This is a genomic window from Isoalcanivorax pacificus W11-5 (assembly GCF_000299335.2).
In the GTDB taxonomy this organism is placed as follows: Bacteria; Pseudomonadota; Gammaproteobacteria; order Pseudomonadales; family Alcanivoracaceae; genus Isoalcanivorax; species Isoalcanivorax pacificus.
The window spans coordinates 1,719,972-1,835,314 of sequence record NZ_CP004387.1 but is presented as its reverse complement, the minus strand read 5'-3'; the positions used below and the strand labels follow the sequence as shown (position 1 = coordinate 1,835,314).

Here is a 115,343-nt window from a genome sequence, read left to right as displayed (position 1 = left end):
GATCAGCGCCCAGTCGAACCGCTCGCCGGTGCCGCCCGGCAGGCCCGGCACATAGGTGTCCAGCAGCAACGCGCGGGCGCCGGCATACCGAGCAGCCTCCTGGATCAGATCCATGCCGTCGCGCACGCGCAGGGCCTTGATCCAGGGCCGCCCGAACGACGCGCAATAGGCCGGTGATTCATCGCCGTGAAACTGCAGCAGGTCCAGCGGCACGCTGTCCAGGGTGGCACGCACGGTCTCCGCCGGGGCGTCCACGAACAGCCCGGTGCTGGTGACAAACGCCGGCAGCGCGGCACAGATCGCCGCTGCCTGCGCCGGTTGCACGCTGCGGGGGCTGGGTGCATAGAACACCAGCCCGATGGCATCGGCCCCGGCACGGGCGGCCATCTGGCCGTCTTCCGGGCGAGTAATACCGCATATCTTCACGCGGGTGCGCAACGAAAGTCTCCTGGTCCGGGAAGCGGATAGTGCAGGCCGCAGCGTCGCGGCGGCGTCAGTGTTTCAGGCGTGAACAGGCATGGTAGCAAAAAATCCGGTCGCCGCGCAGGGCCTCACACTGCCAGCATGTCAGCGCCAGGCAGACAGCTCGCCCGGCAGCCACTGCGGCCCGAGTGGTTCGTCCGGCAACTCGAACACCGGGTCATAGCGCACGCCCACCAGATACAGCCCGTACGGCGGTGCGGTCACCCCGCCCAGGCGGCGGTCACGCGCGGCCAGCACCTCCCCCGCCCAGCCGGGTTCGGCCTTGCCGGTACCAATCGCCATCAGCACACCGGCGATGTTGCGCACCATGTGCATGAGAAAGGCGTTCGCCTCGGCCTCTAGCACGATCAGCTGTTCGCGCTGGAACAGCTCGAGATGATGCAGCGTCTTCACCGGCGACTTTGCCTGGCAGTGAATGCCGCGATAGGAGGTGAAATCGTGTGTGCCGCGCAGCGCCGGCAGCGCCTGCCGCATGCGTTCGATATCCAGCGGCCGGTAGTTCCAGGTCAGCTGGCGGTTGTACAGGGCCGGCCGGATCCTGTGGTTGTAGATCACATAGCGGTAGCGGCGTGCCACGGCCCCGAACCGGGCGTGGAATTCAGTGCTGACCGGCTTTGCCCAGCGGATCGCGATGTCCGCCGGCAAGGCGCTGTTGGCGCCGTACACCCAGCCGCGCTCGCTGCGCTCGGCGTCCGTATCGAAATGGATGACCTGGCCAGTGGCATGCACACCGGAATCGGTACGGCCAGCGCAGGACACGCTGACCGGATGGTTGGCGACTTTCGCGAGTGCGCGCTCTACCTCGGTCTGTACCGTGCGGATGCCCACCTGTTGGGTCTGCCAGCCGTGGTAACGGCTGCCGTCGTATTCCACGCCCAGCGCGATACGTGCCATGTTCTGATCAGTCCTGTCCTGCTTTGGCGTTCTGCGTAGAACGGCAAAGGGCGGCGCCGATACCGGCGCCGCCCCTGCCCTGTTGCATTGTGCGTTGCGGCCCTGCGGGTCAGCCTACCTGGCTGAGCAGGTCCCGGGCTTCCGCCTGTTGCTGGTCGTTGCCCTCGGCGACAACCTCATTGAGGATGTCGCGCGCGCCTTCGGTATCACCCATGTCGATATAGGCACGGGCCAGGTCCAGCTTGGTGGCGTTCTCGTCGGTTTCGCCCAGGAAATCGAAATCGTCGTCGTCACCCAGGCCGGCGTCATCGGCCACCGCCGGCGCGGCGGCCGGCATCGACACCGGTGTGCCGGTCGGGGTCTCATCCACGGACAGCGTGTCATCCAGCGACAGCTCGTCGCCCAGGTCGTCTTCGTCCAGGGACAGGGTCAGCGCGTCGTCTTCGGCCTCGGCCATATCGCTGCCAGTGTCCAGGTCGTCCAGCGACAGATCATCCAGCGACAGGTCGAGGCTTTCCTCGGTCACGCTGTCACTGCCGGTGCCGGCAAATTCATCACTGACGTCGTCCAGCTTCAGCTCGCCGAAATCCATGCTGTCGTCGCTGTCGAGCGTGCCCAGGTTGCTGTCGAGTTCCAGCACCGGGTCAGCGCTCAGCGCGGCGGACACTTCTTCGTCGGACAGGCCGTCATCATCGCCATTGAGGCTGTAGCGGTTGTCTGCGGCAGCCGGGGTCTCATCGTCGAGCGAGAACGACAGGCTGTCGTCATCAGCGGACAGCGCCGGCTCGGCTTCCGGCAGCGTCAGTTCGAAATCGCCCAGGTCATCATCGTCCAGGCTGAAGCTGTCTTCTGCTGCTGCCCCGGCCGGGCGGTTGCCGGACAGGTCAGCGCTGAAATCCAGTGCCTGTTCATCGTCATCATCCGCCAGGCCGGCAGCCGGCGCCGTGCTGGCGGGCTCGCTGAGGTCCATGGCCAGATCATCGAACGACAGTTCTTCCTCGGTGTCCTGCGACGCGCCGGCCAGACGCGGACGCAGCGCCGCAATGTGGCCGTCAAGCTCGTCATTGAGCCCGGTCAGCTTGGTGGCTTCCTGGTCGAAGCCCGGCTTGTCATTGCTTTCCGCCAGCACGTCCAGCAGGCGTTTCTTCAGGTCGATGCGGCCCGGTTCGGCGTTGATGGCGCTGCGCAGGTGGCCCAGCGCCTGCGGGTACTGGCCGTAGGCCATGAACACATCAACCTGCTCCAGCGGGTCCTGTGCCGGTGCGGCCTGATCGTCCTCGTCCGCCATCAACGGCAGGTCATCGTCGTCATCACCGATGGCCGGCAGGAAATCATCGTCATCGCCAAAGTCATCGTCGTCGGCGAAGGCTTCGGTCTCGTCGTCAGCGGCCTCTGTGTCGGCGCCTGCCTTGCGGCGGCGCACCACCAGCAGGGCCAGCAGCGCCAGCACCAGCGCGACAGCGCCAAGAATCAGCGGATTGTTCAGCAGTTTGTCCAGCAGCGACGGCTCTGGCGCCGGGGGCGGCGTGACGCGTGGCGGCGGTGGCGCCTGACGCTCGGCCGGGGCCGGGGTGGCCGTAGCGGTGTCGTTGCTGGCCGGCTCGTCACCTTCGGCGGTGTCGTTCCGGGCACCCGGGGCGCCATCGTCCGGCTGGGCAGGCGCCGCAGCGATCTGGTCGTCGTCGGTGGCATCGCCGGTCGCCGGTGCGGCGGCGTTGTCGTCCTCAGCACCTTCCAGCGCCGGGACGGGTTGCAGCAGGCTCTCGTCGGTCACGGCCACGCCACGCTCTTCCTGCAGGCGACGCAGTTCTTCCTGCAGGCGGGTAATCTGGTCGTTGCGCAGTTTCAGCAGTTGTTCGCCCGTGTTGACCTGGGCTTCCAGGTCATCCAGGCGGCTGCCCAGTTCACTGTTTTCGCGACGCAGGCGATCCAGGTTCTCGTCACGGATCGCCAGTTCATTCTGTAATGCGGAGGTATCGCCGCTGGCGGTGCCACCGCTGCGGCCAGCGGAACTGCTGCCGGCACCACGGCCTTCACCGGATGCGGAATCCGGCGCCACCAGGGTCACGCGGCCACTGTCCTGCCCGGTGCCGGCAACACCGCCCTCGATGGTACGTGGCGTGCCGTCCAGCGGTTGCCGGGACGGTGTATCCAGGCCACGGGCCTGCAGCATCTCCCGCCACTGGCGGTTCTGCTCGGCAACCCGGGCAATGGCATCGCGGGTGGAAATCTCGCGCACTTCCTGCTCGCTGGGCAGGCGCAACACGGCGCCTTCGCGCACCAGGTTCACGTTGCCATTGATGAACGCGTCCTGGTTCATCTGCTGGATCACCACCATCATCTGCTGCACCGACACACTGCCGGTGGGCCGGTTCTGCGAGGCAATGCGCCACAGGGTTTCATCGGCACGCACGGTATGGGTACGGCGCGGCCCGCTGCTGTCAGCGGGCCGGTAGGTGGACGGTGCAGAGGGTGCCGGGGCATCGGCGGTGGCCAGCGGCCGGGTGGCCTGTCTGGCAGGCTGTTGCGCCGGCGGCTGCGGCGCGCTTTGCGGCTGTTGCTGGCGCGCCGGCGCCACCGGTTCGTTGAAACCGGCCGCGTAGCTGGGTGGGTCAAGCAATACGGTGTATTCGCGCAGCAGGCGACCGGTGGGCCAGAGGTACTCCACCAGGAAGCTGACGTAGGGCTCGCGTACCGGCTGCCGGGTGGTGATGGTCACCACGCCGGTGCCGTCCGGGCGCAGGTCTATATTGAAGCGCAGGTCGGCATGCATGGCCTGCCGTTCGACTCCGGCGCGTTCGAAGTCTTTGTCCGCCGCCAGGTTGACCAGCAGTTCCTCTTCGGTCAGGTCCCTGAGATCAGTCAGGGACACTTCCATGTTCAGCGGCTCGTTCAGATAGGAATGCAGCTCATACTCGCCCACCCCCAGAGCGGCGGCCAGGCCGGGCACACACAGCGCCCAGGCAGTGATACTGATCCCCATTCCTCTCAACATGAGTCTTCGCACCATGGTTGAATCCTGATTATTTTTTATGTCTCCTGCCGCAACGCGTCCGCTGCGGGGCGCCCGCCGGGGGCCGGACAGGGTCAAAACAGACCACCCGATGGTTCCGGATTCTGCCCCAAAAGCGAAGCCGGAACCTAGAAACTATGTCACATAACGCCAGTAAGTATTCATCACAGATGGTCTTTTATCAATAACTGGGCAATTTGTACACAGTTCAGCGCCGCACCCTTGCGCAGGTTGTCGGTGACCAGACAAAGGTTCAGGCCCTGCTCGCGGGACAGGTCCGGCCGCAGCCGGCTGACCCAGACCCGGTCATCCCCCACCGCCTCGGTGATCGCGCTGGCATAACCGCCCTCTTCGTCCACCGCCGCCAGGCCCGGCACGCCGGCCAGCAGAGACGCCGCCTGAGCCACGTCCATCGGCTGCACGGTTTCCAGTGCCACGGTCAATGCCGTGCCAAAAAACACCGGCACACGCACCGCCGTGGCATTGACACGCAACGCCGGGTCGCCGAGCAGGCGCATGGTTTCCAGCGCCAGCCGCACTTCGGCGCGGGAGGCGCCGCTGCCGAGCTGTTCGCCGACCAGCGGCAGCATATTGAAAGCGATCTGGCGGCCATACAGACCATCCACCTCAATGCCCTGGCCGTTCATCAGGCGCGCCGTCTGCCGTGCCAGTTCATCCACGCCTTCGCGTCCGGATGCGGACACCGGTTCGCACAGGGTAACGTGCACCTGTTGCAGTCCGGCGGCATCCAGCAGCGGCTTCAACACCATCGACAACTGGATCGCGCCCGGCGACGGGCTGGCAATGATGCCGCGCTCGCGAAAATCCGCCAGCATCTCCGCATTCACTTCCGGCACGATCACCGGAATATCCTGCTCGGCAGCAAAGGCACCGCTGCAATCAATGACGATCGCACCGGCTTCGGCCGCACGCGGAGCGTATTCCGCCGCAACGGCCTCGGGCACGGCGAAAAACGCCAGTTGCACGGTGGAAAAATCGAATTCAGACAGCGGGCGCACCGCCACATGGCGGCCGCCCACATTCAGACGCTTGCCGGCGGATTCTTCGGTCGCCAGCAGGCTGACGTCGCCCAGTGGCAGATCGCTCTCGCCGAGCAGCTCAAGCAGGGTGCCACCGACCAGGCCGGTGGCACCCACGACAACAACATCACATTTGTTTTGCATCAATCCCTTCTGGTCCGTATCAGGACTCAAGCAGGATGCGCAGCATACGGCGCAGCGGCTCGGCGGCCCCCCACAGCAGCTGGTCGCCGACCGTGAAGGCATTCAAATACTGCGGCCCCATGTTCAGCTTGCGCAGCCGCCCCACGGGAACCGTCAGGGTGCCAGTGACCGCTGTCGGGGTCAGTTCGCGCAGGGTGACCTCGCGCTCGTTGGGCACCACCTTCACCCAGTCATTGGCGCTGGCGATGATATCGTTGATCTCGTCCATCGGCACGTCTTTGGTCAACTTCAGCGTCAGCGCCTGGCTGTGGCAGCGCATGGCGCCGATGCGCACGCAGGTACCATCCATCGGGATCGGGTTGCCGTCACGGCCGAGAATCTTGTTGGTTTCGGCCTGGGCCTTCCATTCTTCTTTGCTCTGGCCGTTGTCCAGCTGCTTGTCGATCCAGGGCAGCAGCGAGCCGGCCAAGGCGTGGCCGAAGTTGTCTTTCGGCAACTGGTCACCACGCATGGTCTCGGCCACCACCCGGTCGATATCCAGGATGGCGCTGCGCGGATCGGCCAGCAGGCCGGCCACGTCGGCGTGCAGCTTGCCCATCTGCGCCAGCAGTTCGCGCATGTTCTGCGCGCCGGCACCGGAGGCGGCCTGGTAGGTCTGGGCGCTGGCCCACTCCACCAGGCCGGCGTTGAACAGGCCACCGAGCGCCATCAGCATCAGGCTCACGGTGCAGTTGCCGCCCACGTAGTTTTTCACGCCGTTTTGCAGCGCTTCGTCGATCACGCGACGGTTGACCGGATCGAGCACGATCACGGCGTCGTCTTTCATGCGCAGCGCAGAGGCGGCATCGATCCAGTAGCCGTCCCAGCCTGCCTCGCGCAGCTTCGGGAATACCTCGTTGGTGTAGTCGCCGCCCTGGCAGGTGACGATCACGTCCAGCGCCTTCAACTCATCAATGCTGTTGGCGTCTTTCAGCGCCGGGATATCCTTGCCCACGTCCGGGCCGGCTTCACCGACCTGCGAGGTGGAGAAAAACACCGGCTCGATGTCGCGGAAATCATTTTCGGCGCGCATGCGTTCCATCAGCACAGAACCCACCATGCCGCGCCAGCCGACAAAACCGACTCTCTTGCTCATTCATGTTCTCCCGTCTGAAGCCGCGTTCGCCTCATTGCCATCGCGGCGTTCGCCCGCGCGCAGCGGGCCTTCGATGTCTGCCTGGCCGCGCACTGTTAGCCGCGCAGGGCAGCGGCAACGGCGTCACCCATTTCAGTGGTGCCCACCTTGCGGCAGCCATCGGTGTAGATATCGGCGGTGCGCAGCCCGTCTTCGAGCACCTGCTCCACCGCTTTTTCGATCGCATCGGCCACGTCGCCACGATCCAGGCTGTAGCGCAGCAGCATGGCCAGTGACAGGATCGTCGCCAGCGGATTGGCGATACCCTGCCCGGCAATATCCGGCGCCGAGCCGTGGCACGGTTCGTACATGCCCTTGCGGTTCACGTCCAGCGATGCCGACGGCAGCATGCCGATGGAGCCGGTCAGCATGGCGGCCTGGTCGGAGAGAATGTCACCGAACAGGTTGCCGGTCACCAGCACGTCAAACTGCTTCGGCGTGCGCACCAGTTGCATGGCCGCGTTGTCCACGTACAGATGCGAGACGTCCACTTCCGGGTAGTCTTTCGCCATCTCCGTGATCACTTCTTTCCACAGCTCGGTCACTTCCAGCACGTTGGCCTTGTCCACCGAGCACAGGCGCTTGCCGCGCGCCATGGCCAGCTCGAAGGCCACCTTGCCGATGCGGCGGATTTCGCTTTCGCTGTACACATCGGTATTGAAGCCAACGCGCTCGCCGTTTTCTTCACGGATGCCACGCGGCTGGCCGAAATAGATCCCCCCGGTCAGCTCACGCACGATCAGGATATCCAGCCCGCTGACCACTTCCGGCTTCAGGCTGGAGGCATCCGCCAGCTGCGGAAACAGGATCGCCGGGCGCAGGTTGGCGAACAGGCCCAGCGAAGAGCGCAGGCGCAGCAGGCCGCGCTCCGGGCGCTTGTCACGCTCGATCTGGTCCCACTTCGGTCCACCGATACTGCCGAACAGGATCGCATCCGCCGCGCGCGCTTTCTCCAGCGACACCTCCGGCAACGGATCACCGTGTACGTCATACGCCGCGCCGCCTACCAGCGCGTCATCCGTCTCGATCTCCAGCCCGAAGCGGGCTTTCGCCACGTCCAGCACCTTGACCGCTTCTGCAACGATTTCAGGGCCGATGCCGTCACCGGCCATAATCAGAATCTTTTTCACGCGTTCTTGTCTCCGCAATACACTTCGCACCGCACGCCGGTCATCCGACGCGCGGTGATGCTTTTCCTATTGTACAAATACCCACGGCTCACGCTGCTGACGGCTGGCCTCGTAAGCACGAATGGCATCCGACTCCTGCAACGTCAGGCCGATGTCATCCAGGCCGTTGAGCAGGCAGTGTTTGCGGAAGGCATCCACCTCGAACGGAATTTTCACACCGTCCGGGCGCACCACCACCTGTTCTGCCAGGTCAACGGTCAGTTGATAGCCTTCCTGTGCGAACACCTGCTGGAACAGGGTCTCGATCTCGTCTTCCGGCAACACGATCGGCAGCATGCCGTTCTTGAAGCAGTTGTTGAAGAAGATGTCGGCAAAACTCGGTGCCAGCACGGTACGGAAACCAAAATCCTGCAACGCCCAGGGTGCGTGTTCGCGGCTGGAACCGCAGCCGAAGTTGCGACGGGCCAGCAATACGCTGGCGCCCTGGTAGCGCGGCTGGTTCAGCACGAAGTCCTTGTTCAGCGGGCGCTGGCTGTTGTCCTGGCCAGGCTGGCCTTCATCCAGGTAACGCCACTCGTCGAACAGGTTCGGGCCAAAGCCGGTGCGTTTGATCGACTTCAGGAATTGCTTCGGAATGATCTGGTCGGTATCCACGTTGGCGCGATCAAGCGGCGCCACGAGGCCGGTATGGGTAATGAATTTGTCCATCAGCGTGTCCTCGCTCAGCAGTCGCGGATATCGACGAAATGACCGGCCACCGCTGCGGCCGCGGCCATCGCCGGGCTGACCAGGTGGGTACGCCCGCCATTGCCCTGGCGGCCCTCGAAATTGCGGTTCGAGGTCGAGGCGCAATGCTCGCCCGGTTGCAGGCGGTCCGGGTTCATGGCCAGGCACATGGAACAGCCCGGCTCGCGCCATTCAAAACCGGCTTCGACGAACACTTTATCCAGCCCTTCTTCCTCGGCCTGCTGTTTCACCAGGCCGGAGCCGGGCACGACCAGCACCTGCTTGACCGAATCAGCTTTCTTCTTGCCTTTCGCCACCTCGGCAGCAGCACGCAAGTCTTCAATGCGCGAATTGGTGCAGGAGCCGATAAAGACCCGGTCCACCTTGATGTCACTGATCTTCATGCCCGGCGTGAGGCCCATGTATTCATAGGCGCGCTCCATGCCGGCGCGCTTCACCGCATCACTTTCCTGTGTCGGGTCCGGCAAGGTCGCATCCACGGGCAACACCATCTCCGGTGAAGTGCCCCAGGACACCTGCGGTTTGATGTCGGCCGCGTTGATCTCGACCACAGCATCGAACTGTGCGCCCTCGTCAGACACCAGCGTGCGCCAGTATGCGACCGCAGCATCCCATTGCTCACCCGCGGGCGAGAACGGACGGCCCTTGCAGTAATCGATGGTCTTGTCATCCACCGCCACCATGCCCGCACGGGCGCCGGCTTCGATGGCCATGTTGCAGACCGTCATGCGGCCTTCCATGGACAGCGAGCGGATCGCGCTGCCGGCAAACTCCACCGCATAACCGGTGCCGCCGGCGGTGCCGATGATGCCGATGATGTGCAGCACCACGTCTTTCGCCGTGACGCCCGGCCCGAGGTCACCCTCGACACGGATCTGCATGTTCTTCATCTTCTTCACCACCAGGCACTGGGTGGCCAGCACGTGCTCCACTTCGCTGGTGCCGATGCCGTGCGCGAGACAGCCCAGCGCACCGTTGGTGGAGGTGTGCGAATCACCGCAGACCACGGTCATGCCCGGCAACACCGCGCCCTGCTCCGGCGCCATCACGTGCACGATGCCCTGGCGCACGTCACCGATGCCGAACTCGCGAATGCCGAACGAGCGGGTGTTGTCCTGCAGCGTCTGCACCTGAATGCGCGAGGTATCGTCCTCGATATCCGCTGCGCTCTTGAACGGCGTGGTCGGCACGTTGTGGTCCAGCGTGGCGAAGTTCGCACCCACGCGCCACGGCGCCCGCCCGGCCAGGCGCAGGCCCTCGAACGCCTGAGGCGAGGTCACTTCGTGAATAATGTGACGGTCGATGTAAATGAGGGCGGAACCGTCATCACGCTGAGTGACGACGTGCGCCTCGAAGAGTTTGTCGTAAAGTGTCTTGGCCACCATTTTTCTGCTCTCCCCTGCCCGGACGCGGGCGATATCAGGGCTCACGATACGGCCTTGCAATCCATAAATCCAATTCATAATATTTATCCTAAGGATTCCTGAGAGGAATGAATCGATGGTGTGGTCGGAAGGTGTGGCAGTGGTGGGGGGTGGTCGGAAGTCGGACGTCGGACGTCGGACGCTAAAAGAAAGGCGGTCCGGGCTGGGATGTATTTTCAAGCGTCAGACGTCAGACGTCAGACGTCCGACCTCTTAACCCATGGACACCCACAGCCTGCAGGCCTTCCTGGCCGTCACCGAGCACGGCAGCTTCTCGGCCGCCGCCGAGGCGCTGTTTCTGACGCAACCGGCGATCAGCAAGCGCATCGCCCTGCTGGAGGAACAACTGGGCGCGCGGCTGTTTGACCGGATTGGCCGCCAGGTCCACCTGACGGAGGCCGGCCGCGCCCTGCTGCCCCGGGCACGCGGCATCCTGCGCGACATGGACGACACGGTCCGCGCCATCAGCAATCTGTCCGGCGACGTCAGCGGCACGCTGCGTATCGGCACCAGCCACCATATCGGGCTGCATCGCCTGCCGCCGGTGTTGCGCCGCTTTTCCCGGCAGTACCCGCAGGTGCAACTGGACATCCACTTCATCGATTCCGAAGAAGCCTGGGAAGGCGTGCTGCACGGCGATCTGGAGCTCGGCGTGGTGACGTTGCCGCCGGAGCCGGACCCGCGCGTCAAAAGCGCAGTGATCTGGGACGACCCGCTGGTGTTCATGGCGGCACCGGAACATCCCCTGGCACAGGAAAAGCAGGTCACGCTGGCGATGCTGACCGGCTACAGCGCCATCCTGCCCTCGCCGGTCACCTTTACCCGGCGCATCGTCGAAAACCTGTTCGACGAGCACCGGCTGACATTGAATATCTCCATGTCCACCAACTATCTGGAAACCATCTATATGATGGTCTCCATCGGCCTCGGCTGGAGCGTGCTGCCGGCGACCATGCTCGACGGCGCCGTGCAGGCCCTGCCGGTGACCACGGCGCTGCCGCAGCGGCAGCTCGGCTATGTCATGCACCCGGCACGCAGCCTGTCCAACGCAGGCCGGCATTTTCTCGACGTACTGCAAACCACCGCCGGGATGTAATCATTCTATAAACCGGCGCGGGCAGGCTCGACAGAGCGCCGCGCCACGCGCCATGCTCAGGCGCATTGACGGAGGGGCCCCATGCACAGCGACCAGACCAGCCTGGAATTACTCAGCCAGCACCACTGCTTCGGCGGCTGGCAGAAACGCTACAGGCACCGTTCCGAGGTGCTCAACTGCGAGATGATCTTTGCCATCTACCTGCCGCCGCAGGCGGAAAAAGGCACGGTGCCCGTGCTCTGGTGGCTGTCCGGCCTGACCTGCACGGACGAAAACTTTGTCACCAAGGCCGGCGCCCAACGGCTGGCCGCACGGCTCGGCATGGCCATCGTCTGCCCGGACACCAGCCCGCGCGGCACCGATCTGCCGGGCGAGCATGACAGCTACGATTTCGGCTCCGGTGCGGGGTTTTATGTGAATGCCACCGAGGCCCCCTGGGCGTCGCATTATCGTATGTACGACTACGTGACGACCGAACTGCCGGCGCTGACCCGGGCCCATTTCCCGGTCAACGGCCGCGAGGCCATCAGCGGCCACTCCATGGGCGGCCACGGCGCGCTGGTGTGCGCACTGAAACAGCCCGGCCGCTATGATGCCGTTTCCGCCTTTGCGCCGATCGTGAACCCGATGGACTGCCCCTGGGGCATCAAGGCCCTGAGCGGCTATCTGGGCGAGGACCGCAGCGGCTGGCAGGCCTGGGACGCCTGCGCGCTGGTGGCCTCGGGCATATCGACACAGCCCCTGTTCGTGGACCAGGGCCTAGCCGATAACTTTCTTACCGAACAGCTGCGCCCCGAGCGGCTGGAGCAGGTCTGCCATGAACACGGCCACACCCTGCACCTGCGCCGCCATGCCGACTACGACCACAGCTATTTCTTCATCGCCAGCTTCATCAATGACCACCTCCGCTATCACGCCCGCCACCTGGGCCTGACACCGGAGCCTGCCGACGCATGACGCGACAGACACCCCCGGCCCGCCTGAGCTGGCCCTGGCGCAGTGCGTGCACGGCACGTCTGGTGCCCGGGGGTGATGATTTCCTGGCGGCCATTGGTGCACAACTGCAGGCCGCACGTCGCAGCATCCTCATCGAGCTGTATCTGTGCAGCAGTGGCCAGTTGTTTGAAGACTGGCTGGCAATACTGCGCGACGCCGTCGCGCGCGGTGTGCAGGTGCGTGTGCTGCTCGACGATGCCGGCAGCCACGGGCTGAGCCGCCGCGACCGTGACCGGCTCGACCAGAGTGGCGTCACCCTGCGCTGGTTCAATCCGCTGCGTTTCGGGCATCCGCTCAATGCGTTGATCCGCGACCATCGCAAACTGATCATCATTGATGAACAGTACGCCTGGACCGGCGGCATGGGTCTGGACGACCACTATGCCGCAGCCCTCTGCGGCGACGATGCCTGGCGTGACCTGATGGTGTGCTGCGAAGGCCCGGTGGTGAAGGACGTACTCGCACTGTGCGAGCAAGTGTGGTCACTGGCTGGCAACGGCCCACTGCACGGTGCACTGCGCTGGCGGTTGCACCGCGATGTCGTTCACAGCCAGGACGACGTGCCGGCGCAGACACCGTCGGCGCGCCTGAGCGCCGCGCGGGGCGGCAAGCGCAATCCGTTGCTGCGTACCTTTATCCGGCGCATTGGCCGCGCCCGCGAACAGATCTGGCTGTGCACGCCCTACTTCCTGCCCCCGCGACCGCTGTACAAGGCACTGCAACGGGCCGCCCGGCGCGGGGTCACCGTGCGGCTGCTGATATGCGGTGACTGCACGGACCATCCGGTCATTCGCTACGCCGGCCAGCACCTGTACGCAAGGCTGCTCCGTGCCGGCGTCGAGATTCACGAATTCGAGCCCTGCTTTATTCACATGAAGGCAGCGCGGGTGGACGACTGGTGCACGCTGGGCTCGTTCAACTACGATCGCTGGAACAGCAACTGGAATCTCGAAGCCAATATTGAATGGTGTGACGAAGAGCTGTGCAGTGCACTGGACGATCTGCGCCAGCAATTGCAACAGGAATGCAGGCACATTGACCACGCGACATGGCGCCGTCGTGGCCCCTTCGCCCGGGTGCGCGAGAGCCTGATGTTCTGGTTCGGCACGCGCCTGTTGCGCCTGCTGCACGCGCTACGCTGAAGGCCCGCCATGCCGCACCGCCGCCGACATCCGGAACCCGCCGCCCAACTGGCCTGGCCCTGGCGCGACCAGTGCACGCTGACGCTGCAGGCCGGCGGCATGCGTTTTCTGCCCGCCATACGCACGGCCATGCAGGGCGCCACGCAAACCATCGATATCGAAATGTACCTGTGCGCCTCCGGCGCACTGTTTGACGAATGGTTGCGCGTGCTGGCCACGCGCGTGGCCGACGGTGTGCGCGTACGCATGCTGCTCGACGACATTGGCTGCCGCGAGCTGGCCACGGAAGACTGGCAGCGGCTGCAACAGGCCGGTATCACTGTACGCCGTTTCAACCGGCTGCAATGGGCGCGCCCGCTCGCCGCGCTGGTGCGCGATCACCGCAAGCTGGTGCTGGTGGACGGACGGCGCGCCTGGGTCGGCGGTTTCTGTGTCAATGACGAGAGTGACCCGCGCATCTTCGGTGACGACGCCTGGTTCGATGCCATGGTCGCCTGCCGCGGCCCGGTGGTGTCGGATTTCGCGGCGCTGTTCGAGCAGGCCTGGGCGCTGGCCGGGCGCGGCCCGATCACCGACGCGCTGCGCTGGCGGCTGCAGAAATACCCGCCACCGCGCGCCAGCGAAACCGGCCGCTGCGAAGGCTGGGCGAGGGTCCGCGCTGCGCGGGGTGGCCGCAATAATCCGGTGCTGCGTGCTTTTGTGCATCACATCCTGCGCGCGCAGCGCGAAGTTTGGCTGTGCACGCCCTATTTCCTGCCGCCGCGTTCACTGTACAAGGCGCTGCTGCTCGCCGCGCGGCGCGGTGTCGACGTACGCCTGACCGTGCCCGGCCGCAACACCGACCATCCGGTGCTGCGTTACGCCGGGCATCACCTGTACCAGCGGCTGCTGCAGGCCGGTGTGCGCATAGAGGAATACCAGCCCCGTTTCCTGCACCTGAAAGCGGCCCGGGTGGATGACTGGTGCACCCTGGGTTCGTTCAATTACGACCGCTGGAACAGCAGCTGGAACCTGGAAGCCAACGTGGAGATCATCGACAGTGATTTCTGCCATCAATTGCACACGCTGCAGCAGTCGCTGGCGCGGGAAAGCCAGCCTGTTGCGCCGAATCGCTGGCAGCGTCGCCGTCCCTGGCAGCGCTGGCGGGAAAAATTCTGGTACTGGTTCGGCACACGGCTGATCCTGCAACTGAAGACGTTGTGGAACACGGCCACCGTGCGCCGGCCGGAAAAACACTGATCAGTCGAATGCGGCCACCGGCGTCAGCGTCTCGCAGTTCTGCATGTACCACAGCGCGTACCGGCTTTCGTCCACAGTTACGTAGCGGCATTGCCAGTACACCAGGCCGTCATCGTCCTCGCCGGGGAAACGGGCCTGCATACGCAGCGTCAGCACCTCGCTGCCCTGGTCCATCAGTGCCAGCTCAAGCACGCCGCGCGCCGCATCGTACTGGCTCAGGCGCACCGGCAATGCGTAATCGGCGGCGAACTCCTGCACCACTTTTTGCGCTTCGCTGCGTGCCGGCAGGCGTCCGTCCTCGTAGAAATAGCCTTCGATCTCCAGCGAGATGGCAGAGCTGGCCTCACCGAACTGCATCGCCACGTCGCCTTCCGCTCCGGCGGCGGCATCACGCTTGAACAGTTGCTGCAGGTTGTCCAGCGTCTGCTCTGTCGGCAGCGCCTCATCATTGAGCCACAACCCACCTTCATGCAGTGTCAGCGTCAGGCCCAGCCTGTCATCCCGCTCGTGCAGTACGCTGCCAGCCTGTTCGCGCCAGGCCGGTGGCATCTGCTCAACCAGCGCCGCGTCCAGTTCGGCATCAATATTGACATCCACGACACGCAACCAGCCCTGTGGCGAAACTTCACCCAGTGCTTGCAGCGAGGTCACCGACGGCGGCAGGCCGGCATAGTCGGCACGGGCCTGCACGCTGGCGAGGGTGCGGGCTTGCGCACTCGCCAGCAGCGAGGCGGTGACGGCGGAACGTCCCGGTTGCAGGATGCGCTGGGTCACCAGTTGCAGCATGTCCTCGAACAGCGGCATCAGCGCCTGGGCGGCGTCCATCGCGGCCTGCATGTCGTCGCCTTCGGTGGCTTCAGTGAGCGTCTGCATGCGGCGCAGCATCGGGTCGAGTGCTTCCAGCCCTTCCGCGCCCAGGCCGAGCGTGCCGAGCGAGAAATACAGACGGTCCAGCGAAGCCAGCGGTGTGTCGGCCAGCGCTGGCGACTGAAGCTGCTCCATCCAGATTTCCAGGGTGCTGTCGAGCAGGCCTTTTTCCACGCGGGAATGCTGGCGAAGGTGCAAGTCCATCTGGATCGGCGGCTGCATCGGGGCGGCCAGATGCAGATCGCTGAAGACGAGCAGGAGGTCCCCCAGCGGCGTATTGCCGAGGCTGTCCTGGAAGGTGCCCTGGCCGCTGATGTTCGAGAGGGAGAATTGCGTTCCGCGATAATCGATGTGCATCTCGCCGCCGCTGAGATAGGCGCTTCCCGTCAGCGTCTGCATGTCCGTGTCGCCACGCATCGTCAGCCCGGCGAAGCGCACCACGTCGTCGCCTTCTGCGAACGCCACCGGATTGATGCGCAGCACGTAGTCGACGCGGTCATCGAAACCGATCAGTGCCTCGCCTTCCAGCGGCGAACGGTCGCCGAACAATGTCCGCGCCATGGCCGTGGCTTCACCACCGAGGGCATCCACCAGCAGGGTATCGCGTGCACCGAGCAACCCAACGCGCCACTGACCATCAAGACGCACCAGAGGACCGAAATGCAGCAGGCTTTCAAAGCGCAGCCGGTCAAGCCACTCAAAGCCCTCGATGGGTTCGGCCGTGGTCAGGCTGTAGACCGCCCTGGCACCGAAAGGACGGTGCTGGTAACTGTCGAGGCGCCAGCTCAGCCCGACGTCGGCGAGCTGTTCAGCACTTTTGGCGAGGTAGGCACGGTAGCGTTGCTCCACGGCCCGTTGCATCAGCAGATAGCCGGCGATACAGACCACCAGCAGGGCAACAACACCCAGCAGTCCCTTGCGTTTCATGATTCCCCCCAGAAGATTGATTCGATTATTAGCAGGCTGTTGAAAAACAGCCTGCGCTGACGGCTCAAGCAAGCCGTCAGCAAAATCAAACGCGATAAGCGATTGATTTTCCGTGCCCACCTTTGCGGACCTGTGCCGCAAAGGTGGCTTGAAAAAGCCTCAAAGAGGCTTTTTCAACACCCTGTTTACGTCGTGCGCCATGATACCCGCTTCAGCGGGGCACGGGATGATCTGGCGCACAGCCCGCCGACAGACGTTCAGTCCGGCACGACAGGACTGTGCAACGCCTTCCATGCCAGCAGCGCACCCAGCAACGCGGCACCCGCCGCAATCAGATAACTGTCCGCTCCGAGCCGCTCCCACATCAGGCCGGACAGCGACGCCCCCACCGCCCAGCCGGCACCGAAACCGAAGCTGGCATACAGCGCCTGCCCCTGCCCGGCGTGCTCGCCGCCGAAGTGCCGGTGCACCCAGGCAATGGCCGTCGCATGGAAGCTGCCGAAACTGGCCGCATGCAGCAGTTGCGCAAATACCAGCACCGCCATCTGCTCGGCCAGCGTGCCGATCAGCAACCAGCGCAGCGACGCCAGCAACAGGCTGATCACGAGCAGGCTGCGCAGTGAAAAGCCGGTCAGCAGACGCGGCATCACCAGAAACAACAGCACCTCCGCCACCACACCCAGCGCCCACAGCATGCCGGCCTGCCCGCGGCTGATGCCGAGTTCATCCAGGTAGATGGTGTAGAAGGTGTAATACGGACCGTGGGAAAACTGCATCAGGAAGGCGCACGCCAGAAACACCTGCACGTCACGACGACGCAGCATTGCCAGCAGGCTGGTGCGCTTTTGTACCGGGCGGCGCGGGGGCAGCGCCGGGATCGCCAGGGTGCACAGCCAGAGCACCCAGAGCAGCACCAGCAGCGTCCAGGGCACCAGCGTCACCGGCAGATAATCCAGCGCGGCACCGAGCAGCAGCACGGCGATGATGAAGCCCACGGAGCCCCACAGGCGCACCAGGGCGTAACGATGGCTGCGGTCACCCAGCAGGTTCAGCGTCACCACCTCGAACTGCGCCAGCACCGCGTTCCAGAAAAAACTGAAACCGGCCAGCACGGCGAGCATGGCCCAGAAGCCGTCGACGAAAAACACGCTGATGAACACCAGCGCAGCTGCCAGATTACCGCCACGGATTACCCGCAGGCGCTGGCCGGTGCGGTCCGCCAGCCAGCCCCACAGATTCGGCGCGCCGAGCTTGGTGATCTGGGGCACGGCCATCAGCAGGCCAATCTGCGCGGCGGTAAATCCTTCGCCCTGCAAATACAGCCCCCAGTAGGGCACCAGCGTGCCCAGCACCGAGAAATAACACAGATAGAAACCGGACAGCCGCCAGTAATAGGGCATCATCTGCACCTCGCGCCGGTCAGTACCGGCGCGGTGGAAAGGTGGCGTGCGGCGTCAGGCGTCGCCGGCGGGAATCGGCGTCATGGCGGGTGCGACGTCACCGCATTGCCCGCGCTGGCGCAGGTAGTGATCCATCAGCACCAGCGCCAGCATGGCCTCGGCAATCGGCGTGGCGCGCACGCCGACACAGGGATCGTGACGGCCTTTGGTCACCACTTCGACCGGCTCGCCGGCCAGGTTCACCGAACGGCCAGGAATCAGAATGCTGGACGTGGGTTTCAGGGCCATGGAGACACGGATCGTCTGGCCGCTGGAAATGCCGCCGAGTACGCCGCCGGCATGATTGCTCAGGAAACCTTGCGGGGTGATTTCGTCGCGGTGCTGTTCGCCGCGCTGCCCGACCACGGCAAAGCCGTCGCCGACTTCCACGCCCTTGACGGCGTTGATGCTCATCATTGCCTTGGCCAGGTCCGCATCGAGGCGGTCGAACACCGGCTCGCCCCACCCTGCCGGCACGCCGTCGGCAAACACGGTGACGCGGGCACCGATGGAGGAACCGTCTTTGCGCAGGGCATTGATCAGTGCTTCCAGCGCCGGCACTTTCGCCGCATCCGGAAAGAAGAACGGGTTGTCGTTGACGCTCGACCAGTCGAACTGTTCCGCGTGGACGTCACCGATCTGCACCACGCCGCCGTAGATTTTCACCCCCAGACGCTCGGCCAGAAACTTGCGCGCAATGGCGCCGGCGGCGACACGCATGGCAGTCTCGCGGGCCGAGGAACGGCCACCGCCACGGTAGTCGCGCAGGCCGTATTTCTGCGTGTAGGTGTAGTCGGCATGGCCGGGCCGGAAGGTCTCGGCGATGTCGGAGTAATCCTTGGATTTCTGGTCGGTGTTCTCGATCAGCAGGCCGATCGGGCAGCCGGTGGTGCGGCCCTCGAACACGCCGGAGAGGATTTTCACCTGGTCCGGCTCACGGCGCTGGGTGGTATAGCGGCTGGTGCCGGGCTTGCGCCGGTCCAGCTCGCCCTGCAGGTCCGCTTCACTCAATGCAAGCCCTGGCGGGCAGCCATCAACAATGGCGCCCAGCGCGGGGCCGTGGCTTTCGCCGAAGGTGGTGATGCGAAACAGTTCGCCGAAGCTGTTGCCTGCCATAAGTCACTCTGTCCGTGTTGTCGGTGCGGGGCTACCGCGATTGTACGCTGGCTCAGGCCGCCGTGCGGAAACGGTCGGCGTGTTCGAGCAGTTGTTGCCGGGTCAGCATGAACACGCCGTGGCCGCCGCGCTCGAACTCGAACCAGAAAAACGGCACGTCCGGCCAGATGCGCAGCATGGTTTCCCAGCTGTTGCCGACCTCGACGATGAGGAGGCCATCGTCGGTCAGGTAGTCCGGTGCCTCGCGCAGCAGGCGCCGGGTGAAATCCAGCCCGTCCTCGCCGGAGGCCAGCGCCAGCGCCGGCTCGTGCCGGTATTCCTGCGGCAGGCTGGCCATGTCCTCGGCGTCCACATAGGGCGGGTTGGAAATAATCAGGTCATAGCGGCCCTCGGCCGCCGACAGGCCATCGCCCAGCAGCGGGCGCACCTGTTCTTCCAGGCCATGCAGGGCGATATTCTCCCGGCACACGGCCAGGGCCTCTTCAGAAATGTCGCTGGCATCCACCTGTGCCTGCGGCAACGCGCAGGCACTGGCAATGGCAATGCAGCCGCTGCCGGTGCACAGGTCCAGCACGCGGCCGACGTAATCCGGGTTCAGCCAGGGCTCGAAGCGCTGTTCGATCAGTTCGGCCAGCGGCGAGCGCGGGATCAGCACCCGCTCGTCGACCCGGAATTCCAGCCCGCAGAACCACGCCGTGCCGGTCAGGTAGGCGGCCGGCAGGCGCTCGTTGACGCGGCGGGTCATCAGGGCCACGAAGCGCTCGCGCTCCATCGGCAGCAGCCGGGCGTCAAGCAGCCGGGGGTCGCTGTCCCAGGGCAGCGACAGCACATGCAGCAGCAGCGCCAGCGCGTCGTCGCCATGATTGTCGGTGCCATGGCCCAGATAGACCTCGCCACGGCGCAGCACGCTCTCCCCCCAGCGCAGGCAGTCACGCACCGTGAGCAATGTGCTGCTGGCCTGCTGCTGTTCCTGTTCGCTGATGCGCATGGGCGGTCCTGTCTTCACTGGGCAACGGGGTTTCCGGGGGCGCACCCCGGGCGCGCAAGATTACCATAAAGCCCCGCGACGGCGGGAATCCGCTATGATCGGCGACATCACCGGCAACCGCAGGACGCCTGCCATGGCCTACTGGCTGTTCAAGACCGAACCCGACACCTACAGCATCGACGACCTCAGGCAGGAACAGCGCTGCGGCTGGGAAGGCATCCGCAATTACCAGGCCCGCAACCGGCTGCGCGACGAGGTGAAAAAAGGCGATCAGGTGTTCATCTACCACTCGAGCTGCAAGGTCCCGGCCATCGTCGGCCTGGCCGAAGTGGTGCGCGACGCCTACCCCGACCCGACCCAGTTCGACCCTGAAGCCCCCTACTACGATCCGAAAAGCGACCCGGATGCACCGCGCTGGTTGCGCGTCGACGTGGCCTACCGGCGGCATTTCCCACACCCGGTGACGCTGCGCGATATCAAGGCAGACCCGACCCTGGCCGGGATGGAGCTGGTCAACCGCAGCCGCCTCTCGATCCAGCATGTGGACGACGACATCGCCAGCCGACTGCTCAAGCGCCTGGGCTGAATGCACCAGGATGGACGGCTTGCACCAGCGGCCGGCACCGCCACGGTGCAACGCGTCCGGCACCGCCCCTGATCCGGGGGCAAATCACTCCCCTTTCCCCTGTCTTCACCTGTGGCACGGCGGTTGCAACGACCGCAACGCAGGATCTTTCACGAGGCAGGGACGTCACGACCGTCAAGGGGGATGGGCATCACATGAACACATCACAACTCACCGGCCTGCGTTTACCGGTCGCCTTTTTATTATTGCTGTGCCCGGTGCTGGCCAGCGCGGCCGACGACACACTCAGCCCCGGCATCAACATGGCCTGGCTGGCCACCGCCAGCGCGCTGGTGTTTCTGATGCAGGCGGGCTTCGCGCTGCTGGAAGCCGGCATGTCCCGCGCCAAGAATGCGCTCAACGTAGTGATGAAGAATTATCTCGATGTCTGCGTCGGCACCGTGATTTTCTGGGCCGTCGGTTTCGGCCTGATGTTCGGCACCAACAGCAGCGGCTGGTTCGGCACCGACCGCTTTCTGCTCGGCAGCAGCGACATGGATACCTACGGCCTGTTGCTGTTCCAGACCATGTTCGCCGCGACAGCCGCCACCATCGCCAGTGGTGCCATGGCGGAGCGCACGCGTTTCACCGCCTATCTGGTGGGCGCGGTGGTCATCACCGGGCTGATCTATCCGGTGTTCGGCAGCTGGGTCTGGAACAGCGATGGCTGGCTGGCGAAGCTGGGCTTCATTGATTTCGCCGGTTCGTCCGTGGTGCATTCGGTCGGGGCCTGGTGTGCACTGGCCGGCATCATCGTGCTGGGGCCGCGCCTGGGACGCTTCGACAGCAACGGCCGCCCACGCGAGATTCGCGGCCACAACCTGACGCTGGTGGCGCTGGGCGGTTTCATCCTCTGGTTCGGCTGGTTCGGTTTCAACGGCGGCTCAACACTGGAAGCCACGGTGAACATTGGCCTGATCAATCTCAACACGCATCTGGCCGCCTGTGCCGGTGCGCTGGGCAGTGTACTGATGGCGCTGGTAAGTCGCCGGCCGATCCTGCTCACGGAAACGGTCAACGGCAGTATCGCCGGCCTGGTCGCCATCACCGCCGGCGCCGCCACCATGCATCCGCCGTGGGCCATGGTCAGCGGCCTGGTCGGCGGCATCCTGTGCACGCTGAGCACGCACCTGCTGCTGAAACTGCGCCTGGACGATGTTGTCGGCGCCGTCTCCGCCCACGGCGTCGCCGGTGCCTGGGGCACGATTGCCGCCGGCCTGTTTTTCGCAGGAGACATGTTCAACGGCCAGATCGTAATGGTGCAGGTTCTCGGCGTACTGGCCTGCTTCGTCTGGACCTTCTTCACTGCCCTGGTGATGTACGTGCTGATCGCGCTGCTGATGGGCCTGCGCGCCAGCGCACAACACGAACAGCGCGGCCTGGACCTGAGCGAGCATGCGGAAATCGGTTATCCGGAATTTCCCTCGGACAGCACCGCCTACACCGCTGAACGGGCCGCCGGGGTGGAGGTGCGCTCGTGAATGCACAGGAGCTGAGTGAAAAACGCCGCGCCATCTACACCGGCCTGAAGCCCTTCCTCCCGCGCGAGGACCTGCTGCAGGCACTGAGTCACTGGGAAGCCAACTACGCCGACCGGCCGCGCTTTACCCTGCAGCGTTTTGTCGCCGACATCTGCCGCGATGAAGTGCTGCGCGGACGCCGTTCCGACATTCTGCTGAGCCTGGTGCAGGCGATGAACATGCCGGTCGCCTCGCTGCTGCCTGATCCACTCAATGACAAGCAGCTGGCACGCGCCGACGGGCCGCTCTCGGCCTCCACCAGCGCCGCCTTCAGCGCCTTGATGGAAGCGCTGATGACACGGGTGCCCCTGCAGACCCGGCACAGTTTCCGGCTGGATCTGCTCAATTCGCTGAGCCGGCGGCATCTGCCGCCAGCGCTGCTGGGGGCAATGCAGAGCTGGCTCGGCAACGACCAGCCATTGAAAGTGCCCGCCGCACAGGAAGCGCTGCTGCAATCGCTGGTCAACCGGACCTATGTGGTGCTGTGTGAACGGCTCGGGCCGGTCGCAGCCGACAAAGCGTTGGCGGAAGCCGTGCGCAGTGTGCAGACCGCGCATCCGGACATGGACAAGGCGCTCAACGGCCTGCTGTAGCAGGCCGGCTTGCGCCAGCCTCACAGTGGCTTTTTCGACACCTCGCCCGCTGTCGGCGCGTCGAGGCCGAAGATAAAGTCGTCCATGACAAAGCCGTCGCCAATCTCGGCGCAATCCTCGCCGAGCAGCACATAACCGGCGCGCCGGTAGGCGGCGATGGCGGTGTCATTGTGACGATTGACCCGCAGCCGCAGCCGGTGTGCGCCGAGTTGCCAGGCACACTGCTCTGCGGCACGCAGCATCCGCTGCCCGTGGCCCTGTCCGTGCAGCGCCGGCAGCAGGTACAGCTTGTCCAGCCAGGCACCGCCGTCGAGATCAGCGCGCACACTGAAGTATCCGCACAGGCGGCCATCCAGGCGCAGCCCGCGGTAGCAGACGCCATCGGCGAGTTCCTGCGTCAACTGCGCTGCGCTGTACATGCGCTCGAGCATGAAGCGAATCTGCGCATCGCTGATCAGAGCCGGGTAATGGGCCCACCAGATGTCGGCGGCCAGCGCCTGCAACGCCGGGACCTGTGCGTGGTCGATCTCGATCAGTTCTGCGGACATGCTCTGCTCCTGGACACACCGGCACCGTGGCCGGTTGCGACCGGCTCCGGGGTCTGCGTATGCTTACCGGCACTGGACGGACTGGCCAACAATAATACAGCAGCCACAGCACAGGAGCGCCGCGTGAAGTTGCACAATCAGATTTTCCTCGCCATGGCGCTCGGTGCGCTGGCGGGCTGGCTGACCAGCGAAGGCAGCCAGGTATTCGGCGTCTCCCTGCTGGCTGTGTACGATACCGTAGGCCGGCTGTTCATCAACGGTTTGCAGATGATCGTGGTGCCACTGATCACCAGCGCCATCATTTCCAGCCTCACCGGCCTCGGCAACGGCCGCGATCTGGGCCGGCTCGGTGGCAAGACCATTGCGTACTACATGAGCACGACCTTTGTGGCGATCATCATCGGGCTGGTGATCAGCAATCTGCTCACGCCGGGCATTATCGATGGTGAGCCTGCCGGTGACCGCCTCGGCCTTGCCGCCGACACGCACGAAGTGCTGGCCCGCGTGGAAGGACGCGGCGCCGGTGATTTTGCCGGGATCATACTGCAACTGCTGCCCTCGAATCTGTTGCAGGCCGCCGTGCAGGGACAGCTGCTGGGGCTGATCGTGTTCTCACTGTTGTTCGGGTATTTCCTGCGCAACGTCGAAGGCAGCCCGGGCCAGGCACTGCGTGACGCGATCGAGGGCCTGTACCAGACCATGGTGCGGATCACGCTGTTCATCATCCGCTTTGCACCCATCGGCGTATTCGCACTGATCGCCGCCACGGTGACACGCACCGGCTTCGACGCCATTGAACCGCTGGCCTGGTTCTTTGCGTGCGTGCTGCTGGCGCTGGCGGTGCACGCTTTCATCGTGCTGCCGCTGGCCATCTGCGTGCTGGGCAGGCGTTCGCCGACATGGCATCTGCGCGCCATGACCCCGGCCATGCTGACCGCCTTTTCCACCGCCAGCTCTGCCGCCACGCTGCCGCTGACCATGGAATGCGTGGAAAAGCGTTCGCGTGTATCAAAACGCATTGCTACCTTTGTGCTGCCGCTGGGTTCCACCGTCAACATGGACGGCACGGCGCTGTATGAATGCGCCGCCGTGCTGTTCATTGCCCAGGCCTACGGCCTGGACCTGTCTCTGGGCATGCAGGCGCTGGTGGTGATCACCGCCCTGCTGACGTCGATTGGCGTAGCCAGCATTCCCGCTGCCAGCCTGGTTGCCATTACACTCATCCTCGGCATGGTCGGCCTGCCCGCAGAAGCCATCGGCCTGATCCTCGTCACCGACCGCGTGCTGGACATGTGCCGCACGGCGGTAAATATCTGGAGTGACAGCGTGGGTGCCGTACTGATTGCGCGCAGCGAGGGCGAAGAAGCGGTACTGAGCCAGCCGCCGGATCACACAGTCTGACCACACGACAGCCACACCAGGACAAGCCTTTGCAACGGGACACATCTATTCCATGAGCAGCCCTGCTCCGAGCATTCTGATTACCGGTGGCGCCTCCGGCCTCGGTCGTGCACTGGCGGAACTGGCCGCACGCCGGGGCTACCGCGTGGCCATCGCCGACACGCATTCAGTTCGCAGTGAGGAAGTCTGCGCGCAGCTCTCCGAACTCAACACCGAGCACCTGCAACTGACCTGTGATATCCGCCGCGACAGTGACGTGCGCCAGGCCGTGGAGCGCATCGTGCGCCGATGGGGACAGCTGGATATCCTGATCAACAACGCCGGCATTGCGGGCACCGGGCTGTTTGAGACGCTCAGTGACGACGACTGGCGCGCGCTGCTGGAAACCAACCTGCTCGGCACCGTGCGCACCTGCCGTGCAGCGGTGTCGGCGATGAAGCGCCAGGGCAGCGGCCATATCATCAATGTCGCGGCGGTGCAGGGGCTGATTCCGGCACCCGGCATGAGCAGCTACAGTGCCACCGAGGCGGCGCTGATTGCGCTGTCGGAAAGCCTGCGCAGTGAATTGCAGCCGCTGGGAATTCAGGTCTCTGTGGCCTGCCCGTCGTTTTTCCGCAGCAATCTGGCCGATACGCTGCGCGCCTCCGAGCCGGTCAGCCGGGCACGCTTTGAACGTCTGCTGGTCCGCCATGATTTCAGCCCGGCCGAAATTGCCGAGCGTATTTTTCGCGGCATCGATGCCGGGGATTTCATGATCCTGCCGCAACCGGGGCTCAAGCAGGTCTGGCGGCAGAAACGCTGGCTGCCGGGCCGGGCCCTGAAAGGCATGCAGGCGCTGGCGGAAAAACTGCGGCGCTGATCAGCCGCGCTCGCCGTTCAGATACCGCAATGTGGCGCGGTAATCCGATGCCAGCCCCTTGTCGAGCTGCCCTGCCACCAGTTCCACCAGCTTGCCGCCGACCAGCGGCACGCTGCTGGTGATCTCTGCCCGGATATCCTGCACCGCACCACCGGCGTCATCGTGCAATGTCATGGTGCCGCGCACCTGCACCGGAATACGCCCCACCGTGAACTCGTACTGCGCCTGATAAGGCTGCCGGTCCGTGCGGGTCCAGAGGAATGCGGTGGTCAGCGTGGCCGACTGGCCGACAAAGCGTTTCGCGAACGCCGGCACGTTGTTGCTGCGGATTTCCATTTCGCGGGCAATGCGGATTTCCAGCCCGCGTTCGGTTGGCCCGAAAGCGTCGTAACGGTATGCGGTAATGCCGGACATGGCATGGCGGGCATCGAAATAATCGCGGCTGGTCAGCGCGGCCAGCAATGTGGCCGCATCCACGGGAAAGGTTCGGCGTCGTTCAAACTGCACGGGCACAGGTCCTCCGCTGATCAGTGCCCTTCACTGTCCAGTATTTTCAGTAACGGCGCCAGTTGTTTCCGCAGCGACGGCAGGTGCCGGCGCACCTCCTCGTCACGGCCGCTGGCCAGCATCGCCAGCGCCTGCTCGACACTGATCGGCGGCGGCGAGAACGGCTGCCGGGCGGGCTGTTGAGGCTGCCCGGGAAGTGCATTGCGCAGCCCCCCTTCGGTCATCACCTGGTTGCCGCCGGCACGCACCGCGCCCTGCAGTACCAGGGCTGTTTCCTCCATCACGGTGCGGGCGGTCTGCCCCGGATGCGGTGCCGGCGAGAGCACGCCTGCGGAAATGCTCAGCGGCAACCGGCGGCCTTCGTGCTGGAGGTTCACCTCGCGCACCTGCCGGCAGAGCCGGTCGGCAAACACCTTGGCACCAGCCGCATCAGCGGTCGGCAGCGTGATCGAAAACTGGGCCACGCCGGTGCGTGCGGCGGTGTCTTCCTTGCGGATCAGGCGGCTGATCAGTTTCGCCACCTGCACCAGCATGCTGTCCGCTGCGCTCTTGCCAACACGAATGAACAACTTGTTGAAATGGTCTACTTCGATACGCACCACCGACAGCGCATGGGCGTGACGGGCAGCAAAGGCCAGATCCTGTTTCAGCCGGCCCAGATAGAATTCGGCGTTACCCAGCCCGGTGAGCCGGTCGATGGTCGTGGCCGCCTCCAGGGTGCGGCGTTCGCGCTGGTAATCGGCGTGTGCGCTGGCCCGTGCGGTCAGGTCGGTACTGTTGAAAGGCTTGGTGATGAAATCGGTGGCGCCGAGCTGCAGTGCCTTTTCCCGCGCCGCTTCGTCGTTTTCCGCGCCGGTCACCACGATCACCGGCAACCCGGCGATACCGGGATCATCGCAGGTGCGGATTTTCTCCAGCAGGCCGTAGCCGTCCAGCTCCGGCATCGACAGGTCAGTGAACACCACCTGGATACTCTGGTCGCTGCGAATGGCCTGCCAGCCCTGTACGCCATTCTCGGCAACCACCACATCAAAACGCTCGCCGAGCATTTTTGTGGCAGCGGTACGCATCACTCTGGAATCGTCCACCATCAGCAGACGCGGCTTGCCCCCCGGCCGGCCGGGTAACTGAGTCATGTCAAACGCCCCTCTCCTGCACCGGCTCAGACCGGGCAGCGTACTTATAGGTGTTATGCAATGTGCCAGACGCGCTCAATCGCGTGCGGACGGCTGAATGGGCTGATAATGCGACGGCTGGCGCCCGCGCGTATAGCGGTACAGACGCGACCCCCGATTGCAGTAGTCCCCCCGCGCGATACCGGCCAGATAATGTTCATTGAACAGGTGGCCACTTCGCTCCGGGATGCAGAATACCGTACCCGCAGTGCTGTCGAGGTGTGACAGTACCCCAATTTGGGAAAAATAATCACGCCCGTTGGCAAAATGTTCGACGTAAGGCACCGGATGACCGGCCTCCCGGCTGAGCGCCACATCGATATCGAGGCTGTCAGCCACCCCGCCGACACAATAGATCTCAAGCTTGCGCACCAGCGGCCGAGTATGAGGATGGCGCAGCAGCTTGCGGACAATGTAGCTGCCGACAATCGTGCCCTGCGAATGACACACCAGCACCACGCGTGGATACTGCCGCAGCGCCTGCTCGATCACGTAGAACGCCGGCCGCGAGAGGCGGCCATCCTTGCGCAATGTGCGCGCCATCACCGAGTGGCTCAGGTCGCGCAACAGCCCCCAGGTCGGGATGTGCAGCAGCCGCACCGGCCGGCCGAACACGGCGGCGATTTCCGCCGCATTGAGCAAGGCGACCGGCGGTGCCGTCCCGGCGCCGTTGATGAAAAACCAGCCGCTGTCCTCCGTCATCTTGCCGCCGGGCGGATGCACCACCAGGGTACCGGGGCTGCACGAGACACGCTGTGCAGGCAGCACCACCTGCAACGCGGCACTGAGCCAGTCGGCAAACGAGGCATAGCTGCGCGGATCACGCTCGGAACGCACGCTGGGCTCATTGTTCAGCGGCCAGAAGGCATACGGCAGGCTGGGCAGGTGGGACAATATCAATGATGCATCGCGACGGATGGCGGAACGGTTATACACCAGGCGACGAATCCATTTACCTGTTTTTCTCAGCATCGGTGGCCTGTGCGCAATCAGACGGTTTTTGTTGTGCTGTGCGGGGTTGTCCGTGAGCAGGTACACTCAGGCCATCGTGGCCCTGAGGCGAGTTCTCCAACAACCTGCCAAGGCCGTTTTCACAGACGCAGGCAGCATACCATGACCGACACCCGCCCCTTTGCGATCATCCTGTTTGGCGCCAGCGGTTTCACTGGCGGCCTGTGCGCCCGCTACCTGGCCGACCATTTGCCAGCCGGCACGGCATGGGCCATTGCAGGGCGCAACACGCAAAAGCTCGACGCAGTATGCCAGCAACTGCGCGACGCCGGCTGCACCCGATTGCCGCAGACACTGGTCGCCGACGTCAATGATCTGGACAGCCTGGACAAACTGGCTGCCGCCGGCCGGGTGGTCCTGACCACCGTCGGCCCGTACGTGCACTATGGCGAGCCGCTGGTCAGTGCCTGCGTGCGCCACGGCACGCATTACTGCGATCTCACCGGCGAACCGGAATTCATGTACAACATGATTGACCGCTACCATGCCGAAGCAGAAAAAAACGGCTGCGCGATCATCAATTGTTGTGGCTTTGATTCCATTCCCCATGATGCCGGCGCGCTGTTTACCGTACGGGCAATGGAAGCCGCCCTCGGCGCCCCGATTCAGGGCCGCCTGGAGATCGAAGCGGCGGTGTCTGCCTCCGGCACCTTTTCCGGCGGCACCTGGCAGTCGGCCATCACCGCCTTCGGACGGCCGAAGGAAAACCGCGACGCCGCCCAGCGTGCCCGGCGCGTCCTCAACCATGCCTACCCGCGTCGCGCGCACGGCCTGCCGCAACGCCCGCATCGCAACCCCGATGGTGGCTGGCTCTGCCCGATGCCAACCATTGATCCGCTGGTGGTACTGCGTTCCGCCCGCGCCCTGCCCGACTACGGTCCGGATTTTCACTACGGCCATTTCGCCGCCGTGCGCAGCCTGCCGAAGCTGATTGGCGGTGTCAGCGGCATCGGTGCGCTGGTACTGGGCGCACAGGTTCCGCCACTGCGCCGGCGCCTGCTGGCCATGCATGCATCAGGGGAAGGCCCGAGCGAGGCCAAACGCGACCGAAGCTGGTTCCGGGTGCGTTTTCGCGCGCAATGCCAGGGACAGGAAGTGGTGTGCCAGGTGTCCGGCGGCGATCCCGGTTATTCGGAAACCGCCAAGATGCTGGCCGAGACCGGCATGGCGCTGGCCTGCGACACGGGGATGCCACGCCGCTGCGGCGTGGTCACCCCGGTCATGGCCCTGGAGGACCGCCTGCTGGAACGTCTGCAGGCCGCCGAGATGGTGTTTGAAAGGCTGGGTCAGGCCGCGGCGCAATAGCAGAGAGTTGACAACAGCCTGCTAAACGACGGGCACCCACTCCGGCAGCGACAGCCCGGCCTGTTTCTGCCGCAGTGCGGCCAGCGAGCGCGCATGGTATTTCTGCACCTGCTGGCTGAACGGCCGCCCGGCCAGCGTCACGGAGAATTCAGCCTGCCCCTGGGCCAGCGCCTGCTCATTGGCCTGCGACCAGGGCAGGAAATAGCGCCCCACCGGCTCTTCGATCAGCGGCCGCAACGCTGGCAACAGTGTGTCTTCCGCTTCGAACTCACCTTCCGCCACCGGCGCCTCCATGCGCGCCAGCCAGGCCATCACTGTCGGCACACATTCCCGCATCACCAGGCCCGGCGTCGGGTCCGAGGCCAGTTCCCTGAGCTGGCCGTACAGACCGAAATCTGCCAGACAGGGCCGGCCACCGAACAGATAGGGGCGCGTCGCCAGATGGGTTTCCAGCAGCGCCAGCACTTCACGGAAAGATTCCTCGATCAGCGACGCTGTGCCGGCATGGCTGCCCACGAATGAGAGTCGCGGCACCATGCGCTTGCGCAGGAAATCCACCACTGGCGCCAGCGCCTCGTCGGGCTGCCCCGGCATCTGTTCGCGGGCAATGCGCAACGCTGCCGAATCCTGGTCCATCGGCCGGCTCCAGCGGTAATGGAACATCGGCTTGTTCAGCCACTCGTCCGCGTACTCTTCCAGCATCGCCGAGAGGAATGCCAGCACTGGCGACGCCGGTTGCATCGGCGGCTGCGGGTGGCGCTGTTCAAGTGTCTCGATGATCGGCGTGGAATCCTGCAACACCTCGCCATCCGGACACTGCACCAGCGGGATCAGCGGCAGCTTCGCCAGCGCCTGAAACTCCGGCATGCGCGCCATGCTGCGCTGCACCCAGACATGATCGATCTGCTTGTAACGGAACCAGCTCCGCACCTTGACGGAGTACGGCGACATTTCCAGACCGTAGATGAGATACTGCTCGGACATCGTCAGACTCCTGCGGGAGAAACAATGCAAACGGTTTATGAAGCCGCCGATATGCTGGAAGCACATATGGTAGCCGGTATGCTTGACCAACAAGGTATTGCAGCCTGGGTACTCGGTGACATGCTTCAGGGGGCCATCGGCGAAGTCCCGGCCGGCAGCCTGGCACGCGTGACCACACGTGCCGAGGACGCCGACCGGGCGCGGGACATCATTCGCGAATGGGAACAGCAGCAACCGGCACCCACCGGCCCTGCCCCGGACACTACGCTGCGGTCATTACCCAGGCAGTGGCCGGCTTTCCTGCTCGGCATGCTCACCGGCATGCTGGTCATGGCCTGGATGATGCAATAACGTCGGTCAGACGAAATACATCACCAGCCATTCCGCGACCATCGCCGGCTTTTCCTCACCGTCGATATCGATCACGTATTCCAGCTTCAGCAGCCATTGGCCCGGCTTGCGCTCGGTGGCCTCCAGCAGCTTCGCCCTGGCACGGATACGCTTGCCGACTTTTACTGGCGCCATGAAGCGCAGCTTGTCGAAACCGTAATTCATGCCCATTTTGAGCCCCTTTGGCAACAGGAAGCCGTCGATGGTGCTCTGCAGGTACGGCAGCAGGGAAACTGTCAGGTAACCGTGGGCGATGGTGGTGCCAAACGGGGTGGATTTCGCCTGCTCCGGATTGACGTGGATAAACTGGTGATCCAGCGTGGCGTCGGCAAACGCGTTGATGCGGTCCTGGTCGATCTGGAACCACTCGGACGCCCCCAGGTCCTGGCCGACGTAACTGTGCAATTCAGTGGGTTCAACAATATTCATAGCGCATCCCTTTAAGGTCCTGCCTGGATAACGACGGTTTTATGACCGCTCTTTTTGACCCGGCCGATGATATGGCCGGCGGGTTCCCCCGAAGTTCTGTTGCTGTCTGAATCATACCTGCCCGCCAGTCAGGCTCCATGACCCGGCGCCGGCCTCCGGCTGGACATTCCGGTCAACGCGCCAGAAAAGGCCGTATCACCTCGGCGACACTGGCCGGCGCATCCATATGCACATGATGGCCGCCCGGCACACGCACCACGCTGATGTCCTGCACATGCGCAGCACGTTCGGCAAAGGTGCCGGCACCCTCCAGGCCTTCGGCGGCGCCCACCAGCAAGGTGGGTGCCTGGATCGCGTGCAGGAAACCGCACACCTGTTCCTCCGTCAGACGCAGCGAGGAAGGCAGCCGCAGGCGCGCATCGCTGCGCCAGGTCCAGCCGCCGAAGCCAGACTCCAGGCCCCGCTCGCACAGCAGCCGCGAAGCACTCTCCGACAGGCCACCAAACCCCAGCGTGCGGGCAGCAACCGCCTCGTCGACACGGGGGTAACGCGGCTTGCGCTTGGCTCCCAGGTCCTGCATCGCCCGGACCGCCTTGCGCAACGTGGCCGGTGCCTCGTCACCCGGTGTGCTCGGCGGGCCAAGCCCGTCGAGCAGCACCAGTGACACCACCCGATCCGGGAAGGTGCCGGCGAACAGGCTCGCAACGCCGGCGCCCATGGAGTGGCCCAGCAATACGAAACGCTGCCACCCCAGCGCATCAGCGGTGGCCAGCACATCGCGCACGTTATCAATATAGTGGACGGCGGTATTCAGCGGCCGCGCTGCAGACTTGCCGTGCCCGGCAAAATCCAGCGCGAACAGCGGCTGTCCCAGATGGGCCGCCAGTGGCAAGAACGAGTTGGCGTTATCGAGCCAGCCATGCAACGCCAGGATCGGTGTCCCCTCACCGGGCCAGAACCGACCCGCCAGCGGCAGCCCCCAGGCTTCAATCCGCCGCTCCTCCGGTGTTCGCATCCGTCGTACCCTCCAGCATCGGCAGCAACGCTTCAAGAATGATCGCTGACGCCGTGGCGGGCTGTTCCAGCGGGAACATATGCCCTCCCGGTGCCAGTCGATAAACCATTCCATGGCGACGCACATGCCGGAGTGCACAGTGACGGAACATGGGTTCGGACTCTGCACCTGACACCATCAGCCCCGGCACTCCCCTCAGCGGTGCCAGACGGCCGGTGTTTCCCGGAGTTGTACGAAAAACATCCACTTCTACCGCCGGAGCATAGCGTAACCGCCAGCCGCCAGCATCCTTTTCGAGACCGGCGTCCAAGTAATCCGCCAGGCAGCGGCTGTCGAAACGGTTGAAGAACCCGCGCCGGCCAAAATAGCTGTCCACCGCGTCGCGGTCCGGCCAGTGAGCGCGCCGCCCCTGGCTCAGGCCGGCAGGGGTAATCCGGTCTGTCTGGCCCAGCCGACGGGCCAGATTGAACAGCACACCCTGCCAGCCGTTCACCAGCGGCGGGTCCAGCATCACCAGCGCGCGAAACCATTCCGGCCGGCGGTGCGCCACCAGAAAGGTCAGCACGCCACCCATTGAATGTCCCATGCCCACCAGCGGCTTCGGTAGCGGCGCCATGAAATCTTCGAGTTGCCGGGACAGGCTTTCCCATCCGGCGTCCACCGGATAAGCCGGGTCGTGGCCAAGGCGGTCCAGGGGATGTACATCGAAATGCTCGGCGAATGGCGCCAGGAACGTGCGGTAGCTGCCACCGGGAAAACCGTTGGCGTGGGAAAATACAAGCGTCGGGCGTACTGTCATGATCACCTCCAGGCCCGGCAGTATAGCAGCGGCGTGAAGGCCTCCGGCCAGACTGCCCGGGCGATGGACGTCACTTCCGGTCATGGCAACTCGCGGTCCACGTGCGATGCCCCTACAATGGCTTCGCCACGACGGAGGAAGGCATGAAGCTGATTTCATTCAACATCAATGGTCTGCGTGCGCGGCCACACCAGCTGGAAGCGCTGGTTGCCTCACACCAGCCGGACCTGATCGGTCTGCAGGAAACCAAAGTCCCGGATGAACTGTTCCCGCTGGAGACGATTACCAGCCTGGGTTACCACGCCTATTATTTCGGCCAGAAAAGCCATTACGGCGTAGCCCTGGTGACCCGCGAACCGCTGCTCGACGTGCAGTACGGTTTCCCCGGTGACGAGCCCGATGCCCAGCGCCGCATGATCATCGGCCGCCTGAATGATGCTGACGGCCAGCCGGTTACCGTGCTCAATGGGTATTTTCCGCAGGGCGAAAGCCGCGATCACCCGATCAAGTTTCCGGCCAAGCAACGCTTCTACGCCGACCTGCAGGCCTATCTGGAAAACCATCACACGCCGGATGACCGGCTGGTGATCATGGGGGATTTCAATATCTCCTCCCGCGATACCGATATCGGTATTGGCGAGAACAATCGCAAGCGCTGGCTGCGTGACGGCAAGTGCAGTTTTCTCCCGGAAGAACGCGAATGGTTCGAGCGCCTGCTGGGCTGGGGCCTGCGCGATACCTTCCGCGAACAATACCCGGATGTGGACAACCAGTTCAGCTGGTTCGATTACCGCTCGCGCGGCTTCGAGCAGGACCCGCCGCGCGGCCTGCGTATCGATACCCTGCTCGCCACCCCGCCGCTGATCAGCCGGCTGCGCGAGACCGGTATCGACTACGACATCCGCAGCATGGAAAAACCCTCGGACCATTGCCCGGTCTGGGCCAGCTTCCACTGCCAGGCCGGCTGAATGAGCTCGCGGCTGCACCCGGAAAAGCTGCGCGAGTCATCGGTCCTTGACCGGCTCGGGTTACTGGTCGATATCGGCATGATCGTGCTGGTAATCAGTAACCTGCTGCTGATCCTCTTCGACTGGCTGTTCACCGCCAGCACGGTACAGCACCTGCTGGAACGTCATGCACCGGCTTTCTTCGCTTTCTATCGCGATACGATCCATTCGGATTTCGTCTTTTATGACCTGCTGTTTGTATCGGTCTACCTGACCGAGTTCGTGGTGCGCTGGGGCTTTGCCATCGCCCGGCAGACCTACCACCGCTGGTTCTTCTACCCCTTCGTGCACTGGTACGACCTGCTCGGCTGTATCCCGGTGGGCAGTTTCCGCTGGCTGCGGATGCTGCGCCTGGTCAGCCTGGTGTACCGCCTGCAACGGCTTGGCGTGATCGACCTCAGCGACACCTGGCTGGGACAGACCCTGCTCAAGTATTACCGCGTGGTGGTGGAGGAAATTTCCGACCGCGTGGTGATCAATGTACTGGAAGGCGCCCAGCGTGAAATCGGCCAGGGCAGCCCGTTGCTCAATCGTATCGAGCGCGACGTGCTGACACCGCGCAAACCTGCGCTGGTGGATTTTCTGGCCGGGCGCATCATCAGCGCGGCCCGGGCCACCCACGGCGATTATCGCGACCGCCTCGGCAACTATCTCAGCCACCTGACCGACGAGGCCCTGAGCCGCACCCGCAGTGGCGCCCGCCTGGCGGCCATCCCGGTGGCCGGGCCACGCGCGGTGGCGCTGCTCGGGGAAAGTGTGCGCGACGTCGGCGTGGCACTGGTTGACCAGATGATCGAGGACATCAGCCACCCGGATCATCGCGAATACCTGGACCAGCTGATCAGCGACCTGATCTCGCATACCAGCCATGGCACTGCGGGGGAACTCAACCTCCTGGTCCGCGAGACGCTGGTCGACGTGCTGGACCAGGTAAAGCAGCAGGTATCCGTGAAGCACTGGAAGCTGGATGAGCAACAGATCACAAGTAAAACAGACGGCACCAGCGTACAATAACCAGCCTACGCCAGCCGGCGTCCCATAATCCGATGACACAGCGCGCAACACCCATGAACGACACCCCAGCCCGAGCCGACCAGGACGACGACGAGCCGCTTGCCCGCGCCAGTGTGCTGCTGGTGGACGATACGCCGGAAAACCTGGTGGCCATGGAAGTGGTACTGGAAGAACTGGACTGCGATCCGGTCAGCGTCACCTCCGGCAACGCCGCCCTGGGACAACTGCTCAAGCGCGAGTTCGCGCTGGTCCTGCTGGATGTGCAGATGCCGGGCATGGACGGCTTTGAAGTGGCAGAGCTGATGCGCAACTACCCGCGCACGAAAAACGTGCCGATCATTTTCGTCACCGCCATTTCCAAGGAAGACCGCTACGTACGCCGCGGCTATCAGGCCGGCGCGGTGGACTATCTGTTCAAGCCACTGGACCCGACCATCCTGCGCGCCAAAGTGCGGTTTTTCCTGGAACTGGACCAGCAGAAACGCCGGCTGGAGAGCAAGCTGGCCCGCAGCCGCGCCTCACGGGAGGCACTGTTCGCGGCCTATGGCGACATGCTGGAACATCCCCTGCCCCCGACCGAGCATTGAACACGGATGGCCGACGACGCCCTGATCACACTGGAAGAGCAAAAGACAGGCACCCTGCTGCGCCGCCGCTATCGCCTGGTGGTCTGTTTTGGTTGTGAGGATTTCGAGCAGTTTCTGCCTTGCTACAATGCCCTGAGCGATGCACTGGTGCAGTGGTACGCAAAGCGCGACAAACGCTGCGGCGACGTGCGCGTTGAAGCCCATATCCACCCCTGGATCGCCGGGCGCGTGCGCGAATACGTTCGCGACCTGCGCAAACGGCCGGAACACTCCCCACTGCGGCATCTGCCCCTGCATATCGTATTCAAGACCGATGACGGTGTTCTGGAAGAACGCCTGTACGAACCAGTCGAAGCCTGATTTCCCGCTTTTGCAGAGAGTCCCCGGGTTGTCTCGCAGCTCGCCGCTTCTTAAAAAAAAAGCCGGCATCGCTGCCGGCCTGTCTGACTCCGCAAATGCGGATTGTTATAACCCCCCACGGGTCGCTAAAACCTTGCCGCCTCAGGCAGCGTTGATCTGTACGCTGGCCAGGTCCAGGCGCTCACGGCCGCCACGCAGGCAACCGGCGACCGCCAGTGGCTGGCCATCGGCATCCTGCTGCACCGTGAGCAGATCGATAATCCGGGGACGTTCCAGCCGGGTGCCATCCGTCTCTGATACCACCATCACCTGCGGCCGCAACCGCCGGCTCGGGTTCTGGGCCACCACCACACCAAGCTGGCCAGTCGACAGCTCCACCGCCGTACCAGTCGGGTACACTCCGATGGCCTGGATGAACTGCTCCACCAGTGCCGCCTGGAAACCGGTATCACGCTGTTCGTACAACATGGACACGGCTTCCGTCGCAGTGCGTGCCGGTGCCCAGGGACGCTCGCTGGTCACCGCATCGTAGCTGTCGACGATGCCGGCAATGCGTGCCAGCAATGGAATCTGGCTGCCGGACAGCCCGAACGGGTAACCACTGCCGTCATGCCGTTCATGGTGATACTGCACCACCGCCAGCATCTGGTCGTTCACGCCGCCACAATGCTGCAGCAGCTCCACGCCGTAATTCACATGGCGATGCATTTCCGCCCAGCCGGCGTCGTCCAGCGGTGCCGGGCTGTTGAGCATGCTGCGCGGCAGGCGGGTCTTGCCGACGTCCATCAGCAGCACGCCGGTGGCGAGATTTTCCAGCACGTCCTTCGGCAGACCCAGGTGCCGGCCAAATACGGTGGCCAGGATCGAGGCGCGGATGGAGTGTGCGTAACCGTAGGAATCGACATCCTTGATGCGTGCCAGCCAGACCATGGCGTCCGGATTGCGCAGGATGCTGTGCACCATCACCGCCGCCGCCTTGCGTGCGACACGCAGGTTCAGGCCCTTGCCACTGCGCAGGTCGTTGAGCAGATGAATGACCGCACGGGTGATCTCGCGGTGGTATAGGGTGGCCGCAACCACCTCCTGTTTCACCGGTTGGGTGATGCTGTATTTGACCGGGGTGAACTTGCCAAGCCCGCCACGGATACGCGGCTGCTGTGCGCCACCGGCGGGTTTTGCCGAAGGCTCCGCAGCGGTGCGGGCGACCGGTTCCAGGCTGACCTTGCCCAGTTGCAGGTCAATGTAGACATGGCGGCACCAGTGCTGGAGTTGCTGCAGTTCCTCCCGGGTCCGCAGGTGAAAGCCCTGCAGGGGAAACGGCGTTTCAATCCACGGGCGATCCAGCTCGGCGACGTACATCCCGAGTTGAAGATCTGCTGTGCTGATGCGCTCTGTCTTGACGGCCATAGGGTTCGACTCGCGGGTTGTTCCACCCACTCATGATTAAGTACCAATACTACTTCATGCCATAAGACATTAGCATGTGACAAGCATCACATTTAGACACACTACTCCCCGGCGGAGGGCTCAGGCCGACGGGCGGTTGTGGCTGATCACCGCCAGGGTCAGCCGTGCAATGCACACCGGCTTGCCGGCTTCGTCGCTCAGGCGGATATCCCAGACCTGCGTGGTGCGGCCCAGATGGATCGGTCTGGCCACGCCGGTCACCAGGCCGCTGCGCACCGAACGCAGGTGGTTGGCATTGATATCCAGCCCGACGCAGTAGCACTGCGACCTGTCCACACACAGGTTGCCGGCCATGCTGCCCAGCGATTCCGCCAGCACCACCGAAGCGCCACCGTGCAGGATGCCCATGGGCTGATGGGTACGGCCGTCCACCGGCATGGTGCCGGTGACGCTGTCCTCACCGATGTCCGTGATACGGATACCGAGCACCTCGTTGATGGTACCTGCCTGCATCGCGTTAACACGCTCGATATCCACCGCTGAATGCCAGATCGCCATGGCACCTCCTGCCGTCTGAAGAAAGGGAAAATGATGTGCCGTCGTCAGAGCGACTCGCCGGGAGACCGAAGCCAGATCAGACGCCCGCCACCGACGGCCGGCACTTCGACATCGAGCAGCGCCACCGAACCAACCCCCATGGGCACCCGGGCATCCGCCCCGTCGGCAATGCGCCCGACCAGGTGCGCCACCAGCGGCATGTGGCTGACCAGCACCATACCGTCCACCAGCGGCAGGCCCAGCAGCCAGTCGAACACTTCCTGGGGACGGCCGTCCGGCACCAGCAACTCACTCAGGCCGGCCAGCTCACGCCGGTACACCGAGCAGATTTCCGCTGCCGTCTGGCGGGCACGCAGATAGGGGCTGCTGTAGACCGGGCCGGGCAGCTCACCGCGCGCGGCCAGGGCCTGCCACAATCCGCGTACATCGTCGCGGCCACGTCCCGTCAGGGCGCGCGCCTCATCAGAGCTGCTCTGCGGCTCCGCTTCACCGTGCCGTACAACATACAGACGCATCAGGCTGACCCCATGGTGAATTCAACATCATGGTTGTGCTCGCCCTGCATCAGCCGGGCGATAACCTGCGGCAGCGGCTTGCCGTCAAAGAGTATCTCGTACAGTCCGCTGGCCAGCGGCATGTAGATGTCCTGCTCGCGGGCCCGTTCAGCCACCAGCCGGATGGTATTCACGCCCTCGGCGGTCTGGCCCAGTTGCGCCACCGCCTGCTCTACCGTGTGCCCCTGGCCGATCAGGTAACCGACCTGATAATTGCGCGACAGGCTGGAGGAACAGGTGACGATCAGGTCGCCAACGCCAGCCAGGCCCAGGAACGTCATCGGACTGCCGCCCATGCGCGCCGCGAAGCGGCTCATCTCCGCCAGGCTGCGGGTAATCAGCAGGCCGCGGGTGTTATCGCCTACGCCGACCGCCGCCGCCATGCCTGTGGCGATGGCGTAGATGTTCTTCAGCGCACCGCCGAGTTCAACACCGAACATGTCCGGGCTGTCGTAGACACGGAAATAGTCGCAGGACAGCGCCTGCTGGATGCGCTTGCACAAGTCTGCGTCCGCGCTGGCGATCACCGTGCCGGTGAACTTGCGTTCAACGATCTCGCGCGCGAGGTTGGGGCCACTGAGCACACCCACACGGGTGTGTGGCCATTCGCGCACCAGTAACTGGCTCATCAGCAGGAAACCGTCGGCATAGATGCCCTTGGTGCAACTGATCACCAGCGTCCCCTCCGGCACATGATCACGCGCCTGGGTCAGCACCTCCATGAACGCCTTGCTGGGCACAGCCATGAACACCATGGAGGCGCCGGACAGACATTCGATCAGGTCTTCGCTGGCCTGCACGCCTTCCGGCAGTTCGGTGCCGGGCAGGTAACGGGGGTTTTCATGGTCGTTGTTGATGGCGGCGGCCGTTTCCGGGTCACGCACCCACAGGCGCACGGTGTGACCGTTCTGGGCCAGGATGGTCGCCATGGCAGTGCCGAAACTGCCGCCACCGAGGACTGCCGCGACTTCGGGTTGTTGTGTCATGCGTGGGCGTCGCCTCTGTCAGGTTGCGCTGTCTGCGGCAGCGGCAATCTGCCAGCTCCGCAGTGTGCGCGCATGATAGGTATCCCCCCGCGTGCTAGCAATCATGCGGGTTGGCCAAGCAGGTCCTGCAGGGCAGCATCAAGCTCGGGGAAACGGAAGCTGAAGCCTTGCGCCAACAGCCGCTCCGGCAGCACTTTCTGGCCGCCGAGCAGCAGCGTCGACATTTCGCCCAGGGCCAGCTTCAGCGGCAGCGCCGGCACCCTCATGACGCCGGGCCGGCGGCATTGTGCCGCCAGGGCACGGTGAAACCGGGCCTGCTGCACCGGCTGCGGCGCCACGGCATTGTAGATGCCGCTGGCCGCCGGGCTCTCCAGGCTGCGCACGATCAGCGCCACCATGTCATCGATATGGATCCAGGACAGCCATTGCTGGCCATTGCCCAGTTGCGCCCCCAGCCCCAGGCGATAGGCCGGCAGCAGTCGGGCCAGCATGCCGTCATGGGCACCAAGCACCACGCCCGTGCGCAGCAGGCAGAGCCGGGCGCCGTGCCGATTGGCCAGTTCCCGTGCCGCCTGCTCCCAGGCATCGCAGAGCAGGTAGGAAAAATCGCGCCGCATGGCCGGTGAGCTTTCCGTCAGCTCGGCGCTGCCGGCGTCGCCATAGAAACCGACAGCGGAACCGCTGATCAGGACCTGCGGATGACTCCCGCGCCGGCCAAGCCAGTCCGACAGCGCCTGCGTGGTCTGTACCCGGCTGTCGAGCAGCGCGCGCTTGCGCGCGGCCGTCCAGCGCCGGTCGGCGATGCCTTCGCCGGCCAGATTAATGATTGCGTCAGGGAGATCATCGGCGGGGATATCGTCAAGACTGGCCACCAGCCGCACGGCGTCGGGCAGCAATGGCCGGCGCCGCTGCGGGCTGCGTGAGAGCACGGTCAGGTCGTGGCCACGGGCCACCAGCACCGGGGACAGGTGCCGGCCGATAAACCCGCTGCCCCCGGTCATCAGAATCTTCATTGACGCGCTACCTGCTCCAGGGCATCGACCTCCTCGGGTCGATAGTAGTATTCCAGCGTACCGGAACCCACCGGAACCTCAAGCGTCAGTTGTGTGGCAGTGGCGGCGCTCAATACGCCGGTGCGGCTGCGGCCATCGTGGCCGGTAATACGCACCATGCGGCCCACCAGCCCGGCGTGGGGAGAAGGCTCGCCCTCCACTGGTGTTGTCTCGACCGTCTCAGGCGCGGGTACGGCTGCCGGCGTCGGCGCCGGATCAGCGGGCGCCCCGTCCACGACCGTGACCTGCTGGCCGCTGGCCAGGCGCAGCCCGACAAGATCAGCCTGCTCGACGAAATACTCCAGCGTACCGCTGCCGACCGTGGTTTCCAGCACCAGCCGGCCGCGCTGCATACCGCGCACAATCCCGTGCTGCGGCTCGCCACTGGCACGCAGCACGGTCACCTGCTGGCCACTGAAACGCACCAGTTCGGCAAACGGCACCGTGACGGACGCGGGGACTTCAGTCACGCTGTCCTGCCGTGCCGGCACCGTGCGGGGCGCCGTCGCCAACCGCATTTCACCCTGCTCCCCGGCTTCCAGCACGGTGACCGTGGCACTGCCGGGCCGCATCACCCAGCCCACATCGGTACGCTCCATCTGCAGCACACGCTCTTCCACGCGACCATTGGTCAGGGCAATCCGTACACGGCTGGTACCGCTCCCCTCGCGGCGGCGCAGCGTGGTGTCGAGAATATCCAGTTGCCGGATCATGCCATTCGGAAACTGCCCGGCCAGGTACTGGTCGACCAGATAGTTGAGCGTGTCCGGATGATCGAAGGACAGGTCCACGTTGCCGTTCACGTAGCGCAGGCGGTTGGTGCTGGCGATGAACTCCCCGGAGAGGAAACTGTGCTGCGTATCGGGCAGGACCAGTTGCATGAAACCACTGAGCTGGTAGCGATCCAGAGGCGCCAGATGAAGCTCCATCCGGTATCCGCCGGTGATGATCTGCGTCTCCGGCAGATCCTGTCCGGGATTGCGCCAGGACAGATGCACCTCGGGCGGGTGCTCGTCGCCAGGACGCACATAGATGCTTTTGCGCTCACGCAGCGGCAGGGGGTTTTCGGTCAGCAGGATGCGCACTTCCAGCTCGGGAATAAAACCATCCCCCTGCTGCGCGCTGAAGACGCCGTCGACCAGTTCGACCCGCTGGTAATGAAAATCACGGCCGTTGATGCGGCCGGTCAGATGCGGGTTGGCGTCATTGCGGATCGCCAGCAGGATGGCTTCTTCCGACCCGACGAAGGTGTTCAGCTCGGCACGCTGGCTGCCGGCCAGTACCACGTCGCTGCCAGCCCCGAACAGCCGCGCCGGTTGCTCCAGCACCAGCGGATCACGCGCCACCACAAGCCCCGCGCCGAGCAGCAGCAACGCCACCCCGAACACGCGCAGTAACGCCGCCCACCAAACGTCCTGCCAGTTTTCCTGCACGTACGGCAGGCCCACCAGCGGCAGCAGAAATACCAGCGGTGAATGTCCGCGCCCGGCGGCATCGCGCATCAGCGCCATGGTACCGAGCACCAGAATCGTCACACCCACCAGCAACATCGCTCCGGCCATCAACAACGCTCTCCCCCGCGACGGTTTCGGTATACTTGCACCCGCCCTGCTCGACGTCGATCCATCGCCGCCCGCCGGGCCGGTGCATGCGCCCGACGGTACGACATCGTATCGCGCAGGCACCTGGTGCCCAGGACTCTCAGGCGCCACAACTCTACAAAGCCTCACCGTAACTGACTAGGGCCAGAGCATCTCTCGTGACAGGTCATGACAGGCATCACATTTCGCGCGGCGTCTGCTATGGGCTGGCCACGACCGTCGTCGGCGCCACGGCGGCCGTTACCGTCAAGTGGCTGCATGGCCAGGGCCTCTCGCCCTGGTTCATCGTCTGGGTGCAGTACGGCATCGGCGTGCTGGTACTGGTGCCATGGCTGCTGCGGCTCGGGCCGGCAACGGCGCTGCGCACCAACCGCCTGCGCATTCACACCATACGCTCGCTCGGCGGCTGGGTCGGGTTCTGCGCGTTTTATCTCGCGCTGCCCAGCGTGCCGTTGGTCGACGCCACCGTGCTGCGCTATGCCGCGCCACTGTGGGTGCCGGTCGTAGTGTGGTTGTGGTGGCAGTCGCGCATTCCCATGCCGCGTGCGCTGGCGTTGCTTGGCGGCTTTGTGGGCGTGCTGGTGATGCTGCGCCCGGATATGGCCGGTATCAGCGCAGGCCATCTGCTCGGCGTGCTGGCCGGGCTGGGGCTGGCCGTGTCGATGGCCGCCACACGCGCACTGTCCAGCAGCGAGCCGGCCAACCGGGTGCTCTGTTATTACTTTGGCATCGCCTTCCTGGCCAGCACGCCGATGGCGTTGCCGCATCTGCAACCACTCACGCTCGCGACGTCCCTGGGGCTGTTGTACGTCGGCCTGTCGATCTTTCTCACCATGGTGCTCTACACCCGCGCCTTCAGTTACGCCCCCACCACGGTGGTGGCACCGCTGAGCTATGTCGGCGTGCCGGTGGCCGGGCTGCTGGACTGGTGGCTATGGGGGCACCTGCCCCAGGCCGCAGCGGTGTATGGCATTCTGATTATCATCTTCTGCGGTGTCCTGGCCGTGACCAGCGGCAGTCGGCAACCTTCCGAACACTGATGTCACCGGGCCTTCCAGCGGCCCGGAAAACCGGCCGAAAAAAAGTGCTTGTCAGTCAGAAAAACCGACGGTATATAGGCGCTGTGGACTCTTGGTAGAGCGCCTGCCGGGACCATGCGATATGACTCGATCCGTGTCAGGGCCGGGATCGGACTCTCCCACGGGCGGTCAGCCAATAATGCTTGTGGAGTGGGAAACGCAGGAGGGCCTGCAATGACCGATCATCACACTGAACGGGACTATGATGATGAAACGGATGATGCGCTGATGAATGACGATATCGAGTTCCTCGAAGAAGACGCCGAAGACGAACAGGACGAACCCACGCCACGCAGTCGTGGTTTTAACCTGGACATGAGACACCGCATCGAAGACCGGCTGGAGCAGCGCCGTCTCGCGCGGGAGCTCAGCGACTATGAATTCTTTGAGCTGGACGACGACACACTCCATTGAGCGGGTCGCGGTACGCGCCCGAACAGGCAGCGTTGTTGTTCCAGTCAGGAAAGAAGCCGGTGTATGCCGGCTTTTTTTCGCCTCCTAACACAAAGAAAAGGCCGGCATGATGCCGGCCTTTCCTACGTCCGGTGTCCGTGACACCACACGCTGGCTTACCAGCCGGTCAGCTCTTTCAGAGCCAGACCGATCTGTGCCGGGTTGCGCACGGTTTTCACACCGGCAGCTTCCAGCGCCGCGAACTTCTCGTCCGCTGTGCCTTTGCCGCCGGCGATGATCGCGCCAGCATGCCCCATGCGTTTGCCCGGAGGCGCTGTCACACCGGCAATGTAGGACACTACCGGCTTGGTGACGTGTTCCTTGATGAACGCCGCCGCCTCGTCCTCGGCGGTACCGCCGATTTCACCGACCATGATGATGGCTTCGGTCTGCGGGTCTTCCTGGAACAGTTTCAGTGCATCGATGAAGGTGGTACCCGGAATCGGATCGCCGCCAATACCGATACAGGTGGACTGGCCAAAACCGAGCGCGGTGGTCTGGTTCACCGCTTCATAGGTCAGCGTGCCGGAACGGGACACAATGCCCACCTTGCCCGGCTTGTGGATGTGGCCCGGCATGATACCGATCTTGCACTGGCCCGGGGTGATGATGCCGGGGCAGTTCGGACCGATCAGACGCACGCCGTCCTTGCGGCTGACGTATTCTTTCACGTACAGCATGTCCAGCGCCGGAATGCCCTCGGTGATGCAGACAATCAGCTCGATGCCGGCATCCGCCGCTTCGATGATGGAGTCCTTGCAGAATGCGGCCGGTACATAAATCACCGACGCCGTTGCGCCGGTGGCGTCCACGGCTTCGCGCACGGTGTTGAAGACCGGCAAACCCAGGTGTGTCTGGCCGCCCTTGCCCGGCGTCACACCGCCGACCATTTTCGTGCCGTAGGCAATCGCCTGCTCAGAGTGGAATGTGCCCTGCGAGCCGGTGAAGCCCTGGCAGATCACTTTGGTGTCTTTGTCGATCAGTACGCTCATGCTGCACCTCCCACTGCCTTGACGATCTGCTCGGCGGCATCGTCAAAGCCGCTTGCTGCAATCACGTTCAGATCACTTTCCGCGAGTTTTTTCGCGCCCAGTTCGGCATTGTTGCCTTCCAGACGCACCACCACCGGTACGGTCACGCCCACTTCCTTCACCGCCGCCAGGATGCCGTCGGCGATCAGGTCGCAGCGCACGATACCGCCGAAGATGTTCACCAGCACGCCCTGCACCTTGTCATCGGAGAGGATGATCTTGAAGGCTTCGGTGACGCGCTCTTTGGTAGCACCGCCGCCCACATCCAGGAAGTTGGCCGGCGCACCGCCCTTGAGCTTGATGATGTCCATGGTGGCCATGGCCAGGCCGGCGCCGTTCACCATGCAGCCGATGTTGCCGTCCAGCGCGACGTAGTTGAGTTCCCACTCCGCAGCGCGGCGCTCGCGCTCGTCTTCCTGGGTTGGGTCGTCCATCGCCTTGAGTTCCGGGTGGCGATACAGGGCGCTGCCGTCGATGTTGATCTTGGCGTCCAGGCAATGCAGGTTGCCTTCGTCGGTAATCACCAGCGGGTTGATTTCCAGCAGTGCCAGGTCTTTCTCTTCGAACATTTTCGCCAGACCCATGAAGATCTTCACGAACTGCTTGATCTGGTCGCCTTCCAGGCCGAGCTTGAACGCCAGCTCGCGGCCCTGGTACGGCTGCGCACCCACCAGCGGGTCGATGATCGCCTTGAGAATCTTCTCCGGCGTTTCTTCGGCCACTTTCTCGATTTCCACACCGCCCTCGGTGGACGCCATGAACACGACGCGGCGGGTGCCACGGTCAACGACTGCACCCAAGTACAGCTCGTTGGCAATATCGGTGCAGCTTTCTACCAGAATTTTGGAAACCGGCTGGCCGCGCTCATCGGTCTGGAACGTCACCAGACGCTGGCCAAGCCATTTCTTGGCAAACTCGGCAGCCGCTTCCGGGCTTTCCACCAGCTTCACGCCGCCGGCCTTGCCGCGGCCGCCCGCGTGCACCTGGGCTTTGACTACCCAGCGATCTCCGCCAATTTCCTTCGCTTTGGCCGCAACCTCTTCGGCGCTGTCACAGGCGAATCCTTTTGAGACCGGCAGCCCGTATTCAGCGAAGAGCTGCTTGCCCTGATATTCATGCAGGTTCATGTGCAGTTTCCGTTGTAAAAAAACAGCTTTCCAAACAAGTGGGCCGCGTTACTTGTGGTCACGCGGCCCGACTTCCCGAATTACTTTTTCCGGCGACGCTGGGCAATGTGGATTGCCCGGTAATCTGTCGCCAGTGCCGCCTCGTGCACTGTCTCCGACAGTGACGGGTGGCTGAAGACCATTAATTGCAGGTCTTCGATGGTAGCGCCGAATTCCATGGCGATGACCCCTTGCTGTACCAGTTCAGAGGCCTGTGGGCCAATCACATGCATACCGAGCACGCGATCGGTTTTCTCATCCACCACGAACTTGACCATGCCTTCCGCTTCCGCGGCAGCAAGTGCCCGGCCATTGGCCGCAAACGGCACCACGCCGGTCTTGTAGGCTTCACCGGAGGCTTTCACTTCGTCTTCGGTCTTGCCGACCCAGGCCACTTCGGGGTGGGTGTAGATCACCGAGGCAATGGCGTCGTAGTTCACCTGGGTGTGCTCACCGTGGATCACTTCCGCCACCATTGAAGCTTCTTCCAGCGCCTTGTGCGCCAGCGCGGGGCCACGTACCAGGTCGCCGATGGCGTAGACGCCCGGCACATCGGTACGGCACTGGCTGTCCACGTAGATGTAGTTGCGCTCGTCCAGCGATACGCCGGCGTCCTGTGACAGCAGGTCTTCGGTGACCGGTCGACGGCCCACCGCCACGATCAGGCGATCAAAGGTTTCCGACTGGTCGCCACTGCCGTCCGTATAGGACACCGTGACTTTCTTGCCCTTCACTTCGCTGCCGGTCACGCGCGCACCCAGACGGATATCCAGGCCCTGCTTCTTGAGAATCTTCAGCGCTTCTTTCGAAATCTGTGTATCCACGTTCGGCAGGAAACGGTCCACCGCTTCCAGCACGATCACTTCGGCCCCGAGACGCGCCCAGACGGAACCCAGTTCCAGACCGATTACACCGGCGCCGATCACGCCCAGGCGTTTCGGCACGCTGTCGAATTCCAGCGCGCCGGTGGAATCCACCACCAGATCATCTTTCAACGGCACAGGCGGAATATTCACCGGCACCGAACCGGCGGCCAGAATCACATGTTCGGCCTCCAGCGTTTCAGTGTCGTCCTTGCCGTTCGGGGTGAACTCGACCTGCTTGTTGGCCAGCAGCTTGCCGGTGCCCTGCAGCCAGGTCACCTTGTTCGCCTGGAACAGGGCAGCGATACCGCCCGTCAGTTGCAGTACCACTTCGTCCTTGCGCTTCTGCATCTGGGCAATATCGATCTTGACCTTGCCGACTTCGATGCCGTGCACGGCCAGCTTGTCCTGTGCTTCATGGTATTTCCAGGAAGAATCAAGCAGTGCCTTGGACGGAATGCAGCCCACGTTCAGGCAGGTGCCGCCCAGTGCCGGCTTGCCCTGCTTGTTGATGCGCTTCTCGATACAGGCGGTCTTGAAACCCAGTTGCGCACAGCGGATGGCGGCGGCGTAGCCGCCTGGTCCACCGCCGATGACGATCACATCGTATTTGTCGCTCATAATCTCTTTCCTTGCGATCCACCGCCACGCCGTCATCGGCGCAGCGGCTTATCAGAAGCCAGACACAGCCGTGTCAGATATCCAGCAGCAGGCGTGCCGGGTCCTCGATAAAGTTCTTCACCGCGACCAGAAACTGCACGGCTTCCTTGCCGTCGATCAGACGGTGATCGTACGACAGCGCCAGATACATCATCGGCAGGATTTCCACCTTGCCGTCCACCGCCATCGGGCGTTCCTGGATCTTGTGCATGCCCAGGATCGCGGTTTGCGGCGGGTTCAGGATCGGCGTGGAAATCAGTGAACCGAACACACCACCGTTGGAAATGGTGAAGGTGCCGCCGGTCATTTCCTCGATCGACAGTTTGCCGTCGCGTGCCTTGTTGCCGTACTCGATGATCTGCGACTCCACTTCCGCCAGACCTTTCTGGTCGGCATCACGCAGCACCGGCACCACCAGGCCACGCTCGGAAGACACCGCCACGCCCACGTCGTAGTAACCGTGGTAGACGATGTCGTCGCCGTCGATGGACGCGTTCACCGCAGGATAGCGTTTCAGCGCCTCGACACAGGCGCGCACGAAGAAGCTCATGAAGCCCAGGCGCACGCCGTGGGTTTTCTCGAACGCGGCCTGGTAATCCTTGCGCATGGCCATGATCGGTTTCATGTTCACTTCGTTGAAAGTGGTCAGCATGGCAGCGTTCTGCTGCGCGGCCACCAGACGCTCGGCAATACGCTTGCGCAGACGGGTCATCGGTACACGGCGCTCTTCACGCTCACCGGGTGCCGCAGGCACTTCAGCCACCGCCGGCTGTTGTGGCGCCGGGCTGCTGCTGCGTTTTTCCTCGCGCGCCTTGAGCGCCTTTTCAACGTCTTCGCGGGTGATGCGGCCACCCTTGCCAGAGCCATCAATGCTGGCCGCATCCAGACCGTGTTCGGTCATCATCTTGCGGGCAGCCGGACCGGCAACGCCGTCACTGTCACCCGCCTTGCCCGCGTCTTCTTTCGCGGCGGGCTGCTCATCAGCTTTGGGAGCTTCGGCGGCCTGTTTGTCTTCCGCCTTGCTGTCGCCGGAAGACTTGCCGCTGCCCTCTTCGATACTGCCGAGCAATTCCTGGCTTTCGACGGTATCGCCTTCGCCCTTGAGAATCTTGCCCAGCACACCGTCGGCGGCGGCCACCACCTCCAGCACGACTTTGTCGGTTTCAATATCCACCAGCAGTTCGTCGCGTTTCACCGCATCGCCTTCCTGTTTGTGCCAGGTGGCAACGGTGCCGTCTGCTACGGATTCCGGAAATTGTGGCGCCTTGATTTCGATTGACATGTTCTGCCCTTGGTCCCGAGTGTTAATTCCTGACTGCTCAATTGAGTCCGAATGCGTCCTGCACCAGCTTCTGCTGCTGCGCCACGTGTTGTGACATCAGGCCGGCGGCCGGTGCCGCTGCCGAGTCACGTCCCGCGTATTCCAGGTTCAGCTTCGGATCCAGGCGTGCCACCACATTACGCATGTGATGCTGGCTGCAATACCAGGCGCCCTGGTTCATCGGTTCTTCCTGACACCAGACCACCGACTTCAGGTTGCTGTACTGTTCCATCACCTCGAACAGCCGCTGTTCCGGGAACGGGTACAACTGCTCCACCCGGACAATGGCGGTGTTTGTGATCTCTTCCGCCTCGCGTTTTTCCAGCAGGTCGTAATACACCTTGCCGCTGCACAGAATCACGCGCTCGACGGCGGTGGCATCCTGAATCTCGTGTTCGGCCAGCACGGTCTGGAAGTGGCCGCCGGCCAGTTCTTCCAGCGAAGACACCGCGCGCTTGTGGCGCAGCAGACTCTTCGGGCTCATCACCACCAGCGGCTTGCGCAGCGGACGGATCGCCTGCCGGCGCAGCAAGTGGAAAATCTGTGCCGGGGTACTCGGCACGCACACCTGCATGTTGTGCTCGGCGCACAGTTGCAGGAAACGCTCCAGGCGCGCGGAAGAATGCTCCGGCCCCTGCCCTTCGTAACCGTGCGGCAGCAGCAGTGTCAGGCCGCAGACCCGTGCCCATTTCGCCTCACCGGAAGAAATGAACTGGTCGATCACCACCTGCGCACCATTGGCGAAGTCACCGAACTGGGCTTCCCAGATCACCAGCGATTTCGGGGCGGTGGTGGAGTAACCGTATTCGAACGCCAGTACGGCTTCTTCCGACAACAGCGAGTCATAGATTTCAAAACTCGGCTGCTCGTCATACAGATGGCGCAGCGGCACATAGGCTTCGCCGTTCTTCTGGTTGTGCAGCACGGCGTGACGGTGCGAGAACGTACCCCGGCCCACATCCTGGCCGGTCAGCCGCACCGGAAAACCCTGGTCCAGCAGCGTGGCGTAGGCCATGGTCTCGGCATAACCCCAGTTGATGCCCAGCGCACCGGCCGTCATCTTGTTGCGGTCTTCGAGAATCTTCTTCACCTGGCGCTGCGGCACGAAGGCTTCCGGCAACTGCTCCAGCCGCGCGGCCAGATTCTGCAGTTTTTTCAGCGGGAAACCGGTATCCCAGTCGTCCACCACCTCGTGACCGATGTACGGTGACCAGTCGACAAACAATGCCTTGTTCGGCTCGCGCACCAGTGCCTTCACCACATGCAGGCCCTGGTCCAGCATGTTGCGGTATTCCTCGGCCATCTGGCTGCTTTCGTCGTCCGACAGCACGCCGTCCTTGATCAGGCGCTCGGCGTACAGCGTGCGGGTGGTCGGGCGGGACTTGATCTTCTTGTACATCAGCGGCTGGGTCGCGGACGGCTCATCGGCCTCGTTGTGTCCCAGACGGCGGTAGCAGATCAGGTCGATCACCACGTCTTTCTTGAACTGCATGCGGTAGTCCATCGCCACCTGGGTGACAAAGAACACCGCTTCCGGATCATCGCCGTTCACATGGAAAATCGGCGACTGCACCATTTTTGCCACATCAGTGCAGTATTCGGTGGAGCGCGCATCTTCGCGACGGCTGGTGGTGAAACCGACCTGGTTGTTGACGATCACATGCACCGTACCGCCGGTCTTGAAGCCACGCGTCTGCGACATCTGGAAGGTTTCCATCACCACGCCCTGGCCGGCAAAGGCCGCGTCGCCATGGATCAGCAATGGCACGACCTGGTCACCGTTGTCATCGACACGGCGTTCCTGGCGCGCACGCACCGAGCCTTCCACCACCGGCGACACGATTTCCAGGTGCGACGGGTTGAACGCCATCGCCAGGTGCACTTCGCCACCCGGTGTCTGCACGTTGGAGGAAAACCCCTGGTGATACTTCACGTCGCCGGAGCCACGTTCGTTGAAGGTCTTGCCTTCGAATTCACCAAACAGATCGGCCGGGCTCTTGCCCAGCGTGTTGACCAGCACGTTAAGGCGGCCACGGTGGGCCATGCCCAGCACGATTTCCTTCACGCCGTAGCTGCCGGCGCGCTGGATCACTTCGTCCACCAGCGGGATCAGCGACTCACCGCCTTCCAGGCCGAAACGCTTGGTGCCGGGATAACGGCTGCCCAGATATTTTTCCAGGCCTTCGGCGGCGGTCAGACGCTCAAGGATGTGTTTGCGAATGTCAGCGCCGTACTGCGGATGGCTGCGCACACTTTCCAGGCGTTGCTGGAGCCAGCGCTTCTCCGCCGTGTTGACGATGTGCATGTACTCCGCACCCACCGTCGAACAATAACTGCCTCGCAGGCAGTCGACGATTTCACGCAGTGTCGCTTCCGGTTTGCCGATAAACAGGTTGCCTGTCTGGAAGACGGTATCCAGATCTGCCTGGCTGAGCCCATGATGCGCCAGCTCCAGATCGGGCACCTGTTCGCGTTCCATCAGGCCGAGCGGGTCCAGGCTGGCCACCTGATGACCGCGGTTGCGGTAGGCGGCGATCAGGTGCAGTACGCGTACCTGGCGACGTTCGTGTTCGGTGCTGACCGCACCGCCACCAAACTTCTGCACACGGGAACGGTTCTTGGCCTGCAGCAGGAAATATTCACGCACGGCACTGTGTGGCAAATCGGATTCCACACTGCCTTCAACGCTGGGAAGTTTTTCGAAGTACGCGCGCCAGTCTTCCGGCACGGCATTGGGATCAGTCAGGTAGGCTTCGTACAGTTCATCAACATAGGCCGCGTTGCTGCCCCCGATGTGTGAGGACGCCAGCTGGCGCTGAATGGAACTGTCTTGCATCGTGTTCGTTCCTTCTCGGGAGAAGGAGCCGGCCCCCTGGCCAGGTGTTCGCAGGGGGATCGCCCGTTTCCCGCGTTTAGATTACAGAGACGGCGCCTTGTAAGCGCCGACTCTCCCGATACATATTTTTCCGTCCGGGGGATGACCCCGACAAGGAAATAGTGTAGCGACTTTCACGCCCGATTGTTAGACGCGAAAGGCAAAAAATTTGACAAACGCACCCTCACTTTAGTCGAACGGGGACGTTCGCGACGCATGCCATGCGGCTCCGGTCAGAAGCCCTGATGACATTGCCCCATCTGTTGTCGGACATGGGGACGCCCGCAGGCATTACAAGGGGCAGGCATCCGGACCTCATCGCAGTTACGGCCCGAATGGCCCTCACCCTGGCCCCCATGCCCGCCAGAGCGGCCTGTCAGGCCAGCACAGGCACCGGGGCAAAGCAAAAAAAAGCGGCCCGAAGGCCGCCTTTTTCATTCCGTCAGATTGCCCGTTCCAGCAGCATATCCCGGATATGGCCGATGGCCCGGGTCGGGTTCAGCCCCTTTGGACACACACTCACGCAGTTCATGATGCCGCGGCAGCGGAACAGCGAGAACGGGTCGTCCAGGCGGCTCAGCCGGTCATCACGGGCCGTGTCACGGCTGTCCGCCAGGAAGCGGTAGCCCTGCAGCAGCGCGGCCGGACCGAGGAACTTCTCCGGGTTCCACCAGAACGACGGGCAACTGGTGGAGCAGCACGCGCACAGAATGCACTCGTACAGGCCGTCGAGCTTCTCGCGCTCTTCCGGGCTCTGCAGACGCTCGATGGCCGGTGCCGGGGTGTCGTTGATCAGGTACGGCTGCACCTTCTCGTACTGGTTGTAGAACATGGTCATGTCCACCACCAGGTCACGGATCACCGGCAGGCCCGGCAGCGGGCGGATCACCAGGGCTTTCCTGCCCTCGAGCACGCCCGGCGCCACGATCGACAGCGCCGTCACACAGGCCAGGCCGTTCTTGCCGTTCATGTTCATGCCGTCGGAGCCGCAGACCCCTTCACGGCAGGAGCGGCGATAGGCCAGGGTCGGGTCCTGTTCCTTCACCAGCGCCAGTACATCCAGCACCATCAGGTCCTTGCCCTGGGTATCGACCTCGTAGTCCTGCATGTACGGTTCGCGGTCGGTCTCAGGATTGTAGCGATAGATACTGACTTTCATTGATCCTGGCCTCCGTTAGTAGGTCCGCACTTTGGGCTGGAAGGTATCGACCGTCTTCGGCGAGAAGTTCACCGCACGCTTGCCGAGTTTCAGCGTGGCCGGATCGAAGATCGAGTGGCACAGCCAGTTCTCGTCATCACGGTCCGGGAAGTCGTAGCGCGAGTGGGCGCCACGGCTTTCCTTGCGGCCTTCCGCAGCGATCGCGGTGGCCTGGGCCACTTCCAGCAGGTTGTCCAGTTCCAGCGCTTCGACACGGGCAGTGTTGAACGCCTTGCTCTTGTCATCCAGATGGCCTTCCTGGATGCGGCCACGCAGATCGGCCAGCATGGCCACGCCTTCGGCCATCAGGTCGCCCTTGCGGAACACACCGAAGTGATTCTGCATGGTCTGCTGCAGTTCCTTGCGCAGGCTGGTCACGGACTCGCCTTTCTTCGACTCGTCCCAGCGACGGTAGCGGCTCATGGCCTGCTCGATGTCGTCACGGCTCGGCTCGGCCTGTTCCATGCCCTGGCGCAGACCGTCCTCGATGAACAGGCCGGCGGCACGGCCGAACACCACCAGATCCAGCAGCGAGTTGCCACCCAGGCGGTTGGCGCCGTGGACAGACACACAGGCCACCTCACCCACGGCGAACAGCCCGTCGATGATCTGGTCGTCGCCTTCGTGACCACCGGAGAGGCGCAGGGCCTGCCCGTGAATGTTGGACGGGATACCGCCCATCATGTAGTGGCAGGTCGGCACCACCGGCACCGGCTCTTTCACCGGGTCGGCGTGGGCGAAGGTCTTGGACAGCTCACAGATACCCGGCAGGCGGCTGTGCAGCACCTCCTCGCCCAGGTGATCCAGCTTCAGGTAGACGTGGTCACCGTTCGGGCCGCAACCACGGCCGTCCAGGATCTCCATCATCATGGAGCGGGCGACCACATCGCGGCCGGCCAGGTCCTTCGCGTTCGGCGCATAGCGCTCCATGAAGCGCTCGCCGTCCTTGTTGATCAGGTAGCCACCCTCGCCCCGGCACCCTTCGGTCACCAGTACGCCAGCGCCGGCGATGCCGGTCGGATGGAACTGCCACATTTCGATGTCCTGCACCGGTACGCCGGCACGCAGCGCCATGCCCACCCCGTCGCCGGTGTTGATCAGGGCGTTGGTGGTGGAGGCATAGATACGGCCTGCACCGCCGGTGGCGAATACCGTGGCCTTGGACTTGAAGAACACCACTTCGCCGGTCTCGATACACATGGCGATCACGCCACAGACCTGACCGCGGGCGTTCTTCACCAGATCGGTGGCGAGCCACTCATTATAGAACTGGGTGTTGTGCTTGAGGTTCTGCTGGTACAGGGCGTGCAGCAGCGCATGGCCGGTACGGTCGGCTGCGGCACAGGTCCGCGCCGCCTGGCCACCTTCGCCGAAGTTCTTCGACTGGCCACCGAACGGACGCTGGTAGATGCGGCCTTCCTCGGTGCGCGAGAACGGCAGGCCCATATGATCCAGTTCGAACACCGCTTCCGGACCCACCGAGCACATATATTCGATGGCGTCCTGGTCACCGATATAGTCGGAGCCCTTGACGGTGTCGTACATGTGCCAGCGCCAGTCGTCGTTCGGGTCGGCACTGGCGATGGCACAGGTGATCCCGCCCTGGGCGGACACCGTGTGCGAACGGGTCGGAAACACCTTGGAGATCAGCGCGGTCTTGAAGCCGGACTGCGCCAGTTGCAGCGAGGCACGCATGCCCGCGCCGCCGCCGCCCACGATAACGGCATCAAAGGTAATGGTTCTGATCGACATAGTCTCAAGCTCCCCAGATCATCCACAGGCCCCACAGCACATAGCCTGCCAGCAGCAGCGCCAGCAGCGCCTGTGCCGCCAGACGCACACCGGTGGCGGCGCCACCGAAGGTCATGCGGGTCAGATAGTCAGTGGTGACGGTCCAGAGACCCACCCAGGCATGGGCCGCGATGGCCAGGATCACCAGGGTGTTGATGATTTTCATCGGCACGGACGTCATCAGAGCGTGCCAGGCGGCATAGTCCACGCCTGCACCGCAGACGAGGTAGCCGAACAGACCAATAAAGTAGGCGCCAAGCAGAATCGCGCTGAACCGCTGGACAAGCCAGTCCGACACGCCATTACGGCTGAAGCTCGTGACGCTGGTTACCATACCCAGACTCCCGCCAGCAGAATGAGAACGACCGAGACGATGAAGACCAGGGTGGCGCCGCGACGGCCGCCTTCCAGGCTCTCACCAATACCGAGGTCCATGATCAGATGCTTGATACCAGCCACCAGGTGAAAAATAAGTGCAGCCAGCATCGCCCAGACCACCAGCTTGGCGATCGGGGTGGCGAGAAGGTCTTTCAGTTGCGCAAAGCTTTCCGGTGACGCCAGAGAGCGATCCAGCATCCACAGCAGAATCGGCAGTGCCAGAAAAATGGCAACACCTGTAATACGGTGGGTAATGGAAGCCAGGGCGGTGACCGGGAACTTGATCGTCGTCAGATCGAGATTTACAGGTCGCTTATCGTTCACGGTAGCCATCACTTATAGCCGGGCTCCGAAAGGAGCGGTTGTCGGGAACGGAACCCGCGGACAGTTCGGAGGTCACAACCGAAGCGCGGGCTCTATCCGCACACCAGCCGGGGTGGACCGGCGCGCGACGGGCGGGAGTATATCGCCGCGCCTGCATGAAAACAAACGCCTTCGACTCTGGCAAAATCGGGCAACACACTGTTTTTCAAGGCCGTTAGGCTAAAGTCTCAATTACAGCCCCCTTCCGCGCCCCTATCGTAACCGCGCATTCGCGGTGAAACTGGCGTAACATGCTGTTTAGCCGGTGGTTTGTGATCGGCGCTCCACAGCACTCTGCGCGTTGACAAAGATGTATCAAAACCTTAACGTCCCCCGCGCCCGGCGTGCTACGCCGCCCGTACTCACGCGATACCACAGGTGGGCTCCCTGAACCGCCTCCGTGTAGGAGAACTCCATGACCGAGAAGAAAGCCATCCTCAAGGTGGACGGCCGTGAGGATATCGAGCTGTCGGTATACTCCCCGACCCTGGGACAGGACGTCGTAGACGTCGCCCCGCTGACCGCCAACAACCTGTTTACGTTTGACCCGGGCTTCACGTCCACCGCTTCGTGCGAGTCAAAGATCACCTACATTGACGGTGAAAAAGGCCAGCTGCTGCACCGCGGCTACTCTATTGAAGAACTGGCCAGCAACTCCGATTACCTGGAAGTCTGCTACCTGCTGTGGCACGGCGAACTGCCGACCCAGGCCCAGAAAGACGCGTTCGTCAGCACCATCAAGAACCACACCATGGTGCACGAGCAGCTGCAGTTCTTTTACCGTGGCTTCCGTCGCGACGCCCACCCGATGGCGGTCATGTGCGGCGTGGTCGGTGCCCTGTCGGCCTTCTATCACGACTCCACTGATATCAAGAACCCGCAGCATCGCGAAATCACGGCCATGCGCCTGATCGCGAAAATGCCGACCATTGCCGCCATGTGCTACAAGTACGCGGTCGGTCAGCCGTTCATGTATCCGCGCAACGACCTGACCTATTCCGAGAACTTCCTGCACATGATGTTCGGCACCCCGTGCGAGGAATCAAAGATCAGCCCGGTGGCCGCGCGCGCCATGGACCGCATCTTCATCCTGCACGCCGATCACGAGCAGAACGCCTCCACTTCCACGGTGCGTCTGGCCGGCTCGTCCGGTGCCAACCCGTTTGCCTGTATCGCGGCCGGCATTTCTGCGCTGTGGGGCCCGGCGCACGGTGGCGCGAACGAAGCTGTGCTGAACATGCTCGACGAAATCGGCGACGTGTCCAACATCGACACCTACATTGCCAAGGCGAAGGACAAGAACGATCCGTTCAAGCTGATGGGCTTTGGTCACCGCGTGTACAAGAACTACGATCCGCGTGCCAGCGTGATGCGCGAATCCTGCCACGAAGTGCTGAAAGAACTGGGCGTGAAAGACGCCAAGCTGGAACTGGCGATGAAACTGGAAGAAATCGCCCTGTCCGATCCGTACTTCGTCGAGAAGAAACTGTTCCCGAACGTGGATTTCTACTCCGGTATCATTCTCAGCGCGCTGGGCATCCCGACGTCCATGTTCACCGTGATCTTTGCCCTGTCCCGTACCGTGGGCTGGATTTCGCACTGGAACGAGATGATTGCCAACCCGTACAAGATCGGCCGTCCGCGTCAGCTTTACACGGGCGAAACCGAGCGTTCGTTTGTGCCGGTGGACAACAGAAAATAAGCGCCTTGCGCCAATAAAAAACCGCCCTCCGGGGCGGTTTTTTATTGGCTTCGAGAAACCGCCTGTGCTGACAGCCTGATTAAGCTGCCAGCACAATCAAGCGCGGCAAGCGATGATTTCCCGTGCCCATCTTTGCGGACCGGCACCGCGAAAGAGGCGCCTTCAGACGCGACGGGCCCGACGACGCCAGCCCAGCAATGTCATGGCGAGGCCCAGCATCAGCCCCACGGCACCCCCGTCATCATCATCGTCCCCGGGTTCCGCCGGTGTTTCACCGCCCTCTCCGGCAACCAGACGCAGGTCCGCGTAGACCGGATCGTGGTCACTTGACCGGTAAGCATCCGGCGCATAGAAAGCGTCTATCTGTGCCTCGCTCTTGTACTGCGTGGTGTACTCCAGCGCGCGCGGTTCATCCGCATTGATGTGCCAGGCACCTGCCCCCACCACATGCTGCTGCAGCGCGGCACTGGCCAGCACATGATCCAGGTAACCGCTCTGGCCGAAGAACACATAGCTGTACACCTCATCGCCGTGGAAGCGCGCCAGCAGATTTTCATAACCTGCATTTTCCAGCAGCGTCACCGGCCCTTCCTTTGCATAGGCATTCAGGTCACCCACGATCATCGTGCGTGCGCCCTGCTCGCCCAGCCCGGTCGGGTCGTCCGACAGCCATGCCTGCAGGGCCGTGGCGGCCGCCTCGCGTGTCGGGTTCCAGCATCCAGCACCGTCGCCCTGATCCATGTCAGCGCCGGTAGCTTCGTCACAACTGCCCTTCGACTTGAAGTGGTTGACCGCAACGACCACCGCCTCGTCGCCATTGACCAGACGGAACGCCTGCGCCAGCGGCACACGGTTGAGCTGGGCAAACGCTTCATCCGTCAGTGCCGCAGCCGTGCCGGCCTGTTCCACCACATCGCTGCGATACAGCAACCCCACAGCGATGACATCGGTACCGAGTGTCGCCGTCCCCGGATCAACGTAGCGCCATGACGCGCCCATCGCAGAGGCCAGTTCGGCAATGGCCGACGCACTGCCATAACCGTCATTCTCGATTTCCATCAGGCCAATCACGTCGGCATTCAGCGCTGTCAGCGCAGCCACCAGCTTGTCGCGCTGGCGCGCCAGCTCTTCTGCGTTGCGCGCCCCGCGTGCCGTCGGGAAGCCGCCGCCCTGCCCGTCACCGTTGAAGAAATTGAGCACGTTGAAGGCCGCTACGCGCAGATTCGCTTCCGGGTGCCGGGCCGGCGCGGCCGGACGGACATTGGTTGCCTCGAACGTCACCTCGCTCACTGGTTGCAGACGCCAGGCATCGAAGCCGTAGCTCAGCACTGCGGTGAAGGCACCAGCCTGGTCGCCGACGCGCAGCGTGTTGTCCGCCGCCAGCCCCGCTTGCGGATAGATCACGGTGCCCGGGTTCTGCTGATTGCTGGCGTCATCCAGAATGATGCGGTGACGATCGTTGTACTGCTGCTGTGCCATGGCATCCTCACCCGGCGCCGCCACATGGGTCGGCACCGGCAGGCGCCCTTCACTGAGCACCACACTGCCATAGCGGCCCAGATCATAGACCTCGGTCACGGTCAGCCCGGCAGGCACCTGCACCAGCATGCTTTCCAGCGCCTCCGGATTCTCCAGTGGCAGGCTGAAGGTCACCGCCGGCACGCTCATGTCGCTGGCGCAGACCACCACGTCCTGCGCGCTGATCTGCGTCTGGCCGAAATACTCCGACACCGGTCCGCGCACCCGCACCTGCTGTCCGGCCGCCACGGTAAAGCCCGGCTGATAGATAAACAGCCCTTCCGAGGTTGCCGGGTCCATGTCCTGGTCGGCGACGTCTTCCATCAGGAAGTAACCCTCGAGGTCAGGGTAGACCACCGTGACCACGGCTTCGACCTCATGCACTGCGCCAGCCAGCGGCGACACATCCGCACTGCCCTGCACTGCGGAGATCAGTGTCGCCGGGTCGCCGCAGGCTCCGATGCTGCCCAGCAGCGGCTCCTCCGGCGTATCGTCTTCGCCATGACGGCCCAGACCACCGAAGGTGTTACTGGCAAAAAAGTCCCACTCCACGGCCGGGTCGAACACGCCGCTGAAGTCCGCGTCCCCGACCAGTATCGACAGCTTGCGGCGCAGGGTGTGGTCTTTGGTGTTATCGTCCGCCGTGCCCCAGTATCCCTCCGCCGGGCGTTCACCCACGCGGCCGAACCGGTCCACCACTTCGACACCACGACGCAGCACATAGGCATCGTCGCCGTTGTGGTTGATAACGGAATTGTCGATCACCGGGTCCAGCATCAGGATGTCCGTTGCAGCGCTGCCATGGGCAAGCACGAGTGTTTCACCGGCCGCCAGCGTACCCGTCAGCGTCAGGCTGCCGGTCGCCGAGCTGCTGCCGTTGCTATACAGGTCCAGACTGTACTGCGACAGATCCAGCGTGTCTGTGCCGCTGTTGTACAGCTCCAGTGCCTTGTTGAAACTGCTGCCCTCGACGTATTCGCTGATGACCAGCGCACCCTGGGCGGCGCCGGCCCAGCACAGCAACCCGCCGGCCAGCGGGGCAATCCTTGATACTCGCATGTACCTCACTCCCTGTCTGAATCAAAAGCCCATCCTCAGGGCGGGGAATGACTGGGAAGTGGACACGCGATGGCAATTTTCTTGCGCCGCCGGGCCATCGGCTGCGCACTTCGCTACACTCTGGCCTGTCAGCCGTCTTCACAGGGACACACAGCATGAGCACGCGAATCGCCTTTATCGGCCTGGGCGTCATGGGCTACCCCATGGCCGGCCATCTGCAACGCGCCGGCTATCAGGTCACCGTCTATAACCGCACCACCGCCAAGGCCGAACAATGGGTCGCCGAGTACGGCGGCGAGCGGGCCGACACCCCCCGCGACGCGGCCCGTGGCGCGTCGTTCGTCATGAGTTGCGTGGGCAACGACGACGATCTGCGGCACGTGGTGCTGGGTGACACCGGCATCCTCGCCGGCGCCGGCCCGGCGTCGGTGCTGGTCGACCACACCACCGCCTCTGCAGAAGTCGCGCGCGAACTGGCCGCCAAAGCGCAGGAAAAGGGCTGCCATTTCATCGACGCCCCCGTCTCGGGCGGTCAGCAGGGTGCCGAGCAAGGCGCCCTGACCATCATGTGCGGCGGGGATGCCGACGCCTTCGAGCGTGCACGGCCGGTGCAGGCACACTACGCCCGCGCCGTCACCCTGATGGGCCCCAGCGGCGCCGGGCAACTGACCAAGATGGTGAACCAGATCTGCGTCGGCGCGGTGGTACAGGGCCTGGCCGAAGGCATGGCGTTCGCGGAAAACGCAGGGCTTGACGTGCAGCGTGTCATCGATGTGATTTCCCAGGGTGCCGCCAGCTCCTGGCAGATGGTAAACCGGCACCGCACCATGATTGCCGGCGAATACGAACACGGCTTTGCGGTGGACTGGATGCGCAAGGACCTGGACATCTGCCTGCGCGAAGGCGCGCGCAACGGCAGCGAACTGCCCCTGACAGCGATGGTGAATGATTTCTACCGGGACGTGCAGGCGCTGGGCGGTGGCCGCTGGGATACCTCCAGCCTGCTGCGCCGGTTACAGCAGCGCCGCGAAGACACCTCCACCGCAGATCACCCCGGCGGCTGAAGTACCGCGTCCACCACCTCCGTGATCGATGGCCGGACGCCGAACACCCCCTGTATCCGGTCTTCGTCACCGGGGCGGTACTTGCCGGTCTGCACCAGCATCGCGCGCAGGCCGGCATCGAGTGCCCCTTCAACGTCGCCGTGCACGTCGTCGCCCACCATCAAGGCTTCTTCCGGTGCGCAGCCGGCATCATTCAGCACCTCCCGGAAAAAATCCGTGGCGGGTTTGCCCGCCACCACGGCCTGCGTGCCTGTGGCAAATTCCAGCGCCCGCACAAACGGCCCGGCATCCAGGTGCAGGCCGTCTTCCGTCTTGAAATAACGGTTGATCCCGATGGCCAGCAACGGGGCGCCGGTCATCAACAGCCGGAAGGCGTTGTCCAGATTGCGGTAGTTGAGCCGGTCTTCGGCGTCGGCCAGCAACACCGCATCGGGGTCTGCCTGCGACAACCCTGCAAATTCGCATTCGATGTCCGGATGCACCAGCAACAACGGCCGGTGCCCACGACGCACCAGCCACTGGCGCGCGGCCAGCGGTGCGGTGAACAGGGTGTCCGGGGCAATGTCGAAGCCCAGTTGCGCCAGATCATCCAGCACCTGTGCGCGGCTGCGGCGGGATGTATTGGTGACAAAGCGCAGCGTCAGCGGCGAGGCCTGCAGCCGGGCCACCGCGTCCTGCGCGCCGGGAATCGCGCGGCGCCCTTCATACAGCACGCCGGCAAGATCGAGAAAGACCGCTTTCAGTCCCATCAGCCTGTCCTCCGGATGGATTCATTCTGCGCCTTGCACAGGATGAATTCGAGCAAGGAGCATGCCAGTGGACGCGACCTGATGTAAAAAGTGTGCCCGTCGCCTGAGCGGCAGACACCAGTCAGACCAGACAAAAAAAACCGCCCGGCACGGGCGGCAAAGAACGGAGCCTTCACACCTCAGCGCAACGTCATCTCACAACGCAGTCACCACGCACAACGCCAGCACGGCCAGTTCCACCCCGCCCCAGCGCTGCACACGGACATCCGCACTCGCGGAGCGGTCGAACAGCGCCACCCCCACCAGCAACAGATGCAGCCCATACAGCGGCAGCCATCCGCTCAGCGGTAGCGCGTACAAGCCCCCGAGCATCAGCGGCAGATGCAGCACCGCCACCACAAGGAACAGCGGCCGCCGCACGGCCATGGCCAACCCCGGCATCAGCAGCGCCGAGGCCATCAGAAACAGCGGCATCGCGTAGGCGAACAGGCCAAGCCCCCAGATGGCCAGGGCCGCCGCTGCCAACCCCAGGGCACCGGCAGCGCCCGCAGCCAGCGGCACGGGCACCGCCGGCCGGCGACGAACCGGCATCGGGCGCGTGCGCAGCGCCGGATCGAACAGTTCCTCTGCCAGCAGGTGATAGAAATTCGCGGGGGGCGTCGCACTGCGGTGGGTAAACGGATAGGTCGTCATGGTGTTCCTCCCTGATGCCCCGGTCATGGGGCGTCGCCTGAGACAGCACCAGACTACGGCTTGACAACCCCGGGGCGTCAGTGGCGTTATTGACATTGTTATGGCCAATCACGCCATCATGAAGGGGCCAGAAATGCCAAAAGTGACAGTTTTCGCCGTCGACGACATTCTTGCTACCGGGGTGACCGGGCCGCTGGAGCTGTTCAACAGCGCCAACATTCAGGCGGATGCCGCCGGCATCGATCCGTCCCGGCGCTTTCAGTGGAACGTGGTCTCCGTGGACGGCAAGCCGGTGCGCAGTTCAGCCGGCTTCATGCTGCCGGTGGACGGCAACTACACCCGCGCCAGCGACGCCGACATCATCATCATTCCCGGCTTCAATCACCGGAACAGCCGCGAGGTGGCACACTTCGTCGCCAATATGCCGGACGGCTATCTCACCTGGCTGAAGGCCCGCCACCAGGCCGGCAAGGTGCTGTGCGGCATCTGCAGCGGCACCTTTGTGCTGGCCGAGGCCCAATTGCTGGACGGCCGTGTGGCCACCACCAGCTGGTGGCTGACCAAGGCCTTCCGGCGCCGCTACCCCGCCGTGGTGCTGCACCCGCGCGACGTGGTCACCGAGGCCGACAACCTGATCTGCGGCGGCTCTGCCACCTCCTGGATGCATGTCGGCCTGCGCCTGGTTGCGCGCTACATCGACGCCGATGTCGCCGCAGCCTGCGCGCGCATCATGCTGGTGGACACCGGCACCGCCTCCCAGGCGCCCTACCTCAGCGCCGCCCACCTGACCGTGCACCGCGACAGCGCCATCGAAACCGTGATCGACCATATGCGCGCCAACCTGAACAACGACCTGCCCGTGGCCGACATGGCCCGCCTGGCCAGCATGAGCGAACGTTCCTTTATCCGCCGCTTCCGCGAACTGACCGGCCTGCCGCCCGGGCATTACCTGCAGAAAATGCGCATCGACACCGCCAAGCACCTGCTGGCACAGACCGACCTGTCGCTGGAGCAGATCATCGGCCAGATAGGCTATGCCGACGTCAGTTCGTTCAGGCGTCTGTTCAAGAAGGAGGTAGAGGTCTCACCGGGAGAGTATCGAAGGCGCTGCGCGCCGGCGGCGAGCTACGGGCCGCGAGCTGCCAGCTAAAAAAGGCTGGTCCGAATCCCTCAGGGGAAGAGACAAAAGAAAAAGCCCGCTACTCTCGTAGCGGGCTTTACTTTCTATGGCGTCCCCTAGGGGATTCGAACCCCTGTTACCGCCGTGAAAGGGCGGTGTCCTAGGCCTCTAGACGAAGGGGACGAAACCTTCTGGAATCTGGTGGAGCCAGGCGGGATCGAACCGCCGACCTCTACAATGCCATTGTAGCGCTCTCCCAGCTGAGCTATGGCCCCAGAAAGCTGGACGACTCAGGCGCTGTGCGCCCCGTCGAGGCTGCGCATTGTAGCAGCAGCCCGAGGGGTGTCAAGCGCTTGAAACGGCTCTTTTTATCAACCGCTTAATGCTTGATCAGGCTGGCGAATCATTCGCCGGCCGCACTGGCCGGCACCCCACCCTCGCGGATATCGGCCCAGCGTTTTTCCAGTTTCTTGGTCTGTTTCTTCGATACGCCACCCAGCACTTCGATGGCCGCGCGCAAGCGTGCACGGGACAGGTCCGGGCCGAGGATCGCCATACTGTCCACCACCGAAAAACTCGCCGGCGTACCGGCAATGGCGACAAACACCGGGAACAGGAAATCCTTTACCTTGACACCCAGCGCCTTCGACAACGACTGCGCCTCGGCAAACAGCAGGTCGCGCTCCCACTGGCGCAATGCTTCCAGCGACCAGAGCAGATATTGCAGCCACTCTTTCATGTCGTCGATGCTGTGCTGGTTGTGGGTAAACGACGCCTCGGTAATGGCCGGCGCATCGCCGAAGCAGAAACCGGCCTTGTCCACCACCTGGCTGAGCGTTTCCACCCGGCTCTTGATGTGCGGAATGATTTTCAGCGCGTACTCGCGGTTGAACAGCCAGCCCTGCAACTGATCCAGGAACTGCTCGTCGTTCAGGTCACGCAGCCACTGCCCGTTCAGCCATGACAGTTTTTCCACATCAAATACCGGGCCACCCAGCGAGACGCGGGAGATATCGAAACTCGCCTGCATCTCGGCCAGCGAGAATTTTTCCCGCTCGTCCGGCATCGACCAGCCCATGCGGCCGAGATAATTCAGCAGCGCTTCCGGCAGGTAACCCTTGTCGCGATAGAAATTGATGCTGGTCGGGTTCTTGCGCTTGGACAGCTTCGACTTGTCCGGGTTACGCAGCAGCGGCATGTGGCACAGCACCGGCATGTCCCAGCCGAAGTATTCGTACAGCAATTTATGTTTTGGCGCCGAATTGATCCATTCCTCGCCCCGGATCACATGGGTGATCTCCATCAGGTGATCATCCACCACGTTGGCCAGGTGATACGTTGGCATGCCGTCGGATTTCAGCAGGATCTGTGCGTCCACCAGTGCCCAGTCCAGCTCGATCGTGCCGCGCAGCATGTCGTCCACCGGGCAGCGACCGTCTTCCGGCACGCGCATGCGGATCACTGAAGGCGCACCGGCCGCTTCACGGCGCGCCACTTCCTCCGCCGGCAGTTCCAGGTCGGACGGTTTCAGTGCGCGCTGGATGCCCTGCTCTTTCAAGGCCTCGCGCAACTGGTCCAGTTCTTCCGGTGTGCGATAGCAGCGGAACGCATGGCCCTGGTCGAGCAGTTGTTGCGCATACTGCGCATAGGTGTCGCCACGCTCACTCTGCCGGTACGGGCCGAACGGCCCGCCCACGTCCGGGCCTTCATCCCAGCCCAGGCCCAGCCAGCGCAGTGAATCCAGAATCGCCTGTTCCGATTCCGCCGTGGAACGCTGCTGGTCGGTATCCTCGATGCGCAGAATGAACTGCCCGCCGTGCTGGCGGGCAAAACAGGCGTTGAACAGCGCAATGTAGGCCGTGCCCACATGGGGATCGCCGGTGGGCGACGGGGCAACGCGGGTACGAACGGTCATGCTGGCTCCGTGATGGGTATGTGCAGTGCCGCGCATTATACGCAGCTTGCGCGCCGGTATCCTGCCTGCCACATACCCGATTGTCATGTTCTGCTAACATCCCTCCACGGTCGCGGCGATGGCGGCCGATATCGTACCGTGGACTGCCAAAGGATATGCCCATGAACGCGAGATACACGTTTCCCCTGATGTCTCCCCTGCTGCTGGCACTGGCCGGCGGCGCCCTGTTCCTCCAGGGCTGCTCTGAATCCCCTGAGCCACCCAAACCCCGGCAGGAAACCGCACAACCGGCAGCACCGGCACCTGAGGCCGCCCCCGAACAGGATGCCCACGCGCACCACGACACCGAGCAGGCCAGCAAACTGCCGCGCAGCACCGCGCCGGCCGGGGCACGGGTGTTTTTTGTCGAGCCCGCCGATGGCGCCACCGTCAGCAGCCCGCTGACCGTCCGCTTCGGCCTGGAAGGCATGAATGTGGTGCCCGCCGGCACCGAACAACCGGACAGCGGCCACCACCACCTGCTGATCGACGTGACCGAACTGCCGCCGATGGACTTCCCGCTGCCCGCCACCGAGCAGATCGTCCACTTCGGCGGAGGCCAGACCGAAACCACGCTGGAACTGCCGCCGGGCGAGCACACCCTGCAACTGGTGCTGGGCGATCATTTCCACATCCCGCACAACCCGCCGGTGATGTCCGAGAAAATCACCATTACCGTGCAGGACGTCGAGTAACTGCCCGATGCGCCGGGCAACCCAGATTGCCCGGCGGCATTTTTTCAATCCCCCGCGAGCCAGTTAAGGCCCCGTTAAGCTTCCCCCACGACACTGCCAGCCAGACAAGACGATCTGGACACTGGCATGCATCCCGACTGGCTCACTCGCAACACCCCGCTTGCCCGCCTGCAAACGCAAGGCGGCTGGAGCGTCCACGCGGTCCATCCGGCGCATGCGGGCCGGCCCGCACTGGAACAGTTCATCCGCCTGCGCTTCGCTGAGCGCTACCAGGCCAGCATTCGGCACTTCATGCCGTCACTGTTGAGTCTGCAGGACAACGAGGGCCAATTGCGGGGCGGCGTCGGCTTGCGGCTGGCGCATGAGCAAACGCTGTTTCTTGAACGCTATCTGGACCAGCCGATTGAACAGGCCATCAGCACACAGGCCAGCGCTGATGTGCCCCGCCGCAGCATTGTGGAGGTCGGCAATCTGGCCGCCAGTAGTGCCGGTGCCGCACGCCTGCTGATCGTGGCGCTGACCGATCTGCTGGTCTCACAGGGCGCCTGCTGGGTGGTCTTCACCGGCACCCACACGCTGCTGAACAGCTTTCACCGCCTCGGACTTTCGCCCTGCCAGTTGGCCTCCGCCGACCCTGCGCGCATGGGTAGCGAACTCGCCGACTGGGGCAGCTATTACAGCAGCCAGCCACAGGTCATGGCCGGACACATTCTCGGTGGCCATCGCCATCTGTGGCGCCAGGGCCTGTACACCAGGCTGGGCTATCAATCCCTGCTTTCACCGGAGAACCTTGATCATGTCGCCAGCCATTGATGCCCTCTGGCAAGCCCTGCACCGTCACGCCCGGCTCCCGCTGCTGCAACAGGGCCCCCGGCACTGGAGCGGGCAGGCCATTCTGGATACCGTCAGCGAGCGGGTCTTACAACTGCAACACCTCGGCGCGCGCCGTGTTGCGCTGGCACTGGATAACGGCGCCGAGTGGATACTGTGGGACCTCGCATTGCTCGCCAGTGGTTGTATCAATGTGCCGCTGCCCGGTTTCTTTTCAACCGCCCAGCAACAGCATGTGCTCGACAGTGCCGGCATTGACCTGGCCATCGGGCTCTTGCCCACGCTGGCCGCGCAAACCGGTTTTGTTCCACTCGGTGGCGAATGCTGGCAGCGCGCGCCGGAGCAGGTGCCTGCGGTGCACCCGGGCACGGCAAAAATCACCTATACATCTGGCACCACCGGGCAACCCAAGGGCGTGTGTCTCGACGCGCACGCACAACTGCGCGTTGCCAAAAGCCTGTATCAGGCCAGCCGGCCCTGCGAAGTGAAACGCCATCTGTGCGTGTTGCCGCTGGCCACGCTGCTGGAAAACATTGCTGGCGTGTATGCCCCTCTGCTGGCCGGCGCCTGCATCAACGTCCGGCCGATGGCTGAGATCGGCCTGCATGGCAGCAGTGAATTCGACCTGCTGCGTTTCATGACCACCCTGCGCGACAGCCAGCCCAACAGCCTGATCCTGCTGCCACAACTGTTGCTGGCATTGGTCACCGCTGCTGAACGCGGCCTGTCACCTCCCCGAAGTCTGCGCTTTATCGCCGTCGGCGGCGGGCATGTGGCACCGCAATTACTGCAACGGGCCGATGCTCTCGGCCTGCCCGTCTTCGAGGGTTACGGCCTGTCTGAATGTGCCTCTGTGGTGACGCTCAACACCCCGGGCGCGCGCCGCGCAGGCAGTAGCGGACAGACACTGCCGCATGCCGATATTCGTCTCGCCAGCGACGGCGAAGTGATGATCCGTGGCGTACACATGCTCGGCTACTTGGGCGAAGCGCCACACCCGGATGGATGGCTCGCCAGCGGTGATCTCGGCCAGGTGAATGCCGGCTTCCTGACGCTGCACGGGCGCAAAAAAAACCAGTTCGTGACCGCGTTCGGGCGCAACGTCAATCCCGAATGGGTCGAGGCAGAACTGGTGCAGCAGGCCCCCATTGCGCAAGCCTGGCTGTACGGTGAAGCCATGCCCCGCAACGTGGCGGTGCTGGTGCCCCGTTTTGAGCCCTGCCCGGATGAAACACTGACCGCCGCCGTGGCCGCTGTTAACGCAGGGCTGCCCGACTATGCCCGCGCCCATCACTGGTTGCGCGCCGATGCCCGCTTTACGGCGGCCAACGGCCTGGCCACCAGCAACGGCCGCCTGCGCCGTGACGCTCTGGCCACGCACTACCACAACACACTTTCTGCCCTGCTTACCACTCCGACCAGCGAGGCCCTCCCATGACGACATTCTTCGATACTTTGCAGACGCAGACCGCCCGTGCCCGGGATGATCTTCTGAGCGCACCAATCATCGGGCTCGCCATGCAAGGCCGCGCCAGCCGCGATCAGTATGTCGCGTTTCTCGGCCAGGCTTATCACCACGTCAAGCACACGGTGCCACTGCTCATGGCCTGTGGTGCCCGCCTGCCCGAGCGGCTGGAATGGCTGCGCGAGGCCATCGCGGAATATATCGAAGAGGAATATGGCCACCAGGAATGGGTGCTCAATGATCTGCGTGCCTGCGGCGCCGACGCCGACGCCGTGCGCCACAGCGCACCGTCATTGCCAACGGAATTAATGGTTGCCTATGTCTATGACCGTATTGCCCGGCACAACCCGGTCAGTTTTTTCGGCATGGTACATGTGCTTGAGGGCACCAGTACCGCACTGGCCACCGAGGCCGCCGGCACGCTGGAAAGCAGCCTCGGCCTGCCACGCAAGGCGTTCAGTTACCTGCTGTCCCACGGCAGCCTTGATCTGGAGCACGTCGAGTTTTTCAAGACCCTGATGAACCGCCTCGATCACGATGGGGATCGCGCAGCCGTCGTGCACACCGCCCGCGTGGTGTACCGCCTGTACGGCGATCTCTTCCGCAGCCTGACCTGAGGACACGCCCATGGAACTGCATCAATGTCATGCCTTGCTGACCGGCGCCAGTGGCGGCATCGGCTTCGCACTGGCCGATCAACTGGCCAGTGCAGGCGCACACCTGCTGCTGGTAGCCCGCCAGACGGAAAAACTCGAACCGCTGACGCAGCGCTTCCCCGGCCAGGTGCAACTGGTTCGCGCAGACCTGACCCAGGCCAGTGGCCGGCGCGACGTGGCCGACGCGGCCAGCCGCTTCGTCGGCTTTAACTGCCTGATCAATGCCGCCGGTATCAACCAGTTTCGCCTGCTGGCGCAACAGGATGAAGATGCCATCGCCGAGATGATGAACCTCAACGTCACGGCCGCACTGCAATTGACCCACCGACTATTGCCGCAACTGCAGGAGAACGACAACGCACTGGTAGTCAATGTCGGCTCCACGTTCGGCTCCATCGGCTATCCCGGTTTCGCCGCCTACTGTGCCAGCAAATTCGCACTGCGCGGCTTTTCCGAAGCCCTGCGCCGCGAGTTGGCCGACAGTGGCGTACGAGTGCTTTATGTTGCGCCACGTGCCACGCGCACCGGCATGAATGGCCGCAGTGTCGTGGCCATGAACGAACAGTTGCGCGTGGCCATGGACGCCCCGCACCAGGTTGCCCGGCGCATTCTCACCGCGATCCAGCGTGAGCGCGATGAGCTCTACATCGGCTGGCCAGAAAAACTGTTTGTGCGCATCAACAGCCTGTTCCCACAACTGGTCAGCCAGTCGCTGCACAAGCAGTTGCCGATCATCCAGCGTTACGCCCGTCACGATTCCTGAGGAGCTGTGCCATGACCCTTTCACGCCTGCTGACACTCTGCCTGTTCACGCTGCTGCCGCTCACGTCGCTGGCCGACGACACCACGCTTTCCACGCTCCAGCAGCGCTGGGCCGAAATCAATTATCAGGTGCCCGCCAGACAACGGGCCGAGGCATTCGAAAAGCTGGCTGCCCAGGCCAGTACGGCCGTCCAGGCCGAGCCGGGCTCCGCCGAGTTGCGCATCTGGCACGGCATCATCCTGAGCACCTGGGCCGGAGCCAAAGGCGGCCTCGGCGCCCTGGGGTTGGTCAAGGACGCGCGCCGCGAGCTTGAGCGTGCCCTGGAGATCAACCCCGGTGCACTGGACGGCTCCGCCTACACCAGCCTGGGCAGCCTTTACTATCAGGTACCCGGCTGGCCGGTCGGCTTCGGTGACGATGAAAAAGCCGAACAGATGCTGCAGCAGGCCCTGATGCTCAATCCCGACGGCATCGATCCGAACTATTTCTACGGTGATTTCCTGCAACGCCAGCACCGTTACCGCGAGGCCGCCGGCGCGCTTGAAAAGGCGCTGGCTGCTCCGGAGCGCGCCGGGCGCACCGTGGCCGACCAGGGTCGCCGCGAAGAGGCCAGAACACTGCTGGCCAGTGTGCAGGAAAAGCTGGATTAAACACTGGCCACAGGCTTGAATGTGGCAGTACACGGCAACCGGAGGTGCCATGCGCGTTCTGCTGGTGGAAGACGACATCGCCCTGGCGCAGGGCATTCGCGTCGCCCTGAAACCCGAGGGCTATACCGTAGACTGGCTCCAGGATGGCGCCAGTGCCCTGCACGCCCTGCAACATGAAAGTTTTGACGTCGCCATCCTTGATCTCGGCCTGCCGAAACTGGATGGCCTTGCCGTCCTCAGGCAACTGCGTGCCAGCGCCGATCCAGTCCCGGTGCTGGTACTCACTGCACGGCATACCACCAGCGACCGTATCCTCGGTCTCGACAGCGGCGCCGATGATTACCTGACCAAGCCCTTCGATGTGGCGGAACTCAAGGCCCGGCTGCGCGCGCTATTGCGACGCAGCGCCCAGCGCCCGGAACCGCTGATCGAATACCGTGGCATCCAGCTCGACCCCGCCACCCAGCATGTGCGCTATGAAGGTGAGGCCGTGACGCTGCAACGCAAGGAATACCTGTTACTGCACGAACTGCTGGCGCGCCCGGGCCGGGTCATGACCCGGGACAAACTCGAACAGGTGCTGTATGGCTGGGATGAGACCGTGGAAAGCAATGCGCTGGAAGTGCATGTACATCATCTGCGCCGCAAGTTGTTTCCAGGCCTGATCCGCACCGTGCGCGGCGTCGGCTATACGGTGGACAAACCCTGATGGATGCCATCCGCACCCGTACAGTCGCCCTGGTGCTCGGCGTATTGGCCGTCGGCCTGACACTGATTTCACTGAAAGGCTACGTCGATGCCCGCCATGAAATCGAGGAACTGTTCGATGCCCAGCTGGCCCGTAGCGCACGCCTGCTGGAAGGCATGGTCGGTGCCGATACGCCACCGGCCACACTGGCCGCCATCCGCGATGCCATGCAACGGGCCACGCCCCATCCCGAACGCTCAGGTCATATAGGCCATCGTTACGAAAACAAGATCAGCTTCGTGCTGTTTGACGCCGACGGTCGTGAACTGCTGCGCTCCGCCAGCGCCCCACCGGATACACTCGCCAGCCTTGCCCGCGCGGTGCGCGGCGTCGACCAGACCACCGCGCCAGCCGAAGACCTGGCCGGCTTCCATAACGCCACTCTCAGTGATGCTCATGGCTGGCGCCTGTTTCTGTTGCCGGACGAACCGGACAACCTGTGGATTCTGGTCGGCGAACGCGAAGACGTGCGCGGCGAACTGGTCGGCAAGATCGCGCGCCGCAACATGCTCCCCGATCTGGTTGGCCTGCCGCTGCTGGCGCTAATGGTGTGGCTGGCGATCGGCTGGGGGCTGCGACCGCTGGCGCGCATGGTCCAGCTACTGCGGCACCGTGACCCGGACAGCCTGAGCCCGCTTCTGCTGGCGCCACTGCCGCGCGAACTTGAACCCGTGGCCGCTGCACTCAACCGCCTGTTGCTGCAAGTCAATGAACTGCTGGAACGGGAAAAACGCTTTCTCAACGACGCCACCCATGAACTGCGCACGCCACTGGCCGTGTTGCGCATTCATGTACAGAACGCGCTGGAAGCCGACGATCCGGGCGACCGGGATGATGCCCTGCGTCAACTGCGCGGTGCGATCGACCGCGCCACCCGCGTAGTCACTCAATTGCTGACCCTGGCGCGGCTGGAACCCGCCGCCGCACGCCTGAACATGACACGCCTGGACCTGGCCGCGTTTGCGCGCGAGGAATTGGCCGAACTGGCCCCCCTGGCACTGGCCCGGCAGCAGGACATCAGCCTGGACGTGGCGCCACAGGCCGACTGTCATCTCACCGCCGATGCCGCCAGCCTCGGCACCCTGCTCCAGAATCTGGTCACCAATGCCGTTCAGTACACCCCCCCACAAGGCCAGATATTGCTGCAACTGGAGTCGGACGCGGAACAGGTGACCCTGCGCCTGCTCGACAGCGGCCCCGGCGTCCCCGCCGCCGCCCGGCAACACCTGACCGAACGCTTCTTCCGTCAGGACAACAGCGACGGCGCCGGGCTGGGGCTGTCCATCGTGGCGCGCGTGGTGGATATCCACCAGGGCCATATCTGCTTCACTGACAGCCCCCTGGGCGGGCTTGCCGTAGTCGTGGTGTTGCCGCGCTCGCCACGGCGTTGACGGGTGCACTGGCGCCCCGGACACGGCACAATGCCTGCCCCGGCAGCCAGCAGACCCGTCACTCCGTGGATACCGCAACGCTCGACAGAACCCTCTCCATAGCCCCCATGATGGACTGGACCACGCGCGACTATCGCTACCTCGCGCGCATGATCAGCCGTCACACGTTGCTGTATACAGAAATGGTCACCGCCCACGCGGTGCTCCACGGCGCGCGCGATTACCTGCTCGGTTATGACGACACGGAACACCCGGTGGCACTGCAACTCGGCGGCAGCGAGCCGGCGCAGCTGGCGGAAGCGGCGCGCATCGGTGCTGATTACGGTTACGACGAAATCAACCTGAATGTCGGCTGCCCGTCCGACCGGGTACAGTCCGGCCGCTTCGGCGCCTGCCTGATGGCCGAGCCGGTGCTGGTGGCGGAATGCGTGGCTGCGATGCAGGCAGCCGTGTCCGTGCCGGTCACGGTCAAGAGCCGCATCGGCATTGATGACCAGGACGAGTACGCCTTTCTGCACACCTTTATCGACACAGTGCGCGCGGCAGGCTGCCACAGCTTCACCATTCATGCGCGCAAGGCGATCCTCAGTGGCCTCAGCCCGAAAGAAAACCGCGAGATACCGCCGCTGATCTATGAGCGCGCCTACGCGGTGAAACAGGATTTCCCCGACTGCGAAATCATCCTCAACGGTGGCATCCGCAATATGGAACAGGTGGCCGAACACCTGCATCAGGTCGATGGTGTGATGATCGGCCGCGAGGCGTATCAGAACCCCTGGTTCCTGGCCGAGGCCGACCCGGTGCTGTTCAACAGCCCGGCGCCCTTCACCGACCGCCACGCGCTGGTGGAAGCCTTCATGCCCTACCTGGAACGCCGCTATGCGGAGGGTGTGCACCCCAAGCATGTATTGCGCCATGTGCTCAACCTGTTCCAGAGCGTGCCCGGCGCACGCGCTTTCCGCCGCCATCTGAGCACCCGCGCGCACCTACCTGATGCCACACCGGCAGTATTGCTGGAAGCCTTGCAGCAGGTCCCGCGTTAACGCAGTCTTGTAATCCGGCGCCGCTACACTGCGCCGCTGACACTGACTTCGGCAGGCGGAATGACATGGCAAGCAAGCGCGCACAATTGGCAGCATGGAGCACCCTGGTCGCAGACACCGGCGAGCTTGCCGCGATCCGGGCCCTGACCCCGGTGGATGCCACCACCAACCCGTCGTTGCTGCTGTCCGTGGCGAAACAGGACACACAGAGCGCATTGCTGGCCGATGCCCGTCACCTGGCCCGGCAGATCGGCCCGACAGAGGACCTCGCCCTGCGCTGTGACGCCTTCGCCACACTGACCGGCCAGACCATCCTCGAACTGATTCCCGGCCTGGTTTCCACCGAAGTCGACGCGCGCCTGTCCTTCGACACCCGCGCCACGGTGGAACGCGCCCGTGGCCTGATGGCGTTGTACCGCGAACTCGGTGTGGACACCGACCGCGTGCTGATCAAGATCGCTGCCACCTGGGAAGGCATCCGCGCGGCGGAAATCCTCGAACAGGAAGGCATCCGCTGCAATCTGACGCTGGTGTTCTCGCTGGAGCAGGCGCTGGCCGCCGCGCAGCGCTGCGCCACGCTGATCTCGCCGTTCGTGGGCCGCATTTACGATTGGTATGTGAAACGCGGCATGCAGGTGGATACCGCCGAACAGGACCCCGGCGTGATTTCGGTGCGCACCATTTTCCATACCCTCAAGGGCCTGGGGCTGGACACTATCGTGATGGGCGCCAGCTTCCGCAATCAGGGCCAGATCGAAGCCCTGGCCGGCTGCGATCGCCTGACCATCAGCCCGGCGCTGCTGGAGGGGCTGGAGCAGGACACCGGCCCGCTCACCCGTCATCTCGACCCGGCCGACATCACCCTGCTGCCGGAGCAGATCCCGATGGACGAAGCCACCTTCCGCTGGGCGCTGAACGACAACCCGATGGCCTGCGAACTGCTCGCCGACGGCATCCGCCGTTTCGCCCGCGACCAGGAAGCCCTGGAAGCCCTGTTGCAGGCCAGCGACTGAACCCCTCGCGTTTCGCACGGTCCATGGCTGTGATATGCGCAACAGGAACCCCGCATGCTCAAACCCCTGCTGGATAATCTGTTTGGCCGCGCCGGCCGTGCCGACGCGGAGCCTGTTGACCTGCGCCGCGCTGCGGCGGCGCTGCTGTACGAAGTGGCCCGCGCTGACGGCGACCTGGACACGCAGGAACTGGCCACGCTGATGGACGGCCTGCAGACACGCTGGCAACTGGATGATGACGCCGTCCGGTCGCTGCTGGACGAGGCCCGCGAAGAGGCCGAAGGCGCCACCGACTATTTTCAGTTCACCCGGCCGCTGCGGGATCACTGGTCAGCAGAACAACGCGCGGCACTGATCGAGGACATGTGGGCCATTGCCCATGCGGACGGGCAGACGCATCCGCGCGAGGAATTCGTGATCCGGAAAGTGGCCGACCTGCTGTATGTGCCGCACAGCGTGTTCATCCGCGCCCGCCACAGCGCCAGTGGCTGATTCCCCGCTGCACCGGCTTCACTTCAGCACCCAGTTCGAAACGCCGCCGAAACAGCCCGCCTGACGGCAAACATCCAGGCGCGCGCCTGCCGTGGCCTCTACTGCGGTACAGCTTCACGTTCTGTTGCCTATCCCGACATCTGTCGGGTACCCGTTCTCCCCGCAGATGTTTACGGTCTCGCCATTCAATCATGGGTAGAGGAAATGGCAATGCGCTCGGGGACAAAGGCACGTGGATGGTCGGTACTGGCTCTGTTGACCCTGTTGGCCGGTTGCGGGGGTGGCGGCGGTGGCGCAGGCGCTCCGCCTCCGGCGCCTCCCACGGCACGGATTCACTTCCCGCCGGACAATTCCCTCTACGATGAACCCGTCATTACCGTGTCCGGCTCCGCCAGCGACCCGCAAGGTGACGGCATTGCTGCGATACGCGTCAACGATGTGGCCGCGCACAGCGACGACGGCTTCGCCACCTGGTCGGTGAGCCTGCCACTGACGGTGGGTGAAAACCGGCTGGTGGTAGAAACCCTGGACGACAGCGGTCAGCGTGCCGCCGAAGCCGATGTGGTGACGGTCCAGGTACGCGCCTTTCCCGCCCTGCGCAGTGTGGGAGACGGCGGGCTGGTGCTCGACAAGGCCAACAACCGGGCCTTCGTGTCCGACGGAACGCTGCGCGCCGTATACACCTTTGATCTGGAAACCGGCCAGCGCACCGTGGTGACCAGCAGCCGGCCAGTGGACAAGTTGCTCAACACCGAGCCCTTTGGCAGCGGGCCGGAAATGGTCCTGCCCCGGTATCCTGGCCTGCACGGCCCGGAGAGCCGGGTACTGCTCATATCCGGCGCGAGCCTCGAGCGCCGGGTCATGGAAATAAACCCCAACACGGGTGAGCGCAGTGTGTTCTACAACCCGAACAACACCCCCGGCTCGGGGCCGGCGTTCGATTTGTTGCGCTCGGCCATTCTGGACCCGGCCAATAACCGCCTGCTGGTCATTGACGGATTCAACGGCAGCATGCGCGTCCTTGCCGTGGATCTCGGCACTGAAAACCGCACGCTGATCTCCGGCTCCGGCCGGGGAAGCGGGCCTGGGCTGGAGGTGGTGGAATCCCTGTATCTGGATGCTGGCGCCAATCGCCTCTTTGCGGTCGACAACCGGAGTGCCAGCGGCCCTTCGCGACGCCTGCTTTCCATTGATCTGACCAACGGCAATCGCACCGTCCTCTCTTCCAGTGGCGAAAACATCGGTACAGGCCCGGCAATGTTCAACGCCCTGTCGCTCGACTTTGACAGCGAGACCCACCGTTTTCTGATCGCCGACTCCAGCGCGCAAAGGCTGCTCACGGTGGATCGGGAAACCGGTGACCGGCAAGTGGTGTCCGGTTTGCTGGAGGCAGAAATGATCGGTGAAGGGCCGGCATTGCTCCGCCTGCGCGCAGCACGCTTTCTGGACAGCCATCGCGCTGTGGTAGTGGACGACGAGCTGGAAGTGCCCCTGATGGTGGACCTGGGCAGCGGCGAGCGGCGCCTGTTGCCCAGTAACGCCATCGGTGCCGGGCCGCGCTTTGAAGAACCCCGAGCCATGGCACGTCTCGGCGAAACATTGGTGGTCGCAGACAAAACCGCCAACGCGCTGGTCTCGGTGGACCTGCAAACCGGTGACAGGACAGTGATGCTCGGTGGCGCATCGTCAGGCCTGCGCGAGCCGGCTCTGCTCACACTGGACCCGACGGCAAACCGGCTGCTGTTTGTGGACGATATCGCCCAGGCGCCACGCCTGATGGCCATGGATCCGCAGACATTGCTGCTGAGCAGTGTGTCAGGGCCGGAGGCGGCCGGGCCGGCGTTGTTCAACCCGGTGTCCATGGTGCTGGATGCCGCTAACCACCGCGTGCTGTTGGCGGACGCAGGCGGCCAGCGGATCATCGCCATCCAGCTGGCCACCGGCGAACGGACCCTGCTGCTTGACGACCTGCCCGTTCGCGGCATCGAGCTTGGCGCCAGCCTCGCCCTCGGCGCGGACGGCAACACCCTGTTCATGCTGGCTGGCAGTAATGACGGCTTCCTGCTGTCGCTGAACCTGACGACCGGCGAACGGCAGACCTTGTCCGGTGAGGACCCGGATACCGGCGACCTGATCGGCGGGCCGGCGTTTGCCCTGTTTGGCTGTTTCGGGATGGCGCTGGATGAAACCCGCCACCGTGCCTTCATTACCTGCCCGTCGGGGAACATCCAGCAGGTGGACCTGGACACCGGGCAGGTCAGTGTGGTGTCCGGCAATTCGGAAGAGATCAACACAGGCGGCGCCGGACCCGGGCTCGTGGACCCCGTGGCCCTGATCGCGGACCTCGACAATCAGCGGTTACTGGTACTGGATATGGCGCAGCGGGCCGTCATGACCGCGGACCTGCGCAGCGGCGACCGGGTGGTGAACTCCTGGACCGATGTCATTATGCGCTAGCCACGTCGGTGGCCACCGGGATCACCGGCGCCACCGCGCGAACAATGCCTGACAAAGAAAGGGGGGCAGGACGACGGCCTTACCAGTCGTCCTCGTCCCATTCCTGCGCTTCCAGATCACTCCCGAACTCGAAATCGTCGTCGGCACTGTAAGTGCCCGCCGCCATGGCGCGGCTGTTGAGATAGAAATCCCGCAGGAAGTTATAGCGGTCGCCGGAAATCGCCGCCTCGTAATCCAGCACTTCCGCCCGCAGGTCCAGCGCATACAGCGCCAGCACGGTCCAGGACGTCAGATCGTGGTCCATATAGCGCCGGAAGGCCAGGTAATCGTCGGGAATCATGCCCACGGTGTCGCGCACGGTGGACGGGCCCAGCAGCGGCAGCACCATGTACGGCCCCTGCGGTGCGCCCCAGCGCGCCAGCGTGATGCCGAAATCGCTGCTGCGACGCTCCAGCGCCACATCGCTGGCCACATCGAACAGCCCGCCCACGCCCAGCGTGGTGTTGACGCCGAAGCGGCCCAGGTTCTGGCCGGCATCACGCCAGCGCCATTGCAGCATGTTGTTTACGCCGCTGCGCAGGTCACGCAGGTTGTCAAAGAAATTGCCGATGGGGGTGCGGATAAAACCGGGCACCACTTTGCGGTAGGCTTTCGCTGCCGGCTTGGCGGTATAGGTATCGACGGTCTCGTTAAAGCCGAAGATCTTGCGGTTGAGTTTTTCCCAGGGGTCGTTGGGATGTGCCACGGCCTGATAGCGCTGCCCTTCGTTCGCAGCACGCACCGCCTGGTCATAATCCGCCTGCGCCGGCAAGGCGGTCAGCACCAGCGGTAGCGCCAGCAGCAGGCCAATCCGTTCATCCCTGAATCTTTGCAGAAACGCCAACACATGGCCTCCGGGCCTGTTTTACGACCGGCGCAGTATAGCACTGCCACATCAGGCTGCTACCGCCAGGGCATCATTCGTCACGGGCCAGCCGCCCCACCTCTTCCAGCCGCGTGCCCAGCAGAATGCCACGCTCGCGCAGCCTTGCCAGCAGGTCCGCGCCATGGCGCAGCACCGTGTCTTCCGGCTGCCCCAACTCGCCGGCCAGGGTCGCCAGCAGCTGACGGCCGCTGTGCAGCGGTGCCGCCGGTATCAGCGCCAGCAACCGGGCCGTGACGGCATTGATTTCCATGAACCGCACCCGGTCCTCCGCATCGCGGTAGATCAACAACCACACCGGCTGCGGCAGTGGCGCCTGCGGCTGGCAGGCCGGGCCGATGTGATGCACCGGCCAGTGATAGCTCAGCACACAGGCCAGCGGCGATAGCACCGGTGCACCCACCAGCAGATCCCCGTCCGGGTTAAAGCCGCTCTCCGGCAGGGTTTCTTCGCTGGTGTCGAGCACCAGTTCCATCCATTCGTAATGCGCCAGCTCTTTCAGAAAAGGCGGGTCTTCCGGTGCCGGCGTGTAGGCGTCGGACGTCAGGAAGGTCACAAACTCGCGGGAAATATCGCGGAAGTACGGAGACTGGCAGCGGTGCCGTGCCAGGAACGCCCGCGCCAGTGCCTGCCAGCGCGCCGCCGGCAGCAACCGGTGCAGCACCGGAAACCCCAGCCGCAGGAAATTTTCAACGTTGTTGAAAAACAGATCGCGATAGATCTGCAGGCGGCGCGCTTCCACCGGCGGCGCCGGTGCGTTGTCCGGGTCCCGCAGATGGGCGGCAAAGCGGCGCTGGATGGCCTGGAATGCCGCCTCGCTCACTGGCGCGCCTCCCGGCGCGGGCGGCCTTCCGCCTGTTGCTGGGCAGCACGGATACGCTGAACCTCGGCCAGCAGTGCCGGCAGTTCGGGAAAATTGAAATCGCGCTCCAGCAGCGTCGGTTTGACGCCGTGCGTGCGATAGGCCAAATCCAGCAGCGACCACACCGGCTCGATCACGTTGCTGCCATGGGTGTCGACTTTCAGGTCGTCTGCTTCGTCATAATGACCGGCGACATGCAGGTACATGATGCGCTCGCCGGGCAGGCCACGAATGAAGTCGGCGGCGTCGTAACCGTGGTTGATGCCGTTGACGTAGGCATTGTTCACATCCAGCAGCAATCCGCAGTCGGCCTCTGCCAGTACTGCGTTGACGAATTCCAGTTCGCTCAGTTGCTGCGCTGCCACACCGCCCGGTGCAGCGTAGTAACTCACGTGTTCAATGCCAATGCGCTGGCCGAGGAAATCCTGCACCTGACGGATACGGCCTGCGGCATAGTGCACCGCTTCTTCAGTGAACGGCATCGGCATCAGGTCATACAGATGGCCGTCGTCGCTGCAGTAGCTCAGGTGCTCGGTGTAGCAGCGCACCTTGTGCTCGCGCAGGAAATCACGCACGTCGGCCAGAAATTCAAAATCCAGTGGCGACGGGCTGCCCAGAGACAGTGACAGGCCGTGGCAGACGAAGGGATAACGTTCGGTAAATTCGCTGAACTGGCGCCGCAGCCGGCCACCCAGCCGGGCCCAGTTTTCCGGGGCCACTTCCATGAAATCGATGGCGCCAGCGAGCTCTGGCGCCTCTGCAAGCGGGCCCATCAGGGCCCGCCGCAGACCGAGACCGGCACCGCTGAGCGGGACGTCTGCCGTCATCATTACCGGTGCTCTCTCTGTGCAAAGACGGTATTCAAGGGTGTCGCTCAATGCACTGGATCAGGCAGAACCGCACTTGCCTTCGCCGCATTTGCCTTCACCATCTTTGCCATCTTTGTCTTCACCACAAGAACCTTCGCCACATTTGCCTTCACCACACTTGCCCTCACCGCCATCGTGGTTATCGGCCAGTTGGTAGCCCGCCGCCAGATCATCGGCAGCGAACGGGTTCTGGTCGGCCTGCGCCGGCATGGCAAACGCGGACGCCATCACAGCAGCGCCCAGAGTGGCCGCCAGCGGGTTCAGTTTCGAGAACTTGGACATGGTCGATCTCCTTGATAATCATTGGTCGGATGGCGGCTGCACTGCCCGCACCTTGAACAGATGCACCGTGTCCAGGAATGTTACAACGACCCGGCATATCCTTTCCGGCAGGCTGTCCTTCGGTGACACCTGATGGCACTGCCCCGAATGACTCTGCCAGAGCCCCTACCTGACAACAAGCACCGTGAACGGTGTGTCAGCACCGAATACGACACAACCCGGCGCCAGGCCGGGTTGTGTCAGGGACAGATCAGCGATCGGGCTTACCAGCCCGGCTGGCCGGTGCCGCCATCGCGCTGGTCATCGCGATCTTCATCGTCCTTGTCGTCACCGTAATCATCCCCGGCCTGCAGAGGCTGGGCCAGATCCTGCGCCGTGGCGCCGACGGTGGGCGCGGCGGCCTGGGCCGCGGGGGCGAACAGAACGGACATCACCAGCGCCAGCGCGGCCAGCAGGGCCATCGGGCTGTAGCGTTTCACGGATTGCATAACACTCTCCTTCATCCAGTTGGAACGTGGCGCGTTATTTGGAACGCACTGGCTTCGGCAGGCGGTGTACCGCCCTGTTCCGCTGTATCGGATGTCATACTGACTTTTTTCCTGACGGGTTACTCCGGTCCTACCGGGTATGTGATCAGAATTCCTGGTTTTTTCCGGCGGAGCCTTGAACCTCCAGCCACTACAGCTTTTATGCTCCGGTCTGCTGTACTAGTATCAACGCTCATCTGAAAACGGTTCCTGATCATGTCCACCCGTGCCCCGGCCCGATTACTGACTGCACTTGCACTGGCATTGTTCATGCTGGTGAACGCGGTCATGGTGGTCAGCGAACCGGCCCGGGCGGCGCTGGATGATGGCGACGCACAGCACTATCTGCTCCACCTCGATGACACCGCCGGGCATACCGACCATACCGCCGGCGGCTATGACTGCCACCATCACCACTGCTGTCACCAGCACAGCCCGCTGGCCACGCCGCTGCCCGGCCTGCTGCTGTCCACCATCGACCCCGGACACCCCTGGCAGGCACAACCTGCCCCACGGCACGACTCCCATACCAGCCAACCTCCGGTTCCGCCTCCCGATCACACCCTCCTGAGCTGATCCGTTACGCGACCGCGCCGTCATTGCCGGGCGCGCGTCACTGACTGTTGAACCGGGAGACCCCGATGCAGAACCCATTGCGTGGCTGGCGCCTGTGCGCGCCAGCACTGATGGTCTGGCTGATCACCGGCACCGCCTACGCGGCCACCAGCCCGACCGCTGACACCGCTCTCATTTCCCTGCGGGAAGTGCTGGGCAAGACCCTTGAACAGAACCCCGGCCTGGCGGCATACCCGCACCGGCTGCGCGCCGCCGACGCCGCCGTATTGCAGGCCGGCCTGCGGCCACAGACGGCGTTGTCCGTGGAAGTGGAGAACCTGGCCGGCGACGCGCCATCTGATGGCATCAACGGCGCCGAGATCACGCTGGCGCTGAGCCAGCTGATCGAACTCGGCGACAAACGCCGGCAACGCACGGACGTGGCCAGCCTGGCCCTCGACAGCGAAAGGCAGGCCTTTGAGCAGGCACGGCTGGAGGTGCTGGGCGAAGCGGTCCGCCGCTATATCACGCTCACCGAAACGCAGGCACGGGTGGCACTCGCCGGGCGGACCCTGGCGCTGGCCGGGCAGGCCGAGCAGGCCGCCCGCCGTCGCGTGCGCGCCGGCGCAGCGCCCGATGCAGAACTGACCCGGCTTACCCTGGCCACCCGTCAGGCGGATATCGCACGCCGCCGCGCCGAGGTGGAACGCGACAGCGCCAGCCAGCAACTGGCTGCACTGTGGGGAGACACCGGCGCCGCCCACCTGCGCCCGGCCAGCGCCCTGCGCCCGCTTCCGGCACTGCCACCGCTCTCGCAGGTGCGCACGCGGCTGGAACAGGCACCCGACCTGCTGCGGCTGGCCAGCGAAACCCGTCTGCGCGAAGCCCGGGCGCGGCTGGCGCAGGCCGAAGGCAGCCGCGATATCACCGTCTCCGTCGGCGCACGGCATGCGCGCCTGAACGACGAGAACACACTGCTGCTCGGCTTCTCCACGCCCCTGAACCTGCGCAACCCCAACCGCGGCAACATTGCCCGCACCGAGGCCGAGCTGGCCGAAAGCCGCGCGCGCCTGGACGCGCGCCGCATCGAGCTGGTGGCAACGCTGGAAGCGCTGTACCGCTCCCTGTCCCTGATCCGCGAGGAACTGGCGCTGATCGACGACGACGCCCTGCCGCTGGCGCGCACGCTGTACCGCGATATCGAAGCCGGCTATGGCGCCGGCCGCTACAGCCTGCTGACGCTGATCAACGCACAGCAGGAACAGCTCGCCCTGGAACAGCGCGCCATTGATCTGGCCGCGCGCTTTCATCAGCAACGCAACGAACTGGAACGCCTGACCGGCCTGGATTTCGCCGGCACCGGCGCGCAGGAGATCACACCATGACACGCCTCTCTTTTATCTTGTTGATACTGTCCCTGAGCGCCGCCCCCGGCGCCTGGGCATCGGGGGACCACGATCACGATCATGGCGACCACGCGGACCACGAGGCCCAGGCCGCCGGCCCGCATGGCGGACGGTTGCTGGAAGACGGCGATATCAGCCTGGAAGTGCAGCAGGCCGAGGAGGACGGCAACGTGACGTTTCAGGCCTGGGTCAGCGCACACGGCGCGCCCGTTGATGACGCCGAACTCGTGTTCACCCTCACCCGCCTGGATGAAGCGCCGCAGACCCTGGTGTTGCAGCGTGCCGGCGACAGCTGGCGCGCCGACGACCGGGTCGGCACGCCGCATTCGTTCGACATCACCGCCACCCTGCGCCACGACGGCGAGACGCACACCTGGCAATGGGCCTCGCATGAAGGCCGGGTCGAGATAGAGGCCGCCATGGCCCGGCAATCCGGTGTCAGCACTGCACCGGCGGGTGCCGGGCAGATCGAACGCCTGGCGCGCGCCTACGGCACGCTGGTGACACCGCCGGACCACAGCGCGTCAGCCCGGGCCCGCTTTCCCGGTGTAGTGACCTCGGTGCAGGCCACCGTCGGGGATCGTGTCAGCCAGGGCGACACACTGGCGGTGATCGAATCCAGCGACAGCCTGCGCAGCTATCGCCTGCGCGCGCCCATCGATGGCGTGGTGCAGAGCCAGACTGTCAGCCCCGGTGCGGTGGTCGCTGACGCCCCGCTGTTCACGCTGATCAACGACCGGCGCCTGTGGGCCGAACTGAAGCTGTTTCCACGCCAGCGCGGCGAAGTGCGCGCAGGGCAAACCGTGCACCTGCGCACCGGCGAGCACCGTGTCGAGGGACGCATCGCCCACATCACACCGGGCGCTGCAGGTGCGCCTTATGTGATCGCGCGCGTGCCCCTCGACAACCCCGACGGCCGCTTCGCCCCCGGCGACATGGTCAACGCCGACATCGTGGTGGAGCAGGAAGAAGTGCCGCTGCGCGTGGACAACCGCGCACTGCAAACGGTGGACGCCCGCACCGGCGTGTTTATCCAGGCCGGCGACAGCTACGAGTGGCGCCCGCTCGACCTGGGCCGCCGTGACGACCGCTATACCGAAGTGCTCGGCGGCCTGCGCGCCGGCGTGCGCTACGTGGTCGACAACAGCTACCTGATCAAGGCCGATCTCGAAAAAGCCGGCGCCGCCCACGAGCACTGAGGAGAGTCACATGATCAATGCCATCGTGCGTCTCTCCATCGAGAGACGCTACCTGATGCTGAGCCTGATCCTGCTGCTGATCGGTGCCGGCCTCTGGAGCTACCAGCGCCTGCCGATCGACGCCGTGCCGGACATTACCAACGTGCAAGTCCAGATCAATACCGAGGCGCCGGGCTATTCACCACTGGAAGCCGAACAGCGCATCACCTTCCCGGTGGAAACCGCGCTGTACGGCCTGCCCAATCTGGAATACACCCGCTCGCTGTCACGCTACGGCCTGTCACAGGTGACTGTGGTGTTCGAGGAAGGCACCGACCTGTACTTTGCCCGCAACCTGATCAACGAGCGTCTGGCCTCGATCAAGAGCGCCCTGCCCCCGGGCCTGGAACCACAGATGGGCCCGATCGCCACCGGCCTGGGTGAAATCTTTGTCTACACCGTGGACGCCGCCCCCGGCAGCACACAGGCTGATGGTGCGCCCTGGGATGCCACCGCCCTGCGCGAAGTGCAGGACTGGATCATCAAGCCGCAACTGGCGCAGGTGCGCGGTGTGGTGGAGATCAACACCATCGGCGGTTACGACAAGCAGTATCACGTCACCCCCGCGCCGGAACGGCTGCTGCAATTCGGCGTCACCCTGGAACAGGTCACCGAGGCGCTGCGCCGCAATAACAGTAATCAGGGGGCCGGCTACATCGAGCGCAACGGGCAACAGTTGCTGGTGCGCTCGCCGGGTCAGCTGAACAGCATCATGGATATCGAAAACGTGGTGGTCGGTCGGATTGACGGCACCCCGGTCAGGGTCAGCGACGTCGCCGAGGTGGCCATCGGCCGGGAACTGCGCACCGGCGCCGCCACCCGCGATGGCCACGAGGCGGTGCTCGGCACGGCGATGATGCTGGTCGGCGAAAACGCCCGCACGGTGGCCCGCGCCCTGGCCGACAAGCTCGACGAGATCAAACCGTCACTGCCACCGGGCGTGGAGGTGGAAACGGTCTATGACCGCACCACGCTGGTGGATAAAACCATCGTCACAGTGCAGAAAAACCTGCTCGAAGGCGCACTGCTGGTGATCGCCGTACTGTTCCTGTTGCTGGGCAATTTCCGCGCTGCGCTGATCACCGCAGCGGTGATTCCGCTGGCCATGATGGCGACGCTGTTCGGCATGGTGAAAACCGGCGTCTCCGCCAACCTGATGAGCCTCGGCGCACTGGATTTCGGCCTGATCGTCGACGGCGCGGTGATCATCGTCGAAAACTGCATCCGGCGACTGTCGCAGGCGCAGCACCAGGGCACCCTGCCGCTGCGCGAACGGCTGCAATGCGTGTTCGAGGCCACCACCGAGGTGATCCGGCCCAGCCTGTTCGGTGTCGCGATTATCACCGTGGTGTACATCCCGATCTTTTCGCTTACCGGCGTGGAAGGAAAAATGTTCCATCCGATGGCCGCCACCGTGGTGATGGCGCTGCTGGCCGCCATGCTGCTGTCGCTCACGCTGGTACCCGCCGCTGTGGCCACCTTCATGACCGGCACCGTCAGCGAAAAGGAAAGCCCGGTCATCCGCGCCGGCAAATCGGTGTATCGGCCTCTGCTGGCATGGGCGCTGCGGCTGCGCCATGCAGTGGTCGCCGCCGCGCTCCTGCTGGTGCTGGCGTGCGGCTGGCTGCTGAGCACCCTCGGCACCGAGTTCATCCCGCAGCTGGACGAAGGCGATATCGCCCTGCATGCCATGCGCATTCCCGGCACCGGCCTTGAGCAGTCCGTGGCCATGCAGGCGCTGCTGGAGCAGCGCATCAAGGCGTTCCCGGAGGTGGACAAGGTGTTTGCCAAGATCGGCACGCCGGAAGTGGCCACCGACCCGATGCCGCCGAACGTGGCGGACAATTTCGTGATCCTGAAACCGCGCAGCGAATGGCCGGACCCGACACGGCTGAAAGCCGATCTGGTCGCTGATATGGAAGCGGCACTGGAACAACTGCCCGGCAACAACTACGAATTCACCCAGCCGATCCAGATGCGTTTCAACGAACTGATCTCCGGCGTGCGTGCCGACCTGGGCATCAAGGTGTTCGGCGATGACCTGGAGCAACTGGTCGCCACCGCCGACGAGATTCTTGCCGTGCTGCAGGACGTTGATGGCGCCTCCAGTGCCCGTGTCGAACAGGTCACCGGCCTGCCGATGCTGTCAGTGATTCCGCAGCGCACCGAACTGGCACGCCATGGCCTCACCGTCGCAGCGCTGCAGGACCTGGTCGCCACCGGCATCGGCGGCGAACAGGCCGGCCTGATCTATGAAGGCGACCGCCGTTTTGAACTGGTGGTGCGGCTGCCGGAGACGCTGCGGCGCGATATCGACAGCCTCGCGTTCCTGCCGGTGCCGCTACCCGATGGCGGTTATGTGCCGCTGGAGGAAGTGGCCGAGCTGGACATCCGCCCGGCGCCGGCACAGATCAGCCGTGAAAACGGCAAGCGCCGCGTGGTGGTCACCGCCAACGTGCGCGGACGCGACCTGGGCGGCTTTGTCGAGGAAGTGAAAGCGCGCATCAGCGAGGACGTCACGCTGCCCAGCGGCTACTGGCTCGACTACGGCGGCACCTTCGAGCAACTGCAATCCGCCAGCCAGCGGCTGGCGATCGTCGTGCCGGTGACGCTGGCGGTGATCATCGGCCTGCTGGTGATGGCGTTCGGCTCGTTCCGCGACGCGCTGATCATTTTCACCGGCGTGCCGCTGGCTCTGACCGGTGGCGTGCTGGCGCTGTGGCTGCGCGGCATGCCGCTGTCGATTTCCGCCGGGGTCGGCTTTATCGCGCTGTCCGGTGTGGCGGTGCTGAACGGGCTGGTGATGGTGTCCTTTATCCGCGATCTCTGGCATCAGACTGGTGACCTGCGTCACGCCGTTATCGAAGGCGCGCTGGTACGGTTGCGGCCAGTGCTGATGACCGCGCTGGTGGCCAGCCTCGGCTTTGTGCCGATGGCACTGAATACCGGTACCGGCGCGGAAGTGCAGCGTCCCCTGGCCACGGTGGTGATTGGCGGGATTATTTCCTCGACGTTACTGACGCTGGTGGTGTTGCCGGTGTTGTACCACTGGTGGCATGGGGGGAGAAAGGTCGGACGTCTGACGTCTGACGTCTGACGCTAAAAAGAAAAAACCGGGGAGCCTCTGCGCTCCCCGGTTTTGTGTTTTGATCTTGAGCGTCCGACGTCCGACGTCAGACCTTTTTCTTCACCACCACCGACCCAATCGAATACCCCGCCCCGAACGAACAAATCACCCCCACATCCCCCACCGCCAGGTCGCGGTTGTACTTGTGGAACGCAATGATCGAACCCGCCGAACTGGTATTGGCGTATTCGTTCAGAATCACCGGCGCTTCTTCTTCGGTGGCATCACGGCCCAGCACGCGGCGGGCGATAAACTGGTTCATGCCCAGGTTGGCCTGGTGCAGCCACATCCGGCGCAGTTGTTCTGCGCTGATCGCCATGTCGCCGATATGCCCGCTGATCTGTTCAGCCACCATCGGGCACACTTCCTTGAACACCTTGCGGCCTTCCTGGCGGAACAGCTTGTCGCGCTGGCCGATGCCGCGCTCATCAGCCCGGTTGAGAAAACCGAAATTATTGCGGATGTTGTTCGAGAATTTGGTCTGCAGGCGGGTGCCGAGAATTTCCCATTGATTGTCCGAGCTGGCATCGCCTTTTGCTTCCAGCACCAGCGCCGTGGCCACGTCACCAAAAATAAAATGGCAGTCGCGGTCTTCCCAGGCCAGGTGGCCGGAACAGATTTCCGGGTTCACCACCACCACGCAGCGGGCGTTGCCGGAGCGGATCGCATCGCTGGCGGCCTGCAAGCCGAAGGTGGCGGCAGAGCAGGCCACGTTCATGTCGTAACCCCAGCCGCGTTCCATGCCGAGGTAATGCTGGATCTCGATCGCCATGGCCGGGTACGGGCGCTGCATGTTGGAACAGGCCACCAGAATCGCATCCACATCGGCCGGCGTGCGGCCGGCATTGTCCAGCGCCTGCTGGATCGCCTTCACGGCCATCTCGGCCTGCACCGACATCTCGTCGTCGGAGCGCTCGGCAATACGCGGTGCCATGCGCTCGGGGTCCAGCACGCCCTCTTTGTCGAGCACGTAGCGTTGCTTGATGCCGGAGGCTTTCTCGATGAATTCTGCACTGGAAGGTTGCAGCGCAACCCGTTCGCCGGCCTCGATCTCAGCGGCATGTTCGGCGTTATAGAGCTCGACATAACGGTTGAAAGAGGCCACCAGCTCGTCGTTGCTGATGGACAGTGTCGGCGTCCACAATCCGGTGCCGCTGATCACTACTGCCTGCTGTGTCACTGAATCGGTCCTCGCGCTAAGGCCGACGGGGGAGGTAACGGCCCACCGGCTGAAAGTCGTAGCGGCAGATTATCACCGCTCGCGCCACGATAGGCAAAGTGCCAGTGCGGGGATTGCCTGATCCTTCCGGCCCGTCCGTCCCCTCAGCAGGCTTCCCACTGCTGCCGCAGCCGCTTGGCCGACACGGGCATACGGGTACCCAGTTGCTGGGCAAACAGGCTGACACGATATTCCTCCAGCAGGAAACGATAGGTCAGCAGCGGCTCCGGCTGGCGCCAGACCGGCGTATCGCCGGCGCGGGCCTGGTACGGTGCCCACAACGCCTCCAGCTCCGCCACCTGGGCCCGGTCACGGCCGATCTGTCCGCCCAGACGCTCCAGCCGGTGTGCCAGCGCCTTCAGGTAACGCGGGTACTCGGCCAGCCACGCCGGCGGCACCTGGCACAGGAAACCGGGAAAGAACAGCCCGGCCAGTTGCTGCTTGATATCCCGATGGGCATGCGCCCAGGCCAGCGGGAACTGTTTGTCGAGTCTCGCCGCGATATCCCGATAGGCCGCCAGCAGCCCACCCCAGCCGGCCAGCCGCGCCTCAACAGCCTTGACGAAATCGCCCCGCCCCGCCGCCAGCAATGCGCGGAAACCGGATTCATCGCGCACGGATGCCAGCGCAGGGAAATGCAGCGCTGTAGCACTGAGCAAGGCGTCGTCCAGCACGCCGCGCGCCAATGCCGATTTCTCCGCCGCCATTTTCTGGAAGCCGGGTTGCTGCCCGGCAAACTTGCGCAGCATGCGCACCTGCTCGCCCTGTCGCAGCATCAGCAAACGCGCCACACCCCAGCGATGTTGCCAGGCCGCCTCTTCCTCACTGGCGCACAGGATTGACGCCACCTCGCGGGTACGGTCTTCCAGCGCCGGCCAGGTGCGCAGCACCACCCCGCCGCGTGACAGTTCGCTCACCGGCGGCAAGGTGCCGAAGACCCAGTCGGTGCCGGTGAGCACCTCGTCGCCCTGCGCGGGCGTCATGGCAGCCACCGCGTGGCCGGCGAAGCGCGTCTGCATGGCGGCCAGGTCACGGCCTTCCGCCAGCACCTGCTCGCCATCCGTCACGCGCAGATTGAATTGCAGGTGTGGCGGCAGCGTCACGGCCTGCCAGGCTTCCAGTTCGATGCGCACGCCGGTCATGCGGGCCAGCTCACGGGTCAGCGCAGGCAGCAACGGTGTATCGCCGGGTGTCAGCACCTCCAGCAACGCCGCCACGTAATCCGGCACCGGCACGAAATGCCGGCGCTGTGCTTTCGGCAGGCCGCGCAACAGGGCTTCCAGTTTGTCGCGCAGCAGGCCTGGCACCAGCCAGTCGAGCCGTTCCAGCGATAACTGGTTCAGCACCGTCACCGGCACATTCAATGTCACGCCGTCGCGGCTGCCGCTGGGGTCGAAACTGTAGCTCAGTGGCAAGCGCAGTTCGCCCACGTCCAGGTGATCCGGAAAAGCGTTCTGTCCCAGGCCGGGATCACGCACCAGCAGGTCGGCACGCGTCATCCGTAACGCCTGGCGTTCGGCATCGCTGGCGCGGCGACACCAGCTTTCCAGATGCCTGAGGCTGTACAGCCCGGCCGGCAGGCGCGCGTCGTAAAAGGCAAAGCATTGTTCTTCGTCGGCCAGCAGGTCGCGGCGGCGCAGCTTGTGCTCGAATTCTTCCAGCTCGGCACGCAGCGCGCGGTTGGCACGCACGAAGTCCGGTTCACGCGGCAGTTCGCCGGCCACCAGCCCTTCGCGAATCATTAGCTCGCGCGCCAGTTCAGGGTGTTGCGCGCCGTAGCTCACACGCCGGCCGGCCACCAGCAACAAACCAAACAGGCTGACCTGCTCGCGCGCCCAGACGGCGCCGTGCTTTTTCGACCAGTACGGCTCCACATACTGGCGCTTGACCAGATGCGCGCCCTCCTGCTCGATCCATTCCGGCTGGATCTGCGCCACGCAGCGGGCGAACAGCCGGCTGGTGTCGATCAACTCGGCGGCCATCAGCCAGGACGCCTTGCTTTTCGACAATGCAGAGCCGGGCCAGATCACCGGTTTGCGGTTGCGCGTGGACAACCATTCGCCTTCCTCGGTGCGCTTGATCACCTGCCCGAGCAGACCGGCCAGCAGCGCGCGGTGCACGGCCTCGCTGCTGGCGTCGGTCTGCGCAAAGGGCAGTTTCATTTCCCGGCACAGCAACAGCAGCTGGTGATGTGTGTCACGCCATTCGCGCATGCGCGTGGGTGACAGAAAAGTTTTCTTCAGCAGTTTTTCATACTGGTTGCGCGTCAGTGCCTCACGCTGTGTCTCGGCCCACTGCCAGAGCGTGAGAAAGAACACGAAGTCCGACTGCTTGTCGGTAAAGGGCTGGTGGGCCTGATCTGCCTGTTGCTGCTGGTCGTGCGGCCGCTCGCGCGGGTCCTGCACGGACAGCGCAGCGACGATGATCAGCACTTCCCGCAACGCGCCGGTGTCGGCAGCACGCAGCACCATGCGGCCCAGCCGCGGGTCCAGCGGCAGCCGTGCCAGTTGCCGGCCGACCGCGCTCAGAGTGCGGCCGTCGATGGCGCCAAGTTCTTCCAGCAACCGGTAGCCGTCGCGTACCAGCCGGCCATCCGGCGCGTCGATAAACGGAAAATCCTCCAGTTCGCCCAGGCCCAGGTCGGCCATCTGCAGGATCACGGCAGCGAGGTTGGTGCGGCGAATTTCCGGGTCGGTAAAGGCGGGCCGGGACAGAAAGTCCGCTTCGCTGTAGAGGCGATAACAGATGCCGGGCATGACCCGGCCGCTGCGGCCCTTGCGCTGCTCGGCACTGGCCTGCGACACCGGCTCCACCGGTAGCCGCTGCACTTTGCTGTGCACGCTGTAGCGGCTGATGCGCGCGGTGCCGGCATCGATCACATAGCGGATCCCCGGCACCGTCAGCGAGGTTTCCGCCACATTGGTGGACAGCACCACGCGGCGCCCGCGATGCAACGCAAACACGCGGTGTTGTTCCTGTTGTGTCAGCCGGGCGTACAACGGCAGGAATTCGGTATCACGGAAATCGCAGCGGCGCAGGTGATGGTGCAGTTCGCGGATATCGCGCTCGCCACTGAGAAACACCAGCACGTCACGGGCCGGCGGCACCTGCCCGCGCTCTTCGCGCTCGATCTCGCGCAGCACCTCTTCCACCTCGCGGCGCAGGTCGCGCTCGCCCTCTTCGGCGTTGTCGCGGTAGCGCACTTCCACAGGATAGGTGCGGCCGGACACTTCCATCACCGGCGCACCGCCAAAATGTGCCGCAAAGCGTTCGTGGTCGATGGTCGCGGAGGTGATGATGATTTTCAGGTCCGGCCGGCGCGGCAGCAGCCGTTGCAGGTAGCCCAGCAGGAAATCGATGTTGAGGCTGCGTTCATGCGCTTCGTCGATGATCAGCGTGTCGTACTGATCCAGATAACGGTCCTGCTGGATTTCCGCCAGCAGCATGCCGTCGGTCATCAGTTTCACCAGCGTGCTGTCGCTGACCTGATCCTGAAAGCGCACCTTGAAACCGACCATCTCACCGACACGGGTGTCGATTTCTTCCGCCAGCCGGTTCGCCACCGCGCGCGCCGCCAGCCGGCGCGGCTGGGTATGGCCGATCATGCCGGCGCGCCCACGGCCCAGCGCCAGGCACAGTTTCGGCAACTGGGTGGTTTTGCCGGAGCCGGTTTCACCGGCCACCACCACCACCTGGTGATGACGGATCGCCTCGCCAAGTTCGTCCAGGCACTGCACCACCGGCAGGTCCGGCCAGTCGATGCGCGGTGTCAGCGCCTCGCGTGCCGCGCGCCGGGCCACCGACGCTGACAGCGCCTGCTGCACCTGCGCCAGCGCGCGTGCATCAAACCGTTTGCGCAGGCCCTGCAGGCGCCGGCGCAACCGTGGCTGGTCCGCCTGCATGGCGTGCTCAAGCTGCCGGCTCAGTGCCTGCAACTGCGCGGCGGGTGATTGTTCGGAAATCGGTGTCGTCATGAAACCCCGGATCAGGCCTGGCCGAGCCAGCGGCGCCCACTGTCCGTCAGCCCGTCAGGATCGAGCGTCAGGCAGGCCAGCGTGGCCTCACCCGGCGCCAGCGTCACCGTGAACGACATCAGTTCGTCACGCCGGAAGGCGTGCACACTGATGCGCTCGCCCGGCTGGTACGCGGCCAGCTGGTCGTCCAGTTTGCGTGCGTCGGTCTTCAGGCCGTCCAGCGCCACGATCACATCGCCGGCGGACAACCCGGCCGCCATCGCCGCGCCCTGGTCATAGGCCACCCCGATGCGTGCACCGAGCGGGTCCTCCGCCAGCCGCACCCCCAGGTTAACGGGGGTGGTAACGGCGGGCTTGCCGCCATTGTCGGCGTGGCTGGCCGGCGCGCGCCAGTTCAGCGCCACACCGCGCGCATGCAGCAGATCCGCCAGCGGCAGCGGGTCCGTGCTGTACAGGGCCAGGTTGAAGAAGTCGTCCAGCGGTTGCCCGGCCAGTTCCTCGGCCAGTGCCTGAATGCCGCGCTCGGGCACGCCGTCGCCGGTCTGTCCGTAGCGTTGCCAGAGCAGCCGCATCAGATCGTCGAGGGATGCTTCTTCCTGGGTCAGGTCACGCAACGTCAGGTCCAGCGCCAGTGCTACCAGCGCGCCTTTCGCGTAGTAGCTGACGATGGCGTTGGGGGCGTTTTCATCCTGTTTGTAGAAGCGCGTCCAGGCGTCGAAGCTGGATTCGGTCACCGTTTGCCGCGTCGTGCCGCTGCCCCGCTGCACGCGGCTGATGGTCTGCCCGAGCAGTTCCAGGTAACTCTGTGGCGTGATCAAGCCACTGCGCACCAGTGCCAGGTCGTCGTAATAGCTGGTGATCCCTTCAAATGCCCACAGCAGTTCAGTGTAGACCTCCTGGTTGAGGTCAAACGGCGTGAATGCCTCAGGCTTGATGCGCTTGATGTTCCAGCTGTGAAAATATTCGTGGCTGCACAGGCCCAGGTAATTGCGGTAGCCCTCTCGCACCTGGTCCGGCGCATCGGTCAGGCGTGGCAGGTCGCTGCGAGCGCACATCAGGCTGGTGGAGTTGCGATGTTCCAGGCCGCCGTAACCGTCGCCGGTGACCAGCGTCATGAACACATAATCCTGCATCGGCGCGGGTTCGCCGAACAGGCGAATGTGCTGCTCGCAGATCGGCTTGAGATCGCGGCACAGACGCGCCATGTCGGCGCGGTGACGCCCGCTGAGCACCACCTGGTGCGGCACACCGCAGGCCTCGAAGGTGGCGTGGGTGAAATGCCCCATCTCCACCGGGTAATCGATCAGCGCGTCGTAGTTGTCGGCACGGAAACGTCCGAAACCCAGTGCGCCGCCGCTCAGGCGTGGCATGCCGGTGGCCAGCTGCCAGGTGGCGTAGGCAGCGCCTTCCGGAGCCAGTATGTCCACTTCGCAGGGCTGGTCCTCATGGCCCTTGGCGGCCAGGAACACGCAACTGCCGTTGAAGTAGCCGTGTGTGGTATCCAGGTGCGCACCACGCACCGACAGGTCCCAGGCATAGACTTCCAGGCGCACGGTCACCGCGCCGCTGGCCGGCGCCAGTTGCCAGGTGTGCTTGTCGAGCTTGCGCCAGGGGAGCGGCTGGCCGTTGCAGTGCGCGTCAAAGGCCACCACGTGGCGGGCGAAGTCACGGATCATGTAGCTGCCCGGAATCCAGGCCGGCATCGCAAACGCCTGTCCTTCCGGGGTCGGCGACGGCACCTGTATCTCGACGGCAAACAGATGGGCTTCGGGACGCAACGGCTGGATGCGGTAGTGAATCACGGGCGCTCCTGTTGAATGACCAGAGTGAATCAGCAAGACCGGCAGTATACAGATTGCACCGCGCCCCGGCTTGATTCCTTCACGGGAATGCTGCAACGTCCCGCGATCACTTCAGCACAGCAAGGACCGCAGGTCATGACCGATGCCCGCTTCACGCTGACCCACCTGGATGTCCCCGACGGCCACCGTATCGGCGTGCGGCTGTGGCCTGCGACCACCGATGCCATCGGCGTGCTGCACTGGATGCACGGCATGGCCGAACACGGCGGCCGCTACCAACCGCTGGCCGATGTGGTCAACGCCGCCGGCTGGCACCTGTGCGTGCATGACCATCGCGGCCATGGTGAATCGGTTTCCGCGATCTCTCCCCAGGGTCATTTTGCCGATCATCAGGGCTGGCAGCGGGTACTGGATGATGTGACCCAGGTGCAGGACTGGCTGCGCGGGCAGTTCAGTGCCCTGCCCATCGTGCTGGCCGGCCACAGCATGGGCAGCTTCGTGGCGCTGGCCTGGGCGGAGCAGCATCACCAGGATCACCCGCTCGCCGGGCTGGTGCTGTGCGGCAGCGACTACAGCCCGACCTGGTTCTACCGTGTGGCGCGGTTGCCCATGTTGCTGGAACGCCGTCGCTGCGGCGGCCGTGACAGCAGCACGCTGATCCACAACATGACCTTTGGTGCCTGGGCGAAGAAGCTGAAAAACCGCCACACCGACTTCGACTGGCTCAGCCGCGATCACGATGAAGTGCGTGCCTACATTGACGACCCGCAGTGTGGCTACGATTGCAGCACGCAACTCTGGATCGATCTGATCGGCGGCCTGGTCCGCACCCACAGCAGCAGCGCGCTGCGGCAGTTGCCGCCTTCGCTGCCGATGCTGCTGGTGGCCGGCGACAGCGACCCGATGAGCCGCTTCGGCAAGGGCATGCCGGCGTTGCAGAACGCCCTGCGCCGGGCCGGCGCTCGCGCGGTCACGCTGAAGGAATATGCCGGTGCCCGGCATGAAATCCTGAATGATTATTGCCGGGCGGAGGTGCAGCAGGATCTGCTGCGGTGGCTGGCCGACGTGCACACCCCGGCCGCCTGAGTCGCCGCCTGCCCCCGCGGTCAGGCGGCGGGCCGGGTCAGCCGAACAGCTTGTCTTTCATGTCCTTGATGCCACGCGTCACGGCATCCCAGGTATCATCGATGCCCTTTTTCATATCCGTCCAGGTGTCATCCGCGCTGTGACGCAGCTTGTCCAGCCGGTTGCTGAGGTCCTGGCGCTTTTCCTGCAACTCCAGACGCCGGCTTTCCCATTGATGCCGCAGGTCCTCGTTCGCCTGCCGCGCCTTGATCTCCAGCTTGTCGATGTCGTCGTCCCACTCGTTGAGCTTGTTCTTCAGCTTGTCGATGTATTCCTGACGCGTTGCCATCTGTCCGTCACTCCTTTTCGGTCAGTGAAGTAAAGCCAGGGCCGGCCTCCAGCCCGCTCTCAGTCTTCCGGGCATCCCCCGCGCACTGCAAGACGACGGAGGATATTTCACGTTTTTTCACGACCCGGCACCGGCACGCCTGTTCAAGAACGCAATGCCCGCCGCCGGCGAGTCACGGAAGATTCATGCCTCGTGAACCATAGTGCCACTTTGACAGCATACGCTGCGGCCTCCGCACGATAACAACACGACGAGGGGCATTTCGTGACAATCCGTTCTCTTACCCGTTTCCCGGCACTGCCCGGCCTGCTTGCCTGCGCCACCCTGGCGCTGGCCGGTTGCGGCGGTGACAGCAGTTCATCCCGTGGCGGTGGCGAGCCACCGGCACCGCAACCCGCCAGCACCCTGCGCATCGGCCTGCTGCCCGACACCCAGGGCGGCGGCAACAATGTATCCATGCACCCGATGCGCGCGCTGCTGGATTTTTACGCCGAACAGGACGTCGATCTGGTCCTGGCGGTGGGCGACCTCAGCGAAAACGCCACCATCGGTGAATACCAGCAGTGGCGCAGCGTCACCGACGACTTCACTGACCGCATGACGATCCTGCCCGTGCAGGGCAACCACGACATCAAGGGCGCTGACCAGGACTGGTATGAGTACACCGCCGACCTGATCCCCGCCGACGCCGTGCACATGCCCGGCCAGCACGGCAAAACCTATGCGCTGGTGCGTGACAACGTACTGATCATCGCCGTGTCCTACGGCCAGATGCCGTTTGCCTATGAGTTCGTGCGCGACACCCTCCAGCAACACGCCGGCAGCGTCGACCACATTCTGCTGATGACCCACAATTCCTGGGTCGGTACCCGCTACGGCCTGGTGCGCGAGAAAGGCGTGGATGCCTACGATATCTCCGCCTCCGACCAGCGCTTTCTCGAAGTGCGCAGCGACTACAACCGCCTGTTCGCCGAGCACGACGTGATCTACATCGCCGGCCACGAACACCAGTATTCCCGCAGCGTGCTGAACCCTGATTACAACGGCCCGTTCATCGAACTGATCTCCGGCAACGCCTCCTACAAGGGCTATGACAACCGCTTCGGCGAAAGCGAACAGATCCAGAACATGGTGATGTACAAGTCCAACGATTCCGGCGCCACCGGCTCACTGGATGTGAATGCCGCCGTGTTCGAGATTACTGGCGACCTGATGGAATACCGCGCCTGGTTCGACACGCACACCATCACCGCCAACGAAGATGGCATGAAGGAGTTGGCCAGCCCGGACTGGAAGCTGATGGACCGCTTCACACGCACCGCGCACCGTTGCGACAAAGTGGTGTTCCCGAGCAGCATCCCGCCGGGCAACCAGCTCAACATGACCCATGACAAGCGCTACCGCACCCAGCACTGCGAGTCGCCCAACGGCGACAGCGCCCGCCTGCTGGCCGGCGAGAACAACATCTTCAACCGCCACGACACCCGCACCCGCACCAACAGCATCACACCGGGCGTCAGCACCGCCAAAAGCAACATGGAACTGCTGGCCCGCTACTACCGCTTCCTGAATATCGTGCACGAAAGCTACAGCCCGAACCTGAACAACAGCCAGCGGGTACGGCTGATCAATGTCGGCACCGAAGACGAGGAAGTGGAAATCCGCGAAACCACCATCGACCTGAAAAAACTGGTGTCGCTGAGCTGGACCGGAAAGACCGCCGACACCCTGTCCGACGTGCTGATCGTCAGCGGCATCCAGGGCCAGGACGGCACTTACATCAGCGCCCGCGGCGTGCCGAAGGACATCACCACCGACACCGGCCTGACCGGCTCGCGCGGGGACGGCAGCGAAAACGGCAAGCCGCCGGTGACCCTGCCGGCCGGCAAGGTGAACAGCAACTGGGTGCTGGAAGACGACGAGCGCACCGACGATTACGCCCTGGAGTTCGTGCTGCCGGAAAACCTGGACCCGGCCAGCGTAACGCTCGGCCGCTACGACGCCGCCTCGGAAAGCTGGGTGCCCGTGGCAGACGATGCCTGCGTGAGCGCGCTGCCCTGGGACGACAGCTTCCTGAGCACACCGCCGGCGGATGTGGACCCAGGCTGTGCCAGCAGCCTCTCGGTGGTCACCACCGGCACCGCTCATCTCTGGGCCAAGCTGGACACCGAAGGCCGCTTTGCACTGATCAGCCGTTAACAGGGTGTTGAAAAAGTCTCTTTGAGAAAAAGCCTCTTTGAGACTTTTTCAAGCCACCTTTGCGGCGCAGGTCCGCAAAGGTGGGCACGGAAAATCAATCGCTTGTCGCTTTTGATTTTGCTGACGGCTTGATTGAGCCGTCAGCGCAGGCTGTTTTTCAACAGCCTGCTAATCGCGCGGTGCGTCGGCGGGGGCTTCCGGCGCGCCCGCCGCACGCGCTTCGGCAACGCGTTCAGCAGTAAGCTGGACGCGTTCCGCCGTTTGCGCCGCCAGCACCGTAAAGGTGGCCGCCATCCGCTCAAAGCGGACCAGGTCGGTAACCAGTTTCGTCGCCAGCGACATCATCGTCACCGCGCCGCGCAACTGGCCGAACACCACGCCCGCCGCAAACGCCAGCGGCAAGGCGGCCGGTGAACGCACGCGGTCGTGCCAGCGCGCCGCCACGCCACTGGCGTCTTCACCGAGTTGCTGACGGTGCGCTTCCAGTGCCGCCGACTGGCGATCCGCGCGACGACGCAGACGACGTTGCCGCATCAGCATGGCGGATTACTCCTCTTTTTTTCGTGCAGCTTGACGGCCGTCAGCGCGAAACAGCGCCGCCCAGCCAGCCCGCGTACGGGCAAATCCGAGTTCCCGCGCCAGCCGGCGAATCCAGGCGTACACCAGTACCGCCGTGACCGTCAGCACCGCCGCGCCAGCAAAGGTGGCCAGCGCCGGGTTGACGCCACCCTCGCGCACCAGCAGCAACACCGCCGCCGCACCGAGAAACACCCATGCACCGGCAATCAGCAGGCCTACCATCGCCGCCAGTGCCACCACCAGCAACAGCGTGGCCAGGAACAGCCGGGCTTCCGTGCCCAGCAGCGCCAGGCTGTCACGAAACCAGCCCAGCAGGTCTTCGCCCAGCCGGCCCAGTTCAGCGGCCTCTTCCTTGAGGCGCAGTTGCTCGCGTTCGGAGGTGTCCCCTACCTGCCCGCTGGCCGGGCCGGATGCTTCGCGCCCGGGCGCGGCGCCGGTGTCCTGCTCCCGTGTTGCCGCCATCAGCGCCGGCGCAGCAGCGACGACACCAGCGTGCCGGCAGCAAAGGCAATGCCCAGCGCCATGAGCGGGTTTTCCTGCACGTAATTGCCTACGCTGCTGGCCACCTCACGGGAACGGGTGCGGGCATAATCGGCACTCTCGCGCGCCTTGTCGGCAGCGCGGGCGGCCTGGGCACGCACCCGCTCCTCGGCGGGGCCGGCGCGTTCTGCAGCGCTGTCCACCGCATGGTGCAGCGACTCGGCCACGTGATCGGTGGTTTCGTGGGAAGACGGTTTGGCTGCCATGATGCATCCCTCCTTGTTATTTCCTGGGTGAGAAAACGAACTGCTGTGCGGGTCAGGGTTTGCGGCGTCCGGTAATCAGCGACACGATCAGCAGCACCACAAAAATCACGAACAGCACCTGCGCAATCCAGGAGGCGGTGCCCGCCACACCACTGAAACCGGCCACACCGGCCACGATGGCGACGATCAGAAAAATCAGAGCCCAACCAAGCATGTGTCATCTCCTTATTAACATGATCAACAATGTTTGCTGCGTGCACGCCCGGCGCATCCTGTCCGGGTACGGCGTCCTGCCGCCTTGCTGACCACCTTGTGACGACCCATCCTGTGCTGTCAACGCACGCCGGCCAGCCCTGTGCCGCTATGTAAAATGAGCCAATCCTGTGTAAACCATCACGACACGGCCGCCGGGGCCGCACGCTGCCTGACCCGCTACGCCGGCTGCCGCCGACGCCGTCACGTACAGCCTGCGATTCTCCCGGCTGATTGTTGAATCAAACCCTGTAAAACCTCGGCGCCCCCGGGCCCTGGCAGGATTGCCTGTCGGCAAGCCGCCCCTGACACCGTTCTGTCACCGTCTGTTAACCGAACCGACCTCTGCGACGCCTAACCTCGGTGCGGAAATCTCCAACACCGAATTTGCGAAAATACAGGGAAGCTCTCATGTCCAATCTGTTCCGCCTGCGCACATTGCGCCAACCGGCCCTGCTGGCCGCCCTGGCCGTTGGCCTCAGCGCCTGTGGCGGTGATTCCAACAGCCGGCGCCCGGACGTGCAGTTGCCGGCCTACCGGCTGCAACTGCTGCACTTCGCCGATGTCGACGGCGGAGGCACTGCCGCACTGGAAAACGTCGCTGAATTCTCCGCACTGGTGTCGCATTTCCGCAGCCTGGCACCGGCCAATACGCTGCTGGTGTCCTCCGGCGACAACTATATTCCCGGCCCGATCTACCAGGCCGGCCGGGAAACCAGCCTGGCCGGTGTACTGGGCAAGCCCGGTGTCGGCCGGGGAGACGTGGCCCTGCTGAATGCGCTGGGCGTGCAGGCCAGTGCCGTCGGCAACCACGACCTGGACGGCGGCACCGCCGAATTCGCCGGCATCATTTCCCCGGACGGCGACTGGGACGGCGCGGATTTCCCGTGGCTGTCCGCCAACCTGGATTTCAGCACCGATGGGAGTCTGGCGCCGCTGGTGGCCACAGACGGCCAGTCGGTCACCAACAACCCCGGCAAACTCGCCGGCAGCGCTACGGTGATGGTCAATGGCGAGCGGATCGGCCTGGTCGGTGCAGTCACCCCGACACTGGCCAGCATCACCAGCACCGGCGGCATCACCATCAGCCCGAGCCCGGTCAACCCGGATACCGACGCCATGCTGGAAGAACTGGCCGCGGCCATCCAGCCAGCGGTGGATGCACTGACCGACGACGGCATCAACAAGATCATCCTGCTCGCACACATGCAGCAGATCAGCGTGGAAAAGGGCCTGGCGCCGCTGCTGAGCGACGTGGACATCATCGTCGCCGGCGGCTCCAACACCCTGCTCGCCACCAGCATGGATGCCCTGCACCCGGGTGACACCGCCGCAGACACCTACCCGCTGGGCTTCACCTCCGCCACCGGCGAACCGGTGCTGGTGGTGAACACCAATGGCGACTACACCTACCTTGGCCGTCTGGTGGTGGATTTCGATGAGAATGGCGAGCTGCTGACCAACTCCGTGGTGCCCGGCGTCAGCGGCGCCTGGGCGACGCTGGAAACCGTCATCTCGCAACTGGGTGCCAGCCCCATCGATGACGTCGAGGAAGTGGCCGACGCCCTGCGCGACGTCCTCTCCGACAAGGAAGGCAACGTGGCCGGCTTCACCGATGTGTTCCTGGAAGGCCGTCGCAATTTTGTACGCAGCCAGGAAACCAACCTCGGCAATCTGACCGCCGACGCCAACCTCTGGTATGCCCGGCAGGCCGACGCCACCGCCGCCATTTCGCTGAAAAACGGTGGCGGTATCCGCGCCGCCATCGGCCAGATCATCGCCCCGCCCGGCTCTACCGACGAGAGCGAAGTGGAACTGTTGCCGCCGCAGGAAAACGAGTTCAAGCCTGCTGGCGCCGTGTCACAACTGGATATCGAAACCTCGCTGGCATTTAACAACGCCGTCAGCCTGGTGACCGTGACCGCAGCCGAACTGCACGACCTGATGGAATACGCCGTCTCTGGCGCCAACCCCGGTGCCACGCCCGGCTATTTTCCGCAGATCGGCGGCATGCGCTTTTCCTTCGACCCGACCGCAACGGCCCGCACCGGAGACGACACCAACCAGGGCGCCGCCACCAATGGCGAACGTATCCAGACGCTGGTCGTCGACGGTGATGTCGTCGTCGCCAACGGCACCCTGCAGGGCGACCCGGCCCGCAGCTTCCGCATGGCGACCCTGCAATATCTTGTCCGGTGCATCGCGGACAGCGGCGGCAACATCGAAAACGCGACCTGTGGAGATAACTATCCATTCAAAAACCTGACCGCGCCGGACCGGCGTGATCTGGCCAGCACCGTCGACTTCCCCGGCACTGCCTACGACCCGGGCCTGTCGGATTTCTCCGTCTCCGGTGGCGAACAGGATGCCCTGGCGGAATACCTGCTCGCCCAGCACGCCGATGCAGAGAATGCCTTTACTCTGGCAGAGACCCCGGCAGAGCAAGACGAACGTATCCAGAACCTGTCCCAACGCAACGACACGCTCGCGCCCTGATCCAGCCGGACGCGTTACCCGCAAAACGGTGCCTCAGGCACCGTTTTGCCGTTCCAGCAGGCACTTTTTTCCCCTGCCCCCTTCAAAAAGATGCAAATAATTCGCATTATTGTGCCCCTTGCGCGAAACGCACCGCGCCCACGGATTGCCACGACCTCACAGGACACCATCATGAATGCGACGCGTCTGACGACCACCGGCCTGCTGCTGGCTGCCCTCACCGCCTGCAGCGACGCGCCCGACACCGCCCCGAAAAAAGCCGCCAGCACCTACGACGCCACCCAGGCGACCGCCGTCATCAGCCACTACGCCGACATCGCCGAAGCCGCCTTCAGCGACGCCCTGGGCGGTGCCCGCACCCTGCAGGCCGCCGTCGACGCCCTGCTCGAGGCGCCGTCCGACAGCACCCTGGCCGCCGCCCGCGACGCCTGGCGCGATGCCCGCGTGCCCTACATGCAGACCGAGGTATTCCGCTTCGGCAATGCCGTGGTCGACGAATGGGAAGGCCAGGTCAACGCCTGGCCACTGGACGAAGGGCTGATCGACTACGTCGACGACAGCTACCAGGCTGCCCTGGGCAACCCCGGCGCGCGTGCCAACCTCATCGCCAACACCACGCTGCGTGTGGGCGAGGAAGAGATTGACCTCAGCGACCTGAACGGCGAACTGCTCGCCAGCCTGAACGAACTGGCCGGCTCCGAAGCCAACGTTGCCACCGGCTACCACGCGATCGAATTCCTGCTCTGGGGCCAGGACCTGAACGGCACCGGCCCGGGCGCAGGCGAGCGCCCGGCCAGCGATTTCATGACTGGCGAAGGCGCCACCGGCGGCCACAATGAGCGCCGCCGCGACTACCTGCGCGCCACCACCGCCCTGCTGATCAGCGACCTGGAACAGATGGTCGCCGAATGGCAACCGGACAACGCTGACAATTACCGCGCCACCCTGCTCAATGACACGCCCGAAAACGGCCTGCGCAAAATGCTGTTCGGCATGGGCAGCCTGTCACTGGGCGAACTCGCCGGCGAGCGCATGAAAGTCGCCCTGGAAGCCCATTCGCCGGAAGACGAACACGACTGCTTCAGCGACAACACCCACCACTCGCACTACTACAACGGCCTCGGCATCGCCAACGTCTACCGTGGCGAATACCGTCGCGCCGATGGCAGCCAGCTCAGCGGACCCGGCCTGCACACCCTGGTCGCCGCCAATGACGCCGGGGCCGACGCAGCCCTGAACGCGCGCCTGGACGACAGCCTCGCCGCCCTGCAAGTGCTGGTGGACAGCGCCGAAAACTACAACGTGCATTTCGATCAACTGATTGCCCCCGGCAACGAGGCCGGCAACCAGATCGTGCGCGACGCCATTGCCGCGCTGGTGGCACAGACCGCCGCCATTGAAAGTGCCGCTGCCGCCATCGGCATCACGCAACTCAACCCCGACACGGCCGATCACCAATTCTGATACCATCCGCCGCCGGTACCGCCGGCGGCGTCTCGCCGGCCCGAGGATGACAGGCTCCTGATGCGACGTTTGCTACCCCTGCTGCTGGCCGCTGTGCTGAGCGGCTGCGACCCGACACCGACCTTCACCGAAGCAGAACCGGGCGAACACCTTTCCGGTGGCGCCACCACGGTGCTACGCACCGACCAGAATGCGTTTTCCCTGCCGTCCGCCAACCTGTCGCCTCTGCGGCGGCTGGACTTCAGCGTCGGCAACAGCTTTTTCCGCAACCCCTGGGTGATCGCACCCGCCTCGACGGATGCCCGCGACGGCCTGGGGCCGCTGTTCAACACCAACGCCTGCCAGAACTGCCATATCAAGGATGGCCGTGGCCACCCGCCGGGGCCCGATGCCGTGCATGCGGTGTCGATGCTGGTGCGGCTCTCCGTCCCCGCCGGAGGCAATGATGAAGAGCGGCTGTTGCGCCAGGGCGTGATACCCGAACCGGTCTACGGCGGCCAGTTGCAGGACACCGCCATCCCCGGCGTCGCGCCGGAAGGCCGCGTGCGGATCGACTACACCCCCGTGCCCGTCACCTTTGCCGACGGCACCGTCGTCGAACTGCGCAAGCCCACACTGCGCATCACTGACACCGGCTACGGCGACCTGCACCCGGACACCCTGTTTTCCGCACGCATCGCGCCGCCCGTGATCGGCCTCGGGCTGCTGGAAGCGATCAGCGACGACGACCTTCTCGCCAACGCCGATCCGGACGATCGCGATGGCGACGGCATCAGCGGCCGTCCCAATCGTGTGTGGGACCGCGCCAGCGAGACCACCGCCCTCGGCCGCTTCGGCTGGAAAGCCGGCCAGCCGAACCTGAACCAGCAAAACGCCGAAGCCTTCGCCAACGACATGGGCCTGACCAGTTCACTGGTGCCGGGCGATGGCTGCACACCGGCGCAGACCGACTGCCTCGCCGCACCGCACGGCGGCGAGCCGGAAGTCAGCGACAATATTCTCGCCACGGTGCTGTTCTACAGCCGCAACCTGGGCGTGCCCGCGCGCCGCAACGTTGACGCCCCGGAAGTGCTAAAGGGCAAGACCCTGTTCCACCGCGCCGGCTGCCAGCAATGCCACACACCCAGCTTCACCACCCGTGCCGACGCCGCCGAACCGGAACTGGCCAGCCAGACGATCTGGCCCTACACCGATCTGCTGCTGCATGACATGGGCGACGGCCTCGCCGATGGCCGCCCGGAGTTCCTCGCCACCGGCCGCGAATGGCGCACCCCGCCGCTGTGGGGCATCGGCCTCACCGAAGCGGTAAACGGCCATACCTTTTTCCTGCACGATGGCCGCGCGCGCAACCTGCTTGAGGCCATCCTCTGGCATGGTGGTGAAGCCGAAAACGCCCGGCAAGCCGTGCTGCAATTCACAGCCGAAGAACGCGATGCTTTGCTCGCGTTTCTCAACTCGCTCTAGCGGAGAAAGCCCATGCGTCTGCTCACGGTTGCCACCACCGCCCTGTTACTCAGCGCCTGCGGCGCACCGCAACGCGACGTGATCACCCACCTTGCCGACAACGTGCTGCTGCCCGCACACCAGCACTGGGCCGACAGCAACCGCACACTGGCCGACCACGCACAGCGCTATTGCAGCGGCGGCATCGACCTTGACGCGCTGCACAGCGCCTTCGGTGCAGCACGCCATCAATGGGCCGCCCTGCAACCGCAACTGGTCGGCCCCATGTCCGAAGGCAACCGCAGCTGGCAGGTGCAGTTCTATCCCGACAAACGCAATCTGGTCGCGCGTCAGGCCGAAGAACTGCTTGATGCCCACCCGCAACTGGACCACGCCCAACTGGCCGACGCCAGTGTCGTGGTCCAGGGACTGAGCGCATTCGAATACGTGCTGTTCGATGACAGCATCGACCTGCCGGCGCAACGCGAACGCTACTGCCCGCTGCTGATCGCCATCGGTCAGCACCAGCAACAACTGGCGCAGGAGATGGTCACGCTCTGGGAACAGCCCGACGGCATGCTGGTGCAGTTGAAAGCATTCCCCAACGCACGCTACGCCGAACCGCGCGATGCCCTGGCCGACATCCTGCGCGTGCAGATCACCGGCCTCGATACCCTGAAGAAAAAACTCGGCACCCCGATGGGCCGCCTCAACCGTGGCGTACCGCAACCGTTCCAGGCCGAAGCCTGGCGCAGCAGACAGTCCCTGGACAACCTGCGCGCCACGGTCGAAGGTGCCCAGGCCATCTGGCAAGCACCCGGTGTACACGAACTGGTCAACGACAACAGCCTGGCAACACGCATCGACGACGCCTATACCGACGTGCTGACACGCCTGGACAGCGCACCGGCGTCACTGGTCGAACTCGTGCAGGACACCGCACACAAAGCCTGGCTCGACGCCCTGTACGACAGCCTCAACACCCTGCATCGCCTGCACCAGAACGAGCTGGCCGCCGCCCTGGAGATACAGATCGGCTTCAACGCCAACGACGGAGACTGAGCATGGCCCTGACACGACGCGACCTGCTGCGCTGGAGCGGCCTGCTCACCGGCGCCGCCACCCTCGGCGGCCTCGTCCTCTGGCAACGCCAGCCCGGCGCCGAAGGCCCGCTGCTGCTCTCCGCCCGCAACGACACCGACGGCCACCACTACGCCGTCGGCTACCACCTCAACGGACGCAAAGCCTTCGCCACCCGCGTCCCCGAGCGCTGTCACGCCATCGCCCCACACCCCTTCCTGCCGGTCGCCCTGTTCGTCGGCCGCCGCCCTTCCACCGAAAGCTATCTGGTGCATTTGCAGAGCGGCGAACTGCTGCAGACCCTGCACAGCGAACCGGACCGGCATTTCTACGGCCACGCTGTCTTTCACCACAGCGGCGAATGGCTCTACACCACCGAAAACGACACCACCGATCCCGGCCGTGGCGTGCTCGGCATTTATCACATGGATGGCCTGCAACTGCGCCACCACGACGAAGTGCCCACCCACGGCATCGGCCCGCACGAACTGGCCTGGATGCCGGACGGCGACACCCTCGCCGTCTGCAACGGCGGCATCCGCACCGAAGCCGAAAGCCGCGTGGAAATGAATCTGCATGCCATGGAACCAAGCCTGGTCCTGATGCAGCGCGATGGCCAGTTGATCAGCAAGGAAATGCTGGCGCAGGAGAAAAACAGCATCCGCCATATGGACGTGGCCAGCGACGGCACCATCGTGACCGGGCAGCAGTACATGGGCGAGCTGTATGAAAGCGCACCGCTGTTGGCAATCAAGCGGCCAGGGGAAGCGTATCGGCCGTTTCCGCTGGATGAATCGCAGCGACAGATGATGCAGCAGTATACGGCCAGCATTGCGATTCACAGCGAGTTGCGTTTGCTGGCGATGACCGCACCGAGGGGGAACCGGTTTTTTGTCTGGGAGCTGGATAGCGGGAAGACGGTGGTGGATACGCCGATGCAGGATTGTGCGGGGGTGAGTGCGGTGCAGGAGGGGTTTGTGGTGACTTCAGGGCAAGGCAGTTGCCGGGGCTATGATTGCAGCCAACAGGGGGTTCCCGTACAGGTATCCCATCTGAATCTTCCCGCCGGGCTATGGGACAATCATGCAGGACTGCTGGCCTGACGAGGTAATAATTTTCAGGCCTCTGATTGCAGACTACCAATGAGCCGCCGATCAGCGGCTCAAATATTTTATGGCTTCCTCAATCCCCTGCAACGTCAACGGATACATCCGGTCCTCCAGCAACTGCCGTGTCCAGACCGTAGACGTCGTCATTTCCCAACTGCGACGCGGCTCAGGATTCAGCCAGATCACTTTCTCGAAGGTTTCCGTGATGCGCTGCATCCACACCGCCCCCGGTTCTTCGTTCCAGTGCTCCACGCTGCCGCCGACGGAGTTGATCTCATAGGGGCTCATGGCCGCGTCGCCGATAAAGATCACCTTGTAGTCGGAGCCGTATTTATGCAGCAGATCCCAGGTGGCGAGTTTTTCATCCCAGCGGCGGCGGTTGTCCTTCCACACGTATTCGTAGATGAAGTTGTGGAAGTAGAAATGCTCCATGTGCTTGAACTCGGTCCGGGCGGCCGAGAACAGTTCTTCGCACAGGCGGATGTAGGGGTCCATGGAGCCGCCGATATCAAAGAACAGCAGGATCTTGACGCGGTTTTCCACTTCCGGGCGCATGCGGATGTCGAGCAGGCCGGCGTTGCGGGCGGTGGAGGTGATGGTGTCGTCCAGGTCCAGCTCTTCGGCCTTGCCGGTGCGGGCAAATTTGCGCAGGCGGCGCAGGGCCAGCTTGATGTTGCGCACACCCAGTTCAACCGAATCGTCCAGGTTGCGGTATTCGCGTTTTTCCCAGACCTTGACCGCTTTCTTGTTGCGGGAAGGCCCGGTCAGGCGAATGCCTTCGGGGTTGGCGCCATGGCCGCCGTAGGGTGACGTGCCGCCAGTGCCGACCATCTTGTTGCCGCCCTGGTGGCGCTTGTGCTGTTCTTCCAGGCGCTTGCGAAATTCTTCCAGCAGCTTTTCCAGGCTGCCCATGCGCTGCAGTTGCGCCAGCTCTTCCGGCGACAGGTTCTTTTCGATCTGCTTGCGCAGCCATTCGTCCGGGATGGCCTTGTTGAACCAGTCCGGGTCGATGGATTCCAGCCCCTTGAAATAGAACTCGAAGGCGCGGTCGAAGCGGTCGTAGTACTTCTCATCCTTGACCATGACGGCGCGGGACAGCATGTAGAAATCGTCCACGCTGCCATAGGCCAGGTGCTGGCCCATGGCGTCGTGCAGGTCAAGCAGCTCGCGCAGGGTGACCGGGACGCGGTACTCGCGCAGGGTCTCGAAGAAGCGTACCAGCATGGCCTCAGCCTTCCCGGCGGTTCATGAACGCCAGGCGCTCCAGCAGTTGTACATCGGCCTCGTTCTTGACCAGCGCGCCGTACAGGGGCGGGATGGCCTTTTTGGTGTCGCGGTTGCGCAGAATGTCTTCCGGGATGTCGTCGGCGAGCAGCAGCTTGAGCCAGTCGATCAGTTCGGAGGTGGAGGGCTTTTTCTTCAGGCCCGGCACTTTGCGCAGGTCGAAGAAGATCTCCATGGCCTCTTTCACCAGGGTCTGCTTGATGTCCGGGTAGTGCACATCGACGATCTTCATCATGGTCGCGGCATCCGGGAAGTTGATGTAGTGGAAGAAGCAGCGGCGCAGGAAGGCGTCCGGCAGTTCCTTCTCGTTGTTGGAGGTGATGATCACGATCGGGCGCTGTCTGGCCTTGACCAGGGTCTGTGTCTCGTAGACGTAGAACTCCATGCGATCGAGTTCCTGCAACAGGTCGTTGGGGAATTCGATGTCGGCCTTGTCGATCTCGTCGATCAGCAGTACCACCTGATCCTCGGCTTCGAAGGCTTCCCAGAGCTTGCCCTTTTTCAGGTAGTTGCCGATGTCCTCGACCCCTTCGGCACCAAGCTGGGAGTCACGCAGGCGGGAGACGGCATCGTATTCATACAGGCCCTGCTGGGCCTTGGTGGTCGACTTGATATTCCAGGACAACAGGCGCAGGCCCAGGGAAGCAGCGACCTGCTCGGCCAGCAGGGTCTTGCCGGTGCCCGGCTCGCCCTTGATCAGGAGCGGGCGACGCAGGGCGATAGCGGCGTTGACCGCCATTTTCAGGTCGTCGGTGGCTACGTACTGGTCGGTACCCTGGAACTGCATGCTGACTCTCCGCCTGTGAATGCGTCTGTATAAAGTCCGTTGCGGGGCCGGCTCGGGGCCGCCGCAGGCTGTATTCGGGAGCCTGCTACTGTAACAAGGGGTGGGCCGATGGCAAGACGAAATCCGCTGCAGCGACTGAGCGGTCGGGTCAACCGTGCCGGCAGCCTGTCTCTGTGGAATAATGCCGCCCCATGAACCTGCTGTTACTGCACCCTGAAGACCGCCTGGACGACACCCGCTGGCAGATCTCCGGCCGCCGCGCCGAGCACCTGCGTCGGGTGCGGGCCCTGTTGCCCGGTGAACAGGTGCCGGCCGGGGAATGCGGCGGGCTGCTCGGCCCGGCGACGTTGCTGGAAGACGATGGCGACAGCATGCAGTTTGATTTTCGCGGCACGCACCCTGCCCCGGCACCTTTGCCACTGACTCTGGTGCTGGCGCTGCCCCGCCCCAAAATGCTCAAGCGCATCCTGATTGACGCCACCAGCCTCGGCATCAAGCGCATCGTGTTGCTGAACAGCCACAAGGTGGAAAAAAGTTTCTGGAAAACACCCGAGCTTAAACAGAGCCTGCTGCACGAAAAAATGCTGCTGGGTCTTGAACAGGCCGGCGACACACTCATGCCGGAATTATTGTTGCGCCAGCGTTTCCGTCCGTTTGTGGAAGATGAGTTGCCGGCATTGAGCGAACAGACACAACGGTTGCTGGCGCACCCTGGCGATTATTCGCCGCTCCCTTCCGGACTGAGCACCCCGGTTACGCTCGCGGTCGGACCGGAAGGCGGCTGGACCGGGTATGAAGTCGCGATGCTGCAACAGTGCGGTTTTACCTGCCACAGTCTTGGCCAGCGCATCCTGCGAGTTGAAACTGCCGTGCCGGCGCTGACCGCGCATATCATGCAACTGCCGTGAAAACCCACTGCAAAATCAGTTTTGTTACGCAACACCAACAAACTTCGTAAAATAGTGCGTCGATAAATTAACAAAGCGCAACGCATTGTAATTTTTCATATTATCTCTTGTCTGCGTATTTACCGCATAAGTGTTTACTACCGAAAATATTCCTGTTTCCCCACGGACTGGAACAAGGAATATCGATATGCGCATGAAACTGCTGTCTGCCTGCATCATTGCCACTTCTGCCTTTGGCACAACCTCAGCCTTCGCGGCTGCCCCCAACACGCTGGAGCGTGCCGGCTACATCGGCGGCCAAGGCGCCCGGCTGTGGTATGACGACAAGATCAGCTCTCCGCGTCTGGATGACCATGCGCTGTACGGTGGTCAGATCGGTTATCGCTTCAGCCCACGCTGGTCTACCGAGCTGTCCTACGTGGAAGGCGACACCGAGCGCCGTGGCACGGCCGGCCCGGATTACGATATCGCCCTGCCTCTGATCAGCGGTCGTTTTCACTTCAGTGAAAGCTCCTTCCTCGGCTTTGAACCGTACGCCGGCCTCGCCGCCGGTGAAATGTGGGTAGAAGCCGATGTCAGCGGCAGCGACAAGCACCGTGAAACCATCGCTGCGCCGGAACTGGGCATGCAGGCGCGCCTGTTCCGCAACCTGATGCTGGATATCGGCGCGCGCGCGCCATACAGCATCGACAATGATCGCTGGCACGGCCAGGCCTATGCCGGCCTGAACCTGCTGTTCGGTGTGCGCGAACGAGGCCAGCAGGTCACGCAGCTTGAGCCGACACCACGTGCCGAACCGACACCACCACCGGCGCCAGCGCCCCAACCCCAGGTGGTGCGTCGCCAGGTAAACGAAACCCACACAGCACAGTTTGCGTTTGACGATGCCACCATCAGCGCCAGCAACCGTGCTGACCTGGTGTCTGCCGCGCGGTTCATGAAACAGAATCCGACCACGACCGTGACGCTGGAAGGCCACACCTGCAGCATCGGCCCGGAAGAGTACAACCAGTATCTTTCCGAGCGTCGCGCCCAGGCCGCACGCCAGTTGCTCGTGAACGACGGTATCGAGAGCAGCCGTATCACGGTGGTCGGCAAAGGCGAACGTGAGCCGGTTGCGGACAACAACACCCGCGAGGGACGCGAGAAAAACCGCCGCGTAGAAGCCATCATCAGCGGAACGATTGAAGAGAAACGCTAACCACGTTCGTTCGGGAGAGAAGCCGGCGCCTTCGGGCGCCGGTTTTTTTGTGCCTGTGTACACGGCTCACAGATAAGAACCACAGCTTATTCAGGCAGCAAGGCCAGCATATTTGTCCGCGCAACACCGTCCGCGACGTCCTCCGGCAGTGCATTCAGGAAGGCATCAAACGACCGGATGGTGCTGGCCAGGCTATCGAAGCGCCCGACCAGATCGGAGCCAATCATGAAACGCCCGGGATACGCCTTCACCAGTGCCACCCACTCTTCGTCAGGTTCCCCCTCATCGAGCAGATAGGGCTCCAGCACCGTCCATGACAGGTCGATGTACAGATTGTCGTGTTCTGCCAGCAGTGTGCTGACAATGTCGTGCAAGCCGCTCACCCGTTCCTGGTAACGATGGATTTCCGCGCTGGTGCCGGCATGCGCCCAGATAAAGGTTGTGTCCGGGTTTTTCCCCACGGCTTCCACAAGCTCTTCCAGGTAAATCGGCGCGCGTTCGCGTTTCGAGGTGATGTTGCTGTGCAGGATCACCGGCAGGTTTTCCGCCGCTGCCAGCTCGTACACTTTCATCAGCGCCGGGTGATTGGCGCGTGCGGTTTCGCCTTTGGTAAGCGCGGTCAGGTCATCGTGGCGAGTCAGTATCTCGCCGATGCCTTTCCACAGGCCCGGATGCATGTCGAGCATCAGGCGAATGTGGTTGACGGCATTCATGTCCGTGGGATTGAAACCCGCGATAAAGGGATGCAGCCGCGCCTGTTGCGCCGCCGGACGCTCGAGTATCGCGTCGGCCAGCAATGCATCGGTCGCGCTGTAGTAATACACGGGCGCTTCATCGCCCATGTAGTAGCGCGGCGCTTTCGGCGCCGACTCTTCCCATTTCTTTGCCACGCCCAGCCCCATGATCGCCACATCATGGATATTGCCCTCGTCCATGGCCCGGAACAGCGCATCCATGCCGTCGGTTTCCTGGACAAAGTTCACGTAGTGCAGTTGAGCGTCGCTGTAGACACGGTCAGCCCAGGCACTCCAGGGCGTGGCCAGTGTCAGGGCCAGCAGTGTGGCGGGGAACCGTCGGGTTATCGTCATGCACGCACCTTGCTCGTCTGTTTCGCTTGCTTAAACAGACTCGGTGCCAGCACGAGGGTTCTGCACCCGGTATGGCAGGCGGGTGAAAGATTGCAAAAACGGACACGGCGCGCACCTTCTGGCACGCGCCGTTCTGAGATCAGCGGCGGTAGGGGCTGCGGCGCTTGGTGCGCGGCGGCTTGTCGCCAGCGCGCTGGGTCCGCAGCCGGGCACGGCCATACAGGCCGGTGTACTGCTTGCCCTTGAGGTCCACTTTCTGCGCCAGGCGATCCACTTCTTCCGGGTCCAGATCCATCCAGCGGCCCTGACGCAACTGTGGCGGCAGGGTCAGGTCCCCGAAGCGGATGCGGATCAGCCGCGCCACTTCCAGTTCCTGGGAGGCAAACAGCCGGCGCACTTCGCGATACTTGCCGCCAACCAGCGACACTTTGTACCAGCGGTTGGCGCCCTCTTCCGTGCCCCCGGCATCACCGATGCTCTGGAAGCGCGACATGCCGTCCTCCAGCATTACACCGGCAAGCATGGCGTCGCGTTTTTCCTGGGTCAGTTCGCCATGCACGCGCACGGCGTACTCCCGCACAAAACCGTTGGAGGGGTGCATCAGGCGATGCGCCAGTTCACCGTCGGTGGTGAACAGCAGCAGCCCCGAGGTATTGATATCCAGGCGCCCCACCTGCACCCAGCGGGTGCCTTTCAGGCGCGGCAGGTTATCGAATACGGTCGGGCGGCCTTCCGGGTCATTGCGTGAGCAGACTTCCCCCGGCGGCTTGTGATAGAGAATTACCCGACGCACCATGTCGTCGGCGTCCTGGGTGCGGACAATATGCCCATCCACTCGAATCATGTCCTCTGGTTCGACACGATCGCCCAGCGTGGCGACCTTGCCATTGACGGATACCCGTCCCGCCGAGATCCAGGTTTCCAGCTCTCGGCGAGAGCCCAGCCCGGTACGGGCCAGGACTTTCTGCAGTTTTTCACTCATCGTCTTTTTCGGCTCCAGCGGTGGAGGTCTCTCCGTCCGCTTCAATGGCCTCCTTTGGCGACGCAGGTTTCTTGCGATACTGGCTGTCGAATTCCGCCAGCAGTGCATCCACCTTGTCCATGTCCATCAGGTCGGACTCGTCGATATCCGGCTCTTCTTCCACCAGGCCGTCAAAGCCGGTCTGGACTGGCGGTGCACTACCCTCTCCGGTGTCTTCCTGGCCGCTGGCGCTTTCGTCGTCACCGTCCTGGGCCGGTGCGGCCTCGGGTGGACGGTCGTCCAGTGCCAGTTCCTGATTCAGTTTGTCGAGGTCCTTGATCTCTGCCAGCGACGGCAGGTCTTCCAGGCTCTTCAGGTCGAAGTAGTCGAGGAACTGGCGGGTGGTGGCATACATCGCCGGCCGCCCCGGCACGTCGCGATGTCCGACCACGCGCGCCCAGCCGCGTTCCAGCAACGTCTTGATAATATGCGTGCTCACCGCCACGCCACGGATTTCCTCGATCTCGCCGCGGGTGATCGGTTGCCGGTAGGCCATCAGCGCCAGTGTTTCCAGAATGGCGCGGCTGTAACGCGGCGCCTTTTCCTGCCACAGGCGGCTGACCCAGGGGCCAACCTCCTTGCGCGCCTGGAAACGGAACCCGGAGGCCACTTCGCGCAATTCCACGCCACGTTCGGCGTAGTCTTCCACCAGCTCCTCAAGCAACTTGCCGAGCACGGCCTTGTCGGGCCGGTCCGCCTCGTCAAACAGCATCAGCAATGCGTCGCGGTCCAGCGGGGCATCCGCGGCAAAAATGGCGGCTTCAACAATGCGTTTGATCTGATCCGCTTCCACTGGTGTTACCTCGTTATCCTTTTCCATTCACCGGCTCACGCCGCTGACTGTCCTGTTCATCAATCGTCCGAGGATGTGATCTCGGGCAGTTCGTCCGGGGCGGCCATGTCGTCTTCGCTGAATTCACCTTCCTCCAGCACCAGCGTGCGCGCCTTGATGTGGATCGGTGAAAAGGGCCCGTTCTGGATCAGTTCGATCAGCGAGCCCTTGACCAGTTCCAGCACCGCCAGGAAGGTCACCACCACGCCGGCACGCCCTTCCTCCATCGGAAACAGCGACACGAACGGCACGAACTCGCGGCCTTTGAGCCGGTCCAGTACGTTCGCCATGCGCTCGCGGGTGGACAGTTTTTCGCGCGAGATATGGTGGCTCTCGAACATGTCCGCACGATGCAGCACATCCTTGAACGCCAGCAGCAGTTCGCGCAGGTCGACGTCCGGTTCCGGGCGCTCGCGCACAAAATCGGGGCGCTTGGCCGAGGCGAGGAAGATGTCGCGTTCCAGACGCGGCAGTTCCTCGATGTCTTCGGCGGCCTTCTTGAAACGCTCGTACTCCTGCAGGCGCCGGATCAGTTCAGCGCGCGGGTCGTCCTCTTCCGCTTCTTCCTCGGCTTTCGGGCGCGGCAGCAGCATGCGCGATTTGATCTCGCCGAGCAGCGCCGCCATCACCAGGTATTCCGCCGCCAGCTCGAAGTTCAATGCCTTCATCAGCTCGACGTACTGCATGTACTGCAGGGTAATCTGCGCCACCGGGATATCGAGGATGTCCAGGTTCTGGCGCTTGATCAGGTACAGCAGCAGATCCAGCGGTCCCTCGAAGGCCTCCAGAAACACTTCCAGCGCGTCCGGCGGGATGTACAGGTCATCGGGCAGCTTGGTGATCGCCTGGCCGTACATCAGGCCAAACGGCATTTCGGCCTGGCGCGGGCTTATGGCGCCGGGTGCGCTGGCGGCGGCAACGTCTGTCGCAGCCGTCCCGGCATCGACAGCCTCGCCCTGGGCAATCTCACCGCCGGCTGCCTCGCCTTCGGCAGTCTCATCCTCGGCCGCCACGGCCCCGGCGTCGGTTGTCTCGTCCATCATGCGTGTGCCTCGTCAGTCGCCTCACGGCGGTTCAGCGGTAATTCAGGCCCATTACCGAACGCACTTCCTCGAGTGTGGCACGTGCCGCTTCGCGGGCTTCCTCGCAACCGTCGGCGACAATGCTGCGCACCAGATCAGGGTTGCGGGTGTGCTCTTCCGCGCGGCGACGGATCGGCTCCAGTTCTGCCTGCACGGCTTCCACCACCGGCTTCTTGCAGTCCAGGCAG

104 protein-coding genes and 2 tRNA genes (2 of these 106 cut by a window edge) are annotated in these 115,343 nt (G+C 63.9%); 45 read left to right on the top strand and 61 right to left on the bottom strand.

The features are described from left to right. From S7S_RS08265 to leuC, 8 genes are all read right to left on the bottom strand, one after another. Positions 1-480, bottom strand: partial view of a phosphoribosylanthranilate isomerase gene (locus S7S_RS08265; protein ID WP_082027668.1) — the 5' portion only. It extends 204 nt beyond the left edge of the window; the window shows 480 of its 684 coding nt (coding positions 1-480); its start codon is at positions 478-480; its stop codon lies beyond the left edge, outside the window. Positions 481-567: 87 nt separating this feature from the next. Then, positions 568-1,377 (bottom strand): tRNA pseudouridine(38-40) synthase TruA, encoded by an 810-nt coding sequence (truA, locus tag S7S_RS08260; protein WP_008735933.1) that lies wholly within the window; start codon positions 1,375-1,377, stop codon positions 568-570. A 109-nt stretch (positions 1,378-1,486) separates the two neighbouring features. Continuing rightward, entirely contained in the window at positions 1,487-4,387 is a 2,901-nt protein-coding gene (locus tag S7S_RS08255) for a motility hub landmark protein FimV (RefSeq protein ID WP_193786229.1), read from the bottom strand. A 167-nt stretch (positions 4,388-4,554) separates the two neighbouring features. Next, positions 4,555-5,574, bottom strand: coding sequence for an aspartate-semialdehyde dehydrogenase (locus tag S7S_RS08250; protein WP_008735930.1), 1,020 nt, complete (start codon positions 5,572-5,574; stop codon positions 4,555-4,557). Positions 5,575-5,593: 19 nt separating this feature from the next. After that, entirely contained in the window at positions 5,594-6,709 is a 1,116-nt protein-coding gene (gene asd, locus S7S_RS08245) for an aspartate-semialdehyde dehydrogenase (RefSeq protein WP_008735928.1), read from the bottom strand. 95 nt (positions 6,710-6,804) lie between these two features. Continuing rightward, positions 6,805-7,860, bottom strand: coding sequence for a 3-isopropylmalate dehydrogenase (gene leuB / locus S7S_RS08240; RefSeq protein WP_035204301.1), 1,056 nt, complete (start codon positions 7,858-7,860; stop codon positions 6,805-6,807). Positions 7,861-7,944: 84 nt separating this feature from the next. Continuing rightward, positions 7,945-8,586 (bottom strand): 3-isopropylmalate dehydratase small subunit, encoded by a 642-nt coding sequence (gene leuD / locus S7S_RS08235; protein WP_008735925.1) that lies wholly within the window; start codon positions 8,584-8,586, stop codon positions 7,945-7,947. A 14-nt stretch (positions 8,587-8,600) separates the two neighbouring features. After that, positions 8,601-10,010 (bottom strand): 3-isopropylmalate dehydratase large subunit, encoded by a 1,410-nt coding sequence (gene leuC / locus S7S_RS08230; RefSeq protein ID WP_035204128.1) that lies wholly within the window; start codon positions 10,008-10,010, stop codon positions 8,601-8,603. A 259-nt stretch (positions 10,011-10,269) separates the two neighbouring features. On the opposite strand from leuC, the gene S7S_RS08225 reads away from it, so the two are divergent. The 4 genes from S7S_RS08225 to S7S_RS08210 all read left to right on the top strand — a co-directional run bounded on the left by S7S_RS08225 (position 10,270) and on the right by S7S_RS08210 (position 14,522). Beyond that, positions 10,270-11,145, top strand: a complete 876-nt coding sequence (locus S7S_RS08225; RefSeq protein WP_008735922.1) for a LysR family transcriptional regulator — start codon at positions 10,270-10,272, stop codon at positions 11,143-11,145. A gap of 81 nt (positions 11,146-11,226) precedes the next feature. Continuing rightward, the gene (gene fghA, locus S7S_RS08220) at positions 11,227-12,102 is read left to right on the top strand and encodes an S-formylglutathione hydrolase (protein WP_008735920.1); all 876 of its coding nucleotides are present in this window, start codon (positions 11,227-11,229) and stop codon (positions 12,100-12,102) included. Beyond that, entirely contained in the window at positions 12,099-13,283 is a 1,185-nt protein-coding gene (locus S7S_RS08215) for a phospholipase D-like domain-containing protein (protein ID WP_008735918.1), read from the top strand. The genes fghA and S7S_RS08215 overlap by 4 nt, the downstream gene beginning before the upstream one ends. 9 nt (positions 13,284-13,292) lie before the next feature. Then, positions 13,293-14,522: a phospholipase D-like domain-containing protein gene (locus S7S_RS08210; protein WP_008735916.1), complete on the top strand. Its 1,230-nt coding sequence runs from the start codon at positions 13,293-13,295 to the stop codon at positions 14,520-14,522. Here S7S_RS08210 and S7S_RS08205 read toward each other — a convergent pair whose 3' ends face one another. The 4 genes from S7S_RS08205 to prmB all read right to left on the bottom strand — a co-directional run bounded on the left by S7S_RS08205 (position 14,523) and on the right by prmB (position 19,859). Beyond that, complete coding sequence (locus tag S7S_RS08205; protein ID WP_008735914.1) at positions 14,523-16,316, bottom strand: DUF945 family protein; 1,794 nt, start codon at positions 16,314-16,316, stop codon at positions 14,523-14,525. A gap of 257 nt (positions 16,317-16,573) precedes the next feature. Then, positions 16,574-17,719 carry an MFS transporter gene (locus S7S_RS08200; protein WP_008735912.1) on the bottom strand — a complete coding sequence of 382 codons (1,146 nt, stop codon included), beginning with the start codon at positions 17,717-17,719 and terminating at the stop codon, positions 16,574-16,576. Between the two features lie 51 nt (positions 17,720-17,770). After that, complete coding sequence (aroC, locus tag S7S_RS08195) at positions 17,771-18,871, bottom strand: chorismate synthase (protein WP_008735910.1); 1,101 nt, start codon at positions 18,869-18,871, stop codon at positions 17,771-17,773. Between the two features lie 52 nt (positions 18,872-18,923). Then, complete coding sequence (gene prmB, locus S7S_RS08190) at positions 18,924-19,859, bottom strand: 50S ribosomal protein L3 N(5)-glutamine methyltransferase (RefSeq protein ID WP_008735908.1); 936 nt, start codon at positions 19,857-19,859, stop codon at positions 18,924-18,926. A 94-nt stretch (positions 19,860-19,953) separates the two neighbouring features. On the opposite strand from prmB, the gene S7S_RS08185 reads away from it, so the two are divergent. The 3 genes from S7S_RS08185 (at position 19,954) to S7S_RS08175 (ending at position 22,597) form a co-directional block, all read left to right on the top strand. Next, positions 19,954-20,445, top strand: coding sequence for an EVE domain-containing protein (locus S7S_RS08185; protein ID WP_008735906.1), 492 nt, complete (start codon positions 19,954-19,956; stop codon positions 20,443-20,445). Positions 20,446-20,639: 194 nt separating this feature from the next. Further along, positions 20,640-21,965, top strand: coding sequence for an ammonium transporter (locus tag S7S_RS08180; protein ID WP_008735904.1), 1,326 nt, complete (start codon positions 20,640-20,642; stop codon positions 21,963-21,965). Beyond that, a complete protein-coding gene (locus S7S_RS08175) occupies positions 21,962-22,597 on the top strand; it encodes a hypothetical protein (protein ID WP_008735903.1) in 636 nt (211 codons plus the stop codon). Before S7S_RS08180 ends, S7S_RS08175 begins: the two co-directional genes overlap by 4 nt. Before the next feature lie 20 nt (positions 22,598-22,617). Here S7S_RS08175 and S7S_RS08170 read toward each other — a convergent pair whose 3' ends face one another. After that, entirely contained in the window at positions 22,618-23,145 is a 528-nt protein-coding gene (locus tag S7S_RS08170) for a GNAT family N-acetyltransferase (RefSeq protein WP_008735901.1), read from the bottom strand. Between the two features lie 123 nt (positions 23,146-23,268). Between S7S_RS08170 and S7S_RS08165 the strand changes: the two genes are divergently transcribed. Together S7S_RS08165 and S7S_RS08160 are read left to right on the top strand one after the other, a co-directional pair. Continuing rightward, positions 23,269-24,546, top strand: coding sequence for a dicarboxylate/amino acid:cation symporter (locus S7S_RS08165; RefSeq protein WP_008735899.1), 1,278 nt, complete (start codon positions 23,269-23,271; stop codon positions 24,544-24,546). A 52-nt stretch (positions 24,547-24,598) separates the two neighbouring features. After that, the gene (locus S7S_RS08160; RefSeq protein WP_008735896.1) at positions 24,599-25,405 is read left to right on the top strand and encodes an SDR family NAD(P)-dependent oxidoreductase; all 807 of its coding nucleotides are present in this window, start codon (positions 24,599-24,601) and stop codon (positions 25,403-25,405) included. Here the strand turns inward: S7S_RS08160 and S7S_RS08155 are convergent, their stop codons facing one another. The 3 genes from S7S_RS08155 to S7S_RS08145 form a co-directional block, all read right to left on the bottom strand. Next, positions 25,406-25,912 (bottom strand): DUF2505 domain-containing protein, encoded by a 507-nt coding sequence (locus S7S_RS08155; RefSeq protein ID WP_008735893.1) that lies wholly within the window; start codon positions 25,910-25,912, stop codon positions 25,406-25,408. A gap of 20 nt (positions 25,913-25,932) precedes the next feature. Then, the gene (locus tag S7S_RS08150) at positions 25,933-27,048 is read right to left on the bottom strand and encodes a GGDEF domain-containing response regulator (RefSeq protein ID WP_008735891.1); all 1,116 of its coding nucleotides are present in this window, start codon (positions 27,046-27,048) and stop codon (positions 25,933-25,935) included. A gap of 75 nt (positions 27,049-27,123) precedes the next feature. Then, a complete protein-coding gene (locus tag S7S_RS08145) occupies positions 27,124-28,059 on the bottom strand; it encodes a hypothetical protein (RefSeq protein ID WP_052269313.1) in 936 nt (311 codons plus the stop codon). 141 nt (positions 28,060-28,200) lie between these two features. Between S7S_RS08145 and S7S_RS08140 the strand changes: the two genes are divergently transcribed. Continuing rightward, the gene (locus S7S_RS08140) at positions 28,201-29,403 is read left to right on the top strand and encodes a saccharopine dehydrogenase family protein (RefSeq protein WP_008735886.1); all 1,203 of its coding nucleotides are present in this window, start codon (positions 28,201-28,203) and stop codon (positions 29,401-29,403) included. A gap of 21 nt (positions 29,404-29,424) precedes the next feature. Here S7S_RS08140 and S7S_RS08135 read toward each other — a convergent pair whose 3' ends face one another. After that, entirely contained in the window at positions 29,425-30,387 is a 963-nt protein-coding gene (locus tag S7S_RS08135) for a glutathione S-transferase family protein (RefSeq protein WP_008735884.1), read from the bottom strand. Positions 30,388-30,411: 24 nt separating this feature from the next. Between S7S_RS08135 and S7S_RS08130 the strand changes: the two genes are divergently transcribed. Next, entirely contained in the window at positions 30,412-30,738 is a 327-nt protein-coding gene (locus S7S_RS08130) for a putative signal transducing protein (RefSeq protein ID WP_008735883.1), read from the top strand. Positions 30,739-30,744: 6 nt separating this feature from the next. Here the strand turns inward: S7S_RS08130 and S7S_RS08125 are convergent, their stop codons facing one another. From S7S_RS08125 to S7S_RS08115, 3 genes are all read right to left on the bottom strand, one after another. Continuing rightward, positions 30,745-31,206 carry a MaoC family dehydratase gene (locus S7S_RS08125; protein ID WP_008735880.1) on the bottom strand — a complete coding sequence of 154 codons (462 nt, stop codon included), beginning with the start codon at positions 31,204-31,206 and terminating at the stop codon, positions 30,745-30,747. Between the two features lie 172 nt (positions 31,207-31,378). Next, positions 31,379-32,221, bottom strand: a complete 843-nt coding sequence (locus S7S_RS08120; RefSeq protein WP_008735878.1) for an alpha/beta fold hydrolase — start codon at positions 32,219-32,221, stop codon at positions 31,379-31,381. Further along, the gene (locus S7S_RS08115; protein ID WP_008735876.1) at positions 32,193-33,020 is read right to left on the bottom strand and encodes an alpha/beta fold hydrolase; all 828 of its coding nucleotides are present in this window, start codon (positions 33,018-33,020) and stop codon (positions 32,193-32,195) included. The genes S7S_RS08120 and S7S_RS08115 overlap by 29 nt, the downstream gene beginning before the upstream one ends. A gap of 143 nt (positions 33,021-33,163) precedes the next feature. On the opposite strand from S7S_RS08115, the gene xthA reads away from it, so the two are divergent. From xthA to S7S_RS08095, 4 genes are read left to right on the top strand one after another with little or no spacing between them, the layout of a single operon-like run. Next, on the top strand, positions 33,164-33,988 hold the full coding sequence (xthA, locus tag S7S_RS08110; RefSeq protein WP_008735874.1) for an exodeoxyribonuclease III: 825 nt from the start codon (positions 33,164-33,166) through the stop codon (positions 33,986-33,988). After that, complete coding sequence (locus S7S_RS08105) at positions 33,989-35,041, top strand: hypothetical protein (protein WP_008735872.1); 1,053 nt, start codon at positions 33,989-33,991, stop codon at positions 35,039-35,041. It begins immediately after the preceding gene. 53 nt (positions 35,042-35,094) lie between these two features. Next, the gene (locus tag S7S_RS08100; protein WP_008735870.1) at positions 35,095-35,628 is read left to right on the top strand and encodes a response regulator; all 534 of its coding nucleotides are present in this window, start codon (positions 35,095-35,097) and stop codon (positions 35,626-35,628) included. A 6-nt stretch (positions 35,629-35,634) separates the two neighbouring features. Further along, positions 35,635-35,988 carry a hypothetical protein gene (locus S7S_RS08095; RefSeq protein ID WP_008735868.1) on the top strand — a complete coding sequence of 118 codons (354 nt, stop codon included), beginning with the start codon at positions 35,635-35,637 and terminating at the stop codon, positions 35,986-35,988. 141 nt (positions 35,989-36,129) lie between these two features. Here the strand turns inward: S7S_RS08095 and S7S_RS08090 are convergent, their stop codons facing one another. From S7S_RS08090 to S7S_RS08065, 6 genes are all read right to left on the bottom strand, one after another. Further along, the gene (locus tag S7S_RS08090; protein WP_052269226.1) at positions 36,130-37,395 is read right to left on the bottom strand and encodes a cyclic di-GMP phosphodiesterase; all 1,266 of its coding nucleotides are present in this window, start codon (positions 37,393-37,395) and stop codon (positions 36,130-36,132) included. A 120-nt stretch (positions 37,396-37,515) separates the two neighbouring features. After that, complete coding sequence (locus S7S_RS08085; protein WP_008735864.1) at positions 37,516-37,953, bottom strand: hotdog fold thioesterase; 438 nt, start codon at positions 37,951-37,953, stop codon at positions 37,516-37,518. A 44-nt stretch (positions 37,954-37,997) separates the two neighbouring features. Further along, positions 37,998-38,468, bottom strand: a complete 471-nt coding sequence (locus S7S_RS08080; protein WP_008735862.1) for a SixA phosphatase family protein — start codon at positions 38,466-38,468, stop codon at positions 37,998-38,000. After that, positions 38,468-39,493, bottom strand: a complete 1,026-nt coding sequence (locus S7S_RS08075) for an NAD(P)H-dependent glycerol-3-phosphate dehydrogenase (RefSeq protein WP_008735859.1) — start codon at positions 39,491-39,493, stop codon at positions 38,468-38,470. Before S7S_RS08075 ends, S7S_RS08080 begins: the two co-directional genes overlap by 1 nt. 101 nt (positions 39,494-39,594) lie before the next feature. Further along, complete coding sequence (locus S7S_RS08070) at positions 39,595-40,506, bottom strand: TIGR01777 family oxidoreductase (protein ID WP_008735857.1); 912 nt, start codon at positions 40,504-40,506, stop codon at positions 39,595-39,597. Then, positions 40,503-42,107 (bottom strand): hypothetical protein, encoded by a 1,605-nt coding sequence (locus S7S_RS08065; RefSeq protein ID WP_008735855.1) that lies wholly within the window; start codon positions 42,105-42,107, stop codon positions 40,503-40,505. Before S7S_RS08065 ends, S7S_RS08070 begins: the two co-directional genes overlap by 4 nt. Positions 42,108-42,304: 197 nt before the next feature. On the opposite strand from S7S_RS08065, the gene S7S_RS08060 reads away from it, so the two are divergent. Together S7S_RS08060 and S7S_RS08055 are read left to right on the top strand one after the other, a co-directional pair. Next, positions 42,305-43,186 carry a DMT family transporter gene (locus S7S_RS08060; protein WP_008735852.1) on the top strand — a complete coding sequence of 294 codons (882 nt, stop codon included), beginning with the start codon at positions 42,305-42,307 and terminating at the stop codon, positions 43,184-43,186. A 213-nt stretch (positions 43,187-43,399) separates the two neighbouring features. Continuing rightward, entirely contained in the window at positions 43,400-43,639 is a 240-nt protein-coding gene (locus tag S7S_RS08055; protein WP_008735850.1) for a PA3496 family putative envelope integrity protein, read from the top strand. A 155-nt stretch (positions 43,640-43,794) separates the two neighbouring features. Here S7S_RS08055 and sucD read toward each other — a convergent pair whose 3' ends face one another. From sucD to sdhC, 9 genes are all read right to left on the bottom strand, one after another. Then, entirely contained in the window at positions 43,795-44,670 is an 876-nt protein-coding gene (gene sucD / locus S7S_RS08050; protein WP_008735847.1) for a succinate--CoA ligase subunit alpha, read from the bottom strand. Then, entirely contained in the window at positions 44,667-45,836 is a 1,170-nt protein-coding gene (gene sucC, locus S7S_RS08045; protein ID WP_008735845.1) for an ADP-forming succinate--CoA ligase subunit beta, read from the bottom strand. The genes sucD and sucC overlap by 4 nt, the downstream gene beginning before the upstream one ends. An 80-nt stretch (positions 45,837-45,916) precedes the next feature. Next, positions 45,917-47,359 (bottom strand): dihydrolipoyl dehydrogenase, encoded by a 1,443-nt coding sequence (gene lpdA, locus S7S_RS08040; RefSeq protein WP_008735844.1) that lies wholly within the window; start codon positions 47,357-47,359, stop codon positions 45,917-45,919. Between the two features lie 73 nt (positions 47,360-47,432). Then, positions 47,433-48,680, bottom strand: coding sequence for a 2-oxoglutarate dehydrogenase complex dihydrolipoyllysine-residue succinyltransferase (odhB, locus tag S7S_RS08035; protein ID WP_008735842.1), 1,248 nt, complete (start codon positions 48,678-48,680; stop codon positions 47,433-47,435). A gap of 37 nt (positions 48,681-48,717) precedes the next feature. After that, the gene (locus S7S_RS08030) at positions 48,718-51,555 is read right to left on the bottom strand and encodes a 2-oxoglutarate dehydrogenase E1 component (protein WP_008735840.1); all 2,838 of its coding nucleotides are present in this window, start codon (positions 51,553-51,555) and stop codon (positions 48,718-48,720) included. Positions 51,556-52,036: 481 nt separating this feature from the next. Further along, positions 52,037-52,753 (bottom strand): succinate dehydrogenase iron-sulfur subunit, encoded by a 717-nt coding sequence (locus S7S_RS08025; protein ID WP_008735839.1) that lies wholly within the window; start codon positions 52,751-52,753, stop codon positions 52,037-52,039. Between the two features lie 15 nt (positions 52,754-52,768). Further along, positions 52,769-54,544, bottom strand: a complete 1,776-nt coding sequence (gene sdhA, locus S7S_RS08020; protein ID WP_008735837.1) for a succinate dehydrogenase flavoprotein subunit — start codon at positions 54,542-54,544, stop codon at positions 52,769-52,771. 4 nt (positions 54,545-54,548) lie between these two features. After that, complete coding sequence (gene sdhD, locus S7S_RS08015; protein WP_008735835.1) at positions 54,549-54,917, bottom strand: succinate dehydrogenase, hydrophobic membrane anchor protein; 369 nt, start codon at positions 54,915-54,917, stop codon at positions 54,549-54,551. Further along, complete coding sequence (sdhC, locus tag S7S_RS08010) at positions 54,911-55,285, bottom strand: succinate dehydrogenase, cytochrome b556 subunit (RefSeq protein ID WP_008735833.1); 375 nt, start codon at positions 55,283-55,285, stop codon at positions 54,911-54,913. Before sdhC ends, sdhD begins: the two co-directional genes overlap by 7 nt. A 454-nt stretch (positions 55,286-55,739) precedes the next feature. Here sdhC and gltA point away from each other — a divergent pair, with 454 nt between their 5' ends. Next, complete coding sequence (gltA, locus tag S7S_RS08005; RefSeq protein WP_008735831.1) at positions 55,740-57,026, top strand: citrate synthase; 1,287 nt, start codon at positions 55,740-55,742, stop codon at positions 57,024-57,026. Between the two features lie 162 nt (positions 57,027-57,188). Here the strand turns inward: gltA and S7S_RS08000 are convergent, their stop codons facing one another. After that, on the bottom strand, positions 57,189-59,603 hold the full coding sequence (locus tag S7S_RS08000) for an ExeM/NucH family extracellular endonuclease (RefSeq protein WP_008735829.1): 2,415 nt from the start codon (positions 59,601-59,603) through the stop codon (positions 57,189-57,191). A gap of 155 nt (positions 59,604-59,758) precedes the next feature. Here S7S_RS08000 and S7S_RS07995 point away from each other — a divergent pair, with 155 nt between their 5' ends. Beyond that, positions 59,759-60,667 carry an NAD(P)-dependent oxidoreductase gene (locus S7S_RS07995; protein WP_008735827.1) on the top strand — a complete coding sequence of 303 codons (909 nt, stop codon included), beginning with the start codon at positions 59,759-59,761 and terminating at the stop codon, positions 60,665-60,667. On the opposite strand, the gene S7S_RS07990 is transcribed toward S7S_RS07995, so the two are convergent. Continuing rightward, positions 60,652-61,416, bottom strand: coding sequence for a TIGR01458 family HAD-type hydrolase (locus tag S7S_RS07990; protein WP_008735826.1), 765 nt, complete (start codon positions 61,414-61,416; stop codon positions 60,652-60,654). The genes S7S_RS07995 and S7S_RS07990 overlap by 16 nt on opposite strands. Before the next feature lie 195 nt (positions 61,417-61,611). Then, the gene (locus tag S7S_RS07985; RefSeq protein ID WP_008735824.1) at positions 61,612-62,109 is read right to left on the bottom strand and encodes a hypothetical protein; all 498 of its coding nucleotides are present in this window, start codon (positions 62,107-62,109) and stop codon (positions 61,612-61,614) included. A gap of 133 nt (positions 62,110-62,242) precedes the next feature. Between S7S_RS07985 and S7S_RS07980 the strand changes: the two genes are divergently transcribed. Continuing rightward, on the top strand, positions 62,243-63,259 hold the full coding sequence (locus S7S_RS07980) for a GlxA family transcriptional regulator (RefSeq protein WP_169745554.1): 1,017 nt from the start codon (positions 62,243-62,245) through the stop codon (positions 63,257-63,259). Between the two features lie 77 nt (positions 63,260-63,336). Here the strand turns inward: S7S_RS07980 and S7S_RS07975 are convergent. The 3 genes from S7S_RS07975 to gltX all read right to left on the bottom strand — a co-directional run bounded on the left by S7S_RS07975 (position 63,337) and on the right by gltX (position 65,144). Next, positions 63,337-63,412 (bottom strand) — tRNA-Glu (locus S7S_RS07975). Between the two features lie 16 nt (positions 63,413-63,428). Then, positions 63,429-63,504, bottom strand: a tRNA-Ala gene (locus tag S7S_RS07970). A 128-nt stretch (positions 63,505-63,632) separates the two neighbouring features. Further along, on the bottom strand, positions 63,633-65,144 hold the full coding sequence (gene gltX / locus S7S_RS07965) for a glutamate--tRNA ligase (RefSeq protein WP_008735821.1): 1,512 nt from the start codon (positions 65,142-65,144) through the stop codon (positions 63,633-63,635). A gap of 161 nt (positions 65,145-65,305) precedes the next feature. Between gltX and S7S_RS07960 the strand changes: the two genes are divergently transcribed. The 12 genes from S7S_RS07960 to S7S_RS07905 all read left to right on the top strand — a co-directional run bounded on the left by S7S_RS07960 (position 65,306) and on the right by S7S_RS07905 (position 77,387). After that, a complete protein-coding gene (locus S7S_RS07960; RefSeq protein ID WP_008735819.1) occupies positions 65,306-65,878 on the top strand; it encodes a DUF4399 domain-containing protein in 573 nt (190 codons plus the stop codon). Positions 65,879-66,004: 126 nt separating this feature from the next. Further along, positions 66,005-66,691: a thermostable hemolysin gene (locus tag S7S_RS07955; RefSeq protein ID WP_008735817.1), complete on the top strand. Its 687-nt coding sequence runs from the start codon at positions 66,005-66,007 to the stop codon at positions 66,689-66,691. After that, entirely contained in the window at positions 66,675-68,147 is a 1,473-nt protein-coding gene (locus S7S_RS07950) for an AMP-binding protein (protein ID WP_008735816.1), read from the top strand. The genes S7S_RS07955 and S7S_RS07950 overlap by 17 nt, the downstream gene beginning before the upstream one ends. Next, positions 68,144-68,791 (top strand): iron-containing redox enzyme family protein, encoded by a 648-nt coding sequence (locus S7S_RS07945; RefSeq protein ID WP_008735814.1) that lies wholly within the window; start codon positions 68,144-68,146, stop codon positions 68,789-68,791. The genes S7S_RS07950 and S7S_RS07945 overlap by 4 nt, the downstream gene beginning before the upstream one ends. 10 nt (positions 68,792-68,801) lie before the next feature. Then, entirely contained in the window at positions 68,802-69,593 is a 792-nt protein-coding gene (locus tag S7S_RS07940; RefSeq protein WP_008735812.1) for an SDR family oxidoreductase, read from the top strand. 11 nt (positions 69,594-69,604) lie between these two features. Further along, the gene (locus S7S_RS07935; RefSeq protein ID WP_008735810.1) at positions 69,605-70,243 is read left to right on the top strand and encodes a tetratricopeptide repeat protein; all 639 of its coding nucleotides are present in this window, start codon (positions 69,605-69,607) and stop codon (positions 70,241-70,243) included. Positions 70,244-70,292: 49 nt separating this feature from the next. Next, the gene (locus tag S7S_RS07930; RefSeq protein ID WP_008735809.1) at positions 70,293-70,952 is read left to right on the top strand and encodes a response regulator transcription factor; all 660 of its coding nucleotides are present in this window, start codon (positions 70,293-70,295) and stop codon (positions 70,950-70,952) included. After that, entirely contained in the window at positions 70,952-72,382 is a 1,431-nt protein-coding gene (locus S7S_RS07925) for an ATP-binding protein (RefSeq protein WP_008735805.1), read from the top strand. The genes S7S_RS07930 and S7S_RS07925 overlap by 1 nt, the downstream gene beginning before the upstream one ends. A 65-nt stretch (positions 72,383-72,447) precedes the next feature. Beyond that, on the top strand, positions 72,448-73,425 hold the full coding sequence (gene dusA, locus S7S_RS07920) for a tRNA dihydrouridine(20/20a) synthase DusA (RefSeq protein ID WP_274544721.1): 978 nt from the start codon (positions 72,448-72,450) through the stop codon (positions 73,423-73,425). 65 nt (positions 73,426-73,490) lie between these two features. Further along, positions 73,491-74,438 carry a transaldolase gene (locus S7S_RS07915; protein WP_008735801.1) on the top strand — a complete coding sequence of 316 codons (948 nt, stop codon included), beginning with the start codon at positions 73,491-73,493 and terminating at the stop codon, positions 74,436-74,438. 54 nt (positions 74,439-74,492) lie between these two features. Continuing rightward, the gene (locus tag S7S_RS07910; protein ID WP_008735798.1) at positions 74,493-74,930 is read left to right on the top strand and encodes a tellurite resistance TerB family protein; all 438 of its coding nucleotides are present in this window, start codon (positions 74,493-74,495) and stop codon (positions 74,928-74,930) included. Positions 74,931-75,140: 210 nt separating this feature from the next. Next, complete coding sequence (locus tag S7S_RS07905) at positions 75,141-77,387, top strand: hypothetical protein (protein WP_144401620.1); 2,247 nt, start codon at positions 75,141-75,143, stop codon at positions 77,385-77,387. A gap of 79 nt (positions 77,388-77,466) precedes the next feature. On the opposite strand, the gene S7S_RS07900 is transcribed toward S7S_RS07905, so the two are convergent. From S7S_RS07900 to S7S_RS07880, 5 genes are all read right to left on the bottom strand, one after another. After that, positions 77,467-78,273 (bottom strand): MlaA family lipoprotein, encoded by an 807-nt coding sequence (locus tag S7S_RS07900; protein ID WP_144401619.1) that lies wholly within the window; start codon positions 78,271-78,273, stop codon positions 77,467-77,469. Between the two features lie 70 nt (positions 78,274-78,343). Beyond that, positions 78,344-79,132, bottom strand: coding sequence for an HvfC family RiPP maturation protein (locus S7S_RS07895; protein WP_008735792.1), 789 nt, complete (start codon positions 79,130-79,132; stop codon positions 78,344-78,346). Continuing rightward, the gene (locus S7S_RS07890; protein WP_052269312.1) at positions 79,129-79,998 is read right to left on the bottom strand and encodes an HvfB family MNIO-type RiPP peptide maturase; all 870 of its coding nucleotides are present in this window, start codon (positions 79,996-79,998) and stop codon (positions 79,129-79,131) included. The genes S7S_RS07895 and S7S_RS07890 overlap by 4 nt, the downstream gene beginning before the upstream one ends. Before the next feature lie 60 nt (positions 79,999-80,058). Then, a complete protein-coding gene (locus tag S7S_RS07885; protein ID WP_008735788.1) occupies positions 80,059-80,322 on the bottom strand; it encodes an HvfA family oxazolone/thioamide-modified RiPP metallophore in 264 nt (87 codons plus the stop codon). A 263-nt stretch (positions 80,323-80,585) separates the two neighbouring features. Then, positions 80,586-80,810 carry a hypothetical protein gene (locus tag S7S_RS07880; RefSeq protein WP_008735787.1) on the bottom strand — a complete coding sequence of 75 codons (225 nt, stop codon included), beginning with the start codon at positions 80,808-80,810 and terminating at the stop codon, positions 80,586-80,588. 255 nt (positions 80,811-81,065) lie between these two features. On the opposite strand from S7S_RS07880, the gene S7S_RS07875 reads away from it, so the two are divergent. From S7S_RS07875 to S7S_RS07860, 4 genes are all read left to right on the top strand, one after another. Next, positions 81,066-81,425, top strand: a complete 360-nt coding sequence (locus tag S7S_RS07875; protein WP_008735785.1) for a hypothetical protein — start codon at positions 81,066-81,068, stop codon at positions 81,423-81,425. A gap of 65 nt (positions 81,426-81,490) precedes the next feature. Beyond that, positions 81,491-82,789, top strand: coding sequence for a TolC family protein (locus S7S_RS07870; RefSeq protein ID WP_008735783.1), 1,299 nt, complete (start codon positions 81,491-81,493; stop codon positions 82,787-82,789). Beyond that, positions 82,786-84,009 (top strand): efflux RND transporter periplasmic adaptor subunit, encoded by a 1,224-nt coding sequence (locus S7S_RS07865; protein WP_008735781.1) that lies wholly within the window; start codon positions 82,786-82,788, stop codon positions 84,007-84,009. Before S7S_RS07870 ends, S7S_RS07865 begins: the two co-directional genes overlap by 4 nt. A gap of 10 nt (positions 84,010-84,019) precedes the next feature. Then, positions 84,020-87,145, top strand: a complete 3,126-nt coding sequence (locus S7S_RS07860; protein WP_008735779.1) for an efflux RND transporter permease subunit — start codon at positions 84,020-84,022, stop codon at positions 87,143-87,145. Positions 87,146-87,221: 76 nt separating this feature from the next. Here S7S_RS07860 and S7S_RS07855 read toward each other — a convergent pair whose 3' ends face one another. The 3 genes from S7S_RS07855 to S7S_RS07845 all read right to left on the bottom strand — a co-directional run bounded on the left by S7S_RS07855 (position 87,222) and on the right by S7S_RS07845 (position 94,170). Continuing rightward, on the bottom strand, positions 87,222-88,355 hold the full coding sequence (locus S7S_RS07855) for a beta-ketoacyl-ACP synthase III (protein WP_008735777.1): 1,134 nt from the start codon (positions 88,353-88,355) through the stop codon (positions 87,222-87,224). 143 nt (positions 88,356-88,498) lie between these two features. Beyond that, positions 88,499-92,368 (bottom strand): ATP-dependent RNA helicase HrpA, encoded by a 3,870-nt coding sequence (hrpA, locus tag S7S_RS07850; protein ID WP_008735776.1) that lies wholly within the window; start codon positions 92,366-92,368, stop codon positions 88,499-88,501. Positions 92,369-92,379: 11 nt separating this feature from the next. Beyond that, complete coding sequence (locus S7S_RS07845; protein ID WP_008735773.1) at positions 92,380-94,170, bottom strand: M61 family metallopeptidase; 1,791 nt, start codon at positions 94,168-94,170, stop codon at positions 92,380-92,382. Between the two features lie 135 nt (positions 94,171-94,305). Here S7S_RS07845 and S7S_RS07840 point away from each other — a divergent pair, with 135 nt between their 5' ends. Next, positions 94,306-95,256: an alpha/beta fold hydrolase gene (locus S7S_RS07840; RefSeq protein ID WP_008735771.1), complete on the top strand. Its 951-nt coding sequence runs from the start codon at positions 94,306-94,308 to the stop codon at positions 95,254-95,256. Positions 95,257-95,293: 37 nt separating this feature from the next. Here the strand turns inward: S7S_RS07840 and S7S_RS07835 are convergent, their stop codons facing one another. Then, positions 95,294-95,584 (bottom strand): sll1863 family stress response protein, encoded by a 291-nt coding sequence (locus S7S_RS07835; RefSeq protein WP_008735769.1) that lies wholly within the window; start codon positions 95,582-95,584, stop codon positions 95,294-95,296. A 264-nt stretch (positions 95,585-95,848) separates the two neighbouring features. On the opposite strand from S7S_RS07835, the gene S7S_RS07830 reads away from it, so the two are divergent. After that, entirely contained in the window at positions 95,849-97,783 is a 1,935-nt protein-coding gene (locus S7S_RS07830) for a metallophosphoesterase family protein (protein WP_008735767.1), read from the top strand. Between the two features lie 168 nt (positions 97,784-97,951). On the opposite strand, the gene S7S_RS07825 is transcribed toward S7S_RS07830, so the two are convergent. The 4 genes from S7S_RS07825 to S7S_RS19245 are packed head-to-tail and all read right to left on the bottom strand — an operon-like array spanning position 97,952 to position 99,322. Then, on the bottom strand, positions 97,952-98,323 hold the full coding sequence (locus tag S7S_RS07825; protein WP_008735766.1) for a hypothetical protein: 372 nt from the start codon (positions 98,321-98,323) through the stop codon (positions 97,952-97,954). Between the two features lie 6 nt (positions 98,324-98,329). Next, on the bottom strand, positions 98,330-98,824 hold the full coding sequence (locus S7S_RS07820; protein ID WP_008735763.1) for a hypothetical protein: 495 nt from the start codon (positions 98,822-98,824) through the stop codon (positions 98,330-98,332). Then, on the bottom strand, positions 98,824-99,108 hold the full coding sequence (locus S7S_RS07815; protein ID WP_008735761.1) for an ElaB/YgaM/YqjD family protein: 285 nt from the start codon (positions 99,106-99,108) through the stop codon (positions 98,824-98,826). Before S7S_RS07815 ends, S7S_RS07820 begins: the two co-directional genes overlap by 1 nt. Positions 99,109-99,160: 52 nt before the next feature. Next, positions 99,161-99,322 carry a DUF1328 domain-containing protein gene (locus tag S7S_RS19245; RefSeq protein WP_008735759.1) on the bottom strand — a complete coding sequence of 54 codons (162 nt, stop codon included), beginning with the start codon at positions 99,320-99,322 and terminating at the stop codon, positions 99,161-99,163. Positions 99,323-99,771: 449 nt separating this feature from the next. On the opposite strand from S7S_RS19245, the gene S7S_RS07805 reads away from it, so the two are divergent. The 5 genes from S7S_RS07805 (at position 99,772) to S7S_RS07785 (ending at position 106,946) form a co-directional block, all read left to right on the top strand. Continuing rightward, positions 99,772-101,856 carry a 5'-nucleotidase C-terminal domain-containing protein gene (locus S7S_RS07805; RefSeq protein WP_008735757.1) on the top strand — a complete coding sequence of 695 codons (2,085 nt, stop codon included), beginning with the start codon at positions 99,772-99,774 and terminating at the stop codon, positions 101,854-101,856. Positions 101,857-102,027: 171 nt separating this feature from the next. Further along, positions 102,028-103,320: an imelysin family protein gene (locus S7S_RS07800; protein ID WP_008735756.1), complete on the top strand. Its 1,293-nt coding sequence runs from the start codon at positions 102,028-102,030 to the stop codon at positions 103,318-103,320. Between the two features lie 60 nt (positions 103,321-103,380). After that, positions 103,381-104,784 carry a di-heme oxidoreductase family protein gene (locus tag S7S_RS07795; RefSeq protein WP_008735752.1) on the top strand — a complete coding sequence of 468 codons (1,404 nt, stop codon included), beginning with the start codon at positions 103,381-103,383 and terminating at the stop codon, positions 104,782-104,784. A 12-nt stretch (positions 104,785-104,796) separates the two neighbouring features. After that, complete coding sequence (locus S7S_RS07790; RefSeq protein WP_008735750.1) at positions 104,797-105,825, top strand: imelysin family protein; 1,029 nt, start codon at positions 104,797-104,799, stop codon at positions 105,823-105,825. 2 nt (positions 105,826-105,827) lie between these two features. Continuing rightward, positions 105,828-106,946, top strand: a complete 1,119-nt coding sequence (locus S7S_RS07785; protein WP_008735748.1) for a DUF1513 domain-containing protein — start codon at positions 105,828-105,830, stop codon at positions 106,944-106,946. Positions 106,947-106,997: 51 nt separating this feature from the next. Here the strand turns inward: S7S_RS07785 and S7S_RS07780 are convergent, their stop codons facing one another. Continuing rightward, a complete protein-coding gene (locus S7S_RS07780; protein ID WP_008735746.1) occupies positions 106,998-108,176 on the bottom strand; it encodes a vWA domain-containing protein in 1,179 nt (392 codons plus the stop codon). A gap of 4 nt (positions 108,177-108,180) precedes the next feature. Next, complete coding sequence (locus S7S_RS07775) at positions 108,181-109,023, bottom strand: AAA family ATPase (protein ID WP_008735744.1); 843 nt, start codon at positions 109,021-109,023, stop codon at positions 108,181-108,183. Positions 109,024-109,214: 191 nt separating this feature from the next. Here S7S_RS07775 and S7S_RS07770 point away from each other — a divergent pair, with 191 nt between their 5' ends. Beyond that, on the top strand, positions 109,215-109,931 hold the full coding sequence (locus tag S7S_RS07770; RefSeq protein WP_008735743.1) for a 16S rRNA (uracil(1498)-N(3))-methyltransferase: 717 nt from the start codon (positions 109,215-109,217) through the stop codon (positions 109,929-109,931). Positions 109,932-110,118: 187 nt separating this feature from the next. Further along, positions 110,119-111,132, top strand: a complete 1,014-nt coding sequence (locus tag S7S_RS18840; RefSeq protein WP_008735737.1) for an OmpA family protein — start codon at positions 110,119-110,121, stop codon at positions 111,130-111,132. An 86-nt stretch (positions 111,133-111,218) separates the two neighbouring features. Here the strand turns inward: S7S_RS18840 and S7S_RS07760 are convergent, their stop codons facing one another. The 5 genes from S7S_RS07760 to S7S_RS07740 all read right to left on the bottom strand — a co-directional run. After that, entirely contained in the window at positions 111,219-112,220 is a 1,002-nt protein-coding gene (locus S7S_RS07760; RefSeq protein WP_008735735.1) for an amidohydrolase family protein, read from the bottom strand. A 139-nt stretch (positions 112,221-112,359) separates the two neighbouring features. Further along, positions 112,360-113,202: a 23S rRNA pseudouridine(2605) synthase RluB gene (rluB, locus tag S7S_RS07755; RefSeq protein WP_008735733.1), complete on the bottom strand. Its 843-nt coding sequence runs from the start codon at positions 113,200-113,202 to the stop codon at positions 112,360-112,362. Then, the gene (gene scpB, locus S7S_RS07750) at positions 113,195-114,061 is read right to left on the bottom strand and encodes an SMC-Scp complex subunit ScpB (protein WP_008735730.1); all 867 of its coding nucleotides are present in this window, start codon (positions 114,059-114,061) and stop codon (positions 113,195-113,197) included. Before scpB ends, rluB begins: the two co-directional genes overlap by 8 nt. Before the next feature lie 32 nt (positions 114,062-114,093). Then, complete coding sequence (locus S7S_RS07745; protein WP_008735728.1) at positions 114,094-115,116, bottom strand: segregation and condensation protein A; 1,023 nt, start codon at positions 115,114-115,116, stop codon at positions 114,094-114,096. Positions 115,117-115,147: 31 nt separating this feature from the next. Continuing rightward, positions 115,148-115,343, bottom strand: partial view of a tryptophan--tRNA ligase gene (locus tag S7S_RS07740; RefSeq protein WP_082027665.1) — the final stretch only. Its footprint extends 1,019 nt past the window's final position; the window shows 196 of its 1,215 coding nt (coding positions 1,020-1,215); its start codon lies off the right edge, out of view — the gene reads right to left on this strand; it ends in the stop codon at positions 115,148-115,150.

Coding starts and splice junctions, on each gene's coding strand:
- S7S_RS07985 (WP_008735824.1), bottom strand. CDS start 62,109: ATGACGACCTATCCGTTTACCCACCGCAGTGCGACGCCCCCCGCGAAT.
- S7S_RS07885 (WP_008735788.1), bottom strand. CDS start 80,322: ATGTCCAAGTTCTCGAAACTGAACCCGCTGGCGGCCACTCTGGGCGCT.
- S7S_RS08025 (WP_008735839.1), bottom strand. CDS start 52,753: ATGAAAGTCAGTATCTATCGCTACAATCCTGAGACCGACCGCGAACCG.
- S7S_RS08145 (WP_052269313.1), bottom strand. CDS start 28,059: ATGCTGAGAAAAACAGGTAAATGGATTCGTCGCCTGGTGTATAACCGT.
- S7S_RS08130 (WP_008735883.1), top strand. CDS start 30,412: ATGCAAACGGTTTATGAAGCCGCCGATATGCTGGAAGCACATATGGTA.
- S7S_RS08065 (WP_008735855.1), bottom strand. CDS start 42,107: ATGGCCGGAGCGATGTTGCTGGTGGGTGTGACGATTCTGGTGCTCGGT.
- S7S_RS07820 (WP_008735763.1), bottom strand. CDS start 98,824: ATGGCGGCAACACGGGAGCAGGACACCGGCGCCGCGCCCGGGCGCGAA.
- S7S_RS07805 (WP_008735757.1), top strand. CDS start 99,772: ATGTCCAATCTGTTCCGCCTGCGCACATTGCGCCAACCGGCCCTGCTG.
- S7S_RS08205 (WP_008735914.1), bottom strand. CDS start 16,316: ATGAAACGCAAGGGACTGCTGGGTGTTGTTGCCCTGCTGGTGGTCTGT.
- S7S_RS07925 (WP_008735805.1), top strand. CDS start 70,952: ATGGATGCCATCCGCACCCGTACAGTCGCCCTGGTGCTCGGCGTATTG.
- S7S_RS07770 (WP_008735743.1), top strand. CDS start 109,215: ATGAACCTGCTGTTACTGCACCCTGAAGACCGCCTGGACGACACCCGC.
- S7S_RS07915 (WP_008735801.1), top strand. CDS start 73,491: ATGGCAAGCAAGCGCGCACAATTGGCAGCATGGAGCACCCTGGTCGCA.
- S7S_RS07865 (WP_008735781.1), top strand. CDS start 82,786: ATGACACGCCTCTCTTTTATCTTGTTGATACTGTCCCTGAGCGCCGCC.
- S7S_RS07935 (WP_008735810.1), top strand. CDS start 69,605: ATGACCCTTTCACGCCTGCTGACACTCTGCCTGTTCACGCTGCTGCCG.
- S7S_RS08200 (WP_008735912.1), bottom strand. CDS start 17,719: ATGATGCCCTATTACTGGCGGCTGTCCGGTTTCTATCTGTGTTATTTC.
- xthA (WP_008735874.1), top strand. CDS start 33,164: ATGAAGCTGATTTCATTCAACATCAATGGTCTGCGTGCGCGGCCACAC.
- S7S_RS08210 (WP_008735916.1), top strand. CDS start 13,293: ATGCCGCACCGCCGCCGACATCCGGAACCCGCCGCCCAACTGGCCTGG.
- S7S_RS08115 (WP_008735876.1), bottom strand. CDS start 33,020: ATGACAGTACGCCCGACGCTTGTATTTTCCCACGCCAACGGTTTTCCC.
- S7S_RS07870 (WP_008735783.1), top strand. CDS start 81,491: ATGCAGAACCCATTGCGTGGCTGGCGCCTGTGCGCGCCAGCACTGATG.
- leuB (WP_035204301.1), bottom strand. CDS start 7,860: ATGGCCGGTGACGGCATCGGCCCTGAAATCGTTGCAGAAGCGGTCAAG.
- aroC (WP_008735910.1), bottom strand. CDS start 18,871: ATGGCAGGCAACAGCTTCGGCGAACTGTTTCGCATCACCACCTTCGGC.
- leuD (WP_008735925.1), bottom strand. CDS start 8,586: ATGGACAAATTCATTACCCATACCGGCCTCGTGGCGCCGCTTGATCGC.
- S7S_RS08140 (WP_008735886.1), top strand. CDS start 28,201: ATGACCGACACCCGCCCCTTTGCGATCATCCTGTTTGGCGCCAGCGGT.
- S7S_RS07745 (WP_008735728.1), bottom strand. CDS start 115,116: ATGATGGACGAGACAACCGACGCCGGGGCCGTGGCGGCCGAGGATGAG.
- S7S_RS08100 (WP_008735870.1), top strand. CDS start 35,095: ATGAACGACACCCCAGCCCGAGCCGACCAGGACGACGACGAGCCGCTT.
- S7S_RS07780 (WP_008735746.1), bottom strand. CDS start 108,176: ATGCTGGTACGCTTCTTCGAGACCCTGCGCGAGTACCGCGTCCCGGTC.
- sucD (WP_008735847.1), bottom strand. CDS start 44,670: ATGAGCGTACTGATCGACAAAGACACCAAAGTGATCTGCCAGGGCTTC.
- S7S_RS08070 (WP_008735857.1), bottom strand. CDS start 40,506: ATGAAGATTCTGATGACCGGGGGCAGCGGGTTTATCGGCCGGCACCTG.
- S7S_RS08085 (WP_008735864.1), bottom strand. CDS start 37,953: ATGGCGATCTGGCATTCAGCGGTGGATATCGAGCGTGTTAACGCGATG.
- S7S_RS08105 (WP_008735872.1), top strand. CDS start 33,989: ATGAGCTCGCGGCTGCACCCGGAAAAGCTGCGCGAGTCATCGGTCCTT.
- S7S_RS07840 (WP_008735771.1), top strand. CDS start 94,306: ATGACCGATGCCCGCTTCACGCTGACCCACCTGGATGTCCCCGACGGC.
- S7S_RS07945 (WP_008735814.1), top strand. CDS start 68,144: ATGACGACATTCTTCGATACTTTGCAGACGCAGACCGCCCGTGCCCGG.
- S7S_RS07790 (WP_008735750.1), top strand. CDS start 104,797: ATGCGTCTGCTCACGGTTGCCACCACCGCCCTGTTACTCAGCGCCTGC.
- S7S_RS07880 (WP_008735787.1), bottom strand. CDS start 80,810: ATGCAATCCGTGAAACGCTACAGCCCGATGGCCCTGCTGGCCGCGCTG.
- S7S_RS08090 (WP_052269226.1), bottom strand. CDS start 37,395: ATGGCCGTCAAGACAGAGCGCATCAGCACAGCAGATCTTCAACTCGGG.
- S7S_RS07980 (WP_169745554.1), top strand. CDS start 62,243: ATGCCAAAAGTGACAGTTTTCGCCGTCGACGACATTCTTGCTACCGGG.
- S7S_RS08055 (WP_008735850.1), top strand. CDS start 43,400: ATGACCGATCATCACACTGAACGGGACTATGATGATGAAACGGATGAT.
- sdhA (WP_008735837.1), bottom strand. CDS start 54,544: ATGTCGATCAGAACCATTACCTTTGATGCCGTTATCGTGGGCGGCGGC.
- S7S_RS07860 (WP_008735779.1), top strand. CDS start 84,020: ATGATCAATGCCATCGTGCGTCTCTCCATCGAGAGACGCTACCTGATG.
- S7S_RS07760 (WP_008735735.1), bottom strand. CDS start 112,220: ATGACGATAACCCGACGGTTCCCCGCCACACTGCTGGCCCTGACACTG.
- lpdA (WP_008735844.1), bottom strand. CDS start 47,359: ATGAGCGACAAATACGATGTGATCGTCATCGGCGGTGGACCAGGCGGC.
- asd (WP_008735928.1), bottom strand. CDS start 6,709: ATGAGCAAGAGAGTCGGTTTTGTCGGCTGGCGCGGCATGGTGGGTTCT.
- rluB (WP_008735733.1), bottom strand. CDS start 113,202: ATGAGTGAAAAACTGCAGAAAGTCCTGGCCCGTACCGGGCTGGGCTCT.
- S7S_RS07995 (WP_008735827.1), top strand. CDS start 59,759: ATGAGCACGCGAATCGCCTTTATCGGCCTGGGCGTCATGGGCTACCCC.
- S7S_RS07785 (WP_008735748.1), top strand. CDS start 105,828: ATGGCCCTGACACGACGCGACCTGCTGCGCTGGAGCGGCCTGCTCACC.
- S7S_RS08030 (WP_008735840.1), bottom strand. CDS start 51,555: ATGCAAGACAGTTCCATTCAGCGCCAGCTGGCGTCCTCACACATCGGG.
- S7S_RS07990 (WP_008735826.1), bottom strand. CDS start 61,416: ATGGGACTGAAAGCGGTCTTTCTCGATCTTGCCGGCGTGCTGTATGAA.
- S7S_RS07835 (WP_008735769.1), bottom strand. CDS start 95,584: ATGGCAACGCGTCAGGAATACATCGACAAGCTGAAGAACAAGCTCAAC.
- sdhD (WP_008735835.1), bottom strand. CDS start 54,917: ATGGTAACCAGCGTCACGAGCTTCAGCCGTAATGGCGTGTCGGACTGG.
- fghA (WP_008735920.1), top strand. CDS start 11,227: ATGCACAGCGACCAGACCAGCCTGGAATTACTCAGCCAGCACCACTGC.
- S7S_RS08180 (WP_008735904.1), top strand. CDS start 20,640: ATGAACACATCACAACTCACCGGCCTGCGTTTACCGGTCGCCTTTTTA.
- S7S_RS07940 (WP_008735812.1), top strand. CDS start 68,802: ATGGAACTGCATCAATGTCATGCCTTGCTGACCGGCGCCAGTGGCGGC.
- S7S_RS08150 (WP_008735891.1), bottom strand. CDS start 27,048: ATGACTCAGTTACCCGGCCGGCCGGGGGGCAAGCCGCGTCTGCTGATG.
- scpB (WP_008735730.1), bottom strand. CDS start 114,061: ATGGAAAAGGATAACGAGGTAACACCAGTGGAAGCGGATCAGATCAAA.
- S7S_RS18840 (WP_008735737.1), top strand. CDS start 110,119: ATGCGCATGAAACTGCTGTCTGCCTGCATCATTGCCACTTCTGCCTTT.
- odhB (WP_008735842.1), bottom strand. CDS start 48,680: ATGTCAATCGAAATCAAGGCGCCACAATTTCCGGAATCCGTAGCAGAC.
- S7S_RS08170 (WP_008735901.1), bottom strand. CDS start 23,145: ATGTCCGCAGAACTGATCGAGATCGACCACGCACAGGTCCCGGCGTTG.
- S7S_RS08075 (WP_008735859.1), bottom strand. CDS start 39,493: ATGACACAACAACCCGAAGTCGCGGCAGTCCTCGGTGGCGGCAGTTTC.
- S7S_RS19245 (WP_008735759.1), bottom strand. CDS start 99,322: ATGCTTGGTTGGGCTCTGATTTTTCTGATCGTCGCCATCGTGGCCGGT.
- S7S_RS08120 (WP_008735878.1), bottom strand. CDS start 32,221: ATGCGAACACCGGAGGAGCGGCGGATTGAAGCCTGGGGGCTGCCGCTG.
- prmB (WP_008735908.1), bottom strand. CDS start 19,859: ATGCGCATCAGCGAACAGGAACAGCAGCAGGCCAGCAGCACATTGCTC.
- S7S_RS07800 (WP_008735756.1), top strand. CDS start 102,028: ATGAATGCGACGCGTCTGACGACCACCGGCCTGCTGCTGGCTGCCCTC.
- S7S_RS08135 (WP_008735884.1), bottom strand. CDS start 30,387: ATGTCCGAGCAGTATCTCATCTACGGTCTGGAAATGTCGCCGTACTCC.
- S7S_RS08185 (WP_008735906.1), top strand. CDS start 19,954: ATGATCGGCGACATCACCGGCAACCGCAGGACGCCTGCCATGGCCTAC.
- S7S_RS07775 (WP_008735744.1), bottom strand. CDS start 109,023: ATGCAGTTCCAGGGTACCGACCAGTACGTAGCCACCGACGACCTGAAA.
- S7S_RS08000 (WP_008735829.1), bottom strand. CDS start 59,603: ATGCGAGTATCAAGGATTGCCCCGCTGGCCGGCGGGTTGCTGTGCTGG.
- sucC (WP_008735845.1), bottom strand. CDS start 45,836: ATGAACCTGCATGAATATCAGGGCAAGCAGCTCTTCGCTGAATACGGG.
- S7S_RS07930 (WP_008735809.1), top strand. CDS start 70,293: ATGCGCGTTCTGCTGGTGGAAGACGACATCGCCCTGGCGCAGGGCATT.
- S7S_RS08255 (WP_193786229.1), bottom strand. CDS start 4,387: ATGGTGCGAAGACTCATGTTGAGAGGAATGGGGATCAGTATCACTGCC.
- S7S_RS07890 (WP_052269312.1), bottom strand. CDS start 79,998: ATGACGGCAGACGTCCCGCTCAGCGGTGCCGGTCTCGGTCTGCGGCGG.
- S7S_RS08125 (WP_008735880.1), bottom strand. CDS start 31,206: ATGAATATTGTTGAACCCACTGAATTGCACAGTTACGTCGGCCAGGAC.
- S7S_RS08160 (WP_008735896.1), top strand. CDS start 24,599: ATGAGCAGCCCTGCTCCGAGCATTCTGATTACCGGTGGCGCCTCCGGC.
- S7S_RS08095 (WP_008735868.1), top strand. CDS start 35,635: ATGGCCGACGACGCCCTGATCACACTGGAAGAGCAAAAGACAGGCACC.
- S7S_RS08225 (WP_008735922.1), top strand. CDS start 10,270: ATGGACACCCACAGCCTGCAGGCCTTCCTGGCCGTCACCGAGCACGGC.
- S7S_RS07875 (WP_008735785.1), top strand. CDS start 81,066: ATGTCCACCCGTGCCCCGGCCCGATTACTGACTGCACTTGCACTGGCA.
- S7S_RS08080 (WP_008735862.1), bottom strand. CDS start 38,468: ATGCGTCTGTATGTTGTACGGCACGGTGAAGCGGAGCCGCAGAGCAGC.
- S7S_RS08215 (WP_008735918.1), top strand. CDS start 12,099: ATGACGCGACAGACACCCCCGGCCCGCCTGAGCTGGCCCTGGCGCAGT.
- S7S_RS07905 (WP_144401620.1), top strand. CDS start 75,141: ATGCGCTCGGGGACAAAGGCACGTGGATGGTCGGTACTGGCTCTGTTG.
- S7S_RS07825 (WP_008735766.1), bottom strand. CDS start 98,323: ATGCTGATGCGGCAACGTCGTCTGCGTCGTCGCGCGGATCGCCAGTCG.
- leuC (WP_035204128.1), bottom strand. CDS start 10,010: ATGGTGGCCAAGACACTTTACGACAAACTCTTCGAGGCGCACGTCGTC.
- S7S_RS07795 (WP_008735752.1), top strand. CDS start 103,381: ATGCGACGTTTGCTACCCCTGCTGCTGGCCGCTGTGCTGAGCGGCTGC.
- gltX (WP_008735821.1), bottom strand. CDS start 65,144: ATGACCGTTCGTACCCGCGTTGCCCCGTCGCCCACCGGCGATCCCCAT.
- truA (WP_008735933.1), bottom strand. CDS start 1,377: ATGGCACGTATCGCGCTGGGCGTGGAATACGACGGCAGCCGTTACCAC.
- S7S_RS07950 (WP_008735816.1), top strand. CDS start 66,675: ATGTCGCCAGCCATTGATGCCCTCTGGCAAGCCCTGCACCGTCACGCC.
- gltA (WP_008735831.1), top strand. CDS start 55,740: ATGACCGAGAAGAAAGCCATCCTCAAGGTGGACGGCCGTGAGGATATC.
- S7S_RS07960 (WP_008735819.1), top strand. CDS start 65,306: ATGAACGCGAGATACACGTTTCCCCTGATGTCTCCCCTGCTGCTGGCA.
- hrpA (WP_008735776.1), bottom strand. CDS start 92,368: ATGACGACACCGATTTCCGAACAATCACCCGCCGCGCAGTTGCAGGCA.
- S7S_RS07910 (WP_008735798.1), top strand. CDS start 74,493: ATGCTCAAACCCCTGCTGGATAATCTGTTTGGCCGCGCCGGCCGTGCC.
- S7S_RS08250 (WP_008735930.1), bottom strand. CDS start 5,574: ATGCAAAACAAATGTGATGTTGTTGTCGTGGGTGCCACCGGCCTGGTC.
- S7S_RS07955 (WP_008735817.1), top strand. CDS start 66,005: ATGCATCCCGACTGGCTCACTCGCAACACCCCGCTTGCCCGCCTGCAA.
- S7S_RS07815 (WP_008735761.1), bottom strand. CDS start 99,108: ATGGCAGCCAAACCGTCTTCCCACGAAACCACCGATCACGTGGCCGAG.